Origin of the sequence: Nocardia sp. XZ_19_231 (assembly GCF_015355705.1) — a bacterium.
GTDB classification, from domain to species: Bacteria; Actinomycetota; Actinomycetes; order Mycobacteriales; family Mycobacteriaceae; genus Nocardia; species Nocardia salmonicida.
Genome location: NZ_JACUZI010000009.1, coordinates 57672 through 170562 on the forward strand (window position 1 = coordinate 57672; position 112891 = coordinate 170562).

A 112891-nucleotide genomic window follows, 5' to 3' on the forward strand; every position below is an offset into this window, starting at 1 on the left:
CGGGTACGGCCGGTACCCGGGCGAGATTGAGCACAATCAGCGACTGGCACGGCTTCCCGAGCTCGGCGACCAGGTAGACGCCGACCCGCGAATCAGCGGCCGCCGGATCTATCGCCGGGACGGCCTGTTCGACTACAACAAGCGCGATCCCGAAACCGGCGCGTGGTCCTCAACTGAACCCACCCGAAGCGTCATTGCCCGGGCGCAAGAAACACGACTCACTCTGCCCGAGTCGAGGGTGTTCACGGACAAGCTCGAGCAACTCGCCGCCGAGCTCGGACCGGACTGGGTGTCCCAGATCGAGAACGTCAAACAGGCGGCTGCGACGATCATCCATCCCGCAATTTCGATCGACCCCGCCCTGCTGGAAGCGCTGGGCGCCGTGCAGTCGGGCCACGAAGTCGCCCCCGGCCAAGCCAGCAGCGAGAAATCGGTGACGGAGCGAGAAGCACCGTTCAGCGATCCCACGGTTGGTTTGGAAGCAGGCGATGCGGGGGCGGGCATATAGGCCGTCGTGGCAACTGAATCAGTCCGCCACACAGAGACCGAACCAGAACGGGACCTCGCGTATGAGGTCCCGTTCTGCATGTGTTCGGCCCATCACTAGCCGTTCACATTGATATTGCTGGTCCTTCGCTAGTTGCTTTCGCGTGTTCGATCCAGCACGGCGCCATCGGCGAGTTCTGGTGTGCGTGGTGTGTAGTCTCCCGCCGAAGACCGAGTGGCATTCGCCGGAGGCGCCCGCCGGATGCTCAACGCCACGGCGATGTCTCGGCGGAGTTCGTCCTCGACGACGTAGGTGGGAGCCTTCGCGCGCCGCCGCCGGCCGAGATGGCGGTACTCCCACCTGGCGGCTGCCGGGACTCGCGCCGTCGATCGGGCCAGCCCCGATCCTGGGTACAGTCGAAGTCGTGACTGAGCTTGACAGCACGATCGACGCCATCAGCCGCGCAAGCGTCCACGCCACAACCGCCCTGCTGACCGAACACGGTGCCGCGCCCGCCCCTCGGATTTACCTGCTCGACTCGGCCCGGCCCCAACCACTCACCGGCTACATCACATGTCGTCCGTACCGGCGCGGGCGGGATGCTCACGCTGCGATCACTGGCCTGGGTGCGGGTGCGCGCGCGAGTGGAGCCACTCATGTCGTCGTTACCTGGGAGGACGCCGACTTGATAGCCTCGATCAGCGGGCCTGGCGATTACCCTCACGGCCTTGCGATACTGGCCGCAGACATTGCCCACCACCGCCTAACCCGCCACCCCTTCACGCCGAACTTGAACTCCCCCAACCGGAGCGGTGCACCCACCGTCACCCCGGCTTGGCACCGTCCGGACACCATCGAGGCTCACCCGCTACCACCCTGCATCAGCACTCTCCTGCAAATTTGGCGCACCTTCCCCGTCCCCGATGACGCCCTCGAACAGATGACCAGCGCCGGTTACACCATCCGACAGACCCCCGCATCGCCTGCATGCGTGTGACATGACAGGCGCCGCCGAGCCGCACGCTGGCCCGGAGGAACATGCGCGATTCAGCCGCTGGGTCAAGGACCAAGCGTTCAGTCTTCAGGAAGGCCTCGACGAGAGGCTGGCCCGTCTCGCCGCCGCGGAACGTAACCTCGACATTGCGATTTACCTGTTCCATCAACGACTTCACACCACACCCGCACTAGCGGCGTTCGGCAAGTCGTAGCCCAGCTCCTCATCCACGACCGCCACGCTCGTCGGATTCGGGGCGCTATCGGACGCCGCGACGGCCGAGGGTGATGAACGCGGTGACCATCGACAGCGAGCCCGCGCCGAAGATTGCCACACCTTCTAGGGCGGCGCCGTGGTCGGCGAAGTGCTTCGCAGTCAGTGCCAGGATCGCCACGCTCGCGAGCCCGCACAGCGGGCCCAGGGCGTCCAGTCCCACCGCACTCAACCGGATCCGCCGATCGTGGCGCGCGTCACGCTCGAACACGGTGAGGATGCGGTCAACGGCTCCGGGCCTGGCCGATTCCCATCGTTTCAGGTCCGCAGGCGCGGGTAGGTCGGTCCAGCGGGTCGGTGCCGGTGTGGTGGCCGACTGCTGGCCGCCGTTCGACACCGCGGCCGCTCGCGCGATTCCGGTCGGGGGCACGGTCAACTCCTCTGCGTGTGGTGAATGTGGCAGAACCGTAGAGGCTTTCGGCGTGGCAGCGTGTCAAACCATCCAACAGCGCAGTTCACCGCGAGCCCGTCAACGGTGCCGACGCGGGGACCAGGCGCCACAGCGGACCCGGCGCGACGTCGATGATGGCGCCGGGGCCGATCTCGGGATGCCCGCGCCGTGACGGATCGACCTCGAAGCGCCGCATGGGCGGTCGTACCGCCGATCTCGATTCGCGTTTGGCCTGCGCGAATTTGGCCTCCCACGATCGGCATCGTCGGAACCCCGATCTGGCAACGCGCAGCAGGGGCTCAGACTTCAGAGCCTGTACCCGGCCTGCTGACCGAACTGCTCGTCACCCAGGCCGGAGACCTTGCCAGGGTCGAATTCCCGCTCGTCGTCGACTACTCCCAGCGTGTCGAGGTGATGCTGCTGCCCATCTCCGACATGTGGGAGCTGCGCACCGATGCCGACCGAAAGCGCGCCCTTCAACTCGTGCGTGAGTTCGGCACCCGGGCGTGATCTGCCAGTTCGCGCACTCATATCGTTGCTTCGCTAGTGGCTGTCGGGCGTTCGATCTCGGCCGCGACGCCATCGGCGAGTCCGGGTATGTGCGAGGTGTGGCCGCCAGATGCACGCCGCGCGGCTTCGGTTGGTGATGGGCGGCGGATGCTCAGTGCCGCGGCGATGCCCTGGTGGATGTCACCGGCTACATCGTTGGTGGGGCCTGGTGCTGGCTTCTCGGCGAACTGGTCGGTGAGATCCATTTCGCCGGTGATTCGCAGTTTGGCCTGGTGACGGGCGCGGTGCCGAAGCGGCGAAGCGGCAGTTACGTTTCGGAATGCAACAGCGGATCGAACTGCTCGACCCAGGCGCGCTGGGTCTGGTCGACGCCGAGCCGGGCAACCACATCGCGGTCGTGGGCCTCGGAAGCGCGGGCCTGCACCATGATTCGGAGACCGCAGTGGGGACGGGCCTCGAACTGATGCTCAACGCTGATGACTTTGGCTGCGAGGTCGTCGTTGGGACCAGCGCCGTAGAACTTCAATGTCTCCCCGACTCGAGGCACAGGCCCGGGGGCCCGGACTTCGAGGCTGACGGGGTCGTGGTCGTCGTCGACCGCGATGTACAGCAGGTAGTCCACGGGGGCGGGGTCGCCTAGGCCGCTGACGGGCTCTCCGTCTTCGACCGGTGCACTGACCGCCTCCGGAATCTCGCCGTCGCTGCTGCCAGGTGTCCATGCTGCAGTGACGAGCTCAGCGGTTCGCCTGCCCTCGTTGGGGCGGATGCCGAGGGCGTCGCCGTCGCCCCGCTCCAACTGCTTCACTACCCGGCCGACCTCGGATTTGCTCACGGCCAGGGCGCTGGCGGTAGCGCGCACCGACAGGCTGCGGGCGCGGCACACGGCGATCGCTTGGCGTGTGACGCGGGCAAGCGCTTCGGCGATTGGCCGGTGGTAGCCGCGAGCTCGATCCAATGCGGCCGCGGCTGCGGCCACGTCGACGTCGCGATCGACGGCATAGTCGTCGGCGAAGATATGTCCCATGTAGGGACAATATCCGTCCCATTCTGGGACAGTCAAGGCGCGACGGACGCAGGCTCGATGTATGTCTACGGAAGTCGCAGGTAGGCGCGTTGCGCCTGAACTGGCAATGGCGGGGCAACTGAACTTTGCACTGTCCATATGGCTGGCAGGCTGAACTTTCGGATGGCGTTTCACCTTCCATTGTGGAAGGTCTGCCCAGTTCTAAATCCCCCATCAGGTATGTGTCCGATAATGACAGTTATCGGACATGTACCCCCCAAAACCCCTGCTAGAACACAGTTTCCGTGTAAAGTCACCCATGGCGACCGGGGGAAACGGTCGGTGGCCATCGCTACGCTGCACGAAACCGCAGCTCAGCCACCGATATTCAGGAGAACGTCGTGACAGACCCCTTCAGCAAGATCGCTCTCGGTGCCGATGCGGCCCCTGCCCCTGGCGACGCCGAACTCCTGGGACCGATAGACCCTTTCGACATCCCTGCCGTCGAGGCCGCCTACGCGGCCACGCTGCCGGTGACGCCGACCGCTCGGGTCTGGACCGATCCGACGAACCCCGACGCCGGTGAGACCGTCACGGTTACCACCGGGCCCGCCCTCGACCTCGCCACCTGGACCCCGGTCGGGCCCGTCCTGCACCAAGGTCGCCTGCCCGACCACTACGAAGACGCCGACATCATCGCCGCCGCCGACGATTCGCTCGCTGCCGCAGGATGGACCGTGACCGAATACTGGGTCGCCGACTCGTTCGGCTGGCGCGCCAGTGTCGGCCGCATCGCGATCCCCACTCTTGCGTGTTGATGGCCCGCTCGATCTATCGCACTCCGCTCAACGACACCCACCGATCAGGCACCGCTCTCAGGGGGACGACCGTGACCGATGCACTCAATCCCGACGACCCGGCCGACATCGCGCCCTGGTCGCCGGAGTCCCTGTTCTCCGAACGTCACAGTGACGCAACCGGTCCGGATCTGGGGCAGGTTCCCGGCAACGAGCTGCCGACCTTCTCGGCTGCCGGTTCAGGGCTGGCCGACCGATGACCGGTCCTACCGGCGCGATCGCGCGGCCCTGCGCCTGCTCGACATGACCGGCCCCCACTCAGGCGCAGGCACGCTCGGCGAGTCCGGGCGCGACGATGCCGTGCTTCTCGATCGGCGCCAGATCGCCCACGCGTGTGACCAGATCGTCCCCACCGTCGAATTTCTCCGAGAGCCGATAGGCCAGTGGGGTGGTCTGCGCGGCGGGGCCAGGCTGTCGGCGGCCCAGCGTGCCTACCTCGGCGGCCACGCCCTGGCGATCCTCGACACCGTGCTGATCGACCTCGCCGCGGTGCGCGCGCGGATGGCCACCGCGCTCGCGGTGCCATCGGGCCCGCTCCCGGACCCCGGCACCGACCCGTGGCCACCACGCGACCTTTCCGAACCCGCCCGGTACGTGGCCCGGGACTACGAGCGAGCCGCCGCGCAGCTGCGCTACATCTCGATCTCGCTGGACCAGTGGGCCGCTCGCACCCCCGATCACTACAACGAGGCCGCACGGACCAGCGCCGGGGTGCGCGCACTGGACTACCTCGACAGCCATATCGTCGGGTTCGGGCTGGTGCGCGCGGCCCTGGCCGCCGACCTCGCCGGGCCCGATCCCGCGAACGCGCTCGGACTCGACGCCATCCCCGTCACGCGTCACCCCATGCCCACCACCCCAGGAGAGCCCACCTCATGACCGACCCCATCACAGCCTCTACCGCCAAGCTGCGCGAATGGCTGATCACCGGCGCCGACCTCGCCGAGGGCCGACACCAGCGTGCCGCGGTCGAGCTTCTCGATTTCGCCGGGCTGCTCGACCGTCGCGGCCTGCGCGCCCACGTCACCACCCGCCTGGTCACCGACAGCGACGACAGGCACCACCTCATCGCCCGCGTGGACTGGACGGCGCTGGCCGCCGCCGACATCGGCCCGCTCGGCGGCACGCAGCGCCGGTTGCTGGACCTTGCACTCAGCCTCGGCGGCGGGATCCGGGTCGACCTGCGCTTGGTGACCAGCGCCGAACTCGGTGACGCCCACGCCCGCGCCGTCCTGGCTGCGGTCACCCGGGCCCTCGGCCTGGCCGACGATGTGCAGATCACTGACACCCCTGCCTACCTCGAGCGCGAACGCAAACGGCAGGAACGGCTTGCCGAGTTCCTCGGCGAGACCGGATCGGCGGCCAGGGCATGAGCATCCTCGCCACCGCGCGGGCGGCCCTGATCGAAGCTCAGATCCCGGCCACCGCCGTGCTGGCGGTCCATCCCCGATGAGCGCCGAGCCCGGACGGCTCCGCTCGGTCGCGACCGGCGGCGATCACCCCGACCTGATCGCCGCCGACGCCGCGCGCACCCACTACGCCGCGGCCGCGACCCCCGCCGCCACGACCCGGGCCTACTCCGAAGCATGGGAGGCGTTCCACACCTGGTGTGGCACCGTGGATCTGGTATCGCTACCGGCCGACCCGGTCACCGTCGAGCGGTACATCGCCCTCGGCGCCGTGCGCAAGGACCTCGCGGCGTCGACGCTGGCGGTGTGGATCGCCGCGATCGCCGACCGCCACCACGATGCCGGCCATCTCGACCCGACGACCGGCGAGAAGGTCCGCGAGGTCCTGGCCGGAGTCCGCACCACCCAAACCCTGGCCGGACGCGAAATCGACCAGGCACCAGCAGCTGATCACCCGGTCGTGACCGCGATGATCACCACCGCCCACATCACCGCGGTGACCTGGCCGGAACGGGTCGCCGCCCGCCGCGACATCGCGATGATCCTCACCGGCTTCTCCATGCTCGGGCGCCGCAGCGAAATCGCCGCTCTCACAGCGTCGGACCTGTCGATCACCACCGGCGGCGGCGAACGGCTGCTGAGCATCCGACGGCGTGGCAGCAAAGCCAACCGGGAAAAGATCACCCGTATCTACCGCCGCGCCGGATCCGGTCCGGCGCTGTACTGCCTATGGTGTGGGCTGCACCGCTGGCTGGTCGTGCTCGACGCCCGCGACCGTGCTGCCGACCGCGAAGTCCGGCGTCAGAAACGCCACCGGCACACCACCATCGACCAGGCCGCGGTCAACCGGGCCGTGTCGCTCGCGGTCCAACGGGCACTGATCATCGACGTCGCCGACCCGCACACCCACCGCTGCGCGCAAGCGTGGCCCGAACTGGCAGACCCGCACACGCCGCTGTTCCGGCCACTGGCCAAGGCAGGCCCACCCCTGGACCGCGCCATCTCTGACCGCCAGATCGCGCGCATCATCAAAACCCGGGGTGCTGCCGCCGGCCATCCGGACCTGCGTGGACATTCTCTGCGCGCCGGTGGAGCCACCGAAGCTTTCGCGCGCGGTGCTTTGCTCACCGACGTCATGGCCCTGGGTGGGTGGCGCAGTGCCGCCTCGGCCATGCTCTACGACCGGGATGGCGAACAGCGCTCGGCCCGAGTCGAACTAGGTATTTAATTCTCAAAGTAGGAAGGGTTGCGCCCCCAGGCAGCCAAAATCGGAATCAGCTGGGCGGCGCGGCGCCCATCCTCACTCGGCGGGCTTGTCTCCCGTGGCGGGCTTCTTCGCGGTGGTGGACTTCTTCGCTGTTGGCGCAGCCTTCTTCTTCTGCGGCGGCAGTGTCTTCGGTGCCGGGTCCGAACCTGGTTCCGCGAGGGCCGGGCGGAGAGATGCGCCGCGGTCGAACAAGGCCGTAGCGAAGGCCTGGCGGAAATATGCGCTGGGGTCGAAGTTGGCCGCTGCGAGGGCCTGGCGGACCTCTGCGCCGGGGTCGAAGTTGGCCGCCGCGGCGGCCTGGCGGAAGTACGAGATGGAGTCGAGACCGGCCGCCGCGACGCCCTGGCGTAACCCTGCACCATGGTCGAAGGTGACCGCCGCGAGGGCCCGGCGGATATCTGCGGCTTCGTCGACCGCCGCGTCGCTGACCTGAGCGGCGAGATACTTCCGGGCCAAGCCGAGGTAGGTCTGGACGTCGACCAGATGAAACTCGCAATCGGCCTGCTTCTTCATCTCTCGAACCAGCTCGACGCGAGGCATCGTGTAGTGGCCGTCGCTGAATACCCAGTCCGGCTTGGTTTCGTTGGTGACAAGAAGTACCGGCAACCCCCGGCTGGATGCTTCGTTGATCGTCTGCTTCCATACCAGGAAGTCCCCGATCGCCCGCTCACCTTTACCAACGTCGGCGTAGCCAGGCGGAATGTGCCCCGCGAGGCGGATTTTGTGCTCTTTGTGGGCTGCGGCGGCCTCCTTGTCACCGAATGCAGCACCGATCTTCCCGTCGAAGAGCTCGCCGAGCTGTGTGAGAATCGGGTCCGAGTCCGGGTGGGCATCGAGGTCGATGGTGATGCCGACGGTTCCTTCGATCTCGCGGATCATGGTGTCGACAGCAGCGCGCACGCCGTCGCGGACGTCGGCCGCGACCTTCTGGTCGAGCCCATGACGGTGGGCGTGGTGAGCCGCGATCGCCACCAGCTCCGCAATCGGCTTGGCCATTTGATCGTTGATCACGTCTCGAATGCCTTGACGGTCCGCTATCACCGAGGCCCGCCGGTCGTGGAATTCCTCACCGACTCGATTCGGGATCCAGAGCCGCTCGCCCAGGAGTTCCAGAGCGGCGAAGTACTCCTCGCGGGTGGGGTCGGTGAACCGGTACAGGTCCAGGACAGCGTTCGTGTCGAGCACGACCAGGCCCTCGGTGACGAAATGTCGAAGGTCGTCGTCGGTCGGCGGATAGTAGCCCGCGAACTCGGTTCGGAACGTGGACCTTTCGGCTGCGGCCTTCGAGTTCTTCTTTGCGCGAGGAGAGTTCGGCATTCGGCCAAGAGTACGGTCGGTGGCGCGCATCCCCGCCGCGGGGTTCGGATCTCGCACATGTCGATCCCGACCCAGGTTTGGTGGCTGGCGTCTTCGTCAATGCCCACCGCCTTGTCTGTGTCGACCTGCTGTAAGACTGGATCGCGATGACCGACACACCTGACGGGCGGGACGCCGAAACCGACATCGACCCGGCCGTCGCCGAACTGGACCGAATCCTTGCCCGGGTCCAAGGCCTACGGCCTGAACACGATCGGGAGTGGACACAGTTCGCGTGCTGGGCGGTCGCGAACGGGCACCGGGTGCTTCCGGCGACGGCGCAGGTGCTGCTCGCCTACTTCACCGCCTACCCCGGAACCCTGACCACCCAACGCGGCCGCGCCACCGCGGTCGCCGCCGCGCACCGCGCCGCACGCCGCGAATCCGGTGACCCGCAACCGGTCCCGAGCACGAAAACGCTTCTCGGCCTACCGTCACCGACTGAGGCCGAGTCCGTGCGCCGCGTCCTGAGACCACCGCGCGCCGAGCGCCTCGCCTGCCACCGCGCCCGAGTCGAGTCCGTGTTGCCGCACCTGCCGGTCACCGGCTGGCCTGACGCCCTGACCGCCCGCCGCGACGCGATCATCCTGCACCTGGCGGCGGCGGGGCTGTCCTGGGACACCATCGCCGGGTTGCGCCAGTGTGATGTGATCCTGGGCGACACCGTCGTGATTGTCGGCAGCCAACCGCTGGTGGAGTTGACCGCGACCGGCCTGCCCATCACCTGTCCGGTCGCGGTCATTCGGCGCTGGGCCACGGTGCTCGCCTACGCGCCGCGCGCCACCGGCCACATCGAGCTCGAACGCCTCCTCACCGCTCCGGACGACATGACCGAACCGATCCACCAGCTCCTCGCCGAATGGGCCGACCAGCCCTTGCTTACCCGATTCGACGGGCGCGGCTTGGCGGATGGCGTGGTCGACGAGCTCGACCCACTCACCGGCGCCGAGGTCGCCGAGATCGTCGCCACACGGATGGCTTTCGATATCCCCGCCGCCACCGTCGATCTGGACCCGGACTACTACGCACGCGGCCTCGCCGCCCGTGCCCGTGCCCGCGAGATCAGCGACGACCTCGACGAACTCTTCGCCCGGCTCGACGCCATCGCCGACCCTCTGCTCGACCTCAGCCGCGAGTCAATGCGAACCCAAGGACTCACCCCCGAGTAGCTACAGAGGCCCCAGACCGATTGCCACAGATTGATGTCGAATTGATCTGGAGGCTGATCGAGGAACAGCCCGACATGGAAAGTTCGAAGACTTCAGCGACTAGAGATTGTGCGCCAGGGCCCCCGCACGCTGCGGGGAGCAGGGCGTGCTGGAGGCCATCCACCCGCCGCGCGATGAACGGCTCAGAGTTTGCCGCCGACGGAAATACTAGACAGCGGGCGTGTTCATGGCTCGCCCGGAAATATCAACTGGTGAGGGATTCGACGGGCGAACTAATTTAAGCATTCGATCGCAGAATGATTAGTGGGATAATTCTACTCCGCACCGATCGGGATGGGCATTGAATCCTATTCTTTGCCTGGCTCGATGGGCGTGGCTGGTGTCCGATATATTCTCTGAAATCGTCTGGCGTAGTCCTATTCGGCTCGTACCGTATTCGGACTGGCGGCACCTGACCTGCGCTCTTCGGTCAGTGAAATCTCTCGGCGCGTGATGGGTGCGAGCGTGACCGCCCCGAACCGTCGAGCGCGCGTATAGCGTCCTTGACCTGCCGATTATGCGACTCCGAGCCTAGAGGCGGTAGCGAACGCATCGCCTCGCGACGAGGGAAGTCTCAGGACTGGGGGATGCTTACGTCCGACTCGGGAATCGGCCTATTTCCGGTCCGAACCTGCCCGTGAATGAACTGAAATCAATTCATTGAAATATCTGTGGATATAGGTTTGCTGAACAACTGGGCGGCGTGGTACAGCGCGTGATCACGGCTCACCCTCACGTCGGGGGTGGGTCGCCGGAGGGTCGCCTCCGTCAAAGTAGCTGGAGGTGTGCTAAACCACATGAATTTTGGCGTGGCGCATAGACTCTTGCTTTATCTGGGTTTAACGTTGTAGCCGTCGGGCCCGCAAGGACCGAAGCACCACCACATGGCGCTGCCCCCACCTGTTACCGCAGGTGAGGGCAGCTATTTCGTCCATCCGTCCGAGCATGCAACTCTGAACTATGGAGCACTAATGAGCGTAACGCCAACGAGGGAGAACTCCTACCCTCAACCGCCCGAGTCGCCCGACAACCACCCGCTGCTGGCCCTCGGTCTGGCCGTTGCCCTCGCCACGGCCGCCGGTGTGCTGGTCGGGTGGGAAGCCGCCGTCACCGTCTTGGTCGCGGTCTTGGGCCTTTTCGTCGCCTACCGCAGCTCTATCAAGGGGTAGGCAGTACTGAGACGTCGATGCGTGCCCTCACTTCCTTCGGGCGGTGAGGGCACGCCGATGACACTGCGGACAGCCAAGATTGGCGACGTCCACATCCGCATCTACTCGCGCTGGGATCAGATCCGCGAAAGTCTCGCCAAGCGGTTCGGCTGTCAACCCTAGCGGCGACCGCAATAATTCCGACTCATCGGCAAACTACCTTATCCGGAGAAGGTTTGATCTTGTTGGGGCGGAAATTTTCCGACAAGGGCAGGCGGGGGTAGTAGCGAGGAATCGGGCCGCAATGCGAATCGACCTGGCGTTCGCTGCCCGCCTTCGGGCGTGGGTGGCGGTGTTCGCGGCCTACGGTCGCGCAGCTGGTCCGCCGGCGCGCCCATACAGAGCGGCGGGCCCGACCAGCCGCAGCAACTCGAGCTCAACGCCCAGCCGGGCGTGGACGTCGCGGGCTGCCATCGCCGAGGTGATCGCGGCGAGGCCGTAGCTGTCGACTAGGTCGCGGATCGCAGTGGCGGTCTCGCCGTCGCCGCGGCGATGTGCGGCGTGCAGGAGGTCGACCTGCTCCAGGATGTGGTCGTCCTGGTCGGGAGTGTCGCTCACAGCGCCGACTCTACTGCGGCGCCGGAAAGTCGTCCGAATTGCCGGGAACTGAAAGCTATCTCGCTACGTCCAACCAAATATGACTCCCGACGATCGCGAAGCACTCACCGAGGCCGGGCACGATCCTGACGACTGGCGGGTGCAGCTACGCATGGCCGCGGTGCGCGTCGGCCTCGAACAGCTACGCGCGAGAGGCGGCGCGTCATGCGGACCTTCTTTCTCGCATTCATCACGCTCCAGTGAGGATTCGGGTGTGTGGCACCCTGGCGTGGTGGAGGGGATCGTCGTCGAACAGGTCGTTGGGGAGCCCGAACAGTTGCGTGAGCTGCTCGCTAACCTCGATGCCCGCCACCGGTTGCGCGACAGCCAGTTCGCTGCACCGCATCGGCTCGCCGACGGTACTGATCCGCGCGTCATCCGCCTCGTTGCTGTCCGCGCCGACCACCTCGAAGGCTTCCTCGCCGGAACCCCGCGCACCGGGCACATCGCGCTCGTCGGCGTACTGCACGAAGGTGGCGGGGTTGGCACCGCACTGATCGACGCCTTCGCCCGTCGGTCCCGCGCCCTAGCAGCGCGTGAAATCACCGTGGTCCTCGATACCGAGCCACACGGTCGCTGGCGGCGCCGCGCCTTCTTCCACGCACGCGGGTTCAGCGCATCCCCGGGCAGCAACCTGCACTTCCATCGTCGCCTGTGATCCGATCGCGAGCACGAACCGGCGCGGACACGGTCTTGACGGCGAGGTCCCCGGCGCCCGCTAGGTCGCGGACTAGCCTGAGAGGGTGGATCTCGCGATCCCCAAGCCAATGCTGGCCAGCTCCGGACAGTTGCCACCGCCCGGAGCGCGCTACGCCGCGGAATTCAAGGTCGATGGCGCGAGAACCCTGACACGCTGCTCGCCCGACGGAACCATCTTGCTGGCCAGCAGGACGCTACGTGACACCACGAGCAGCTACCCCGAGCTCGTCGACGCACTACGCACCGCCGCACACGGGCGCGGCCTGGTCCTCGACGGTGAGGTCATAGCCCCCGACCCCACCACCGGGAATGTGCCGTCCTTCTCGAGATTGCAGCGTCGACTCCATGTCGGGCGGCCCTCGAAGTCCCTGATCGCCGCCATCCGTGTCGAGTACGTCGTGTTTGACGTCCTCGCCGACGGGGTGCCGATCCGGACCTTGCCCTACCGCGAGCGTCGGTCACTGCTCGACGATCTCGGCCTCGACGACGGCGACCGGGTCCGTGTCCCTCCGGCGTGGCTTCTCACCGAGCACGACCCCGGCGAGCTGCTGCTCGCGGCCGCGGCCGGACATGCCGAAGGTCTGGTCAGCAAAGCGCTGGAATCCCCCTACGAAGCCGGTCGCCGGTCGCGATCATGGATCAAGGCAGTGCTCAGGGAGAGTCTGGACGCAATCGTGCTCGGCGCCATTCCAGGTACCGGACCCAACGCCGCAACCTTTGGCGCCCTGGTCCTGGGTGGCTACGACGCCGAAGGTCGGATTCGCGTAATAGGCACCGTAGGCAGTGGTTTCAGCGCAGCCGCACGCCACCACATCCGTGCCGCCTTGGATCAACTGCGTCGCGACACCAGCCCGGTCGCCGACCCGGTGCCCGCACAACTGTCGCGGGCGGCATGGTGGGTAGACCCAGTGATCATTGCCGAAATTCACCATCGTGAAGCCAGCGCCGCGGGCCTGCGGCACCCCTCATTCAAGGCCATCCGCACAGACAAACTTCCCAGCGAGATAGGTCTTCCCGGCGAGCCCGCCGGAGACACCGACCAACACTGAACACCGGCTTGTTCGGGGGCCGCGCGCCCCGGTGTACGAGTACCCGCCCACCTGGACTCTTGAGGATCCGGTCATCCGCGCCGCCAACGCAGACCTGCAGCACCAGCTTGCCGAACTGCTGTTCCCGCACACAGTGTGCGGACGCGCGTGCGGGTCAGGCTCCTCGCGTGTAGTCCTCGTGCCACTGCTCGAGGACCGACAGCGGCCAGTAGAGGCGATACAGGACGCGGTGCGGAGCGGGGAAGGGGGCCTTTTTCGGCCCGCCGCGCGCCATCCATCCCGAGACAGTGCGCGAGGGGATTTCGGTGATCGCCTCGACACCGGCGATGTCGACCCACACGTCCCCGTCCGGCAGTTCCGGCAGGCCGAGGAGGCGACCGGCGGGAGGCTTCTCACCGCTGGCGCGGGCCTGGCGGATCTGCGCGGATCGGTCGGCCAGGTCGAGGTCTTCGACCGGGCGGGTTCGGGTCGGATCGACCGGCATTCGGAAGTCGCTTTCTGTCAGTGCTTCACAGCGTCGACGACGAGTCTAGGACAAGTTTGCAGTTCCAAAACTGTAGCAGTATGCCGAGTCGCGTTGTACAGTTTTATTACTGCACAGTTTTGAAACTGCAAGGAGCTTTCATGTCCCGACGTGACTCGACCACTGCGCCCTACTGCCCCTGCCCCGCCACCGAGCCCAGCCACTACGAGGGTCCTTTCGTCTGCGACTGGCACGACAGCGACGACCGCCTGTGGTTCGCCGATGTCGCCCTGGTCGCGGCTTTCATCGGCGAGTCGGTCCGTGCCGACCTGCTCGGGCACACCCTCGATGCCGAGACCTTGTGGGACGTCGCCGATGACGGCTTCTACGGCTGCGTCAAAAACGTCGCGGTTCTGGACCTGCACAACGTCGCACGCGTCCTGACGTCGAACGGGGACTTCACGTCGGCGCCCGACGCCGAGGCCCGCGCGTATCGGCTGGCCGCCGAGCTGGTCGAGCACTTCTGCGATCCCAGCCCGCTGCTGCTCGAATGGCACATCCAGCAGGTGATCACCACGCCCTGGCACTCCCGTCGCCATGCACGTAAGGCGTTGCGACGCTTCCTGCTCACCCACGGAATGAATCCCACCAACCCCGACCACATCGAAGTCCTCGACTACAACCGCCGTCACGGCACACACACGCCTCAGCTGAGCTGTGGCACCTACCAGGTCTACCTCGGTGTCACCGGTGACGGGTCGGGTCACTACGCCCCCGCCGATGTCACTCGTTCGGTGTGGGAGGTGCTCGGTTCACCCCGCCGGTTGACCCGTGCGGAGTCAGCGATGCTGACCTACGCCAACAGCAACGGGCTGGCCGATCTCGAGACGCACTGGCGCCACACCGTGTCCGCCGTGCTGGCCGAGATGTCCGACCTCGCGATGGGCGTCTGAGATGAGCTTGCGGTCGACAGTGTTCTTCGCCGGATGGGGCGGCGACAGCCAAGGATTCGACGCTGTCCCCGGTGTCACGACCAGCCTGGCGGGCAATCACAACCCGATCTGTGTGGAGGTCCACCAGCTCAACTTCCCGGACGCCGACCATCTGCCGCCCGGCGATGTCCGCAAGATCGACCTGGCGAAACTGCCCTATACCGAGCTGTTTTGGGCGTCGCCGGCGTGCCCGGCGTGGACCGACGCCGCGGGCAAGAAGCGTCATTTCGATCAGTCGAACCAGTACACGCTCATCGAAGACACCACCCTCGGTGAGCTGGTCGAGGACCCGGCCGAGGCGCGCTCGCGGGCGTTGATCGAGCAGATCCCCCGCTATCTGCGGGCGATGGCCGGGCGCGGTACACCTGTGCTGGGCGGGGTGATGGAAAACGTGATCCAGTGCCGCCGGTGGGACAAGTGGGCCGAGTGGCGGCGCTCGATCGAGGAGATCGGCCCCGGCTACGAGGTCGCCGTCATCGCGCTCAACTCGATGCACGCGATGCCGCGCGTGTGCTCCCCGGCGCCGCAGTCACGAGACCGCCTGTACGTCATGTACTGGCTGAAAACGTTGGGCCGCAAGCCTGATCTGAACAAGTGGTTGCGTCCGCGCGCCTTCTGCGACCGCTGCGACAAGGTTGTCGACGCGATCCAGTCCTGGAAGCAACCCGGCGTCGAGATGGGCCGTTATGGCGCTCACGGCCAGTACGTCTACCGGTGCCCGTCCAAGACCTGCGCCTACCAGGTCGTCGAACCGTTCACGACCCCGGCATCGGCGGCGATCAACTGGGATCTGGACCCCGGCCAGAAGATCGGCGAGCGCACCAAGCCGTTGGCGGCCGCGACACTCGACAGGATCCGGATCGGGCTGCAGAAGTACGCGGGCGAGGCGATGCTCAGCCCGGCCGGTGGGACCTGGCGCAAGGCCGCGACCCCGTTGTCGGAGCCGATGTCGACTCGCACGACCCGCGAGACCGACGGGCTGGTGCTGCCGCCGATGCTGGTGCAGACCAGCAAGCGATCCACCCAGCACGCCCGCACCACGGCGATGCCGATGCCGACGCAGACCACGCGCCGCGAGCTCGGGGTGACGATCCCGCCGTTTCTGACCTCACTGCGCGGCGGCGGCTCCAAGAAGCTGATCTATGGCGTCGACCAGCCGTTGGCGACGTTCTCCGCCAGCGGGTTTCACCACGGCCTGGTGTCGCCTCCCGGCGCCGAGCAGGTGCGGGAGGAGCTGCTGGTGCCCTACTACCGCACCGGGGTCACGCGGCCGGTCACCGACCCGATGGGCACCTTGACCACCCGCGATCGGTTCGGGTTGCTCGGTGTCGATCCGGATCGGCTGCTCGCCGAGTGCACCTTCCGGATGCTCTATCCCGACGAGATCCGCGACGGCATGGCTTTCCGCTCGACCTTCAAGCCGATCGGCGACAAGCGCACGCAGGCCGCCGGATACGGCAACGCGGTCACCCCGCCGACAGCGGAGGTGCTGGGTTGCGCACTGGCCGAGGCCATCACCGGCGAGACCATCGAGCGTTTCGCCTCCTGAAAATGGCGGGACCGGGGTGCCATTAACACCCCGGTTCCGCCGCTCATCCTCTCACTCACTCTCGAGGAGATTCCCATGAAGGACAGGCAATGACCGGTATCGAATGGACCGAGACCACCTGGAACCCGGTCACCGGGTGCGATCGCATCAGCGCCGGGTGTGACAACTGCTATGCGCTGGCGATGTCCAAGCGGCTCAAGGCGATGGGCTCGGCGAAGTACCAGGCCGATGGTGACCCGCGCACGTCAGGGCCCGGGTTCGCCGTCACCGAACACCCCGACGCCCTCGACATCCCTCGCCGTTGGCGCGCCCCGCGGTTGGTGTTCGTCAACTCCATGTCCGACCTGTTCCACGCCAAGGTCAGCGAGTCGTTCGTACGGGCGGTGTTCGACGTCATCGCCGAGACCCCGCAGCACACCTACCAGGTGTTGACCAAGCGTCCCGGCCGCGCCCGGCGCCTGGCTGAACGCGGCCTGGTGTTCCCGCCGAACCTGTGGCTGGGGACCTCAGTCGAGAACGGGGCGACCACACACCGCATCGACGACCTACTCGCCACCCCGGCAGCGGTGCGGTTCCTGTCGTGCGAACCGCTACTCGGACCGATCGACCTGGACAAATGGTTGTTCCCGAACCGCTGCTCAGGCGGGTGCGCGTGCCGGTGGCCTGATGACGGCGACCGTTTCGAGTGCGCGTGTGGTGGCGAGTGCGCTGACTGGTCCCCGACGCCGGCGATCGACTGGGTGATCGTCGGCGGCGAATCCGGGCCGCGCGCACGCCCGATCGACCCCGAATGGGTGCGTGATCTGCGCGATCAGTGCGTCGGCGCGGGTACGGCGTTCTTCTTCAAACAGTGGGGTGGGCGCACCCCGAAAGCCTCCGGTCGCGAGCTCGACGGCCGTACCTGGAGCGAATTCCCCGGAAAGGACACCCGATGCCACGCTTGATGTCTGTGAGCTTGACCGAGGAGCAGGTTCGGGCTCGAAAAAAGTCCGTGACCCGTCGCATGGGCTGGGCGTACCTGCGTCCTGGTGAGCGGGTGACGCTGTGCCGCAAGGTGATGGGCCGTCGCCGCGGTGAACCGCTGGTGCGCATCGTCGACGTGGAAGTCCTCGATATCCGCCGCGAGCCACTCGACGCCATCACCGCCGAAGACGTACGCGCCGAAGGCTTTCCCGACATGACACCGAAGCAGTTCGTCGAGTTCTTCTGCGCGACCCATAAGGGCTGCACTCCTGCCAGTGAGGTGACGCGCATCCGCTGGCGCTACCTCGACGCCCAGCCGCACTCCCCCGAAGGAACCATCCGATGACATTCGAGATCAGCGCCGCCCACCGCGAATTGTTCGATCACCTGCTCGACGACGAGGGCGGTCGCGTGGACTGCTGCATCGTGCCCGCCGCCCTGGCCGGACACTTCCCCCACACCGACTACCGCGCCGACCTGCCCATCGAGGTACCGGGCGTCTTCCTGGCCATACCCAACCCCGCCGACCCTGCGCGGCTGCTGGTCGGGGTCATCGCCCCTCAGATCGGGGACCGGGGTCTGCTGTTCGTCGGCCTGGACTACATCGCTCACCTCGACTGCGAACACCCCATCTGCCAGGGCGTGCACTCACAGCGCCGAGACGAGCTGGCCCAGATCCCCGCTGACAGTTCGGTTTTCGCCGTCTGTGACGTGCACACTCCCGCGCTCGGAGACGGGCCCAGGTTCTACCTGACCCACATCAACGACCACCACGACGCCGACAGCGCTGGCTGGAACGGCGTCGTCGCCGAGTACACCGAACTCGCGTGCTGGTGGAACCCCGATCACACCGGATACCCAGTCGTCGGGGGTCACCGCCACGGTTCGGCGCATCCACAGACCGGCGACCGAACAGGAAAGCTGTGATGAGCACCGCGCACCTCACCGTTGACTTCCGCGCTCACCACGCGATCGTGTCGGACGTGCAGGCAGAACTCGTCACCCTTTGTGGGTCGATGCGGTTCTTCAGTCAGATGCTCACCGTTGCGGCGGAACTCACCGCCCAGGGGATCGTGGTGCTCGCGCCATTCTGCGTCGTGCCCTCCAGCGACCAGGACACCCTGGCCAAGATCGAGCTGGACGAGCTGCACCGCGCCAAAATCCGGCTCGCAACCCGCCGCATCGTCGTCGTCAGCGACGAGACGGGCTACGTCGGTGATTCGACCCGAGCCGAGATCGCCTTCGCCGAGAAGCTCGGACTCATCGTGGAGCGCCGCACGATCGTGGGTCGCCCCCACCACGGTCCTGCCCCCTCGGTTACCACCTGACCCGCCGGCGTTTGTTCGTAGACGCTCTCACCTTGTCGGTGGGGGCGTCTACAGTGTCGGCTGCGGTTCATACCGTGGGCCCGGTTCGAGGCCCGGGACGATGCGCGGCCCGTGATCGCGCATCACCATCTCCCGAAGGTGCACCGCGCCGAACCCCACCTTCCTCTGCTTTTCCCTTGTCGCAGTCGGACTCTGACCCTGCTGCGGTGAGTCACGGGATCACCGCCGTCAGGAGCCTGTGATGCCCATCGACCACGCCCGCAAGAACGCGCTGGCCGCACTCAAAACCCGCCTCGAGATCAAGCACCACGACGCGATCGCGCTGCTCGACCATCCGGACCCGGACGAGCACGAAACGCTGTGCTACTACCTCGAGACCTTCGAGTGGATCACCACCTACGCCGAAGCCCTCGCCGAGATGAACAACCCCGCCAACCACACCTTCTGCGAGGAATGCGGCTGGACCAACGGCATGGTCTGCCCCGAATGCCCCGGCTGCGGCTGCTACAACGGCCGATGCACCGGGTGGCGCCACCACGAATTCGCCGCCGAAGACGACGAACCCGACGAGGACGACGACTGGTACTGCGAAGGGTGCGGTGCCAACGAGACTGCCTACGATGTGTGCACCTGCCCTCCTGCACCGCCGAGGCCGAACGAGGCCGTCCGCCGCGGCTTGTCGGTGTTCGCGCTGGCACCGGGTACCAAACAACCCGCTCCTGGAGCCGACCCTCACACCGCGTGCGGGGATCTGGCCCAAGTCCAGGCGGTATGGCGCGAGGGCGACAACGTCGGTGTCAGCTGCGCGGCCTCGGGCATCGTCGTGCTCGACCTGGACGTCCCCGACACCGAGGACGGCGCTTACGGTGTCGAGACCTGGCACAAGCTGTGGAAAGCGCGGGGAGAGAAGCGCCCCCGAACCCTCGCCGTCTGGACCCCTTCCGGGGGGTCGCATCTGTACTTCCGGGCACCTGCCGAGCGTGTGATCAAGTCGAGTTCGGGTGGGCGCTCCGGTCTCGGGCCCGGCATCGACGTCCGCGCTCCCGGCGTCCCCGGCCGCGGTGGCGGGTACGTCGTAGGCCCGGACTCGCTCATCGGCGCGCGCCGCTACTCCATCGCCCGCGATTACGACATCGCCGACCTACCGGACTGGATCGCCGACATCCTCGAAGCATCCTGACCTCGACAGATCACCCGATAACACCCTGTCGCACAGCTGTGCAACAGGGTGTTATCGTTGAGGGGACCAAACCAAAGCGGACGGCCACCAGGCGATTGCACCCGCTGGTAGCCGTCCTCGCCGCAAAGGAAGTTTGCAGCTATGACCACGATATCGGTCCACACCCTCGACGAATCCGACCCCGCCGCCCTGCATCGCCACTACCCCGGCCAAGAAGCACCGCAGACGTGTTTCCTTGCCCTGGACGCCGAGTCCGGCGAGCTGTCGGCGGACTGGAACGGCGAGGTCGGTAACGCGGTCCCCGCATCGGTGTACCACGGCCGCACCATCCGTTGGCGCATCCCGACCCTGACCGCGGCCGCAGCCAACCGCCTGCTCGCCGAGGCGACCCCGCTGGCCCAGGCCCTCCTCGACGACTGGCCGGTGGTGTGGAACGGCACCAACATGGTCGGAGCGGCCAGCACCGAGACCGGGCAGGACCTGGTCGGAGAGATCGGCGAACTGTGCGGGGGCGATCACCCCCGCGAGCTCGCCTGGCGCAACGAAGACCTGGTCACCGAGGCCGACGCCGCCGACTTTTGCTTGTCCACCGCCGAGGCGATCACCACCCTCGGAATCACCGCCACCACCACCGACGACGAACTGGCCGTCCTCGCCGAACGTCTCGACGCCGAGGCCGTCGAGGAATCCGACTACGGCCACACGGTGCTGATGGGCGCCCTCGAATACCTCACCACCTGCCGCGACGAACTGCGCGAGCAGGACTGACCCGACCGTCCATGGGGCCAGGCCACACCGGTCTGGCCCCCTTTCGGCTTCTGAGAAAGGTTCCTCACCATGGCTTCTGAACGCATCGCCTTCCGCATGGTCCCGCCGCTGGACACCAACCTCGCTCAACGCAGCCACGACGACGGCGTCGCGTTGGGCACTGTCGCCGCGACCCAGCTCGAACGCTGGTTCGCGTTCCTGGCCACGCAGCTGTCCACGGTGCGCCTGTCGCGCGGGCAAGCGCTGTGCCTGTGCGATGTGCTCAACTCCACCCTGATCGATCAGACGTGGATGCATGCCCCGGGCGATCTGATCGCGGACGAGCTCGACGACGCGGCCGAGGACGGTTTCGGCGAGAAGTGGGACATCGACCTGCCCGAGCTGATGGCGCTCGCGCGTTCCTGGCACCCGGGCCAGGGGTACGCGGTCCTCGATGCGGTGCAACGGTTCTGGAACCTCGCCGACCGCGACGACTACGACGCGGCACTGGTCACGGTCGGGCTGGCTCGCCCGTCGCGCACACCCGCGTTGTGAGCCGCACGCCACCGCTATGAGCAGCTATCTCGACGACTATCACGACGCTCTCGCGGCCGCAGGTGACCTCGACGCACTCCGCTCACCGGCCGACCCCGCAGAACCTGTGAGCGAGCTCGAACGCCTGCGTGCGTGGCGTGCTGCCCGCGTCGCGGAACGGGTCGAAATCGACGGCCGCCTCGTTCACCCCGACGCAGTCCACGGCACCGCCAGCGGCTACAGCGTCTACAGCTGCCGGTGCGAGGAGTGCACGACGGCGAAGGTGGTGAGCAACGCGGAGGCGGTGGATCGGGCGCGCGCCCGTGAGAGCGGGCACGGCATCGCGCGGTGGCGGCGAGGCTGTCGCTGCGTGTTGTGCGCTGACGCTCACAACCTCGCTGAACGCCGTCGACGGCGGCGCCGCGCACGCCGCGCCTTCGATCCCTACCTACGTAAGCGTTTCCTCGACGCTCTCGCGCAGGGAGGCAACCCGATGTCGGTGGCTGTTCAGTTCGAGGTGACGTGGGCACAGGCACTCGCCTTGGCGAAGTACGACCGTCGCTGGGGGCCACGGCTGGACGCGGCATTGCTCGCTGGCCGGAATCCTGAGATCGCGCACGGCACGTATCACAGCTATCAGCGGCACCGGTGCCGCTGCCCCGAATGCCGTGCGGCGAAAGGCCGGTACAGGTGAAGTAGCCCTGACCACGATGTTGCCCTGCGGTCTGCGGCCGGTCTCAAGCACCCAGCCCGGACCAAGTTGTCTGAATGTGTATTTGTACGTGGTTCTGTTTCCAGACCCGTGTGACCGTGGACGTAGCCCAGAACAAACCCTGATCGCGGAGGCAAACACCATGGCTACCAACAATTTTCAAATTTCGACCCCGGCCGGACCGGTCGATATCGACCCCAAGCTGGCCCACCGCTACCTGACACTGGCCGAGAGCTCCGACCCCATCGCAGTGGCCGGCGCCGCCGCGATCCGCACCCGGCTGCACGATCCGGACGCACCACTGCCTGACACCGCGACCATCGATCAGCGTGAGCGTCTGTGCGCTGTGCTGCCTGACATGGTCCTGCGGCATCCCGACGCCGAGCGCGCGATGACAGTGGCAGCCGCGGGAATGTACGTCGTCGAGACCCTCTATGGCGGTCCGGTGACCGGGCGTGTACACCCGATCGTGGGTGACCTGGAGCGAGCGGAGTTCGGGGCGTACGCCCACTACCACCATGGTTTCGGGCTGCTGGACGCCGTGACCGTGCTGCACAGACACTTCCTCGCCTGCGGCGGCGGCATCTCGGCGTTCCTGGGCGCGATGGTTGCTGACGTGTTCAGCGACGCTGTCTACGGCAACGGCCGCCGCGCCGACAGCGAAGATGGCTACGACGAATTGCGGTCGGCGCGCCTAGTTTATGGCCACGCATTGGCGGCCGGTTACCCGCAGGAACGGGCCGAGCGGCTACGCGCGGCAGTGTTGGGCACTGCGTTCAGCGAGACGACCGGCACCCAAGCCGGGAGGGAAGATCGTGATCCGGTCGTCGCGGCGGTCGCCGGAGTTGATCTGCACATTCTCTCGACCCGGGCATCGGTGGCGGCCGCGATCGATCTCGCTGTCGAGAACGGTTGCTCTGCGCGGTTCTCGATCGAGCGGGTTCTGGGCGTCGCGGCCGCCACAGCAGACTTGCGGCTGCGTAGCACCACCGAGGCGCTAGAGTTCGTCGATACCCGTCCCAAACTACGGGAGTGGCTGGCGCGGACCTTGCGCGCCAATGCGGTCTTCACCGGCACGATCTATGAGTACCCGCCCACCTGGACTCTTGAAGATCCGGTCACCCGCACCGCCAACGCAGACCTGCAGCATCAGCTTGCCGATCAGCTCGAATCTGGGGCCCTGAGCGCCGTCGGCGCCTACGCGCGGGCCCTGGCCTACCAGTAGAAACAGTTCGGCCCCGCTTCCTCTTTCCGAGGGGCGGGGCCGAACTGCTGTTACCGCACACAGCGAGCTTCGCGGGTGGACATCTACGACGGCCGCCTGATCACCGCGAACCATCCGTCAACTCGCTGGCGTTGACACACTGACTGAAGGTCCCATCCCGACGGGCTGCCGATGGTTCGCATTCTGTGATGTCTGCGTCGCCGAATACCTTGCCGTCGAATACCAGGTCGAAACCGTACTGACGAAGTCCGTCGACAACCTGCATGTAGGTCGGGACGACGCTGATTCCCTCGGTGAACTCGGAGAGCATCTGGCGGTATGCGTCGAGGAAAGTCATCTCTTCGGCGAAGTCCACGAGGATGTCATTCATCGGCTTCTCGTCTCGGGCGTTGGCTTGGACTTCCCACTCCTTCGCTGGCTCGTCGAGCGGCAACGCGTAGGTCTCGATGGGGGTAGCGGGTGACAGGAAGTGCATCGGGGCTCCTTAAATCGTCTTAATAAATAGATTACCCGATAACTTCGACGAGTGCTACTCGGCGCGATCGGGCGCCACTCATCGAAGGCGAGATCAGCGGCAGACAGCCGATGGCACCCTCTGTACCTTCCTTGGCGGTACCATCGGCGGTATGGCTGGACATAAGACGTCGGTGAGCTTCGACCCCGACACTCTGGAAATTCTCGCCCGCCGTGCGGACGAGGAAGGCATTGGCCGGTCCGAGTACCTGGCATCGCTGGTCCGCGCCGACGACATGCGCCGGCGCCTGGCCGCCGACACCGCCACCCTCAACGCCGCGGGCTACACCCCCGACCGTGCGAGCGCGCTGACCGCGAGCTTGATCAGCCGCGCACGAGCCAGCTGATGCCCAACCCCAGATTCGGCGAGGTGTGGAACGCCCCGTCGGGATCGGTGCTGCCCGGTGGAATGCTGTGCCTGATCGTCAGCAGCGACGATTTCAACCGCATCCGCCGCCAGTACGTCATTGTCGAAGTCGTCTCCGATGCGCTCAGTGGCAACGCCATCATCTGCGACCTCGGCCCGGTCGGGGTCGCGCTCACCGGCGCCCCTTTCACTGTCGGATCGTCCTGGTTCGCTGAGGCCGAGAGCCCGATCGCGGTACTCGACGAATCGGCCGCACGCCGCGCGGCCGACCAGATCCGCGCCATCCTCGGACCCTGATCCTGGTGGACGACATGGACGGCGGAGCAGAACACCGCGACTTGCCTTGGGGCGCGGATCCGCGAGCGCACTGGACACCGGAGCAGCACCAGGACTGGGCTGACGCCGAACAGGAACTGATCGACCAGGGCTACCGGCCCGCCCAGCCGGTCTGCGAGCTGATCGCGACCGTCCCCACGCCGGGCATCGACAGGTGGGGCTGGATCTGCACCGAGTCGAACTTCGAGCTCCCGGACTGCACCACGATCGAGCGCGAGCTGCTCGGCGCGGAGATGCGCCTGGTCGCCCGCGAGGTCAACGGACTCGACGACGACGAGGACCGTGCCCACCTCGTCGAACTGCGGCGGGCGCGCGGCCGACTGAACTGACGACCTCGCTGTGAAGCGTGTGAATCATCGTCGGCCCATCCCCGGACTCCGTGCTGAGTCACTGATCGAACAGGCATTACTGTCCGACCGGCTGTCACAACAGTTCAATTGTGTTGCATGAGAGACTGTTTCGAGTGATCCGTCGAACAGGAGCCGCCAGTGTCGAATGACCCGACGATGATTCAGGCCCAGGCCCGAATCCTGCGCGGGCGCGCGCTGATCGCCTTGATCCAGCCGGTGTCGGTGTGGTCGGAAGACCCGGTCGGAAACCGGGTTGACGTCGTCGAGATGTTCATCAGGAGCCACGGCGGTGCGCCGATGGGGTTCCCCCTCGTTTCGTTGACGCCAGCGTCCGGATGGCAAGCGACACTGAATGTGGCCACTGACGAACTGTCTATCAGCTCGCCGGGCGGGTCCTTCTACGCAGGAACGATGCCGACGAATGACAGCTGGCTCAAGGCCTTCGAGTTCTCGGCCGTGGCAGGAGACGACGACAATATTCTGGGTGTCGTCGAGATCGTCACCGGTGCGTTCGCTTCGGTAGACGACATCGACGACAAGATCGCGACGGGGCGAGCCACCCACCTCTGCACCACCCTGCTCGTGAGCTACGGCTAGAACTCCCACGAGCAGGCTGGTTGTCAGCAGGGTGCTACCGCGTCACCATCGCGGCTATGACACCAGAGAGGGGCTCTCCCCGATCTCCCGCTGGTGGTCCCAGTGTCAGTAGTCGTGAGCGAGGTCCGGTTGTCTGGCCGCCGCCGAGGTGAGCAGGCCTTGCCCCGGGTTCAGCTTGTTTCACATTCAGCGGGCTACTGTCGAGCCGTGTCATGTGGTGGGTCACGTACGGACCCGGCGGATACTCATCTCGGCTCATTTTGATCGAGTACCGGAACAATGCCCCGGTCCTGTCCCGTACACGCACTATCGGCGCCGCGTACGGAGACAAATCACCGAGCTGACTGTTCCAGAGGACATCGAAGTCCGGCGAAGCACGCAGTGGTGCGAGCACCGCCTCGATCTCTTCCGGCGGAACAACGCCGGGCGCTTCCAACCGCAGCTGGCACAGCAATGACCGGATCTGGGCGAAGCGATCTCGCGCGTCGTAGGCGGATTTCGCACCGGGATGAAAGAACAGCCACTCCAGCAAACTGGCTGGCCGATCGGCATCGGCGGGCGCCGGTTCCAATCCTGGAAACAGTTCTCGGCACGCCGCGTTCACCGCGTACACGTAGTGCAGTGGCACCGCCTGGATCATCGCCGGACCCCGGAAGTCATCGAGATGGCGCTGCGCTAGTTCGCCCAGCTCCGATGGCCATGCCGGTACCTCGGGTGGATCCGGATAGCCGACGAGCCGCCTGATTTTGCGGCGGAAGTAGTACGGAACTTCCAGCTCGGTGAACCAGGCAGTCAGCCGTTCCGGTGTGGGAGGACGCTCACCGAGCTCCCACTTCTCCACCAGCGACTTGGAGATATTGAGCGCCGCGGCGAGTTCTTCTCGGCTCATCGGGCGAGGTCCGGACTTGCCCCGGATCACCTTGTGACGTGTCCGCATCATCTGGACGTACTTGCCGAACACCGGGTTCGGCCGTGGCGGTGGCATCAGAATTCAGCTCCCTCGCCGGTGATCGCTGCGATTGGTTGAGCCGAACCGCGGCGCCAGCCGATGTTCATGCCTCTGCGTCCACGAACCTGCTCTAACGCCACCAACCGCTCGCGTGACCGAACCGCTGACGCTCCCCCGCGCATCAACGTACTGTCCGCACACCGCGGTGAGCTCGTCCCGAACATCTGAACTGTGAACGGGCCTGATCTCCGACACATACTCCCGTGGACCGGCCCGACGCACCCTGTTCTGTCTCCTCGACATCTCTCCCCCGTACGTTCGATTCTTGTTGTCTCCCATCACCCTTCGGGCGCACCCGGCGAGCGACACCGCCGAGCCTAGTCACGATCAGGACTTACCAGCAAGAAATATCGGTTAAAAATGACCAAAGACCCTTGAGGGTCGGGCAAGAACAGGGAGATGTGCGCGAAACTTTGGTCAACTATCGCTACGATGTCCCCATGCCAGGAGGACATGCTGAGATTCTCGCGGGGTTCGTTAGCGACCGCCGCAAGAAGCAGCTCAACATGTCCTTTGCCGCCATCGCGGCTGCGGGCGGGTTGTCCAAGCCGACGATGGTCAAGGTCGAGGCCGGAAAGATCACCAACCCGAAGACCGTGACCTTCGATCGGCTCGACAAGTCGCTGCGGTGGGTACCAGGCTCAGCGGCGGCCGCCTACTGGAACGCGGCCGAACCCGCCCGGCTCGAAGATGAGCAGCGAGAGAGCGAGTCACTGAGATTGACCGGTGGCGCCGTCGAGATTCCGATCGAGCGGATTTCCGGTCTGATGGAGATCCAAGCAGATCTCCACGCGATTCTCGAGGGCGGCAGCGAACTCAAACCTTCAACATTACGCGGGATCGCTGCGGGCCTTGATCACGAGGTCAACCTGATTGTGGGTCAATGGGTCTCAGATATGATGGCGCGCAATCGAACTCAGGAGGGAACTCTTCACGCCGGTTTGGAGGTCGTACTCGGAGAAGCGCTGTCGGCTCCCGTTGCGAGCGACGACCCGAACGCTGAGGATCGGTTACATCGGCGATACCTCGCCGGAGGCAAGTACGCCGAGAATATCCCGGCGGACTTGCAGCTGACGTTCGAGCGTCGGGACAAGCAGCAGAGGAGGTGACACGCATGCCGAGCGAGAGTTCACCGTTGCCACCGTTGAGTGTCAGGGTCAACCAGTTGTTCAGGACGTTCCATTCGAGGTCACAACCGGAACAATCCGTCACTGACGTCGCGAAGTCTGTCAGCCACCTCATCCGCAGAAACGTCGAGGACGTGGAGATCATCCGCCTTCGGCAGGGCGGGCATGACGACGGGACTGGCGCCGACGACCTGATTTCCGGTGTCGCGGAGCACTTCTCGGTGCCCGCGATCTATCTGGGCGCCGAGCCGCATGTTGTTGCCATAATCGACCGGGACCTGCGACTGCTGGCTGTGGCGCGTGACGCTGGGGTCACACATCTTGAGCTGCGAGGCGCCAATGTCGACTCCGGGAAGCTCGCAGCAGCGCTGTCCCAACTGGCAGAAATAGACGAGAGGCGATAGTCGGCCGCGACCGGCTGGGGGGTGACGATGACGATGAACGAAAAGCAGTTCGATGACCTGATACGTGCAGCACCGATTCCTTACCCGTGGGATCCGGTCGAATACGTCAACCGTGTAGCCGAGCTCAGAGGGCGCCCGATCGTGCTGTTTCCGATCGACGCGCAAGCGCTGGCGGGAACCGGGTGTGGAACCGGCAGTGGGCTGTGGATCGCTCGCGAACATGACGATGTCATCATGTACGGCGGCGAGACCGAGTCTCATGCCTATCACATCATCTGCCACGAGATCGGGCACATGCTGCTCGGGCACGATGACGTAGGAGCGGACTCGGTCGAGGCCGACGAAGCGCTGACGTTGAGCGATCTGATGCCTTCGCTGTCGATAGAGAGCATTCGCAGCGTGCTGCGGCGCCAGGACTATGGCACCGAACGCGAGCGAGAGGCCGAGATGTTCGCGGGCCTGTTGATGGTCCACGCGATGCTGCCCGAGCGGAAGCCGAGTCGGCTTCGTTCGACGTTCTTCCGCGGCGGACATCGGTGAGATGACCACTCCCATTCCAGGCCTTCTGTCCGGGCTGCTGCTGGTGGGTGTCGCAGTGATACTTCTCGGCCGGCGGCGTTTCCTTGGTGATTCCGACGTCGACAGATTGATCAACCGCGCCCTTGCGGCCGCCCTGTGCGGGTTGTTGCTGCACAACCGATGGTTCGCGGCGTCTTTCGAGCAGTCGTTGGCCTGGCTACTGCCTTTCGCTGCACGCCAGACGGTGAATCTCGCGGAGCAGCTCGCGCTCGGTGCGATCGTATTGATCGTCGCCAACCTCACCGGGATCGCCCAGTTGTGGGCAGGTGCTGATCCGGGCCGGACGTGGACCAGGCAGCGATGGCACTACTTGGTCACCTTCATGGTGACCGTGGTCATCCTGATTGCGGGAACACCCGCGCGCAACGCTGGCGTGCACATCGACCAAGCCCTCGGCTGGCCGACGATGGCGCTGTGGGTAGCTTTCGGAGCGCCAATAGGTGCCACGTCGTTTTTGATGGGTCGGGTCTGCCTGCGCGAGTTGAGCAGCGGTGGAGACCTCACCTGGCAGGAGCGAGCGGTCTACATCGTGATTTTCGGTGTCGGGGCTGGGCTCGTGTACGACTCGATACGAAACGTCGTAGAAATTTCGGCCGCCGTCCTCACCGACACCCCTGTCCTGGACCCCGAGATGTACCGGAAGAAATGGGCCTTCACCACTTCCACGTTCTTTGCCAGCAGTTGCTCAGCAGTGCCCCTGATCTCGATTGTCATTACCCGACTCGGCTGGGACCAGCCTGGTCGATACTGTCGGCGTCTGCGCCCCCTTTGGGCGGATCTGACGGCCGCAGTTCCCGAGATCGTGCTCGCCCTTCCACTCCACCGCGAGCGGCGCATCGATTCCGCCCTGCGTCTGCACCGGATGACCGTCGAGATCCGAGACAGCCTGTCGCACCTCAAGCGCTACGCAACCGGCCCCACCGAACTAGCCGACTTTGGTTCTGACCCGGCCGCCGGTGCCCACCGGATCGCCGAGGCGATCACGGCCAAGAACGGCGGCGCCCGCCCGCGCTTGGATCTCACTCCCTCGCGCACCGAAATCCAGCCAGGAGCACGAGATCTCACTACCGAGCTTCTGCAGCTGCTGGCGCTCGCCGACGCATGGCCGCGCACCCGCGGCTTGATCACTACCCACGACCATGGACATCCCATTCAGTCCATGGCGCGATAGGAGCACCGCAATGGCCACGACGACAACGACCACCCCACCCAAACGCAACCTGCCGCACCCGTGGGGACGTCTGCCACTGATCGGTGACCTGTTGACGGTCAAGCCGCTCAAGCCGGTGCAGATGTCGTGGCACGACGCACAGGCCCTCGGCAAGATCCATGAGCGCAGGATCGTGGGCTTCCCGTTGGTCGTGGTCTCGGGCACCGACATGATCAACGAGATCAACGACGAGCGGAACTGGACCAAGCACGTCGGTGTGGTGTTCAAAAAGCTCAGGCCTGTCGCGAGGGACGGCCTGTTCACCGCGTACAACGGCGAACCGAACTGGCACAAGGCGCACAATATCCTGGCCCCGAGCTTTACCGGCCAGGCGATGCGCAGCTACCACGCCACCATGGTTGGCGTCGCGGACGAGCTGTTGACCTACTGGGAAGGTCGCGCCGACCGGTGGGTCGACGTCGCCGATGACATGAACCGCTTCACCTTGGAGGTAATCGCGCGAGCAGGGTTCGGTGGCTACGACTTCGAGTCGTTCACTCGGGAGACACCGCACCCCTTTGTCGCTGCCATGCTGCGTGGCCTGCACTACATCAACTTCAACGCCAACCTCCCCCCGTTCTTGCAGAAGACGTTCGGCCGTGGCGCGGCAGCTCAGCACAAGCGCGACATCCTCGCCGTGCACTCGATCGTCGACGAGGTGATCGCCGCGCGAAAGTCCTCCGGCACCGTCGGTGAGCACGGCGATCTGCTCGACCGCATGCTCACCGTGCCCGATCCCGAAACCGGTCAACGGCTCGACGACACCAACATCCGCAACCAGATTCTGACGTTCCTCGTCGCCGGCCACGAGACCAGCGCAGGTGTTCTCGCGTTCGCTCTGTACGAGCTCGCGCGCAACCCGGGTGCCGTTGCACAGGCTCGCGCTGAGATCGACGAGCGATTCCCGGGCCGAGACCGGCCGACCATCGCGTTCGAGGATGTGGCGAAGCTGCGTTCGGTCCGCCGGATTGTCGATGAGGCGTTGCGGCTCTGGCCGGTGGCCCCCGGGTATTTCCGGGAGGCGATCACCGATGTCACCATCGGCGACGGCTACCACTTCAAGCCCGGCGAGTGGGTATTCGTCCTTACGTTGCAAGCCCATCGCGACAAAGACGCTTGGGGCGAGGACGCGGACCAGTTCAATCCTGACCGATGGCTCAGGACCAACCTCGCCGAGACCGACAACCGCCGCGTGTACAAACCGTTCGGGACCGGGCTACGCGCCTGCATCGGGCGCCAATTCGCCTACCACGAGATCATGCTCGCGCTGACCGTCATCCTGCACCAGTTCGACTTCGAGCACGATCCCGCCTACAAACTCGACATCGCCGAGCAGATCACCCTCAAGCCACGAGGCTTCAAGCTGCGGGTTACACGCCGCTAGTCACCGGCGCTGAGGTCGGCGCGCAGACGCGAGCCGACCTCAGCGACAGCCCAGTTTTCTACTGCCACGATTTGGCTACAGCCCCTTTATCGGGTAAACTATTAATTAGATCGACCAGGCCGGACACCTCGGTTGATCTGGGAAAACACTCCTTGAACATGAGAGTGGGCGGTCGATGAATCGCGGCAGAAGCCGCGACCGGACACATCGACCGCCCAGAACCCCCAACCCGAGAAGGGAGGGATGTTGCGAATCGTAGCAGCATCCCTCCAACGCGAGAGGAATGCCTTGACCGACACCATCACCACCACCGAACTCGCCGAGCCCACCGTGAACCCGACCCCTGGCACCGTTGCCGCCGTGTCGATCTGGGTCGAAGTCGAGCGCCTGGTCCTCGGGCCGAACCGTGAAACGAACCTCGACCTGGTCCCCGGCCTCGCCGAGTCACTGGCCCGATTCGGCAACTTCCAGTCCGTGCTGGCCATGGAGCGCTCCGACGGCAACTACGACGTCATCGACGGCGCGCACCGCGTGAGCGCCGCCCGCGAACAAGGCGTGGCCTGCCTGAAAGTCGAAGTGCTCGGCGCCGAACAGGGCAAGTTGGCCCGCTTGCAGCTGCAGTTCAACACCGGCCAGCACGCGCGCAAGCTCTCCGATACCGACAAGATCTACTTCGTCGGCGAGATGCTCGATCTCGGCGTCGACTATGACGAGATCGCCGCGCGATATGCGATCGAGCTGGCCGAAGCCAAGCGCATCGGCCGCGTCGCACGATCCACACGAGCGCGCGCCACCGTCGACAACGGGCTGGACCTGATGCAGGCCTCGATCGTCGACGAATACGCCGAGGCAGGCCGCCCCGAGGTCGTTGAGGCACTCGTTGCAGCGGCGGCGGAAGGTCGCTTCGACCGACAGCTCCGCATCACCCAGCGCAAGGACGAGGACGACGCCGAGTTCGAAGAGCAGGCGAAGCCCTACCGCGCCCGAGGACTTCGAATCATCGACACCGAGCCCAACTACAACAGCACCGAGTACACGCGCCTGTGGCACCTGCGGACCAAGAAGGGCAAGCAGGTACAGGAAACGTTCATCACCGACAGCAACGCATCAGCGTTCGGCGTGTTCTTGGAGCAGGACGAAACATACTGCCGGGTCAGCGACGGGGAGCGACTCACCCAGTGGAAGATCGATTTCGAAACTCGATGGTCGCCCCAGTTCGCTGCGACCGAGGATCGCGTGCACTTCGACGACGTCGAGGTGCAGGTGGTGTACAGCCCGGTGTACTACTGCCACGATCTCGAAGCGGTCGGGCTGGTTCTCAGTTCGTCGAGCGATGCTGCTTCGGCGACGTCGAGTGACGAAGACGAAGCTGCCAAGCGGGCTGCCGCGAAGGCCGCCCGCCAGCTGGTGATCAAGACCAATCAGGCCGCGCGCGCGGAGACCGCCGAGCGGCGCCTCTGGCTTGCTACCCAGCTCCAGAACTGGATGAACCCGGCCAAGGATCTCCCGGCTGGGGTGCAACGCTTCGCGGCGACCCGTACTGCTGCCGACCCGGAATCACTGTCGAAGTACCACGGCCGCAAGCTGGCCCAGGAGTGGCTCGGCACCACCGATCTGGTGACACTGGCCGACACCCTGCCCGAGGACCGCGCCTTCGTGATCTCGCTGGTGCTGGCAGTCGGTGCGCTCGAGGCGATGATGGTGACGAACAACGATCCGAAGTACTGGCGCTACAACCCGACCGAAAAGCACAGCCAGTTCGACTATCTCCGTGACTGCGTCGATTACCTGCGGCTGCTGGGCAAGCTCGGGCACGAACTCAGCCCTCTCGAACTCGTGATGCTGGGCAAGCTCACGCACGCCGAGGCCATGGAAGAGCCGGAATAGAATCCGGTCACGCGGGGGTGGACGGTCCGATCCGTCCGCCCCCTTTTCCGGTCTCACCGACCGAACCATGATCAGGACAGAAAGGAGCTGCTGTGACTTCGCCGGGCGACGACACACAGCCGAGCCCCACCAGCGACGACACGTTGGTCACCTTGGAGGAATGGGCCACGGCCATCGGTCGACATCCGATCGCCGTGCGGTCACTGCGGACTCAGCCCGACTTCCCCCAGGACAAGGGCACACGCCCCCGGCAGGGGCGAGGCAACCGGTACATCCTCTACTCACGTGCTGAGCTGGACGAGTTCCTGAACGCGTGGGAGCAGCGCCTCAAGCCCGACACACTGGCAATGCCCGAGAGCCCCGACGAGTTCCGAACGTTGGGCGCCATCGCCAGCTTGGTGGGGCTGGAGGGTAAGTCGATCACCCAGTACCGAGAACTCCTCGATGCCGACCCCGAGATCGAGTACAGCGACGGCGGTCGCTGGCGCACCTACCGCACAGCCGGGGTGATCGCCTGGCTCAACGAACGGAAGGGCCACGGCGTCGCCCGCGACCCCGACGCGACCGAGCGCCGCGGCCGCCGACCTCGCCAACCCAAGTGATCGTCACCGCCACGGAAAGGCTGATTTCGACGGATGCACCGCGCGGTGGTAGGTGCGCGGGCTGCTGCTCCGTTTGAACATCAGCGCACCGCGTTTGCTGTTGAATCCGTGCCGGTCACTGAAGATGTCCTGCGACATCTGACCCAGCTCGGCGAATTCGTATGCCGAGAGCGGGTTGTGGGAGAAGTCCATGGTCAACCGGACGCTCTTGTCGCTGATCTGCTTGTTCCACACCGGCGTCGCGGCCGTGCGCGCCGCGAGGTCGGCGACCCACTCGTCGAAGTCCTCGCCGAGCCCGACCTGGTCGATCAGCCCGATCGCTGCGGCACTGTCCGCGTCGATCGGTGCCGGTTCGGAGAGCAGCTCGAAGGCGGTTCTGCGGCCCACGCGCCGAGGCAAGGTGTAGCTGTGCAGCTCGCTGCCGGTCAAGCCCATCGGCGAGTAGCTCGGTGTCAGCACGACATCTCGGCGGGCGACCGCGATATCGGCACCGAGCCCCAGCATCAGCCCGCCGGCGGCCGCGTTCGCGCCGATCGCGGCGATGGTGATCTGACTCGAGCACAGAAGCAGCGATCGGCACACATCGTTGATGGCACAGATGTTGTGCCACGCCTCGTCGTCAGGGCGCTCGGCGATCTCGATCTGACCGAGATGGATACCAGTCAGGAAGAAGCTGCCCCGCGACCGCAGCACCAACACCCGTGTGTCCTGACGCCCGGCGAACCGGATCAGTTCCCCCAAACGCAGGCACATATCGGTCGAGAGCGCACCGTTGTAGGCCTCGATCGTGATCGTCCCGACCGCGCCGCTGCGTTCGTAGCTCATGTCGGTCCACGCCGAGTCGAGAGTCGGCGGCGTGGCAGCGAGGCGGATACCGGCGGCGGCGAGCACCGCCGAGGCCGGTGCTTTGCAGCTCATAACGTCGCTGATGCGGGCCCGCAGGTGCCCGATCCACACGCTGCTGGATTCACCGCAGGCGACCTCCACACCATGGTGGTGGCGCCCGATGATGTCGCCGGGCTGGCCGGTCTGGTGCTCGCGGTGGCTGGGATGCGCGTCGTAGAGATAGACCGGGAGCTCGCCCAGCGTTGAGCGCACTCCTGGATAGCCGTCTCCGGATCGGATGTGGCGCAGGACAACGTCGGCGTGCTCACCCCAGTCGAACGAGCGATCGCTCTGTGCCATCAGCGGCCGTTCGCGCGCGTGGGCGACCGGTCGGTGAGCTCGATCCTGAACAGTGGGTACGAACAGCGGATCCAACGCTCGGTCCGCCGCTTCGAGCAGGCACTGCAATCCCACACTGGCGACGATGCCGTTGTAGGCGTCACTCTTGCGCTGGACCGGCAGAATGAATGTTCGGGTAGCCCACACCGGGCCACCGTCCATTTCCTCTCCCGCTTCCAAAACAGTCACACCCCAGACCGGATCTTCGTCGATTATCGCCCAGTCCAGCGATGACGGCCCTCGGTCTCCGACAGGGCCCGGATGGAATATCAAGCAGCGGCGCGTCGAATAGATTCGGGAAGGAATTCGCGCGGTCAGGTACGGGCACAATATGAGGTCGGGATCAGCGGCGGCGATCGCAGCATCCATGTCGTCACCATTGGCGACGACCGAGGTCGTCACGATGCGCCCATGCCGTCGAAGCATGGCCGAAACACGCTGCGTAAAGCCATTATCGGCCGTCACCATCAGCAATACCCGCTGATCAGGCACCGATGTACCTCCTGAACACAATATGAGAAGCTGCCGAAGTGCGGCTCGAATTCCGAGCCTGATCCAGGTCGGACCTGTAGTCAACAGCGCTGATTCACACAATTCTGTGCGAGCGATCGTGAGAGATATCACCAGGCTCGAAAGTGGTGCTGTGAACCTGTGCCGATCAGTTATGCGATCGATATTCTGTCGGGAACGGATTATATCTTTCGAGTATGGAGAACAGGATGCAGTCAGTCCAGGAAACCGCCCAATACGAGCAGGCCATGCAGATCCTCGCCGACCTCATCAGCATCGCTGCCACCCGCGCGCCTGCGAATCCGAAGTACCGCCCGCTGCTCGACGCGTGGAAGGACCGCCGCCAAGGCCTGCGCGTCGGTGACGTCCAGGCCGTACAGGACGTGCTCGCCCGCGACGGGGAGCAGCTGGCCACCCTCATCAGTTCGAGCCGATGACCTCGCCGACCCCGGTCGGCGGTGCCCACCGACTACCTGCCGAGCAAGCCCGCGAGATCTTCGAAACGCAGATCGCGCCCGCGCTGCTCGCCCATGCCGTCACCAGCGATAACCCGCAGGTGGTGTTCGTTACCGGCCAGACCGGCGCGGGCAAGACTGCGGCGGCCTCGGAGGTAGCGCAAGAGATCGACGGTCTCGCCGCTCCGGTGAGGCTCGACATCGCGATGTTCCGCGGGTTCTATCCCGACTTCCCCGAGCTGGCGCGGGATCTGGACCTGGTCGGGCTGACCGAGCGGGTCGACGCCGACACCCATCGCTGGCTCGACATGTCGATGCAGTACCTGCATGCACGTCGCGCCGACGTCATCGTCGAACACCCGATGGATACCCGCGCGACAGCCGATCACTTGATCACGATGTTCGCCAAGACCGACCAGGGCCCGAAGTACAGGATCGAGATCGCTCACGTCGTTGCATCGGCGCCCGAGAGCCGCCTGAACACGATGATCCGATACCAGGATTCGGTCGACCGGCTCGGCTTCGGTCGGCACCTAGACGACGATGCTCATGATGTCCGATTCGAGCAGGCCCTGGTCTCGGCGGATTGGCTCGACGACGATCCCCGCGTCGATGCCGTGTCGATCTATCGGCGCGGACTCAGCGGCGCCCAGGCTCGGGCATACCGGGTACCTGACGGTGACTGGTCCTCGCCGACGCCGACCGCCACGGTCATCGAGACTCTGCGGGCACGCCGGTGGTCTGTCGAGGATTCACGGGAGTGGGTGCGCGGGTTCGCCAGCCTGTGGGCACGAATGGAACCTCAGTTCCGCCAAACGTTGTCGCGGACGTGGCAACAGGCACAAGCGCACCTGGATCCAGCCTGGGACACGGGCAAGTCGACGTCGTCGGCGGTGACCTTCGGCCGGTATCAGGTCCCGACCATGCAGCAGTTGGACACGATCGTGGCGATGCTGCAAACCCACCCACGTGTGGTGATCGGGGTGATCGATATCGACAGATCCCCGATGCCACCGGGCTCGGCGTATCCGCAGTGGGCGGGGTTTCTCGCCGAGCGCGACCGCGAAGCTCACCCCGACCGCAACCCGATGCTTGTCAACACCGTGTTGAAGATGTGGCACGACGTCCTCGAAGACAACGGTCTGTCCGATCGTGTTCAGCTGGTGGGCATTCCCCGCCCCGAATCCAACCCTGCGGCATTCGAGGCGATGTTCCCACGCGATCGGTTCGATCTTGCTCTGCCGACCCAGGACGGCAATATCGCTCACCGGCAGCGCAACGAGGCATTCGCCGATCTTCTGGCGCGGCCGGTGGTCGCGGTGGAACCGATGACGCGGTATCAGCCAGACCCTGCCCAGCTCTACAACGCCGGAAACCCCCGGTGGGAACGGGCCATCCCCCGCGCGGCACTGCCCGCGTTCCACGCCGCAGACGGACCGCGGCAGCTGTTCGAGAGCCGACCGAAGTATTTCGCACCCGACACCGAACTTGGCTGGGGGATGAAGCCCTCCCGAGACCAGATGCGCGATTCGGTCAAGGTGCTCGACCGCTGGCTGGCCGTTGCTCAGTGGCACAACGACCCGCAGACACGCGCCATGATCCGGACCGAGTCCGCTCGCTTGCGTGATCAAGCCGAGCAGGGAACCCTGGCACCCGCCGAACTGACCAGGGCCAGGGTGATCCTGGATTCGGTCGCCAGCGGCGCCATCCCGACACAGGAGCTGTGGCAGGCGATCACCGATCCGCGAGTGTTCCAGCAGACGCAAGCGACGAACGCGCACCACAGCCAGTCCGTGCCGAGCGACTACGCCGGCGTGATCGATGCCCTCGGCGCGGTGGGTACCGCAGTCATGCCGGACAGCCGTCCACGTCTCCAGCGAGATTCCGGCGCCGAGGCATCATCGTCGCCGTGGCTGGAACCGGATCCGGGTCTGCAAGGACCGGCGGGGGCAGCGCCTGCGGTCGGCGAGTAGGCGCGCCGAAGTGAGCCACGGCCAGCATCACCACGATCATCGTCACCAGCATGGTGGCGATGGCGGCCGAGATCAGGTTGTGGCTCACTGCTTCCCCGGCGAAACGAGGTAGGGCCGCAACTCGTCAGGCACCGCCGCGATCGGCATCGGCGGATGGCCGATGAACCCACTGTCCTTGGCCGCCAGCGACATCGGTCCGGTGTCGCCGTCGAGGATCACCCGCAACTGCGGTTCCAGATGCTGAATCCACCACGAGGACATCGCCGATCCGGAATCGCTGGCCCGCGCCTCCTCCCAGGCATCGTGCAGCGCGAGCAGCCTGGCCACGACCTCGGGGTACATCCACCAGCGCTCATCCCACGACAGGCCTTTGCCTGCGAGCGGGTTGAGCTTGCGCCGCACGATCTTGACCAGGTAGCCCTCGACCCAGTCGATGACAGTGGCGAACTTGCGTTCCGGGGGCGCGGGCGCCTCCTCTTCCGCCGCCTCCTCCTCATCGGTGAAGGGATCGACCTCGTCGTCGCCTGTCCAGTCGATGGTGTCGGTGTTGATCATTCGGTCTCCTTTGTCATCTCCACCACCGCATCCGCGGCGACCTCGTCAGCGCCGTGGTCGTCGATGGAGGCGCGGATCTGCTCAGCGAACGGGCCTTGGGACCAATAGGATTTGCGCAACAGCAGCGGCTTGGAGCTGGGCAGCATCATCAGTGCCCGGTCCGAGGGCATCGCGGCCAGCTTGTCGGGAGTCAGGATCCGTTCGTTCTGCCACGACGAGCTGCGCGAGGCGCTCCCTCCGGAGAACCAGCCCGTCGGTGTCGAGGTGGAGTCATGGCGCACGACGTGCTCGCCGACGAGGTTCGAGATGTTGTCGAGAAACTCTCGGTCGGTGATGTTGCCGCCGTACCAGATGCCATTGCAGGCGTCGAGCATGATTTGGAACTTGACTTTGCCCCAGACCGATTCGCCCTGGGATGGGGACTGCAGGATGGTGATCGGCAAGATGCCGCGGGATCCGAAGTGGCTGTACTGATCTGGCAGGCTCTGCAGTCTGCATACGTTGGCGGCCTCATCGAGAACCGCGACCAAGGGCACCGGCAGTCGTCCGTGCTTGGTGCGCGCACCGGCGGCTTCGGCTTGGTCGAGGACCTGCCCGACGAGCGCGGTGTTGAGCGCGGTCGCGGAGTCGGGCCCTTCACGGCTCAGCGCGTAGAGGGTGTCGTGGCCCAGCGCGAAGGACACCGGATCGAACTCGGGCAGGTCGTGGATCTTCTTGCCGGGTCGCACAGAGAGTTTGCCGTCGCCGCCGACGCCGATGATCACCCGCTCGTTGGGCAGGATCGCCTTGGCGTAGCGCTGTGCATCGAGGGTTTCCAAGAACCGCCGAGCCATGTCGAAGAAGCCGTCGCGCTGGCGTTCGGTCACGCCCTGTTTGGTGGTCAGCGTGCGCCCCGCTGCGTCTTCGCCATGGATCTGCAGGATGTGGGCGGCCATCGTGTCCTGCTCGGAGGCCATCCATTCGATCGCGTGCACCAGGTCACCGCCTCCCAGCGCGGCGGCGAGCATGTACACCGCCAGCAGGTCTTTCGCGCTGCCGTCGAAATAGGAGTCGACTTTGGCGCCGTCCTCACGGGACGCACCGACGAAGTAGGCGGCCACCTTCTTTGCGCTGGGCAAGTCGTGGATGGGCTTGAGCGGGTTCCACCAGAAACTGGCCTGCCCGATCTTGCCGGTGGTGACGCCTTGCAGGTCGAACAGCCAGCAGGTGCCCATCTGCTCACGGATGCCGCGGGTGTGGGTGTAGAGGTCGGGCTTGTTGCTGGTCGCGATCAGCGCACCCGGTGCGGCGCAGGCCGCCGGAATCGCCAGCGCCGCAGTCTTACCCATGCGGGTACCGGCCAGCGCGACCACAACCCATTCCCACGGTAGGAACACGGGCAGGTCGCGGCGCACGGTGATACCCATCGGAACCCCGCGATAGGACGGATGGGCGGCATCGATCCCCGGCGCCAGCCGGGCGGCTTCCTCGGTCGACCACTTCGGGTCGAGGATCTGGACGGTCGCGGGATCGGTCATCGTCTTGGCGAGCACGTCGACTTCGCGCTGCGGCCCCCGGCGGCCCGCGAGGAGCCGCGCGACACCGACTGCGACGGCGGTGACCGCAATCAACTCCATCATCAGCACAGCGGTGGCCGTCACCGGCCACGTGCCCCGCCCCGCTGCGAGCTCCATCAGCAAAGTCGGGCTCCAACCGGGCAGGTCACCGCCGCCGAGGCGATAGGCCACGACGACCAACCCGACGATGAGAGCCAGTGCGGCGCCGCCGACGCCGAGTATGACCTCGCTGGGAATCGGCGACGGGCGCGTCGACCGAGCTGTCATCGCAGATCACCCCGCACGTTGTAGCGCGCCATCAGCCAGGTCTCACCGAGCTGCTTAAGCTCGACCTGCATCACCTGACTCGAGTACGGAGTGCTCGCCCCACCGGCGTGCAGCACGGTTTGGGTGACGCGCACCAGCACGCTGGCTGTGTCTCCGTCGACGGTCGCGGGCGCCAGCGGCGCGGCCGCCGCGCTGACCTGGTCGCGGCTATCGACCCATGACGACCACTCCTGCAACGCTTTCGGTGCCGGATCCGGACGGGCCGCAGCGGCACGTGCCAGCGGATCGGTCAGCAGCGCCGCGGCACGGTGCAATGCCTCCCAGGTCGAGGCATCAGTGCCCGGCCGCCAGGTGTAGGCGATGGTCAGCGCGTTGATCGCGACGGTGTCCGGAGTGGCGCCGGTGGGATCGAGCGGGTCGATGTGTGCGTGGCTGTCGCCGCCTGCGTGGTCATGACCGGGCGGATCGGTGACCATGTGGCGGGTGATCACCACAATCACCGCCGCGACAACGACGACGGCTATCGCGGCCGCGATCGTACGGATTCTCATTGTGCGATTCCTGCTTCCATGAGCTTGGCATTGGTCGTGATGACCTGCACGTAGTGCTGGGTTTCGGCGAAAGGCGGGACTCCGCCGTAGGACTCGACGTTGCCGGGGCCCGCGTTGTAGGCCGCGAGCATCAGTTCGGTCGGATCTCCTTGGACGGCGCCGGAGGCCAGGCTGGGGCGTAGCTGTTCGGCCAAGTCGCACATGTAGGCGCCCTGCGCCATCACCGCGTCGCCGATGTCGTTGGGGTCGCCCGCCCCTGCCGGTCCGGTGGGGTTGCCGTTCTCGTCGACCGGTCGCCCGTAGGCTGCCCAGGTGTCGGGCATGAACTGGGTGTACCCCTGCGCACCGGCGCGGCTGGTGAGCCCGGCGACGAACCCGGATTCCTGTTTGATCTGCGCGCCCAGCAGCGCCGGACTGATCTCGCTACATTGGCGCGCTGAGATCTTGAGCCAGCGGACGAACTCGGTGGGTACGGCGCCATCGGCCAGTTCGGCTTCGCTGTCGTCGTTGAGCCCCCCGCCCGGCTGTGTTGCCGAGCGTGAACACGTCGTCGACGCCGCGGTCGGTCCTGGCGATGTTGACCCGTCGAGTTCTGGTGCAGCACCGTAGGTTTGGCCGTCGACGGGGAACCCGTGACCTTCGGTGGTGACGTGGATGTGGTCGAAGTGGCCATCTGCGGCCTGGGTCTCACCGTCGACCGGGATGTACTGGCCACGCCAGATCAGGTCGGCAAGTTCGAACTGCTCGCGGTGGGTCCACAGGTAGTCCAGGATCTGTTCGCCCAACGCGCGGCCGCTGTCACTGGTGTGGTCGGGGATCATCACGTCGACCGCGATCCCATTGGGGTGATAAGGCAGCGTGTCCTCGCGCCACCCGTACATGGTCGTGATCTGCGGAAACCGGGTGTGGACTGCCCGCGCCACCCGAATCGTGTCCACCTGCAGCTCAGCTTCCGAGCCCACCGACTCGGGCAAGGCGGCCATCTCGGTTCCGCGGTCTGCAGCCAGCACGGTCGGCGGCACCGTGGTGGTCGGCGACGGCGGCGACGTCGTCCCAGGGCTCGCGCTGCCGGGCTCGGCTGCCCCGTCGATCCAGGTGTTGGGATCGATATCGCTTCCGCCGGAGAACCTTCCGCCCTTCCAGACCTCGAAATGCAGATGCGGGCCGCTCGATTCGCCCGCTGATCCTTCATTGGCGATGTGCTGGCCCGCCACGACCGACGCGCCGGCGGATACGAGCAGGCCGTTCTCCCACATGTGTCCGTAGACGGTCGAGTAGACCTCGCCGTCGACGTTGTGGTCGATCACGATCCAGAACCCGAAACCCGACGCCGCACCCGCGGCCACGACCGTGCCCTCGGCGGCGGCGAAGATCGGCGCACCTTCTGGCCCGGCCAGGTCCACGCCCAGATGGCCGGGCCGATCTGGGGACCGATACCCCGACGACTCGCTGGCGTCTTGGCTGCGCATCGGCCGCGACCGCTGCCCAGGCGGAACCCCTTGGGCCACAGTGCCAGGTGCTGTGGCGCTGGCACCGGAGTCCGTGGACGCGCAACTACTCTGCGTTTTGTCGGCAGCGGGTTCCTCGCCCAGCACCGAGACGAACACCACGATTCCTGCCGCCATGGCCAGTAGTGCGGCGATGCCTTTCGCGGCTGCCTGCATTCACGACACCCGCGCTTCACTGAGCTGCTGGTTCGCGGCTCGCAGTCGCGTCACTTCGGCCTGCAGCGCGCGGATCTTGCTGGGCACCTCTTCTGTCGACAGTGCTCGGGTGGTGCCGAATTCCGCGTTGACCCAACGGACCACGGTGTTGACGTGCGCGCCCAGGTCTTTGGCGATCTCCGCGCAGCACTCCATGCGCGATCGGTGCTGTTCGCGAGTCTCGCGATAGGTGGTGATCGCCCAGCTACGCTGCCGCGCGGTGTAGCCGCTCATATAGGTTCTGTCCGAACCTGTCGTGTGCAGGCTCCGCTACCTGCGGATTTGGCAAGTTTTCTGACAGTTGCGTCGGTCGTTTCTTCTCGTCGAGTTGTCGCATTCCTCGACAACACCGACGACGACAACTGCTGTCCGGGTTCGTGGGCCACCGAGCCTCCCGCAGGGCGCGTTTGCGGCCAGCCGGCGTACTTCGTCCACCAGGTGAGGTAGTCCCCAGCGATCGGCGCAGGCATGTCGTCAGGCAGCGCGAACGACTGGGCCAGAACCGGCAGGTGCGGTGCCACGTCGTCGACGAGGCCGCTCAGTTCAGCCTCGATCAGGGCCGCCCGGTCGTCGGGAAGGGCTCCATTCGCGGCGAACCACACGCCATGCGCTCTGACTCTGCGCAGCGCGTACACCTCGGCGAGGTCCGTGAGGATCTGTTGTGTGGCAGTGTCATTCGTAGCCTTGGCGGCTGTGATCATGGCGTCCACGGTGACCCGGTCCGTGACAGCGGTCGCGAGATCGATCGCGTTGGAGTCGGGGTGCCCCCACATCTCAATGCCGACGAGTAGAAGCCGCTCACGCTTGGCCAGCAGCTGATGCCACCATGCCCGCGCACCGTTGCCGGGGATACTGTTGGTCAGAGTGGGGACTCCGGACCGACGGATAGCGCGGCCAGCCGCGCCCAGCATGGCCCAGTTCTCGCCTTCGGCGGTCAATGTGCCCTGGCACAGGCTGATCCAGTCAGTCAGGTAGTTGGCGCGGAGCATGCCTTGCGCAGCGGTGCGCTGTCGGCACACCTCGAGCGATTCCCACGCCGTACGCGATGCGACAGGTTTGACCAGCATCGCCCACAAAGCCGACTCCTCGGCGCCAGCGTCCTCACATTGGCTGCGAACGCTGTTGACCAGGCATGTCATCGCCCATACATCAGCCATCGCCCCCACCAGATGCTGTGCGACATGGTCGCTGGACAGCATGGTTGCCCCGGTTGCGCGGATGACGCGCCGACTGGCATAGCCGATGGTCAACGCCAGCCCGGCACGAGCCGCAGACACCGCAGCACCGCCCATACACAACCGCGCTGGAGTCAACGGGCTCATCGTGCGCGCGAACCGTTGCGCCGCAGTCAGCTCGCAGTGGAACCGGCCTTGCTCATCGAACCAGGCCACATCCCCGCCGAGCAGACCCGACTCCGGCACCACGGCACCGTCGAACCGTGTCTCGGCGTTGTCCATCGCCAACCCGTACCCATTGTCGGGCAACGCCGCTACATCGACGCCGTCCACGAGGCCCTCAACTGTGCGTAACGGCAGCAGAAACGGCCAAACTCCCTCATCGGTGCCATTCACGATCAGTCGGGCGATCACGATCACGGTCTTGGGCACCCCCGTCGCGGCGACGTTGGGCATGAACTTCACGCTCGCCGGGGTGGGACTGTTCAGGCGGTAGGCGCGTTCGCGTGGTTGCCAGGTGGCAGTGGTCTCCATGTTGAACGCATCAGTGCCGTGCCCCAACTCGGTCACCATCGCCACACCCACCGTGCGGCCGCTGTCGAGTTCTTGCAGGCACGAGTGTTGATACCGGCTCCCGTCACCCAGTTCCTCGATCGCTGCGACGGTCAACTTCACATGCCCGGACAGATACGGCAGCAAGTGCGGGGCCAGCGCGGCTGCCCAGTCGAACAACGCGTACGAGTCGCGGTCCTGTGCCGCGATTGCCCGCGTCGATCCGCCCAACGCGTCGATGGCTCGTTCCAGCAGCAGATAGCCTTGGCGCGCCTCGTCGGCCTGGGTCGACCCGGTGCCGGGTGTGTCGCCGAGTGCGGCCACCACATCGCGGAACCGCATCTGGTGCTCATACGCGTCTGCGTCGCCGAAGACGACTCGTCCTAGCGCCGCAGCAGGCTCCGGTGCGCGCCGGTTCCGATCTGCCGATGGAGTGGTAGCTGAGTGCAATGATGTGTTCAAGATCGTCATCGGGGGTTGTCCCTGTCTCGTTGCGTCGTGCCTAGCGGCTGGAGGTTGTTGGGTGCGACGGCGGTGTGGCCGTCCGGCATGAAGCGGTGTCAATGCGGCGGTGCGCTTCGGAGCTCACCGCACACCCTGGAGCTCGAACAGCTCGTTGAACCGCACGTTGGTGTCGTGCAGTTGTTCGTCGACCTCGATCGAGGTCAGCTGGGTTTGCACCGGGATCCCCGGAGCGCCGTCCTTGCTGATCTTGATCATGAATTTGCCGATGCCCGCAGGCTTTTGACGGCGACCGCGACCATGGCGGCGCAGGGGCGCACCACGCGACCAGGAGGTGATCATTCCCTGCTCGGCGGTGGTGAACTGCAAGACATCTTCGAGCCTGGTCAGCTCGCCCGCAGGCAGTCCACCGCAGATCACCATCCCGGCCCGCTCGATGAACCCCTTGGCGGTCTTGACGTCCATCTCGGTCGGCAGCGTCTCCAGATCGCGACCGGTATGAGTGATCATCAACAAGCCGGTGCCGTCAGTGCGATTGAGGCGGGTCAGTTCGTCGATGCGTGAGACCATCCCCGCACCGGCGCCGAGGACCTGCCACAGCTCGTCCAACACCGCGAGAAAGTAGCGCTGGGGGGCCAACTTGACCTCGGCCAGCAGGTGAGCCGCCTCCATGGTGCCGAAGGCATCGCTCCAGCACGCCAGCATCACGGCGGCCTTGAGCTTCTTATCCCCACGGGTCAGGGCGCTCACATCGATGCAGATGCCGGGCGCGGTCAGATCCAGTGGCACCGTGGTGTGGTCGGCGAAGATCTCACCGAGGGGACCATCCAGCAGAGCTTCCAGCGACCGGCGCAGCGGCTTGATCGTGTCGATGTACTCGACGATGGAGTCCGCCGCAGCGACCTTCTGCAGTCGCTCGGACCCTTGCGAGATCTGCGCAGCCAGGTCGCGCACCAGTGGCGGGTCGGCGAAGCTGAATCGCCCCGAGGCGCGCAGCTCGCGCAGCGCCGACGACACCAGCGCGTGCTCCCAGTCGGCGACCGGCGCCGAACGGATCAGCTCGATCAACGCCGCGACCATCGTGACCTGGCGCGAATGCACCAGCTCTTGGGTTTCGGCGATCACTTCGAGCTTGCCCAGCCGGGCGAGGTGCTCACGATTGGCTTCCAGCACCGGCAGAGTCGCGCCCAACGACCCTGCGGCCAGCGGATTGAGGTGGCCTTTGCCGGGGCCCAAGGTAATGACCTGGCCACCGATCTTGGAGATCAGCGCGACGTATTCGGGCTTCATATCGCCAGCGATCAGGGCGATTTGGCCTTGGGCGACGGCGCCGATCACCATTTTGCGGATCAGCGTCGACTTGCCCAGGCCTGGCAGGCTCAGCACGAAGGCACTGGGGTTGGAGATCAGCCCCGCAGCGAACCACGCCAAGGGATCGCAGGTGGCGGGCTCCCCGGTTGTCAGATGTGATCCGACCGGGGTGCCGATGAGCGGGGCGGCGGCGCCGACAACCCACGGGTTCAGACCACACGCGTGCGCGGTGGTCGCCTGCCATTCCAGCGGGCCTTGCACCGTCTCCATCGTTCCGGCGCCTGGCCCGCGGTAGCCGCGTGGTGACGCGGTGTATGCCCGCCGCCATTGCGGCTCTTCCTCTTCGGCGTCGACCGAAGTGGCGTCGGCGCGGTTCTCGCGCCGCCACCGTGCCAGCGCACGGCCCTTGCCCGAGAACAGAGCGGGCTCGGCCGCCGCGCCGCTGGCGATATCGTCGTCGAGCTGGGCGAGTTCGTCGTCAGAGAATTTCGATTTGGCCATGTCGCGCCCTATCCGTTGGCCGCGATCGAGGTCATCGACGAGTGGTCAGCCAGCAACACGCCCACACCCAGACCCGCCGCGAACGCCGCGTCCTGGGTGCCGTAAGCGCGGTGAAGCCGGATGCGCGCCCGCGCTGCCAGCGACTCGGTGACCGCCGCTGCGGTGGCCATGTCATCGGTCATGGTGACGGTCAGCAGCATCGAGTACCGGAGAAGGCCCGCACCGCGGACCTGTTCTTCGCGCTGCTGTTCGGTTGCCTGCAAGCGCAATTCGCTCGCCGCGGACTTGACGGCTTTGCCCTGCTGCATCGCGACCAGCGAGTCCTTGTACTCACGGTCGACTTTGCGGGTCGCGTCGCCAGCGGTGAACGGTCGGTAGACGATGGCCAGGCGCTTGCGGTGCAGCGCATCGTGCGGGTCGAGCAACGGCTTGAGCACCGTGTCGGCGAAAACCGACTCGGGCGGTGAAGCCATCTCCCAGACGATCGAGCGAACACCGTTGTGGCGGTAGTGGTCCCATTCGGCTTTCGCGGCCGCTGGACCGGCATCTTCCCAGTCCAGACCGTGCTCTTCGCCGAGGACTTCCAACGCCTCGAAGTCGGATTCGGCGCTGGGGTTGTAGCTGCGGTGGGTGAAGGCCACGATCTGCGCGGCGGCCATCGGCAGTGCTTCGACTCCCGCACCGAGCAGATCCTCGTAGAGGGAGGGAAGTCGGCGGGCCAACTCGGCGGCCATCTCATCGGCGTCGACCCGCCTGGCCTTGGTGGTCGCCTTGAAGGTGATCGACAACCGCGCCATCTGCTGCAGCTTCCCGGCCGGGAATTCGATCGCCGACTCGATCATCACGTCCGAGGCGAGCGTGGAGGCAGAGTTCTGCACCATGCGCGAAACCTCACGCTTGAGCCGCAGGCCGGTCGCTGGAATCGTCTCCACGACCGCGACGGCGGCGACGACATCACCGGGCAGCCCCAACCCGGCCAGATAGGCACCCCAGTCGGCTGTCATCAGGTCGCGCTCGGGCTGAGTCAGTGCCTCATCACCGCCGGGCCAGCATTCGAGCACCACGGTGTACTCGTCGGTGCGACGGCGGTGGATGAGCCCGAAAGGATTGCCGAGCCGGTCGACACCCTCGTGCAGCCGAGTCGCGGCGAGCAGTCCGGGCAGCCGGTAGCGGCCACCGGGGATGCGGGAATGCGGGCCACCTCGATAGACGGTGCTGCCGTTCGCGCGCCGCCGCCACCATTGAATGCGCAATTCGATTCCTTCATACAGACTTCGGCGGCCGAAGGTGATCACCATCGGCGCCAGGACGAGGACACCCACACCGGCGACGCAGATGCCGGGCAGGAAACCGGCGGTCATCATGGTCATCAGCGCCGCGATCATCGCGACGCCTCCGAACATCGACGCGCGCAGTGATAGGCCGAAAAACCCTGTGCGCTGCGGGAAGGTGCCGGAGCTGTAGAGCGGACGTTCGATCAGCTGCTGTGCGCTCATCGCGGCACCTGCCCGTGCCCGACGGCGCCTTCGGCGAAGTTCGCCATGCCAGAGACTCCACGTGCCGGAGCGCGCATCGCGCTGGCCCCGCGCGAGAGTGCCACTCCCACACCGGTGGCGGCGGTGCCCGCGACACCCGCGGCTTGACGGGCTCTACCACCACCGCCACCGCCATTGGACCCGCCTCCGCCACCGGACCCGCCGCCACCGCGACCACCACCGCCGCCGCCCGAGGAACCCACGGAGCCCGATGCCGGTGCTCCGCCTCCCCCGCCGCCGCCAGACGAGCCGCCCGATCCCTGAAAGGACTTCATGAAGCTGCCCGCACCGCGCGCGGCGGACCCGCCCATCGCCGCACCTGTCGCGGCCGCGCCGGCGGCACCTCCGGCGAGGGCGGCTACCTGACCGCCGCCAGCTGAGATTGTCGACACCGCAGGCGCGATCACTCGGATCAGCGACGGCAGAGCGAGCCCGGCGAACGCGAGCAGGATCGATCCCGCGATCGCGTCGAACGCCGACTCCGATTGCGCGACTGTGAAGGCAAACGCGTATAGCAGCGCGGCCACTGGTTTGAACAGCAGTGCCGCGATTGTGTAGGAGATCATCGACGACCACGTTTGGCGGCCCGCGCCGGTGGCGCTGGCGGCGGCCGCGATCGGAGCCAGCCCTACTGCCAAGGTCAAGATCGCCTCGCGCACGAACATGGCAACGAGTTGAGCGACCGAGCCGAGCAGGCCGACCCCGGCAAGCACCAAAGACACCACTGGGCCGAGGCCGGTCTTCTCGTCAATCCAGGTCAGCGCGGTGATCCGGGCGTTGGGGTCGCCCCCCATCGACTCGGTCAGCACCCAGACCGAGAACGCGTCGGTGACCTGGTGCAAGACCAGGACCATCGTGGGCAGCGTCCAGATCGAGAACAGTGTCCGAACCAGCATCCGGGCGGTTTCGTCGGCGCCCTCGGAGACAGCGTGGCGTCGGGCGATCGCCACGCGCAGCGCGCCGGTGCCGATGCCGAAGGCGAGGGCAAATATCTGTAGATCCCAGGTGAAGCTCTGGATTCCGTCGATCTTGGCGGTGTCGACCAGCGAGACCGGCATCTGGATCCAGAACGCCATCACGGTGTGAAAGGCGTTGACGTTGCCCTCCATGACCGCCTTGGAGAACTTGCCGACAGGGTCGCCCCAGAACAGCGACACCGCCGAGGAGATCGCGGTCGACGCGGCATCGATAGGGTGCAGGGTGACCGCGACCTGGTTGCAGCCCCAGGTGTTGACCCCTTCGATCGCACCGTTGACGATGTCGGTCAGCGGGCCCGCGTCGATGTTGACTTCGACTAGCTCTTTGCACTCCTCGCGGGTCTGGGTGTATTCGTTGTCCTCGTTGGCGTAGCCGGGCAGCTCGACCGAGGGCGCCGTCGGCAGTGGTGAGGACGTCGTGGGAGCGCTCGGTGTGGTCGCGGGCGCGCTGGTCCGTGGGGTTGTCGTGGGCGCCGGGGTGCTCGTCGCCGGGGTCGGTTCGGTTGTCGGTGTCGGCTGCGCGGCGGCAAGGCCCGCGCCGGTGCCGAACAGAATCAACAGCAGAATCGCGATGGCTGGAAGCTTCTTCACCAGGTCCATGTGGTCCACCCCTCCAACGAGGCGTACCGCTTGCCGGAGCCGATGCTCTGGTGCTCGCGGATCATCTGCGCAGACCAATCGCCGTTGCGCCACAACAGGTTCAGGCGATGTCCCACCCATTTCTCGGTGGTGGGTCGACCGGCGGCGTCGGCGTCGGCGCGCAGTGCCCACTCGACGGCGACGAAGTCTTGGTCGCAGCTGAGCACCCGAAATGCCTCTGGAGCCAGCATCATCTGCAGGTATTTCGCGGCCTTGTCCGAGGTCGGCGCCGAGGTCGCCGACAGCGCATCCAGCTGTGTGCGCTCGGAAGGGGTGAGCACAGCGACCTTGTCCAGGGCCTCGTGTTGCGGGGCGCCACCGGCCATCAGCCGGGCTGCGAAGTTCCATCCCGCCAGGGCAGCGCCTTGCGGGCTGCGCCGATATCCGCGGGGAGTGAGTCCGTCGAGTCGCGCGGGCCCGTCGGTGGCCGAGGTCAGGATCGAGAAATTGAAGCTGCGTTGGATCTGCACGCCCTCGGGCGACGTGATGGGCGCTGCGGGCGCGCACTCACTGCGGACTCCGCTCGGGTCGCGCTGCGGTTGCACCACGCCGGCGGGGTTGCGCGGCATCAGGACCTTGCGACCGAGCTGATCGGTGACTGGATCGTCGAATCCTGTCTCACCACTTGCCGATGCGGTTGTCGTCGCCGCCGCGACCGACGCCGGAACATCGGTGGGTTTGCCTTGCGGGCGAAGCACGACCAGCGTCGTCGCGAGAGCGATGAGCACGGTCGCGGTGACGATTCCCAGGATGAGGGTGCGAGTGCGGGTCATCAGCTGCCCTCAAGCCGGGTGTAGCCGTCGAGGCTGGTCACCTCAGCGGCATCGATCGCTTCGGCGCTGGTGGGGAGCACGATCCGCCAGTCGTTGTCGATCCATGACAGTGCCACCGGGTAGTCGAATGTCTGTGTCGGAGTGCCGATCTCGGTGACGATGCGCACTGCGGCCGCGGTATCGCTGTAGTGGTTGACCTTGAACGCGATGTACTTGGGCGCCGATTCTGCGGGCACTGATCCCGAGATCGACAGCACGACTCGCTGCGCGGCGAACTCCTCACGACCGGGCCCCGGCGCCGACACCAGGGCGACAGTTCGGCCCCATTCGGAGTCCGACGCCATACCCAGATGGACTTGGCCACGGATCGCGGCCAGCACTGCACCTTGTGGACTGTGCCGATATCCCATTGCCACGACCTGGGCAGACTGCGAGGGCCCATCAATCGACGATCGGGGCAGGCGAACGCCACGCCAGGTGTCCCAGCTCAGCTTCGCCGGTGCCGAGGTCAGGTCGGGAGGTGACACCGACGACGGGACAACGGATTCGGGGTCGGGATCGCTGCCGCACGCCACTGTTGACAGGGCGAGGACGGCCAGAGCGAATCCGACCAGGGCACGACGGCACACCGGGGACATGAATTCTCCTGAACAGATCGGGGGTCGGATTAGCGGAGCAGCGTGAGCGCCAGGACGCCGGACGAGCTGGTGATGACGGTCGCGATGAGAATCCGCAGAAGCACTGATTCCTCGATGAGATGGGTCGAGGAAGCCGAGCGGCGCATCCAGACCAGGGTCATCACCGTGGCCACCAGCGACGCGACCGAGAACACGGCGGCGAACCAGAGGAACCAGCTGAATACCTGCTCGAGCCCACCGGTGACCTCGTCGGGAAGCGGTCGGCGCTCGGCGAGCAACATCAGAACGCGAGCAGGTTGATCGTCGAGATCGACATCGACACCAGGACAGCGCCGATCATCGCGCCGACCAACTTGCCCTGAGCGTCACCGCCGCCGCCCTGCATCCGCTGGTAGGCCAACATCGCCGCCGCGACGATGAAGCCGCCGATGCAGGCGATCACCGCCGCCCACAGCAGCCATTCCAGGATGGTCATGAACTTGTCCGCGCCCGGTGGTGCGGAGGGTTTGCGATCGTCGATCTCGGCGAGGATGTCGACCGACATCGCGTAGAAGATGGTGCTCGGGGCAGACATTGGTCCTGGTACTCCTGCTCAGTGGCTTATCGCCGCACGCGCGGCGATAAAGATGGCGCTGCCGATTTCGGCGAGCTCGGGATGGATGGTCTGGGTGGGGTCCGCCCGGCGGGCGAAGCGTTTCTGCTCCGGAGCGGGTTCGTCTCGAGGCGACCACTGCGGCATCTGGGTGATCGACAGGCACCGGAAGTCGGGAATGAAGGGCACTCGCCAGGCCTGGGGCGCGAGCTCTTCGACGAGTTCGAGCTGGCGGCGCAGCGTCGCGGGCAGCGAACCGTCGTGGTCGACAACGGTGACCAGGCCCAGCAACCGTGCCTGGCCGATCTGATGGGCGGCAGCCTGGCGCAGCAGCACATGCGCGGCTGACAAGCCAGCGCGGTGCGTGCGTGCGCAGATCACCACGTTCGGGTAGCTGTCGGCCGCAGGCCACCCGCCCAGAGCATCAGCCGCCGGTGCCCACGCTCGATCGAGCGTGGATACCGCCGCACCGCCGTGTGCACCGAGCAGCCAAAACGCCGGGTGCGGCCTGGTCTGTGACAGCGGCTTGTGCCAGACCGGCCGCTGTTCCTTCTCCGTGGGCACGTTGAGCCCGGCAGGTCCGGACCTTCCAGCGCTCGACGGTGCGTGAGCGACCAAGTCGTCACCGGCGTCTGCTCGTTGCATGGCACTCACCGCGGATCAGTTCGCCTGCCCGGCCAGGATCGTCGACGCAGCAGGGGTCTGCTGTCCCGGCGCGGCCGATACCGGCCCGGTGGCCTTGGGTGCGCTTGGCTTGGGTGCCGCAGCTTGAGCTCCGGCGATGTCCTCGGCGGCCGCTGCCACCCAATTCGCAGTCAGAGTCACCGCGGTCTGGCCACCGACCCCGACAGGTGTGGTGGTGTATCCGCTGTTGCGGCTGCCTTGCCAGTACGAGGAATCCAGCGCCATCCGCACGAGTCCGGCGTTGTTGATCACGCCGCTCGAGATCTCGTTGAATGCCAAAGTCACCAGGCTGGTGAGGTTGGCCGGACTCACCAGCTTGACCACCGCCGAGCCGAGCTTGACCGCGAGCGCTCCCAGCGCGGCTTCGGGCCCTGCCAGCATCGCCGCCCCGACCTCGGCGATGGTGGAGGCGGTGAGCACGTCCTTGCCGACCGCCACAGCGGCGTTGATGCCCATTCCGGCGATCTTCGTCAGCGCAGTGATCGCGGTAGTCAGGCCGTCGGTGGGGTTGGAATTGGGATTGGACGCCTTCACCATTCGGTCGATGACCGTGGTGCCGCCGGTGTTGATCTGCAGCTTTCCGTCGCTGGAAGTACTCAGGTGGTCGTTGACGAATCCGCCGGTGGTGGACAGCACTGAGGATCCGATCGCTGTCACCGCTGAATTCAGGATCGCGAGCGGATCGGAGGTGTCGGTGGAGGTTTGGGCGGTGATGCCCGCGATCACCTTGGCCAAGGCAGCGTCCTTGGGAATGTCACATGACAGATCTCCGTGGCTGCAGAAGTTCGCCACCCGTGAGGACAGCGACCCATAGCCGGTGGTGACCGGCGCGACACCGGACCCGTCCGGCGCGGCCGCGGAGTTGATCCGAATGCCGTTGACCTTCGGCTCTGCGCCGTCCTTGCCGGTCTTGGCTCCGGGTACGACTCCGGGAGCGGTCGCCTTGTTGGCGAAGATCGCCGCGCCTGCGGCACGCGTCGGGTCAGCGAACACCGCGACGCCGGCTATCTGGTCAGCTTTGACCGGGCCTTTTCCGGCGCCGATATCGCGTGCCAGAGCGGACATGATCTGCCCGCCCGACCCGTAGCCGACGAGGAACACCTTCTGCTGGGGGCACTTCGCGGACAGCTCGGTCAGCTGGTTCACCGCACTGGCCTGACCCGCCACGACCGCCTGCTTCTGCACGTCGCTGGCCTTGTAGGGCACATACGATCGCGACAGCAGCGGGCTCTTGCCCTCGGCATTGGCTTTCGTCATCGCCGGGACAGCGATGCCCGCGCCGAATCCTCCGTCGATGTCGGTCGGCACGTCGGGCGAGGTGTCGCCGACCCCGTTGGCCAGCAGCAGATGCAGCGGTGCGCACGCGGGCGCGGTGTCCTCGGCTGCCGCCGTTGGTGCTGCCGCACCGATCGCGGCGGCGCTGAGCGCGGTGATGGTGGCGGTGGTGAGGAGCCTACGAATGGTCATGGCCTCATTTGCCTTCCCGCGCACTGATCGAGGTGATCAATGCGCCTTTGGGTCCGGTGGGCGAGTCGACGGTGGTGATGGTTTGGCGGATCTGTTCCAGAGCCCCGCCGACTGCGGTGCGGGTGAACAGATCGACCGCGTACAGCCCCGGCTGTAGCCGTGTGGTGAGCACGCAGTGTTTGGTGCCGCTGGGCACTGACGCGATGCCCGCTCCGAGCTCTTCGATGGAACCGACATGGGCATCCGCAGCGACGTAGCTGCGTGCCAGCCCCGCGTCTTTGCGCTCGTAGTACGCGGTTTCGAATCCGGAGATTGTCGCTGCGCCGGGGTCAGATGCGCTGGTGCTGGCAGGTTCTCCCGCCGCCAGCCCGCTGCACCACGGTGGTGCCGGAGTCGGGGTGGCTGGTACCAACGTCGGCGATACCGATTCCGGGAGCGTCAAATCCTGGGTGTCCCCAGGCATGGCGGCCGCGATCAGAACCGCCGCGCCGCCCGCGAGCGCGAGCAACGCTGCCAGCGCACCGACAGCCACGACCACCCCGCGGCGGCGCGCAGGCACCGATGCCCGGGGCGGTGTGGGAATCTCGGCCGCCGTCGGCGCCGCGGGCTCGGGCTCGGTGTCAGTGAACCAATCGTCGTCGGCAGCTCCCGCGCTGTCGGTGTTGTTGACCACCGACAGCGCTCGAGCTGCCCCCGGATCCGAGTGGGTGATTTTGTCGGGTTTGCCTTCGCTGGGAGCGGCGGCGTCGAACCAGTCATCCATGAGAACTCATCCCCTCACCGGGTAGACCGAGTTCGGGCAGCAACCACCTCGCCAAATCCAGGTAGGCCCAACGGGTTTCCGCCAGCAGAGCGCTGTTGGTGATCGTGCGGCCGATGGCCAGATGTGGATCGAACGCCACCTCGATCACCCCGGATACCCACCCGCCGTAGTGCTGGGCCAATGCCGCAGCAACAGGGGGTGTGTGAGAGCTCTGATGGCTGACGACGAGCACCGTCGAAGCGATCAAAGACTCACCGAACTCTTCATCGAGCTGGCGCAATGTGATGGCGACCCGGTTGGCGGCGTCCATCCGCGCCGGGATCGTCACTGCCACCCGCACGTCGGGGTAGTCGAGGAGTGGGCGCAGGTCTCGGGCCGCCGCCGAAGCGCCGCCGTCGACGATCGGTACCAGGCCTTCGGCCAGTAGCCGATCACACACGGTCGCAATCGTTTCCCGCCTCGGCAACGCCGAAGCATCACGTCGCACGATCGCAGCCCCGCTGCTGGCCAGCGACAACGACGATCCCAGCGCGGCCCCAGCAGGGATGCTGGCCGCCGACAACCAGGACTGCAACGTCGATCCGGCAAACCGCAGATCAGCTCCGCGCAGCGCCAGATCACCACCCGATGCGGTGCCGTCGACAGCGACCGAACGCACCAGATCAGCAATCTGAGACGCCAACCCCAAGGTGGTGGTGGTCGCACCACCACCACCGCACCCACCGATTATCAGCACTGGCGGCCACGGTGGCGGATCCGCGCGCACCAGATGGACGACAGTGCCGACATTCGGCACGGCGGCGGCGTGTGCCCCCCGCACAACCCACTCCCCGACCATGACTACGCTCCGGCGGCCTGGAAGGTCTGCGGCGGCACTGGGGCGCTCAGCTGCGCCCAGAACGCGTTCGCAGCACCGGCGACCGAGGCCACCAGGTCATCGATCGGGTTGGTCGGCACCACCAGCGGTACCGGCTGCACTTCGCTGCTGACCTCGACAGCTTCGATGCCGTCGTAGTCTTCGGCTACCGGCTGTTCGGCCACCGGCACCTCTTCGACGGCCGGGCCACCCAGCTCCGCGGGCGCGGGTGCGGGGTTGTCGCTGTTCCCGCCAGCGAGCGCCGCAGCAGCTGCGGCGCCGACCGCGCCACCCGCGACCATGCCCGCGACCATGACCGGGACACCGACGACGAGGCTACCGGCGATGCACCCGACCCCGGCGCCCACCGCCGCGCCCAGTGGTGAGCCGACACCTGCGCTGGGGATGCCCGCAGCGACGCCACCGACTACACCGCCGATCACCGCGCCACCCAGGCAACCGGGGACCGAGCCGACCGAGCCACCCATTACAGCGCCGGTATAGCCGCCCACGACCATGCCGCCGGCGCCAGCCTGCGCCCGCCGATCAGATTCCTCACGCGGAAGGCCGAGCGCGTCGCCAGCGAGCGCGATCTGGTACACGCCGTAGTCGTTCCACTGATTCCACTTCTCCACCAGCGACACCGGCACCCCTTCGGGGATCGCCGTGGTGTCGGCGCCGAGGTGGAGCTGGACCTCGGCGACCGGCGCCGGTTCGGGCTGTACTTCGGGCTGCTCGCCGTCGGATTCCTCGGTCTCGACCTCGGTGTCGGGCTCGTCGTACTGGATTTGAGGCGTGGACTGTGGGGGCGCCCAGAAGTTCGGCATCGGCCTGTCTTGGCGCGGTGCCGGGGCATCGGGAATCACTGCCGCAAGCGCTGTACCCGCGTCGGGCGCTGGGGCGGGCTTGGGAGTGGGGGTTACACCGGCTTGTGTTCCACCGCCTTGCGGGGTGACCCCGGCTTGCCCCGGCGACGCCTGCGGGGTGACCCCGGCCTGTGGGTCGGCTACCGCCGTCCCCGCAGATACCGCGAGCACTGCTGGTACTGCGGCGGCGGCGATTACGCGCCGCATGGTTTGACCTGTTCGGGTCATGTTGGGTGTTCTCCTTCCGGATTTCTGTGTGGTCACAGACCTGCTCGCGGAGGCATCAGCGTCACCAGCCCGCCGGGGTCGCTCTGATCGAGCAAGCTCGTCCAGATCACCCCCGACTGCAGGACCGGGACGTGCACGCACAGCCGCACGACTGTGTGCTCGGCGCGCAGTTGGGCGACGAGATCATCGGCACAACCGATCGCGCGCCCGGCGCTTCGCGCATCAGCGACGACGACCAGCGCGACTTCGTCTGCCTGACTGTCGGCGAGGAACTCACCCACCGCCGGTGCGGAGGTGGGAACCGGCCACTCTGCAGCGGCGACCGGGCGGCCGCTGCGGATCGCCACCGTGATCACGCACGGCGCGGTCGCGGACACGGTGTGGGCCAGGCCGAAGATCGGCGCGGTGACCTCGTCGGTGGCCAGCACCAGATCACCCGGTCCGGGCCGCGGTTGGGTAGATCGCTGGTCGCCGTCGCAGCGAACTGATCGCTGAGCGCACCGTGACGGCGGCAGACGCGGGATCGGAGTAGGGCAGCGAGTGCGGCGAGTCTGCATCTACGCGCAGACGTGCGTTCCCGCCGAGCAACTCGATCAGCCGATGGGCCTGGCCGAGGGGTGTAACGCGGTCGCGGCCGCCGGTATGTACCCATACCGGCACCGTCGAGATGACTTGGGCAGCACAGCGATCGAGCTGATAGTCGAGCATGATCGTCACGAGGTCGGCCAGAACACCGGCATCGATCGAGGCACCGGCGGGAATGAACTGTTCCCGGCCAGGTTTCGCGCGGGCGATCTGGGTGCGGAATTGGTGTTCCAACAGGCGGTGACCACTGCGGTTCATCACGTCCAGCGCCCCACCTCGCCACCGACGCAGTGCCCCAGTGACCTTGAGCAACTTCTGATTGGCCGCGACGTAGGACGGGGTCTCGCTGGCGGGGTTGAACAGCACCAGCCCACCGACCCGCGCCCGGAACTGCATCGCGTGCCGGTAGGCATATTCCTGGACGACGAATGTTCCGACCGAGTGGCCCACGACCAACACCGGTGCCTGGCCGACCCAATCCACCACCGCCGCAAGGTCATCGGCCATGCGCTCGACGGTGGTCACCGAGCGTTTGGCCGGGCGCGTGGACGCGCCGTGGCCGCGGGCGTCGAAGACCACCAGATCCAGCTCGTCGGCCAGATGATGGCTCTGCAGCTCGAGCACAAGCGGATCCCAGAAGCGGCTGTCGGCCAGGAAGCCGTGGACGAACACGACCTTGATCGGCGCGCGGCCGTGCGCCGTCGCACGGACCGCGAGTTCAACACCGTCGTCGGTGTGCACGGTCGCCTTCACGACGCGAAGTCCCCGAAGCTCGACACGGACTTGTCCCGGATAGGAATCCGCAACCGCACCGCTGCGATTGCGCCGCAGGCGGCCACCGCCGCGAGCACAGCGAACAATCGATGGAACGAGGCGAGAACGTAGTGGTCATCGGTCAGCACCGCAGCCAGGACCGCTACGCCGATCGCGCCACCGATCGAACGAGCGGTGAGGTTGAGCCCGATGGCTGACGCGGCGGAATCAACTCCGCCGGCGGCGGCAGTGATCACCGACAGCGCGGTGATGGCCAGCCCCATACCGACACCGAGCAGGACCGCGACCAGCGCCCACAAGGCGAACGAGCGCTGCTCACCGAAGCATCCGGCGACCACCGCGAAGCCTGCGGCCTTGAGCATGAGACCGACGCCGGTGAACCAGGTGGCGTTGTGGACGGTGATGAAGCGACCGGCAACACCAGCAGCGATCATCGCCAGCCCACCGGCGGCGCCGACGCAACCGGCCGCCTGCATCAAGCTCAGGTGCCAAATCGTGATCAAGAACAGCGGCGCGGCCAGCAGATAGGCGAACAGGCCATGACCCAGCACCGCTGAGATCACGTTGGCCCATGCGAAGGGCCGCCAGTGCCACAGTGACACTTCCAGCGCCGGTCGCGGGTGCAGCGATCCGCGGATCACCACGGTGCACAGCGCACTGAGGCCGACAACGAACAGCATGACGGTTACCGGGTGCGACCAACCCCATCGGCCCGCTTCGCTGACTGCGGCCACGATCATCCCGACCCCGGCCGCGAGCAGGGCAACGCCGAGCATGTCCGGAAGGCGGGACTTCCTGCCCTCGATCGGCTCATTGGTATGAGCAGGGATCCACAGCACCACTGCAGCGCCCAGGAGCACACACGCGGCCGCCACGGCGACAAAGGTCGCCCGCCAGCCCCAAAACTCGACGATGACCGCACCGGCAGCCGGGCCGATGGCCGCAGCGAGCGCACCCGCCGCGGACCAGGCCCCAATCGCCGCTGGCACTTTCGACGAAGGCATCGTGGCCAGGACCGCGCCCAAGGACGCGGGCAGCAGAGCGGCACCGGCGATGCCCTGCACCGCACGAGCGGCGATCAGCCACTCGATTGTCGGCGCGATCGCGCAGCCCAACGAGGACAGCGCGACCACGAGAACACCGACCAGCAGCACCTTCTGATGGCCGAGCGTGTCGGCAAGGCGACCGAAGGCGGCCAAGAACGCCGCGAACGCGACGGTGTAGGCGCTGACCACCCAGGTCAGCGTGGAGATGCCGACGGGGAAGTCCGCAGCGATCTGGGGGAACGCCAAGTTGACCAGTGCGAGATCCAAGAAGCTCACGAAGGTCGCAGCACAGGCCACCGCCAGGACCGCGCCCGCCGGGACCGAACGCCGGACAACACCTTCTACTGCGAGGGTCATCAACGATCACCCCCGCTGATCGGCAGCGCCGAAACATGGCTGACCAGTGCAGCCACCGCGAGCGGCAGGCCGAGCGCGGCACCGCTGACGTGCTCGGGAGCAGGGCACGGAATGTTGGTCACCGACACCCCACCAGCGCGCCAGCGCGCCATGGTGGCGTCCAGAGAAGCAACTGGGATCAGCGGATCGGTGGCCGAATGCCATTCCAGGATCGGCACACTCGGCAGATCAGGGAAGAACTCGAGCGAGTTAGCCCGCAGGATCTCTCGGGTGCGATCGCTGTAGAAGAGTTCGAAAGAGGTGCCCAGCGCGTCTACTGAGCGGTTGTAGCCCAAGCGCAAGATCTCATTGGTGCAGGCATTGTTCATGTCGGCGCGGAATCGGCGGCCCTCATCGGTGAGGTACTCGCTGATCGGAAGTTGCTCGCCGTACTCACGTTCCAGGCCGAAAGCGGCGGCCGCCGCGAGCCCGAATGCCGGGTGCGGGTTGTGGCCGAGCGCTTCTGCCATCGTTTCGAGGTTGGTGGGTACGCCGCCGATCGCGGCGGCCGTCAAGGACAGCTCAGGGGCGTAGGTCGGCTGCAGCGCGGCCGCCCATGCGACCGCCATGCCGCCACCGGAGTAGCCCGCCATGGTGATGGGGCTGTGAGCGAGGTTGAACGGTGCGTGACGCTGCGCTGCGCGAATGGAATCCAGGGTGATCTGACCACCCAGCCGAGCTGCGCCGTAGGCAGATCGCGGGCCGAGATGATCAGGGATGATCACTGTCCACCCCATGGCCAACAGAGGGTCCAGTGCCGGTGCCTCGCGGATGACGAGGTCGCTGTCGGCCGACCACAGAGTCTGGGAGGGCGAGCACCTGAGCCCGAGTGCATTGGCGGTGTGCCCGTACACGAACACAGGCCCGTTCGGTGCGGCGTGATCGGGACGGATGACCGTTGCGACCGCGGGGATCGCTCGACCGAGTGTGTCGGTCGAGGCGAACTGCAGTTGTGTCACCGCGCCGGTCACCGCGAACGGTGCAGGCATCGGCCGAGTAGAGATGATGTCGCCGGGCTCCCCCTCGATCGGGGCTTCGGCGGGCAGATAGAAGGAGTCGGGGATCGGCGGCATCGCGGGATCGGCGCCAGCCGGACCCGCAGCAGTCGTAGCGAACGCGACGGCCGCCGCGATCATGGTGAGCGCCAAGGTCTTCTGCATCACTTCGACCTCCGGTACCGGCAGGTCGAAGAGCCGAGGATCTGGTCGCCCGGGGCTCCCAGCCCATGCGAGGAGGCTGGGAGCTGCAAGGGCAATGCAGAGCGTCCCGGTGTCAGATCGGCAAGAAGGGCAGCACCGCGTGCACCACCTGATTGGCCGCGAAGGCCAGGTTCGCGGCGATGTTGGCCAGGCTTCCCACCAAGCTCAGGATTCCCATGGGTGTTCCTTTCGATATTGACGCGCGCCAATCGCGCGCCAAGCTGAGGGCTCGCTGCAGATGCGGCGAGTAGTGGCCTCGGGCAAGCCGAGGACAGGTACCGGGCAAAGGGAGCCGCGCCGCTCCGGCTGGTCGATGACCGTGAGCCGGAGCGGCGCGCGCTCGGGTGTGGGGCGTCCTGGTTGACTCCCACCGGACCCCTGCGTGCTTGGTCAGAGCACATCGGGGAGAAAGTTGAATGAGCGTGGCTGTGTGCCTGCGCGTGGTCTACCGTGGTCACGGCAGAGAACCGCCTCTCTGCAAAAGGAAGACTCTGCTGGCCCAAACCGACAGAGCTGTGGTTACAAGGGCAGTTCGATCTGCCCGCATGGCTGCATGTCCCCTAGCCGCCGCAAACGGCTGGGGGATCTTCACGTCAGCATGAAAAGGCCGCGCATTAAGCTGCGCAGAATAGGTGTCGATGCCTACATCAGTGGTGCCACCAACATGTGCAATGTCCTTCCCCCGTCGACTTTCGGCGTCTGCGGTCGGCCCTGCCCTGATGGTGTTCACAGAGCCGACCGCAGTCGCTTTTCTCCCTTTGCCAGCCCCTCCGAGTACCCGCATAGAAGCGGGGTTCGATCGAATATTCGCGATGCGACTCGATCCGGTGAAGCTGTCGAAACAGAGTCAATCCGGTAGGCCCATTGGTGTCAATCAGGTCCGTTCCCACAGATCTGTGAGAACTCGAATTCAATGTCCGAGTTTTTTCCAGGTGCGCTGCTCACAGAGCTGTACTCACATATTTGTGTGCGGCGCCGAAACCACACACAATTGTGTGTGACCTGGCGCGGCCGCCGAGCCGAACCATTGCCCTTGCCACTCGCGAGCACTCGGGGACACCCAGGAGGACCGGAACGATGCGTCACAGCCCCCGCCTGCCGCCCGGACGACGTCGCCGCCCACTGGTGCACGCCGAGTTGGCACAACGACACCTCGACGACTTCCGGGGTCCGGCGATGATCCAGGCGGTGCCGCTGCACTACGTGTGCGCGGTGAACGCCGCCTGTAGGGAGCTGTTGCCTGGTCTGGAGCCTGCAACGGCCGCCGGTGCTCGGCCGGCGAGCATGCTGGAGTGGTTGTTCTTCCACCCGGGCGCGCAGGCTGCGTTCGAGGAGCATGACCGGATCTGTCAGATCCGGTCATTGCTGCGCCAGCTGCGGTTGGAGGCTCCCGGCGTTGTTCCGCCGGAAGAGATCGAGGCGGTGCTCGCACCGTTGCGAGCGTCGCCGGACTTCGAACAGCTCTGGGACTGCGAGGAGCACTGGGATGCTCGTGCGACGAAGATCGTGAAATTGCGAGATCAGGCAGGGGCATTGCGCCGGTACTCGATCAGGACGAGCCGCGACGAATACCCGCCAGGGCCGTACGTGACATATCACCTGATCCGAATCGACTCCGCGCACGGAACTGTGTGAACCGGCCGTATTGACCTTTGGTTCCGGACAAATAATTCTTGGGAGAACGGAGATGGCTGGTGATGGGTTGCAGCGTCGGAACACATCACAATCGGTAGCCGCCATTTCCGTCCGGCGGATCTAGGTAGCGCGTGACAGTTCACCGAGGACTGACGATTTACCCAGAAATCTGCAGGCCCCGATCGATGAGTTCGCAGTCCGGACCATCGAGCAACGGGGCATAGACCACCCGACACAGGTACCCGCCCACCCCCCTGCGACGGGAACCTGAGCGGTCGCTGTCCCCTCGGCGACCCAACCTGCCCTCTGGCTTTCGATACCCCACATCGAAAGCCAGGGGGCCGGTCTATTTCACACGGTGTGAGACAAAGCGAATTCCTCAATTTGGTTGGCACGGAATGGCATTTGACGTGCCAATTCGACAATGCCCTATTGATCGGGTAATCTATTTATCAGTAGGGCGGAAGTTCTACCGAACCCCCGCTGGCGACACCCGGACCGCCGCCAGCACCCGATCTCGAAGGAGTCACCCATGACCGTGATCACCCGCGCACAGCTCGAACTGATCGAAGCCACACTGATCGGAGACGCTATCGACGCCGACCTCAGCTACTCGCCCATCGACGGCTCGCTGAAGGTCTGCACGGACGAGCTGTCGGCGGTGGTCTCAACGGCCAACACGATCGCAGCGATCACCGGCGAGAAGGTCGACAACATCACCGACGAGCTGATGGCGTGGAGCGGCGACGGAAGTATCTACCGCTTCCCCAAGGTCATCGTGGCCGCCTAGCCCTGATCGCCGCTGTGGGCGGTCCGAACCCCAACGGGCCGCCCACGTTCGCCGCTCGATCACGAACCGCCGCTACGAGAGACCTTGTGGCACAACCGAAAGGTGGACCGGTGACGGTACACACAGCGCCCCTCGTTTGGCCCGCGTGCGATCACTGCGGCGCCGAACTCATCGACATCGCGCGCCCGACTGCTGAGGCAGCGATCGAGATCGCCGTCCGCGAGCACCACTGGGAGCATTGGCCGGAATCCGGGCTGTTGATCTGCGACGTCGACCTTTACGACTACGACGCAGAGGGCAACTGCTTGCTGGATTGCATCGAACCGGTAGTCATCGACAGCATCCCCGAGAGTATCGCCGAGGGAGAAGCAGAACCCGTTCAGTTCATCTTCGCCGACCCCGAGGGTTACCGCCTCGAAATCGGCGCCCTCGCCGACGGCACACGTTGCGCCCGCGTTGTGGCTCCCTGGGGCCACTACTTCTCGGTCGACATCCCGGGCGGGCTGGTCATCCAGGATCGCTCTGGCGCAAGGCTTTCTGTCTTCATGGACGCGCCCAGAGCTCAGAACTGACTCACGGTCGCGGTGGTGGACCGGACACCCACCACCGCGACCGACCGCAATGAACCCCCAACCTGAAAGGCACTGATGTTCGACGCAGCACTGCTCTACGACCGACTGCACGACACGCTGGCAGCCGACCCGACCACCGTGATCAGCGAGCTGGAAGCCAAAGCCGTAGCACTGCGGTGGATGACCGACTTTGGCGGCCAAATGGTTTGGGGCAGCGAGCCGTACCACGCCCTGTGGATGTGGGCAGATGACGGTTACGACTTCGAAGACTTCGCGATGTCGACAGTGATCAGCCTTGCCGTCCGACTGCTCGACGAAATCACCCTTCCTCGCCTTGCAGAGCGCTGGACGGACTTCGGCGGTGACGTCAGCCATGATGCTGCGGTCGCCGCAGTCGATGCGCTCGTGCGCTACCTGACCGGCGAACCGTTCACCTACAAGGGCCTGGTTCACCGTCTCGCCGCGCGAGGCTCAGCGGACATCACGCTGACCTACGACGAGGCAAAGATGATTGCCACGGCGTGGGCGACGAGCTCGGACTACCCGCATCTCGAGGCTTGGACAAACGGTCGCGTTGTCCGACTCGATGCGCTGCGCGCCGAGGCTGAACAGCTCGCCGACAACCTGGAGATGAATCGCGACAGCTGGCCGCACGAGGGCGCCCCCAGGCCCAGCATCGCCGCTGCCCACCTGCTGACGAGCTATTTCGAACAGAACGACTGACAGCCAGTGATCGAGCCGAATTACCCGATCTACCTCACGCCGCCCTGCACCGACAGCATCCGCCAGCACATCCTCACCGGCGAGCTCGGCGCTATCGCAACCCCCGCCCAGGGCAACCGTATCGATCGCACCTGGCCAGCATGGTGCGCCGACAACGGGGTGTTCACCGGCGCTTACCCAGGCGACGACGAGTACCTGCGCTGGCTGGCGAGGTTGCAGCCTCTCGCTGACCGATGCCTGTTCGTCACCGCCCCCGACGTCGTCGGCGACCACTGGCAGACCTTGGCCCGGTCCCGGGACATGCTGCCCCGCATCCGTGAACTCGGATTCCCCGCAGCGTTCGTCGCCCAGAACTACATGGAGTTCGACAGCTGGCATCCCTGGGACGACATCGACGCCCTGTTCCTCGGCGGCTCCACCGAATGGAAGCTCAGCGCCGAGGCCGCCAACATCGCCTCCGTCGCAGCGAGTTTGGGCATCTGGGTCCACATGGGCCGGGTGAACAGTCGGCGCCGCTACCAGTACGCCGCCGCGATCGGCTGCCACAGCGTCGACGGCACCTACCTCACCTACGCCCCTGATGCCAACCTGCCCAACGTCTTGTCCTGGTCCCGCGAAACCGCTGCTCAGACCACCCTCTTCTGGATCTGATCTGACCGACCGCGCCACCACCACGAAGGAGCCCCATGAGCATGACCGTCGAGCTCAAAGCCCTTACCGAGCCCTCGAACTCGATCGTCGCCGCCGCCAACGCTCGACATTCGACCGGCAGGTGGAGCAGCGAACAACTCGCCCTCATCACCACCATCGCGCAGGCACTCGCCGAAGCGGTCGCGAGCGAGCCCGGCACCGCCGAGGTCAGCGTCACTGACGACGACGGCCACACCGTGTTCGCCTACGTGGCGAACTGCAACACACGCTCGGTCGAAGTGGGCCCGCGAAGCGTCGTATGGACCCGTGACGACACCCAACCACCACCAAGAAGAGGAGCTATGGCCGATCCCATCAGGACCTTCACCGACCGCTACAGCACCGAGATCGCGTTGGTGGACCAGCACTGCCCAGCCGGTGCCCAGCTGGACTGTCTCGGCGGCACGAGTCTGGCGATCGTGGGAATCCTGCCCTGCGGTTTACGCGTGGAGGTGAGCAACGCGCTGATGGACCACGACGGCAACGACGAAAAGTTCGTCTCGGTCCTGCACGACCCCGATGGCGACCAGCTCGCCTGGATCGATGACGGCCCGCTCCGCGACCAGCTCGCCGTCGTCGCCGCGATCACCACCGAGCAAGCCGACATCCTGCGCCAGCACAACGCTGACAACCCCGGACGGTCGGTCGTACTGACCACGCGCGCCCACGACATCGAGCAGACCGAGCAGCACTGACGTAATCGTGCGCGTCGGGCCGATGCAGTCGAGACCTGGCGCCCATCACACACCAGGCCGCGGGGATCGCCAAATGATCCCCGCGGCCTTCCCGTAGGCGGTGACGCGGACCGGACACCCGCGACCCGGCTACTCGACGAACCCCCCTTCCGAGGAGCACCCGTGACCGAACTGGCCGACAAAATAGCCGCTGACACGAGCAAGGCCCGCGAGCTGTACAACGAGCGCGCCGCTCTGATCTCTGTGCTGGCCTCGCTGTTTCCCGCAGCGATCGCCTACAACGACCCCAAAGCCCCCGACGTCCCGGTGATCTACATCGACAGCCCTTGTGGCCAACTGAGCTGGCACATCAATCCGGCCCACCTGCGTACGCACTTCGCGGCCGTGCCGACAGTCGCACCGCACAGCATCCGTTGGGACGGTGCATCGAAAGATGTCGTGCTGGAGCGGGTCGCGTTGATCCGTCAGCAGTTGACCGCTACTCAGCGCTGACGAGCGGCCGCGTGAGCTGATCGTGCCGCCTTGTTGGTGAGCCCGGCCAGCTCACGCAGCTCGACGATCGTGGCCCGGCCGGCGAGTGCCAGCAACGCGGTATCCAGCTCCCGCTGCGCGACAGCGAGATCAGCGGCTACCGCGTTGCGTGCTCGTTCGAGCTTGAGGTCTCTGAGCGCGCCGAGACGTGCCAGCGCAGCTGCGTACCACTTCTCGATCCGACCCTCGTGCCTTGCCAGCCCACGCGCTACCGCCGCGTGGGCTTTTTGAGCACCATGCACGATGTCGACGAGTTCGGCGAGATCATCGCGTCGGGCAGCGCTGCGTCCACGCGCTTTCGTCGCAGCCTGGTCGAGTGCCCGGCGGGTATGTTGTCGCGTGGATCGTGCAACCGCTGACTTCGTGTTCCTCACGCCCGTCGAGTGTATGGACGGAGGGTTCACTGTGCCGTTGTCGCCCACTCCACAATGAGTTACCCGCAACAAGGGCTTTGTTGCGGGTAACTCGCCGTTGGGTGTGTCGGTGCCAGTTGGCATCCTCAAAAGACCGCAAGGACACCGGAGGCGCGCATGGACGACAACGTCACCAACGAGCAGGCACCGCCGACGCCGCTCTCTTCCGCGATGGCCAGCCCCGCACTCGAAGGCTTCGCCGAGTCCCTCGACGGTCGCCGGTTGTCCCCCAACACCCGCAGCTCCTATCTCAAGTTCGCCAGCCACTACCTCGCGTGGCTGGGCACGGTTGCCGCTGACCACCCCGAGGCTCTGCTGAGCGAACCCGGCCGCGACCGTGCTGTCGCGGCCTATCGCGCAGATCGCCTCGATCTGGCCAGCGGGACAACCAATGTCAGCGTCGCCGCCTTGACCCACTTCTACGAGTACCTCGGAATCGGACGCCCCATCGACCAGCGCGTCGACCACGACGCGGCGCCTGCCCGTAGCCTCAGCGCTCCCGAGCAGCGCGCCCTGCTGGCCGCGGCTGCAGCCGAAGCGGACAGGAACGCGGAGGTGGGTACGCGAGCGCTGGCGATGCTGGCTCTCGGACTCGACGCTGGACCGCGAGAATTGGAGTTGCTCGCGCTGGACGAGACCGACCTCAACTGCGTAGGTGCACAGATCGTTGTCACCGACACCCGAGGCCGGCGGCGCCTCGTGCCGGTGCACCGCCAGACGATTGTGCTGATCCAGCCATGGCTTGCGATCCGCCCGCGCGTCCTGGGCACCCGCGATCAGGATGCGACCGCACTTTTCGTCACGCTGCGACCGAGCTCGCTTCGGCGCACCGAACCCGAGGCCCGGCGTCTGTCGGCCCGCAGCGTCGACCAGATCGTGCGCACCGCGGGTATCGGCGCAGGTCTCGACATCTCGCCGAATGTGTTGCGCGCGACCGCGAGAGATCGCATGTGGCAAGCAGGGGTAGACCCTGCTGAAATCGCGGCGCGGCTGGGACAGCAGACACTACGACGGGTACCGACGAGCCCGGTCGCCACTGCACCTGGTCGCAGCGTTCGGCAGCCGTTGACGGTCGCCGAGCAGCTCGATCTATTCGGCGACCGCGGAAACAGTTGAGCGCCGAAAACCGCTGGTGAGCTGAGGATTTCACCAGATCTTCCAGTCATTCGAGTCGACAGAATCAAAGCTATCGGGTAATCTATTTATTGAGTGGTTGTCGGACACCAACCACCCAACCCGAGGAGAGAAATTGCGCTACTTCCCCGACCTGGACCCCGACCAGGCGGACGTATACCTGGAAGTCCACGCCCCTGAAATCGAACAGCTGCGCACGCTCGGCGTGCGTGTCGGAGTCGTCAGCGAGAGTCCCCAGTGGGTGGCGATCGAGGTCGACACCAACATGCTCTGGATGCTGATCAGCACCGGCGATGGCGACCTCGCCACGAGCCGCTCCGAGATCACCCAGTGGCGGGTCTCGATGTACTACCACGCCGACCACGCATGCGACGGCGCAGATGTCGTCGCCAGCTCTGCAGGCCCCGATCTGATGACGGCACTGCTTATCGCAACCGCCGACTACATGACCGCCACCATGGCGACGGCCCCCAAGTAGCGCCGACATCCCAAGGCTCACCGGTCCCAACCTCTGCACTCCCCCAAGGAGATCCGCAAACACATGACCTCCCCCCACCCACCAAATTGGAACGATCTGCTCGAGGCGCTGGCTTTGCTGGCGACGCATGGCACCGACACCCACGGACCCTTGGCCTGTTACCACGACGTCCTCGTGGTCGGATCCGACCCAGACGCGTACACCCCCGAGGAGCAGGCACGCCTCGCCGAACTGGGGTTCATCGCAGACATCGAAGACGGAACGTTCACCTCGTTCCGCTTCGGCAGCCCGTAGCAGCCCACCACCCAAATCACTCACGGTCTGACACCAACTCATGCGCAGACCACAACCTTTGGAGGAAACACCATGGCAGGCGACACGATCATCACGGTCATCGGAAACTTGACCGCAGACCCGGAGCTTCGACACACACCCGCCGGTGCAGCGGTGGCAAATTTCACCGTCGCGTCGACTCCCCGTGTGTTCGATCGCAATTCGAACGAATGGAAAGACGGCGAGGCTCTGTTCCTGCGCTGCAACATCTGGCGTGAAGCAGCGGAGAACGTCGCCGAAAGTCTGACCCGAGGCGCTCGCGTCATCGTGAGTGGTCGGCTCAAGCAGCGCTCCTACGAAACCCGCGAGGGTGAGAAGCGCACTGTGGTCGAGCTCGAGGTCGACGAAGTCGGTCCCTCGCTGCGTTACGCGACTGCGAAGGTCTCCAAGGCCGGTCGCGGTGGCGGAGGCGGCGGTGGCGGCTTCAGTGGTGGTGGTTCCGGCAATGCCGGTGGTGGATCTAGCGCAGGCGGCTACAACGCCAACAATGGCGGCGGACGTCCGGCCGGCGGCAGCAATGCCGGTGGCGAAGACGATCCGTGGGGTAGCGCGCCCGCGGTCGGCTCCTCCGGGAGCGGCGGCCGCATGGATGACGAACCGCCGTTCTGATCGAACGGCACTCATAGTACGGAGAGAAAAACCATGCCTAAAGCGCCCGCGCGCGAAAAGGTACTGAAGAAGAAGGCCTGTGCTTTCTGCAAGGAAGCAAAGTCCGGAATCGTCAATATCGATTACAAGGACACCACGCTGCTGCGTAAGTACGTCAGCGATCGCGGCAAGATCCGCGCTCGCCGCGTCACCGGCAACTGCGTGCAGCACCAGCGTGACATCGCTGTCGCCGTCAAGAACTCGCGTGAGGTGGCTCTGCTTCCTTACGTGTCGACCGCTCGCTGAGAAAGGGAGTCACACAGATGAAGCTCATCCTCACCGCTGATGTCGACAACCTCGGCGCCCCCGGCGACCTTGTCGAGGTCAAGGACGGCTACGGCCGTAACTTCCTGCTGCCCCGCGGTCTGGCCATCCAGGCCACCCGTGGCGCCCAGAAGCAGGTCGACGGAATCCGTCGCGCCCAGGACGCCCGCAAGGTGCGCGACCTGGATCACGCCAACGAGCTGAAGCAGGCCATCGAGGGCCTCGCCGCGGTTTCGCTGGCCGTGAAGACCGCCGACAGCGGCAAGCTGTTCGGTTCGGTCACCACCACCGACGTGGCTTCGGCCATCAAGGCGGCCGGTGGCCCGGTGGTCGACAAGCGCAGCATCGAGCTGCCGAAGTCGCACATCAAGGCGACCGGTAAGCACGGCATCGTGGTGCACCTGCACCCCGATGTGGCTGCGAAGTTCGACCTCGAGGTTGCTGCGAACTGAGTTCGCTGGAAACCACCCCTGTGCGTGCATAGGGGTGGTTTCTGCTTGCCTTTTTCAGGCCGTTTTTGCGATAACTGATCAGTAGCCGATGTTGTGGTCGGTGCGGGTCGTGTTGCGCGGCTCACGGTCGGTAACCGCGTGACCTCCGGTTATTCACCCTGTGGATGACTGTGGAAACCGACCGGCAGATTTGTGACTCTCGTCATAGCCTGCACCATCGCTGTTTACCCAACACGCCCGGCTGTTCACCTTTACCGACACGCCGGAACTTCTTTCATCCACAGGGCCCAGGTTGGACAAACCGGGGCCTAGCAGGGCGTTTTTCCGTATTGACCTGGGTTTTCCCCATGTTTTCCACAGGCGCTGCACAACAACGGGTGAACTACCCCCAAGTTATCCACAGTTGTGTGCACATGTCGGGTTGGCGAGTCCCGAAAACGTCGCCTAGGTTCGTCGCATTGCCCTGCGCGCGGCCTTCGGAATCACGCAGGCAACCGATTGCTGACATCCGTGTCGGTGTCCGGGAGTACAACGAGTACATCGATGTGTAACCCCCGGTTCTGCGGGCAGAGAGGACTCCCCTGGTGACAACCACCGGTGACCGCGCGCAAACCGAGTTCACGCCTGAGCCGCCCGGCGAGGACTTCGGCCGTCAGCCTCCGCACGACATGGCCGCTGAGCAGTCCGTCCTCGGCGGCATGCTGCTGAGCAAGGACGCCATCGCCGATGTGGTGGAGGTGCTGCGCCCCGGAGACTTCTACCGCCCCGCGCACCAGGCCGTCTACGACACCATCCTCGACCTCTACGGCCGCGGCGAACCCGCCGACCCCGTCACCGTCTCCGCGGGCCTCGACCGCCGCGGCGAACTCAAGCGCATCGGCGGCCCGCCCTACCTGGTCACCCTCACCCAGACCGTCCCCACCGCGGCCAACGCCGGCTTCTACGCCGAGATCGTCGCCGAGAAGGCCATCCTGCGCCGCCTCGTCGAAGCGGGCACCCGCATCGTCCAGTTCGGCTACGCCGGCGCCGACGGCCAGGACGTCGCCGAGGTGGTAGACCGCGCCCAGGCCGAAATCTACGAAGTCACCGAACGCCGCACCACCGAGGACTTCACCCCGCTGGAAGAACTCCTCCAGCCCACCATGGACGAGATCGACTCCATCGCCTCCCGAGGCGGCATCTCCCTCGGCGTCCCCACCGGCTTCACCGAACTCGACGAACTCACCAACGGGTTGCATCCGGGTCAGATGATCATCGTCGCGGCCCGACCCGGCGTGGGTAAGGCCCTGGCGCTCGACACTCCCCTCCCGACGCCTCGTGGTTGGACCACCATGGGCGAGGTTCGTGTCGGTGACGAGCTGCTGGGGGCCGATGGCAGGCCTACCAGGGTGCTCGCAGCCACCGAGGAGATGGCCGACCGACCTTGCTATGAGGTCGAATTCTCCGACGGCACCGTGATCACTGCTGACGAAGAACACCTCTGGACCACGCTCGCCCCCACCCTGGCACCGCATCCGGTTGTCCGGACCACCGGCGAGATCGCACACAGTCTGCGCACGCCTCGAGACAATTTCGCCCACATGGTGCCCAGATCCGCTCGTTCGGCGGCACGGCAGATCGTCGACGTCCGCAAGGTCGACCCGGTACTCGTCCGCTGCGTCGAGGTCGACAATGCCGACCACATGTACCTGGCCGGTCGCACCATGGTGCCCACGCACAACTCCACGCTCGGCATGGACTTCATGCGTAGCTGCTCCATCAAGCACGGCATGGCCAGCGTCATCTTCTCGCTCGAGATGAGCCGAACCGAGATCGTGATGCGTCTGCTCTCGGCCGAGGCGAAGATCAAGCTCGGCGATATGCGCTCCGGCCGAATGAGCGATGACGACTGGACCAAACTTGCTCGCCGTATGAGCGAGATCAGTGAGGCGCCGCTGTTCGTCGATGATTCGCCGAACTTGACCATGATGGAGATTCGAGCCAAGGCACGACGCCTCAAGCAGCGCCACGACCTGAAACTCGTTGTGGTGGACTACCTGCAGCTGATGAGCTCGGGTAAGAAGGTCGAATCGCGTCAACAGGAAGTCTCGGAATTCTCGCGACACCTCAAGCTGCTCGCCAAGGAACTCGAAGTTCCGGTGATCGCGATCTCGCAGCTGAACCGTGGTCCGGAACAGCGAACCGATAAGCGGCCGATGGTCTCCGACCTTCGCGAGTCGGGTTGTATGCCCGCGTCGACGCGAATCCTGCGTGCTGACAACGGCGCCGAGGTCACCCTGGGTGACCTGATGGCCAGCGGGGAACAGCCGCTCGTGTGGTCGCTCGACGAGCGGATGCGGATGGTTGCCCGCCCGATGGTGAAGGTGTTCCCGAGCGGACGCAAGGAAGTATTCAGGCTGAAGCTCGCCTCCGGCCGCGAGGTGGAAGCCACCGGCAACCACCCGTTCTTGACGGTTGACGGCTGGATCGCCCTCGACAAACTCGCGATCGGCGACCGCCTCGCCACACCGCGACTCGTTCCGGAACCCGTGCACACCACACGATTGCCCGAAGCCGAGATCGTGATGCTCGCGCACATGATCGGCGACGGCTCGTGCGTGAAGCGCCAGCCGATCCGCTACGCAAGCGTCGACGAGGAGAATCTCGCGGCCGTCACCGTAGCCGCCGAACACTTCGGTGTCAGTGCGGTCCGAGACGAGTACGCCGCAGCACGCGTCACCACCCTGCGCCTGCCCGCGCCGTTCCATCTCACTCACGGCAAGCGCAACCCGATCGCCGCCTGGTTGGACACCCTTGGCCTGTTCGGACTACGCAGCTACGAAAAGTTCGTCCCCGGACCGATTTTCGCATTGCCCAACGATCAGATCGCGCTGTTCCTGCGTCACCTGTGGGCAACCGACGGATCCGTGCGCTGGGATGCCAAAGCTCGACAGGCACGCGTGTACTACGCCTCGACCAGTCGCCGCCTTGTCGACGATGTGAACCAGTTGCTGTTGCGCCTCGGCGTGCACGGTCGTATCAAAACCGTCTCCAAGAGCGGCTACCGCGACTGCTACCACCTGACAATCGACGGCGGCGAGAACCAGACGACCTTCCTGCACGACGTCGGCGTTCACGGCGCCCGCGGCAAATCCGCCGAGGTCGCCCTCGCCGAGCTGGCCCCGATGGCGCGCAACACGAACGTCGACACGGTTCCCGCCGAAGTCTGGAGCCGTGTCCGAACGCTACTGGCCGACAAGCAGATGACGCACCGAGAGTTCTCCGCCGCCATGGGTTCTCGCTTCTGCGGCAGCACCATGTGGAAGCACTCCCCCAGCCGCTCCCGCCTGGCCCGGGTCGCCACCGTCCTCGACAATGCCGACATCGATATGCTCGCCACCAACGACGTGTTCTGGGACAAGATCGTCGAAATCACCAGCCTCGGCGACCAAGCCGTCTACGACGGCACCGTTCCAGGCACGCATAACTTTGTGGCACAAGGCATTTCAGCCCATAACAGTTTGGAGCAGGACGCCGATATGGTCATCCTGTTGCACCGCCCCGACGCCATCGAACGCGACGACCCCCGCGGCGGCGAGGCCGACCTCATCGTCGGCAAACACCGTAACGGCCCCACCGCCACGATCACCGTCGCCCACCAGCTGCACCTCAGCCGTTTCGTGGATATGGCCAGGGGCTGATCCACACTCAGGTGGTGATGGTGGCTACTGGTTCGAGGCCGTAGGTGCGGGCGTAGCCGTTTTCGGTGCCGACAAGGCGGTACCGGCGTCGACCACGCCAGCCTGAGTAGCACCTTCACCCTGCAAGCCGCCGACTCGGTCGCAGCCGGCACTGGCGCTCCGACAGCTGCGACTGGCCGAGCAGAACCTTCGGCGACGAGTTCGGCGCATCGCTCGGCACCATCGTTCGTGAGCGGCCACGCTACGGTTCAGCGGACGACCGCACAGCGCAACGTGTGCGGCAACGCCGCGATGAGATCGGAAATCAGGGTGGGGAAGAGTACGACGCCGGTCAATCCGGTGGTGCCGGCGTATTGGGTGGTATCGGCTGTTGGCGCGGTGCTGTATTTCCTCGGCGTTCTCCATGTGGGGATGCGGTTGGCGCAGTGGTCCGGCAGCGACGTCGCGATGACGCTGATGCTGCCGATCGGCCTGGTTTTCGGCCTGGTGACGTGGCCGTTCGTGCTCGCAGTGGGGTGGCGTGCGCGCCGGGCGTATCTCAGGAAGTCCGCGGTCCCCGTTGCGGCGACGGTGGTCGAGTCCGGTCACCGCGTGCATCGACGGGCCGGACGGATCTTCGTCACGCACAAGGTGAAGATCGACGTAGTGTTCACCCATCCCGAGACCGGAACCGAACACCGGATGAAGAAGGAGTTCGCGTTCGCGGAGTTCCGGCGGTCGGCCGCGAAACGGCTCGTGCACCGGTTTGCGCCGGACGCCGAGCTACCGATGCTGGTGCGCGGCCGCGCCACGGGGTTCGATGTGCCGCAGCGACCGCAGTGGGTCGACATCTGGTAGCGGTTCATCGCTACGCCGACCACGGCCCGATACCGATCGCGCAACCGATCGACAACATGTGGCGACCTCTCAGCAAACCGGTTGGAGGGGGCGGATGATGAGGCGATGAGCGAAGCGATACTGCAGGTGACGTGGAAGTCCGCCCCGGAAGACCACGACTATCCGGCTGCCGCCGACTATCTCGAGCTACTCGGCGACCAGGCCCTGGTCGACGCGATCGTGGCCGAGCTCAGGGCTGCGCCGGTGGTCGTCAAGAAGGTGAAGGACATTCTGCGGGCCTCCCAGCTCCATGCCCTCACCCCGGACAACCCGCATGTGCGCAGAGACCTGCTCAAGGTGACCGAGGGCAAGAAGCTCTCGCCGATCCTGCTGGTGCGCGGTAACTGCCGCTCGAACGTGCCGATGCTGATCGCGGACGGCTACCACCGGGTGTGCGCGCTGTACTGGGCCGACGAGAACATCGAGGTACCGGCCAAGATCGCCACGATGCCGTGACCTTCGCGACCCTGGCGCTGGTCGTCGCGCTCGGGTTGATCGGGCCGCTGCTGGCTTTGCCCAAGCAGCTTTACCTGCCGGTGCTGCTCGGCGAGATGGTCGCGGGAATCATCTTCGGCACCACCGGTCTCGGCATCCTCGACCCCACCGATCCGATCTTCGTCTTCCTCGCCGATATGGGTTTCGCGCTGGTGATGTTCGCCGCGGGGACCCACGTGCCCGTGCGTGATCCGCAGGTCCGCACCGCGCTCGGCACCGGTGTGGCGCGAGCGGTGCTGGTCGGCGTAGTCGCGGCGGTCGCGGGCTGGGCGGTGGCGCAGGCGTTCGACATCGGGCACGCGGCCGTCTACGCGGTGCTGATGGCGTCGTCGTCGGCGGCGATGGCGTTGCCGATCATCGACTCGATGCGGTTGAGCGGGCCGCCGGTGCTCGCGCTCACCGCGCAGGTGGCCATCGCCGACACCGCGTGCATCGTCGCGCTGCCGCTGGTGATCGATCCGGCGAACGCCCTCAGAGCCGCGATCGGCGCGGTGGCCGTCGCGCTCTGCGCGGTGGTGATGTTCTTCGTCCTGCGCTACCTACAGCAGACGGGTGCGCAGCGTCAGGTGCACGAGGTGTCCGAGGACCGCAAATTCACGCTCGAACTGCGGGTGAGTCTGGTCCTGGTGTTCGCGCTGTGCGGGGTGGCGAGCGCGATGCACGTCTCGATCATGCTGGGCGGGTTCGCGGCGGGCCTGGCGGTGGCCGGGGTCGGCGAACCACGGCGGGTGGCCAAGCAGGTGTTCGCGATCAGCGACGGACTGCTCGCTCCCCTGTTCTTCGTCTGGCTCGGCGCTCGGCTCGATCTCCGGGAGTTCGGGGAGCATCCGCGGTTCATCCTGCTCGGCCTCGCCCTCGGCTTCGGCGCGGTCGCCGTGCACTGCGCGGCGCGACTGCTCGGCCAGCCGGTGGCCTACGGCGCGCTGGCCGCCGCCCAGATCGGGGTGCCCGTCGCGGCGGTGACCGTCGGTAGTCAGTTGGGGGTGCTCGTACCGGGCGAGGGCTCGGCGATCATGTTGGCGACGCTGTGCACCATCGCGGTGGCGGCGATAGCGGCCGGGCGACTCGCGGCGAAGGCGCCCGCTCCTGCGGTCGACCTGTGAGCTCGATCAATTCCTGTTCGCGTCAGTAACGATCATGCTGGTGGTCACGACAATGTTCGTGACATGCGGCCCGTCGGGGGGCCTGCCCACCTGTAGGTCATTCGAACGGGATCACATATGAATCTGCGTGAGTTTCTTGCGAAACATCGCATCGCTTCGGCTGTTGCCGCGCCTGCGGCGTTGGGGGTTGCGGCGATTGTCGCCGCGTCTTTCGCCGTGACGTCACAGCCCGAGTCGCCCTCTTACACCTTGACGACCTCGGTGACCGAGTGCCGTGAGATGGTCACCATCTCGGTCGCGGGGCGCAACGACACCCCGGTCGAAGGCACGACCGCGATGTTGCTCGATGCCAACGGGAATCCGCTGCCCGCGGCGCTGTCGGGTGACCACAGCAGTGTGTGGGTGGATCCGGTCGTGAACGCACCGCGCGATGATCTCGCCGAGGGCGAGTACGCGGCGGTGTACATCGCCTACCCGGCCGATATGGGGACCTATGAGGACGCGGTCAACGCGGGTGTCGCCAACACCCAGCAGGTGATGCGCGAGATCTCGGCGGCCTGCCCGGACACCAAATTCTCCATCGTCGGCTACAGCGAGGGCGCCGACGTGGTGCGTCGCGTGGCAGAGGGTATCGGCAACGACAACCCCGCCGACGGGTACGCGACCGTGGATCCGGACGACGTGCTCGGTGTGGTGATGTTCGCCGACCCGGGTCGCAAGGCCGGTGACGGCACCTTCCTCGGCGCGCAGGACCCCAACCGCCCGGACAACTTCGACCAGAACTACCAGAACGGCGGCAAGCCGATCTCGGGATCGGGTATCACCACAGGCAACGATTTCGGCGCGCTCAACGGCAAGATCGCCTCGTTCTGCTCCGAGGGCGACCTCACCTGCGCGGCGCCGGAGAATATCTCGCTGCTGCAGCTGGCCGCGAATGTGGGCCGCCAGATCAATATCGACGAATTGGAGCGCGCCGACATCGGGCGTAACGGCATCGCGGGCATCAGCCCGGCGGTCGGCCAGGACATGGCCTTCACGCTGGGCCGGATCGCGATGGCCGCGTTCTCCGATATCGGCTCGAACCCGAACTGGATGGCCAGCGACGAAACCTTCCTCGACGTGCTGCTGAAGGTCTCCGACCCCGATTACAAGCCGGGTCAGACCACCACCCCGGCGAAGGCCGACGTGATCGCCGGTGAGCAGCTCTCGCCGCTGGCGTACCTGCCGCAGAAGATCTTCAACGAGATCGTCGGGCTGATCGTGACGAACCAGAACACGATCCCGGTGGCGATGAACGATCCGTACCAGCTCACCCTCGGCCCGAACGGCACCGGTCACCACTTCGACTACTGGCGTGATTCCGACTCCGCGAACGGCAAGCCGCTGACCTCGGCGGAGTACGCCGCGGCGTGGCTCACGCACCTGGCCAAGCAGGCGCAGGCGGGCGAGACGGTGAACACCAAGGCCGCACCGGACGACTCCTCGGTGACAGCCGCGCTGGCAGCTCCGACGAAGCCGGCGACGACCACCACCGCACCGACCAGCACGTCGAAGTCGACCACCTCGAAGTCGACGACGACCAGCCCCAAGTCGACCACCACGTCGAAGACGGACACCAGCACCACGGCACCGTCCACGACAGTGGCCCCGACCACCACGCCGTCGACCACCACGCCGGAACCGGCGACCAACCAGGCCGCCGCACCCGCCCCGACCACGACCGTGGATCCCACCACGACCGTGGCACCGACCACGACGGTGGCTCCGACCACGACTGTCGAGCCGACCACCACCGAGGCCCCGACAACCACTCCGTCAGCCAACTAGTCACCTACCACGAAATCCCCGGTGGGCAGCGATAACCGCTGCGCACCGGGGATTTTCGTTTTCCTAGACCGCCACAGGTTCGGCGGCCGAAGGCCGAACGGCACGCTCACCGCGAGTAGCCGCGATCAACACCACCATCCCGGTCACCGCGAACCCCATTCCGACCCACAGCGGCGAGACCCAGCCGAACCCGGCACTGATCGCCAGGCCGGACAGCCACACACCGAGGAAGTTGCCCACGTTGAAGGCCGCGATATTGGCCGACGAGGCGAGAGTCGGTGCGGCACCGGCGTGGTCGAGCACCCGCATCTGCAGGCCAGGGGTCGCGCCGAAGCCGAAGAAGCCCATGGCGGGCAGGAGCAGCAGCGCCGCGATCTTGTGATCGGCGAGCAGCGCGAACGCCGCCAGCGAGAGCCCGAGGGCCAGCGTGAGCGCCAGCAGGGTACGGGTAAGGGCGCGGTCGGCCCAGCGGCCGCCGAGCAGATTGCCGAAGAACAGCCCGACACCGAACAACACGAGCAGCCAGGGCACCACTCCCTCGGAAAACCCGGTGACTCGGGTGAGCAGCGGCTCGATGTACATGAACGCGCCGAACATGCCACCGAACACCAGCACGGTCATGACCAGCGAGTACCAGACCTGGGTATTGCGGAATACGGATAGTTCGGCCCGCAGGTCCGGCTGTTCGCGGGTGGCCGGTGCGTCGGGGACGAGCGCCGTGATACCGGCCAGCGCGACCAGCCCGACGACGGTGATCACCACGAACGTGGCTCGCCAGCCCCACTGCTGTCCGATGAACGTCCCCAGCGGCACGCCGAGAACATTGGCGACGGTGAGCCCGCCGAACATGATCGAGATGGCCCCCGCCTTCTTCTCCGGCGCGACGAGCGAGGACGCGAGCACCGCCCCGATGCCGAAGAACGCGCCGTGCGCGAGTGCCGCGATGACCCGTCCGCCGAGTAGTGCCGCGTAGCCGGGAGCCAGCGCCGAGGCCGCGTTGCCGACGGTGAACAGCACCATGAGCAGCTGCAATGCTCGCTTGGGTTGCCAGCGGTTGACGAGCGGCGTGAGCGCGAGCGCGCCGATGACGACGGCGAGCGCGTAACCGGAGATGAGATAGCCGGCGGTGGGCACCGAGACGCCCAGGTCGGCCGCCACCGGGGAGAGCAGCCCCGCGATGACGAATTCGGTGAGTCCGATGCCGAAGCCCCCGAGCGCGAGAGCGATGAGACCGAGTGGCATGTGAACGCTTCCTTCCAACAAGAGCCGATTACCCGCGTGTGCAACTAACGCTAGCCGAGCGATAATTGCACACGCGCTATATTGCAACCGCCAGCTATACTCGTCACATGGGCATTGCTGATGACGCCATCGAGGTGCGGGCGACCGGCTGGCGCACCCTGGCCGCGCTGCACGGGCACATCGAGACCGCGCTCGAACGCGAGCTGGTGCGCGAGCACGAGCTGTCGATCGTCGAGTTCACCGTGCTCGACGCACTGGCCCGCCAGGACGGCTGGCACATGCGGATCTCGCAGCTCGCCCGCGCCGCCGCTCTCTCGGCGAGTGCGACGACCCGACTGGTCAATCGACTGGAAGACCGCGGCTTCCTGATGCGCGTGCTGTGCGCCGACGATCGCCGCGGCATCTACACCGAACTCACCGAAACCGGCCGAGCCGCCTACGAGAAGGCGAAACCGACCCACGATCGAGCACTCGAAACCGCACTCGCCGACGCCGAGCAGATCCCGGAACTGGCCCCCCTCATCGGTTTTCTGCACGGGGTTCCGGCACCGAACTGACACGCGACATCGATGCCAACGCGCCGATCATGGTGACTGTTGCGGGCACCGGTGCAATGATCGCTTGGTGACTCAGTGGCTTCCACTCCTCGGCTCGCTCCCGGTCGCCGGCGCAGTTCTGGTCGGCGTCATCGCCAACAACCGAACCCACCGCGAAGGAATCGCGGCCGCCGATGAGCGCGGCAGGCAGGCGCTCGACGCCTCGCAGCGCAATGTCGAGCTGTCGAATATGGTGGGCGACCAGCGCGATCACGAGGCGTGGCGCCGCGAGGCGGTGCTCGCCGCGGTCGCCTCGATCCTGGAGACCTCGGCCTCGGTGCGCACCGATCTGACCACCTGCGGCGAGTGGGATCTGGTCACGGTCGACGAGATCGACGGCGTCGGCGCGCAGATTCACAAGGTGATCTGGGATCGCCCCGGCAGCATGCTGACTCGCCTGCGGGTGGTGGCGCATCGCCGGATTCCCAACAAGTGCGAAGACCTGCTACGCACCCTCACCGCCGCCCAGCACATCACCATGCAGCGGCTGAAACTGCACATCGACGTGGAGGCGACCGTCGAGGAGCTCGAGGAGATGGCCTCACTGTGGCAGAAGGCGATGCGCCACGCGGCCGAGCAGGAGCGGGCGCTGGTCGAGACGACGCGCATCGAACTCGGCATCGAGATCGCTTCGAAAGGCACTGGAATAGAGCCTGTTCCGGCGCCTCAACCGGTGGACACCGAAACCAGCTCGGAAGATGTCGCCTTCGAGGAAGCCACCGAGGAACGGCCCACCGAGCCTGAGCAATCGGCCGAGCCGCAGCAATCGGCCGAGCCGGAGCAGTCCGTCGAGCCGCAGCAGTCCGTCGAGCCGCAGCAGTCCGTCGAACCGCAGCGCGCGAATGAGGCGCCGCAGCAAGACGATCCGCGTGAGGCCGTCGACCCGCGCGAAGCACAGACCGTCAAGGTCTGACCTCGACGAACGTAAGCCGACCCGGCCGGATTCTCCGCGCCGTGCGGCTCGGGCAGCTCGTTTTCGAACAGCTCGAGCATCCAGTAGTGTTCCGCCGAATGAACATCCGGCGAACAGCATAGAGTTCGTGATGGTCTGAGCGTTCAGCTGACGCGACACCATACGGCCGGGTAGCGTGGATATATGGCACGCAGGGGTGCCATACCCGACAGCGTGGTCGATCGTCTGAAGACTTTTCACCGAACCACTCTCGTCAGGGGGCGATCTCTCATGGATTTCATCGCGCCGTTGGATGCGCTGTTCCTGCTCGCGGAATCTCGTGAGCACCCGATGCACGTCGGATCACTGCAGTTGTTCGAACCGCCGGAAGACGCCGGTCCCGAATATCTGCGCGAGTTCCGCGACAGCTTGTTGGCCGACAAGACCGTTCGGCCCACTTTCAGTAAGCGCCCCGCCACCTGGCTGGGCGCACCGCAGATGGCGTGGACCCAGGACGACGACGTCGACCTGGACTATCACGTACAGCGCAGCGCCCTGCCCGGACCGGGCAAGATCGACCAGCTGCTCGACCACGCGTCGACCTTGCACAGCGGACTGCTCGACCGGCACCGGCCGATGTGGGAGCTGCACTTCGTCGAGGGCCTGGCCGACGGACGCTTCGCGCTCTATTGGAAGGTGCATCACGCACTGGTGGACGGTGTTTCGGCCCAGCGCCTCATGCGCCGCACGCTGAGCACCGATCCGTTCGCGCCCGAGCTCATGCGGCCGTGGAACCTGCCGCGCAAGGTCGGCCCGGCACGCCCCGGCAAGTCGCGGCTCGGCGGGCTGATCGACACCGTCACCTCGGCGCGCTCGTCGACCACCGCTTTGATGAAGGCGACCCGCACCGGCCTGCTGCAGCAGCAGCTCACCCTGCCGTTCGAGGCGCCGCGCACGCTGTTCAACGTGCCGATCGGCGGTGCCCGCAAGTGCGCGGTGCGCAGCTGGTCGATGGATCGGGTCAAGCAGGTGAAGAAGGCCACCGGCGCCACCCTCAACGATGTGGTGCTGACGATGTCGGCGGGTGCGTTGCGGGCCTACCTGCTGGAGCGCGACGCCCTACCGGACAAGCCGATGATCGCGCTGGTGCCGATGTCGTTGCGCGAGGAAGACGATGTCGACAGCCAAGGCGTGAAAGTCGCGGCGCTGCTGTGCAATCTGGGTACCGATATCGCGGATCCGCTGGAACGTCTTCGGGTGGTGAGCGAATCGACGCGTCGCAACAAAGAGGTGTACCGCTCGCTCACGCCGATGCAGACGCTGGCGATGGCCGGGGTGATGTTGAGTCCGCTGGCCGCGATGCTGTTGCCCGGGTTCGCCTCGGTGGCGACGCCGCCGTTCAACATCGTCATCTCGAATGTGCCCGGTTCGAACGAGTCGCTGTACTGGAACGGCTCACGGCTGGACGCCACGTATCCGCTGTCGATCCCGCTCGACGGGCAGGCCGTGAACATCACCCTCACCTCCAGCGGCAACAACCTCGATTTCGGCCTCGTCGGCTGCCGCCGCACACTGCCCGACCTGCATCGACTGCTCGATCACCTCGAGGATTCGCTGGCCGCGCTGGAGGATGCCGCGCTGTAGAAATTAACCATTCTCGACTAAAATAGAACGTGTTACAGTTCGGTATGCGTACCGAATTCTGCGAACAGCTCGGCATCGAGTTCCCCATCTTCGCCTTCACCCACTGCCGCGACGTCGTAGCGGCGGTGAGCAATGCGGGCGGGTTGGGGGTACTCGGCGCGGTCGGCTTCACCGCTGAACAGCTCGAGGTGGAGCTGGCCTGGCTCGACGAACACGTCACCGGCATCTACGGCGTCGACCTGGTGATCCCGTCGAAATACGAGGGCAAGGGCGTCGACGGGCTCACCCCCGAGCAGCTGGAAAAGCAGCTGGCGCAGATGGTTCCGCAGGGCCATCGCGACTTCGCCCAGCAGATCCTCACCGACCACAACGTGCCCGCGCTGCCCGACGGTGAGCACCACAACGAGTTGCTCGGCTGGACCGCGACCACCGCGGGTCCGCAGGTCGACGTCATCCTGAACCACCCCAAGGCCAAGCTCGTGGCCAACGCGCTCGGCACCCCGCCCGACGATGTCATCAAGCGCATCCAGGACTCCGGCCGGGTGATCGGCGCGCTGTGCGGCTCGGTCAAGCACGCGATGAACCACAAGGCAGCCGGCCTCGACTTCGTCGTGTGCCAGGGCACCGAGGGCGGCGGACACTGCGGCGAGGTGTCCTCGCTGGTGCTGTGGCCGCAGGTGATCGACGCGATCGGCGATGTGCCGGTGCTGGCCGCCGGTGGCATCGGCAACGGCGCGCAGGTCGCGGCGGCGCTGGCGATGGGCGCGGCAGGCGCGTGGACCGGGTCGCTGTGGCTCACCGTCGAAGAGGCCAATGTGCCGCCCGCCCAGATGGACACCTACCTCGGGGCAACCAGCCACGACACCATCCGCTCGCGTTCCTGGACCGGCAAGCCGTGCCGCATGCTGCGCAACGACTGGACCGACGCCTGGGAATCCACCGAGACCCCCGACCCGCTGCCCATGCCGCTGCAGATGATGGTCGCCCTCGACGGCGTCAAACGCGGACACCGCTACCCCGAGGCCGCCAAGGACGTGAACTTCAATCCGGTCGGGCAGGTCGTCGGCATGATGAACAAGGTCGAACGCAGCGCCGACGTGATCAACCGCCTCGTGGAGGAGTACGTCACCGCCTACGACCGCCTCACCCGACTCAACGGCTGAGCGAGGCCGCCTCCGAAGATCGGTGCCCGGCCGATAGCTGTCGGCCGCGCCCGATCTCCGCACTCCAGAGCCTTCGACGCACCGCACCTGCCCTGCACTCGGCATATCTCACCAGCGATGCGGGGCGGTGGTGTCGATCGCGGGCACTACGAAGAAACCCGACTCAGACAGCTAGCCGTTCGGTTCAGACGGCCGAGCTCAGTGGCACCGTGTGGATCGGCGTCTCGCCGACGAGCTGGCCGAAGCGGGCGATCACCTTCTCGTGGTACAGCGCGAACAGGTCCCCGAACAGCGCGAGTTGCGCCTCGCTCGGTGGGGAGTCGGCGTCCCACACCGCGAGCAGCGCCCGCCAGACGAGCACGTGCAGATCGGGGGCGACGGCGAAGTAGGCGGCGATCGCCTCCGGCACCTCCACGACCATATCGGCGATCGAATTCAGCACCGCGCGTTGCATGCTCATCTCGAGCACGCCGAGCAGCTTGCGCACCAACGCGATCTCGGCGGCGATGATGCGCGCGTGGTCGGGCACGGTGTGGCGCGCCATCGCCTCCAGCTCGTCGACGGCGGCGGCGAGCTCGGCCGGATCGAGCACCTTCTCCCCCGCGGTGTAGGCGAGCAGCGCCTCGCCGACGATCCCGCGCTCCACCTCGACGATGTCGGTGAACATCTCGGCGGCGACCGCGGGCGCGGTGATCGAGAACCGGAACAGGTGCCGGTAGACGTCCATGCCGCCCTCCACCCGCACATCGCGGATGGTGAATCCCTTGCCGCGTCTGGCCTCGACGAATCCGTAGGACTCGAGCCTGCCGAGGATGAGCTGGGCGGTGGCGCGGTTCATCCCGAACTCGTCGGCGACCTGACGCACCGACGGCATCAGCTGGCCGGGGCGGTACTCGCCGGTGGCTACCCGGCGCGCCAACTCATCGGCAACGTCGGCGACCACCGTCCGGGATCCCATCGAAACACCTTTCGGTCATCATCCGGCTACGTCCCAGACAGTTTAGGCGCTGAATGCTTGGAGCGCTGGCGCGCTCGAGTCGCGGCCCTTCGGGCCGCGAAGGCAAGCTTCCTGGCGACTGCTCCGCTACCGATTTTCGCCTCGGCTCCCATCAGCGGCCTTTCCTCGAGGCGTGCCGCTCAGCTGGATCAGACAGCACTGTGCGACACCGTGATTGAATACGCAGGCAACAGGGCAGCTAAACATCTTGGGAGGAATTGTGAGAACAACTCGGCTCGCCGCGAGCGCGGTTGCCGCTCTCGCCGTGATCGCAGGTCTGTCCAGCTGCAGCAAGGACACCGAAGATCACTCAGCGCACGCGTCGAGCACCACCGCGACGCCGACGACGTCCGCCGCGGCCACCACCGCGACGAAACTGACCGGTAGTTCGGCCGCCCCGCTGCCACCGCCGAGTCCGACGCATCCGCCGCAACCCGCCCTCCAGGACGTGAACTGCGGCCAGGTCACCGGCGGAAACGGTGCCACCGCCGAGGTCATCGTGTTCGCCTCCGACGCGGGTCGCGCCGGCTGTACCGAGGCGATCAATGTCGTCTCCGACTACCTCGATGTACCGCGCACCGGCGACGCCGCGGCCGTCGACGGCTGGACTTGCGAACCGCAGCCCGACACCTCGGTGCCGCACATCTGCGTCAACCAGGGCCTGACCATCGGCCTGCGCGGCAACGCGGCACCGGCCAGTCCGCCGTCGCCCGCGCCGAGCCCGGTCCGCACTGTCAACCCGACCATGCCCCCGGTGACGACCACCAGTAGCGTTCCGCCCGTCCCGCCGCCCGTTGTCGACGACGTGAACTGCGGACCGGTCACCGACGCGGGCGGCGCCACCCGCACCGTGATCGCGATCGGCACCGCCGACGGCCGTCCCGGTTGCACCGAGGCGATCAACGTGGCCACCAGCTACGTCACCACGATCGCCCCGTCGGATTCGGTCGTCGTCGAAGGCTGGCAGTGCAATTCCCAGCCCGATACCCAGGTCCCGCAGGTGTGTTCGAAGGACGGCCTCGTGATCGCGTTGCGCGCGAACTAGATCATGTCCTTCTTATCGAGCCAGCGCATGACCGGCCAGCCCAGACCTACCGGAATCCAGCAGGTCAGGACGCGGTAGAGCAGCACGGCGGGGACCGCGATCTCGGCTGGGACGCCGAAGGCCGCGAGACCACCGATCAGCGCGGCCTCGACCGCGCCGACGCCACCGGGTGTCGGCGCGGCCGAGGCCAGCGTGCCGCCGATCATGGTGACGATGGTGACGGCCACGAAATCCGTGCCACCACCGAAGGCTTCGACGCTCGTCCACAGCGCCAGCGCCTGCCCGAGGGTGATCGCGCCGCAGCCGCCGACGATGACCACGAATCGCTTCGGGTCCTTCGCGAGGTCGACGAGTTCGCCGAACACTTCCTTGACCTGTGGGCGCACCGAATGATTCACCCAGCGACGCAGCGTCGGCACGAACATGAACGCGCCGATCAGCCCCACACCCACGCCTGCGGCCAGATACAGCACCGTCGCGTCGGGCACGATGTGGGCCAGGTTGCTCGATGTTCCGGCCACCACACTGAACACCACGAGCAGCACCAGGTGGGTGAGCACCTGCATCGACTGTTGCATCGCCACCGCGGCCGTCGCCCGCAGCGTCGACATGCCCGCCTTCTGCAGGAACCGCACGCTCAGCGCCAACCCGCCGACACCGGCCGGGGTGGTCGTCGCCACGAAGGTGTTGGCCAGCTGCTCGACGAGCAGATAGCGCATCTTGATCAGGCCGTCCGCGCAGGCACCGAGCGCGGCGGCGGCGCCGACGTAGGTCAACCCCGACACGGCGAGACCCGCGAGCGCCCACCACCAGTTGAGCGTGCGCAGCTGACTGAAGAACGTCGGCACCTGGCTGAAGAACGGATACGCCACATAAACCAGCGCGACCAGCAGGACGAGCTGGATGAGCTGGTTGCGTGAGAAGCGGGTGATCTGGTCGGACTTGATGCGGTCGTGACCGGTTTGCCTGCGCACCTCCTCGCGGGCGGTGGACATCACTTTGGTCCACTGCGGCAACGACTTCCGGATGCCGATCGACATGGCCGACTTCGTCAGGCGCCGGGCCGCGTAGGCGACCTTGTCCTCGCCGAGTGCCTCGATCGCCGCCGACACCGCCTCGTGCTTGCCGTAGAGCGAGGTGGTGGTCACCAACAACTGGGCGATGTCGGTCTGACGTTGCGACTCGGCCGAACCGAATTCGGCGGCGGCGAAACCGCCGAACAGGGTGTCTCCCTTGCTGACTCGCACGAAGTCGGGTTGCAGATCGCCGAGGCTGATCTGGTTGTCGTGCAGGCGAAGCAGCGAACGCCAGACCCCGGGCAGCACCTGCGCCGACAAGGTCGCGATCGGCGTCCCGCGAGGCATGGTGTGCGCGTACAGCATCCAGCCGCGACTCAGACCCGCCACCACGACCTGATGACTGTCGGCCATCCCGAGGTCACCGATCGCGATGCCGAGCAGCGCCCGATGTTCCACCGCTCGGTGCATCGATCCGTGTAGCGGTGCGGTCTCGCTGGAACGGAAGGTGATCCAGCGCCACACCTGCCGGATCGCGCCGAAGCTGCGCTGGTTCTTGCCGTACAGCTCGACGACGATCTCGTCCTCGGGCCCGTCGACCTCGGTGGCGAGCAGCAACGGTCCGCGCCCGGCCGGCCGGTCGACCCGGAAGGCTTTCACGGTATGGCCCCGCCCGGCGAGCACCCGGACCGCGGCGTCGAGGGGCACCTCGAGCGCGGGCGTGCCGACCAGCCAGACGATCACCGCGCCGACCAGCCAGCCGACCGCCAAGCCGAGCATCGCCCGCGCGGGCACCACCGAGCTCACCACCAGGTGGATCGGCGCGAACATCAACAGCAGAAACCACATCCAGCGCCGCGGCCGCACCGGCAGCCACGGGCTCGACACGGTGAGCATGGCCGCGAGCATCGCGATCCAGCGTGGATCGTCGAGGAACTGGGAAAGAAAGGTGTCGAAGCGGTCCGGGACCGGCATGTGCCATTTCGGCGTGGAGATGCCTGCACCGGTGATCGACAGGGCGAGCACCGCGAGCATGCCCGCCGCCCCGTACCCGGCCAGCAGCTTCCACTGCCTGCGCAACACGAGTTCGATGAAGATGGCGAACGGCAGTGCCAGGATGAGCATTCCGTAGATCAGGTAGACCATGGTCGCCTGGTCCTGGCTGAGGAAGTCCACGATCTTGGCGACCGAGCGTTCCAGCGCCAGCCACTCCGGCCGGGTGATCAGCGAGCCCGCGATCACCACGGCTACACCCATCACCGCCAGCACCACCCGGACGATGTCACTGGTACGCCGGATCAGCGGTTGCAGGAGTTTCCCCGTGACCGGGATCTCCCGACCGTCGACTCGCATGAGCCGCACGATACACACCGACACGCCGCGGACCCGCCGTGACATCAACCCAACCAGCACGGTCGTCCCCGCGTGCCGTGAAGCCGATCACAGGCCGTCACAAACACTGGCGATACCCCGTCCAGGAAGTAGGAAAACACCCACTCAGCCGGAAGGAACGATCATGCAGGTTCTGCTCGCAGGTGCCACCGGCGCCATCGGCCGCCCCCTGATCCGCGCGTTGACCGCGAACGGGCACACGGTCTCCGCGCTCGTCCGCAATCCGAACGCGAACCCGCTCGTGCGCGAACTCGGCGCCACCCCGGTCACCGCCGATGTGCTCGACCGCGAGGCACTCCTGCGCGCTGTCGACGGTCTGCGCGCCGACGCAGTGATCCATCAGGCCACTGCCTTGCGCGATGCGAAGGTGCAGCGCCGGATTCCGGCCGATGATCCGACCGGGCTGCTGCGGACGGTCGGCACGGCTAATCTGCTCGAGGCCGCGTCGGTGGTGGGTGCCGGGCGGTTCGTCACCCAGTCGCTGATCCTCGGCTACGGGTACCGCGATCACGGCGACCGGCTCATCACCGAGCGCGACCGGTTCGGGGTGTACGACGGTGGGGTGGCCGACGAGGTGGTCCGCGCGTGCGTTTCCGGCGAGAGCCAGGTCTTCGACGCGCCCGGTGTCGACGCAATCGCGTTGCGGTACGGGCTCTTCTACGGTCCGGGAGCGTTCAGTGATCTGTTCGCGGACATGATGCGCAAGCACGCGCCAGTCGGGCCGATGGGCTCCGGCGGAGTCAACACCTGGGTCCATGTCGATGACGCGGCCGCCGCGACCGTCGCCGCACTCGAATGCGGTGCACCCGGCCGCGCCTACAACATCGCCGACGACCACCCGATCACCTGGCAGGAGTTCTTCGCGGAGGTCGCCCGCAGCCACCGGACACCACGCCCGATCCGCTTGCCCGCGTGGATGATCCGACTGGCCGTGCCCTATATCGGCGCGCTCATGTCGGATACCTCGATGCGGATCTCGAGTCGGCTGGCCAACGACGAGTTGGGTTGGAGTCCTCGGTATTCCAGCGTTTCCGCCGGTCTCGCCGCCTAACGGGTCGATCCGCCGCCGACTTCCGGATGCGATCCGCAGGTCAGTGCGGCGCTCTTGCCATGACAGCGGCGCGGTCGTGACCGGGGATCACCTCGATGTCGGCCGGGAGGGCGTGCAGTCGGTGAATGGTTTCGAAGGCCCGGTCGCGGTGCGCGTCGAGTAGTTCGCCGAGGAGCGGAGCCTTTTCCCGGATGAGGTCGATCTGCAGCGTGCTCCAGACCGCGTCGCCCGCGAGCAGGACGCGGGAGCCGTCGTCCACGGCGAGCAAGATGCCGACACTACCGGGGGTGTGGCCTGCCAGGTCGACGATCAGGACGGAGCCGTCACCGAACAGGTCGTGACTGCGGGCGAAGGTGAGAACCGGCGGGCCGTCGAGTTCGTAGAGGTCGAAGGCGCGACCGCGCAGCGGCCCTCGGGCGACGCCGAGCGGCACCTGCGAACCGGCCATGGCCCACCGGTACTCGATATCGGGCACGCGGATCGGGACCAGGCCGGGCAGTTCGTACAGCCCGGCGACGTGGTCCCAGTGCAGATGTGTCGGCAGCACGAAGTCGATGTCGTTGCCGGTGAGGTCGTGGGCAGCCAGTACCTCGCTCAGCCCGTGCACCGGACTGTCGGGGCCGACCAGCAGCGGCACCGGGAAGGGCAGCTCGGGCAGCACTCGCTGATGCACGCCCGCGCAGATCGCCGGGTCGACCAGAAAGGTGGCTTCCGGGTGGCGGATCAGGAACGTCGACATGGTCAGCTGCGTGGATCGCAGGGTCCGCACGCCCTCGGCCACGATCGTCGTCGGCGCGGACAGTTCCGCCTGCACGAGCGCGGTCAGACTTACGGTGTTGTGCGCGGGAGGGAGGGGAACGCACTCCAGCCCGTCGAGAAATGCGGTATCGGCGCCGCGTGGCCAGAGCAGCCGTGGACCCGTGGCGACGACCGCGACACAGCAAGCGAGAACAGTCGATAACATCGTCGTGCGCTCACCCATATGTGCCACCGTAGGCGATCGCCCACACCCCGACCACCGGGCCAGGTCGAGCCACTGTGTCAGCGGCCAACGCCCGATAACATTCGGCGTCTAGTCGATGCGGCCCATCAACCGATCTGTTTCGCGCCGTTCACGTTTCGTGGGCCGACCCGCACCACGCTCGCGCTGCGGCAGGGTGGCGAGGACTTCCTTCGGAGGCGGCGGCGGGCTGCGATCGATCAGGCACTGGGCGGCGACGGGCGGACCGACGCGCTTGTGGATGATCCGCTCGACGACGACGACGCGCTCGAGGCCGGCATGACGGACCCTGATCTCGTCACCAAGGCGGACGGTCAGCGCCGGTTTCGCCGTTACCCCATTAACGCGCACATGCCCGGCGCGGCAAGCTTCTGCCGCGGCCGAGCGTGTTTTGAACAGGCGCACTGCCCAGGTCCACGCGTCGACGCGGGCCTGGGTATCGGAGTGCTGGGGGGTCACCCCTTAGACGATACGGCGAGCCGTGACGACGTCGTCGGCGCTGAGGTGGGTGTAGGACACCGGGGTGCCCGACTGCACGGCGTTGAGGAGCTGACCGTTGCCCGCGTAGATACCGACGTGGCCGCCACCGTTGGTGATGACGATGTCACCGGCCTGCAGGTTGTCGAACGAGACGGGAGCGCCGACGTGCGACTGCTCGAAGCTGGTGCGCGGCAGTTCGACACCGGCCTGGCGGTATGCCCACTGCACGAGGCCGGAGCAGTCGAAGCTCTGCGGGCCCGCGGCACCCCAGTTGTACTGGGCGCCCAGCTTGCCGCGAGCGGCGTCGAGGGCGACGTTGCCCGCGGTCTGCTGCTGCTGCTGGGCGAACGGGTTCTCGAAGTTCACGCTCGGAAGCTGCGGTGCGGCCTGGCCCTGAGGGGCGACCATGGCCTGCAGCTGCTTCTCGACCTGCTGCGCCGGCTGCTCGAGCTCTGGCGGCAGATCGAAGTTACCCAGACCGGGGATATTGATCGTGGCAGCCTGCGAAATCGCGGGCATCGCACCGGTTGTAGCGGCCACCGCGCCCATGACGAGGGCGCCCTTGACGGAATTCGGCAGTCGAGAATCCCGCTGCAAGCTGTGTTTACCCACCGAGACGAGTCTCCGATCTTGCTACTCTCCCGCCGCTTCGTCACGAATCGCTTGGCGATCATGACTATTCGGCGGTGACCCAGTGGCGCCGCTCCTCTGACGAACCGACAGACTCCACTAAGTCACGAGAAGATTACGGCCTGTGATGAGCGCTGTCCAGCGAAGCACGCAAGTTGTTTTCTTCCGACCGGAAAAGCCCAGAACAAGGGCTACGGCACCGGCGTGTCGGCGCGAGTAACGATTTCATCGTCACCGCCGCGCGGCGCGTTACCGATCGCGTAGCGCGCGCTCGAGTTCGTCGATGCGCGTTCTGGCGTCGGCCAGGTCGATCTCGAGCCTGCCCAGCATGATCAGCAACGGCCCGATCGCCAGGGCGGCGACCAGCTGCGGGTCCAGGTCGTCGAAGCCCCCGTCGAGCGTTGCCAGCAGGTCGCGCCTGATCGTGTCGGCCAGGTGCGCGCCCTGCGGCAGCGGCCAGCTGGCGACGATCTCCGCGGTGGTCTGAGGTTGCTCGAACATCGGGCTCCATTCCGGTCTCGACAGCAATTCTCGGTTTCGCTAGCAGTATCTAGGACACAGCCGAGAGTTACCGAGATTCTCCTGTGCGCACGCGCTACGGTTATCCGGCATGGACCCCGTGCGCAATCCGTATGCACCCGGCGCCGGCCAGCGTCCACCCGAATTGGCCGGGCGCGACAAACAACTCGCGGCGTTCGACATCGTGCTCGAGCGCATCGCCCGCGGCCGACCGGAACGCAGCGTGATGCTCACCGGACTGCGCGGCGTCGGGAAGACCGTGCTGCTCAATCAACTTCGCTCCGCCGCCATCTCGCGCGGCTGGGGCACCGGCAAGATCGAGGCACGGCCCGACCAGGATCTGCGCAGGCCACTGTCGTCGGCCTTGCACATGGCGGTGCGCGCGATCGCGATGTCGCACCGCAATCCCGAGCACGTCGACGATTTCCTCGGCATCCTCAAGGCCTTCGCGTTGCGCGCCACCGCGGACAAGGGCATGCGCGAACGGTGGCAGCCCGGTATCGACGTGCCCGCCGTGACCGGCCGCGCCGACTCGGGCGATATCGAGATCGATCTGATCGAACTGTTCAAGGAGGCGGCCGCCCTCGCCGCCGATATCGGGGTCGGCATCGGCATTTTCATCGACGAGATGCAAGACCTCGGCCCCGCCGACGTGTCCGCGATCTGCGGCGCCTGCCACGAGCTGAGCCAGGACGGCGCTCCGTTGATCGTCGTCGGCGCGGGCCTTCCCCATCTCCCCGCGGTGCTCTCGGCCTCGAAAAGCTATTCGGAGCGACTGTTCAGCTACCACCGCATCGACCGCCTCGACCGCCAGTCGGCCGACCTCGCCCTCATCGCGCCTGCCGAACGCGAGGAGGTGAAGTTCACCGAAACCGCGCTCGATTCGCTCTACCAAAGAGCCGATGGCTACCCGTATTTCGTCCAGGCCTACGGCAAGGCCGCCTGGGACCAGGCACCCGAGAGCCCGATCACCGCCGAAGACGTCGCGGTGGCCTCCCCCGCGGCCGAAGAGGAACTGGCGGTCGGCTTCTTCGGCTCCCGCTACGAACGCGCGACTCCGGCCGAACGCGAGTACATGCGCGCCATGGCCGACCTGGCTGGCGACGACGCCCCGGTCGCCACGTCGGCGGTGGCCGCCGAACTAGGCCGCAAGCCCGCCTCGGTGTCCCCCGCGCGTGACGGCCTGATCAAGAAGGGCCTCATCTACTCGGCAGAACGCGGGACGATCGGCTTCACCGTCCCCCACTTCGGCCGCTATCTCCGGAGCGTATGAGCATCTTCGCTTTTCTAGTAAATCATCTAGATATACGAAGAATTCCCTGCGGAGCCATCCTTCGACAGGCGTCTACAAATTTCTAGCGAAAGCGCTAGATTTGCGAAGATTGCCCTGAGTAACGATGCGAGCCCGCCCGGAGTCGTTTGCGCATCGAGTGAGTAACGCGAGGGTTGACCGGTTAACGCGCTGGAAACCTTCTCCGAAACACCAGGCAGGAACGCATTTCTACGCGCGTCCCGCCGCAGACGGAGGAGGCCGCGATGTCGAAGACCTTCCCTATTACCGGCACCGGCGGTCGCCGCTGCACTGTCGTCGCCGATGACGGCGTACCCATCGCCGTCCGCAGCTTCGGCGCCGACGACGCGGCCCTGACCGTCGTTTTCGTCCACGGCCACTGCCTGCACACCGAATCCTGGTCGTTCCTGCGCGAACATCTGCTGCGGGATGGGGCCGCCGACGCCCGCATGGTCTTCTACGACCACCGCGGCCACGGCGAATCCGGGCACGCCCACCACGCCACCTACACGATCGACCAGCTCGCCACCGATCTCGACGCGGTGCTGCGCGCGGTCGTACCGACCGGGCCCGTCGTACTCGTCGGACATTCGATGGGCGCGATGGTGGTGCTTGCCTACGCCCGCCTCTACCCGGCGGCCATCGGTCACCGGGTCGCGGGGATCGGCTTGATCGCAGGCGCCGCGGGGGGCATCGCCGAGGTCGGCATGGGCAGACTCCTCAACCGGCACGCCGTGGCGTCGCTGCAGCGCGCGGTCGTGGCCGCACCCAGGATGATGCAGGCGTCGAAGCGCTTCTCCCGCTGGATCTTCGGACCGCTGATTCGCGAGGCGAGCACGGGCACCCGGCGCGTGAATCCGCGCGTCACGGCCATCGCCACCGCGATACTCAACGAGACCGCGCTGCTGACCATGTCCGGCTTCCTGAGCTCGCTGCTCGACTTCGACGAGGCGAACACCCTCGCCCGCTTCGGCGATCTGCCCGCTCTCGTCCTGGCGGGCTCGGCCGATCTCATGATGCCGTTCACCCACTCGGTGGTGCTGGCCTCGCAGCTGGCGGGCGCCGAGCTGGTGCGGATCGAAGGCGCCGGTCACAGCGTGATCCTCGAACGCGCCGAGGACGTCGCCCACTCGATCACCACGCTGGTCGACCGGGCGAGGATCGGCGTGCACACTCGCTACGCCGTCGCTGGGTGAGCGCAACAGTTACTGGACGGCAATCCTGTGTTCTCCCACAACATCGGGCGTAAACCGAAAAGATCCGTTATTGTGGTGGAGATCACGTTGTGTGGTGAGTCACACGGCTCGGTGCAGTGTGGCCCGAGACTTTTCGGGCGTACCCGTGATCCGGCGAGTCGGTATGCCCGCCATATACACAGGAGGTAACGATGACACGCAGCGATCTCGCAGAACTGCGCTACGCGGTCGGCCAACTCCGGCAATCGATCGGCGCACTGCGCTCCAACTACGGCGACGCGGCCACCATCCGTCGCCTGGAGAACGACCTCGAGCGGCTCGTCATCGACGCCGAGGATTTCGAGCAGGCACCACCGCCGGAACTCGCCGTCCCACGCAGGTCGGAGCCGATCTACGTCCCCGACAGCAAGTCCGACGAAGCAGCATGGATGGGCGCCCAGGACGAAGGCCTCGGCTTCCACTCCCGCCCCCGAACAAAGTAAATCCTGATCACCGGCGCGACGGCCCTGCCAACAGGGTCGTCGCGCCGACCAGTATTTCTGGAGCGCTGGAGCGGAATCACCCGGCTCGGTGTCGGCCCAGTTTGCGTGTTCGGGAGCCGTGGAAGCGGGCGCCTCGTGGGGCTTCGGTCGGTTCGTCGACCTCGGCCGATTCGAACAGGGCCGCGATCCCGTGGTCGTGGCCGAGCGCGATGGCCTCCAGTCCGTAGCGACCGCCGGTGCGACCGAGTTCGTGCAGCATCGTGGTCATGATTCGCAGGCCCGTGGCCCCGACCGGGTGTCCGAGCGCGATGTCGGAGCCGTTCACATTGAGCCGGTCGAGTGGGTCGAGTTCCCATTCGGTGGCCAGTGCGAGCACCTCCACCGCGTAGCCCTCGTTGATTTCGAGCAGATCGATCTCGCCCAGCGTGCACCCGGTACGTCCGAGCAGCTTCGACACCGCGGGGGCAGCACCCAGCCCGGGCCCCATGTCGTCACAGCCTGCCGCAGCCCAGCCCGCGAGAAACGCCATCGGCGTCAGCCCCAGCTCACCGAGTCGATCCTCGGCCACGACCAGGCACGCGGATGCCCCGAGCCGATGCGAGCTCATGTTCCCGACCGTCACCACGCCATCGGCGAGCAGTGGCCGTAAACCTGCCAGCGTGTGGGTCGACAGGTCGTCGCGCACGCCTTCGTCGCGGGTGATCTGGTGATCGCCGAACCCGGCGGCCACACCGACGACCTCGGCCGCGAACGCACCCTGCCGCCAGGCACGGGCCGCCTTGCGATGACTGGCCACCGCGAACTCATCGGCGGCATTGCGGTCGATCCCGTAGTAGTGCGCCAACCGCTCGGCGTTGTGCAGTCCCGCGGTCCCACCGGGTAGCCCCGGATGGGTCGTCGCGCATTCCACCCCGCCCGCGACCACCACATCCGCGGCGCCGGTCTGGACCATCATCGCCGCGGTGATCACCGCCTGCAGACCGCTACCGCCGTGTTTGTCGGTGACGAAACCGGGTACTGCGAAAGGTAATCCGGCACCGCGAGCGGCGAGCGAACCGACCGCGGGTACATCGGAGAGGCCACCATCGATACAGGCCATAGCCACATCATCGATGCGTAGCGGGTCGATTCCCGAGCGTTCGATCACAGCGGACAACACCGTGGTCGCCAGCCACTCGGCGGGCATACCCGACAACGCACCGCCCCCCACGCCACTGGGCGTGCGGACGGGCGCCACGATCGCGGCTCTTCTCATTGCGCGTCACGCTCCTCTCCCCGGCACGGGGGAATACCTGTCACAGGGCACCACAGGTTTGTTGCACGGGCATGACGGGTCGTCACGACCGTCACGCCTGTGATCGAGATCACCGCCATGTGTGGTGACCGAGTGCGTGAGACCCACCGCGAGCGGGACGAACACAGGCGTATGGTGCTCCACATCACAATCCATCGCGGTGGGTAATGATCACTGCCGCAGACCCGAAGATCAGCGAGGCATCCACCGTGAGTGCCGCACCGACCGCTTCCCCCGCTTCACACTCCGCGGGCACCGGCGTCTTCAGCAGAACGCGTGCCCGCATTTCCGCGCGCACCCTCCGCACCGACCGCTGGTGGCTACCGCCGCTGTTCACCGCGCTCGGACTCGCCGCGTTCGTCACCTACGCGACGATCAGATCCTTTGTGCGGACAGCCTATTGGGTGCCCGAGTTCCACTATCTGACGCCGTTCTACTCGCCGTGTCTGAGCGACTCGTGCGCACCGGGATCGGCGCATTTCGGTACCCCGTTCCCCGAGCTGCCGATGTGGATCCCGCTGGGTTTCGTGGTGCTGCCGTTCCTGCTCGGCTTCCGGCTGACCTGCTACTACTACCGCAAGGCCTACTACCGCTCGGTGTGGTTCTCGCCGCCCGCCTGCGCGGTGGCCGAGCCGCACGCGCGCTACTCCGGTGAGTCGCGGCTGCCGTTGATCATCCAGAACGCGCACCGCTACTTCTTCTACGTGGCGCTGGTGGTCTCGCTGATCAATACCTACGACGCGATCACCGCGTTCCACGGCAGCAGTGGTGGTTTCGGTTTCGGCCTCGGCAATATCGTCCTGCTGGTCAACGTGATCCTGCTGTGGGCCTACACCCTGTCGTGTCATTCGTGCAGGCACATCGTGGGCGGGCGGCTCAAGAACTTCTCCGCCCATCCGGTGCGGTACTGGTACTGGACCCAGATCTCCAAGCTCAACACCCGCCACATGGCGCTGGCCTGGACCACCCTCGGCACCCTCGTGCTCGCCGACTTCTACGTGATGTTGGTTGCGAGCCAGACCATTTCGGACCTGCGGTTCGTCAACTGAGCCGCGACAACGCGAGGAGCTTGTATTTCAATGCCAGACGTGGAACGGCACGACTACGACGTCGTGGTGATCGGGGCGGGCGGCGCGGGTCTGCGAGCCGTGATCGAGGCACGCGAACAAGGTCTTTCGGTGGCGGTGGTGTGTAAGTCCTTGTTCGGCAAGGCGCATACCGTGATGGCCGAGGGTGGTTGCGCGGCGTCGATGGGCAATGCCAACGAGAAGGACAACTGGCAGACGCACTTCAAAGACACCATGCGCGGCGGCAAGTTCCTCAACAACTGGCGCATGGCCGAACTGCACGCGCAGGAGGCGCCCGACCGGGTGTGGGAGCTGGAAACCTATGGGGCGCTGTTCGATCGCACGGCCGACGGGCGGATCAGCCAGCGCAACTTCGGCGGCCACACCTACCCCCGCCTCGCCCATGTCGGCGACCGGACCGGCCTCGAACTGATCCGCACGATGCAGCAGAAGATCGTCTCGCTGCAGCAGGAGGACTACGCGGCGACCGGCGACTACGAGGCCAGGATCAAGGTCTTCGCCGAATGCACGATCACCGAATTGCTCACCGACGCCGGGGCGATCGCAGGCGCGTTCGGCTACTGGCGTGAATCGGGCGGCTTCGTGCTGTTCTCGGCGCCCGCGGTCGTGCTGGCCACCGGCGGAATCGGCAAGTCCTACACGGTGACATCGAACTCGTGGGAGTACACCGGCGACGGCCACGCGCTGGCGCTGCGCTCGGGCGCGACGCTGATCAATATGGAGTTCCTCCAGTTCCATCCCACCGGCATGGTCTGGCCGCCGAGCGTGAAGGGCATCCTCGTCACCGAGGGTGTGCGCGGCGACGGCGGCGTGCTGAAGAACTCCGAGGGCAAGCGGTTCATGTTCGACTACATCCCGCCGGTCTTCAAGGGTCAGTACGCCGAAACCGAGGAAGAAGCCGATCAGTGGTTGCGCGACAACGATTCCGCGCGCCGCACTCCCGACCTACTCCCCCGCGACGAGGTCGCCAGGGCGATCAATGAGGAGGTGAAGGCGGGCCGCGGGACCGAACACGGCGGCGTCTACCTCGACATCGCCTCCCGCATGCCCGCCGACGAGATCGTGCGCAGGCTGCCGTCGATGCATCATCAGTTCAAGGAACTGGCCGATGTCGACATCACGGCCGAGCCGATGGAAGTCGGCCCCACCTGCCACTACGTGATGGGCGGGATCGAGGTGAACCCCGATTCCGGTGCGGCGCTCGTCCCCGGATTGTTCGCCGCCGGTGAGTGTTCCGGTGGCATGCACGGCTCGAACCGGCTCGGCGGCAACTCGCTGTCGGACCTGCTGGTATTCGGTCGCAGGGCAGGGCTCGGCGCGTCGGCCTACGTGCAGCAGCTCACCGACAAGCCGACGCCCGCCGAAGCCGATATCGAAGCGGCCGCGAACACCGCGCTGGCGCCCTTCGATTCGCGCGCGGACGGCTCCGGCGAGAACCCGTACACCCTGCACTCCGAACTCCAGCAGACGATGAACGACCTGGTCGGCATCATCCGCAAGGAACACGAGGTGCGCGCGGCGATCGACAAGCTCACCGAGTTGCGCGCCCGCTACGCCAACGTGGCGGTGCAGGGCAAGCGGCCGTTCAACCCCGGCTGGCATCTGGCCCTCGACCTGGCCAACATGCTGATCGTCAGCGAATGTGTCGCGCAGGCGGCGCTGTTGCGTACCGAGAGTCGTGGCGGCCACACCCGCGACGATCACCCCGGCATGAACCCGGACTGGCGCAACACGTTGCTGGTCTGCGCGGTCGATCCGTCGTCCGAAGCCCAGATCCCCGACGTCACCGTCACCCGGGCCGATCAGACGCCGATGCGCGAAGACCTACTCGCCCTGTTCGAACTGAGCGAGCTCGAGAAGTACTACACCGAGCAAGAATTGGCTGAGCACCCGACAGCCGAGGGAAAGGCGTAACCATGGGATACGACGCCCGGTTCCGGGTCTGGCGCGGCGACATCGAGGGCGGCAGCCTCGAGGACTACACGGTGGCGGTGAACGAGGGCGAAGTCGTCCTCGACATCATCCATCGCCTCCAGGCCACCCAGACCCCCGACCTCGCGGTGCGCTGGAATTGCAAAGCGGGCAAGTGTGGTTCGTGTTCGGCGGAGGTGAACGGGCGCCCGCGCCTGCTGTGCATGACGCGAATGTCGACGTTCACCCAGGACGAGGTCATCACCGTCACGCCGATGCGGACCTTCCCGATCATCAAGGACCTGGTCACCGACGTCTCGTTCAACTACGAGAAGGCACGCGAGATCCCCTCGTTCACTCCGCCGCCCGGTCTCGCGCCGGGTGACTACCGGATGAAGCAGGTCGACGTGGAGCGCTCCCAGGAGTTCCGCAAGTGCATCGAGTGCTTCCTGTGCCAGGACACCTGCCATGTGGTGCGTGATCACGAGGAGAACAAGCCCGCCTTCGCGGGCCCGCGCTACCTGATGCGCATCGCGGAGTTGGAGATGCACCCGCTCGATAGCCGCGATCGACGCGAAATGGCCCAGGAGGAAGCGGGTTTGGGCTATTGCAATATCACCAAGTGCTGCACCGACGTGTGCCCTGAGCACATCCAAATCACCGACAACGCGTTGATTCCACTGAAAGAACGGGTCGTGGATCGACAATTCGACCCGATTGTCTGGCTCGGCAATAAATTGTTCAGACGGTAGGTACTGTTGTCGCTGCGGGGGTGCGAAACCCCGCAGCGACGGCTGCCTACAAGACAGCGACAGTCCCTACAGCGACTAATCCGACCAGTAATCCGATGAACAACGCCGACAGCACAGAGCTGGTGAGAACGTAGATTCCGATCGCCGATACCGCGAACAGCAGGATCACGATCAGGCGTTCCACCCCGTCCTCAGGCGCTAGCCTCCGGTACCGGGGTGGCATTTTCTTCAACCCTCGGTCCATATACCCGGGTTACCCGTCCGGGCATCGCGTCAAACCTCGGCCTATGCCGAATATCTATCGTTCTGTGATCTAGCGTGATCAAGGACGGTCGAACTCACCATCGTGCACGCCCGCGGTGAAGGCGGTCCATTCACTCGGTGTGAAGATCAGCACCGGACCCTCGGGATTCTTGCTGTCGCGCAGGGCCACGTGCCCCTCGGCCAGCATGGCGACCTCCACGTTCCCGTCGCCGGTGCCGGCCCGCAACCAGGTCGCACCGGTGGTGTCGATGTCGCGCTTGGTGTTCACGCGAACGCGCCGGTGTCGATGCCGTGGGTGAAGTCGTCCCAGCTCGCGCCGTCGAAAACCAGGGCGGGACCTGCGGGATTCTTGCTGTCGCGCACTCCGACGTGCCCGCCGAACAGGAAAGCTACTTCGACGCAATCCTTGCCCGCACCACTACGAGTGCTCTTGAACCAGTGTGCGTCAACAAGATCGAAACTCATGCCACATACTCCTTCGCGACCTGCCTCAGCAGGTCTCTACTCGGTGGGATGTCCAGCGCATGGCGCTGGAGGCATTCGTGAGCCCGGTCGTACCTTCGAACATCCGCGCGTCGTTCCAGGTAGAGGTCGCCGGTAAAGCCTTCGGCGTACACCACCGGCGGTTCGACCGGTTGCCCCTTGCTGTCGGTACCGAACTCGAGAACCGTGAAAGGTCCGGTAGAGACTCCGAGTGGAACTCCGGCGGCAAACGGCAGGATGCGCAATGCAACATTACTTCGAGAACTCGCGTCGGCGAGGTGTCGCAACTGCGCAGCCATCACCTTCGCATCACCGACGATGGTACGCAATACCGATTCGTGCAGAACCACATCGATCTCGGCGGGTGAATGCTTGCGGGTGATCAACGCCTGACGTTGCATCCGCAGTGCGACCCGGCGATCGAGCTCGTCGACCGAATCCTTGGGAAAGCCCAGATGATTCAGTGCCCGTGCGTATTCCGCCGTCTGTAGCAGACCGGGAACCAGCTCGGATTGATAGGCGCACAACCGGTGCGCCGATGCCTCCAGACCCACATAGATATCGAAATTCTCGGGAATCAGATCCCCGTAGGCGTGCCACCAGCTTTTGACGGCAGCCTGCTGCGCGAGGCCGGTGAGACCGCCCGCGAGATGATCGGGAATGCCGTAGATCCGGCACAGTTCGTGGACATCGATGGTGCGGATGCGGTCGGCCTGCCCCTTTTCCAGCCTCTGCAGAGTGCTGGCGCCCCACTCCATCAGCCGGGCGGCCTCGGCGATGGTGAGCCCGGCCTGGGTGCGCCAGTCACGCAGGTAGCGACCGAGTTGGCGACGCGGCAGGGTCGAGGAGACACCCGCCTGCCCGTCTGTTCCGTTCGATGCCACAGCCCCGCTCCTTCTGTGTCGCACGCCGCCACCCGCTCCGAGCCCCGCGGTGACGGTGGAATTCGTCCACTGTGGGGAATCCTGCACTCCCCCTTGGATCTTGTGCTGGGAATTCGTGCTAAATCTAGCCGATCGGGCGTGTACTCACCGATAGCCGGGTATTTGCGTGCTGTGCTTGGTCCATGCAATTGAGCGAAGTGAACATGCGCGTCGCCACAGCACTGCTGAGTTGCTCCACCGATCCGGGTCCGATGGAGCCCGAACAAGCCCATGCCGCAATGCAATTGCACCTCGACTGCACCGTCGAAGAGTGTCGTGTGCGCAGGCGGGCGCGCAATACCCTCGTCGAAGCGGGCCGCTGCGTACTGGATGCGCGCGCGACGCGCTAGTGGTGGCCCGCATCAGGGGTGGCCCGGCTCAGTGTTGGTCCAACTCAGCAGTGGCCCAACTCAGTGGTGGCGATGGTCGGTGAGCGGGTCGCGTGGGCCGAACTTCGGTTTGTGCGCCTGCCCGCTCAACCCGAGCAGTCGCACCGCGCGGTAGCGGTGAGGCTGTAGCGGTCGCAGGTATTCGATCATCGCGTCGTCGTCGATCGGGTGGCCGAGCAGGCTCCAGCCGACGACGGCGGCGAGGTGGTAGTCGCCGACCGAGAGGGCATCGGCGTCGCCGAAGGCGCGTTGCGCGGTCTCGGCCACCGTCCATATCCCGATTCCGGGCAGGCTGCGCAAACGGCGCGCGGCCTCGACCGGGTCGAGTGTGGCGGTGCGTTCGATCGAGTCGGCGACTCTGGCGGCGCGCACGATGGTCTGTGCGCGCTGCGGGCCGACATTGGCGCGGTGGTATTTCCACGACGGGATCAGCCGCCAGGTGTCGGCGTCCGGTGCCACCATCAGGCCGGTCGGTGCCGGGCCGGGGGCCTTCGTCCCGAACTCGCGGACCAGGGTGCGCCAGGCCGCGAACGAGGACTTCGTGTGCACCTTCTGTTCGAGGACAGCCGGGATCAGCGACTCCATCACCAGGCCGGTCTTCAGCATGCGCAGGCCCGGAACCGTGCGATGGGCTTCGACCAGCTTGGGATGTTCCGGGGTGAAGTCGTCGAGGTTTTCCTCGAGGCAGAGCATGCGGTCGAGGCCGGCCAGGAATTCCTCGGCGCCGGGGCCCCAGGCGCGGGCGGTGGCGCCGTCGCGGCCGTCCTGGGTCAGGCGGTAGGTGACCACGCCGGTGGGCAGTCGTGAGGCGTGCCAGTGGGAGCCGTCGGGGCCGACGTGGTGGCAGGGGTCGCCGCCGCCGCGGCGCAGCGGTGACACGGTGATGCCGACGTCGAAGGGCCTGCTCGACCGGACGGTCCTGGACAGCCCGGCCGAAGCCAGGTCCTGGTCCAGGGTCTGATCACGCATCCGCCCATTGTGCGCCTGTGATCGGGGTCAACCGATAGCCGGTCCGGTCGAGCAATCGAGCAGGTACCTGGCCAGATGTAGGCCGGGGGTGTGCGCGAGTTGGTCGGCTTGGGTTCGGCACGAGAAGCCGTCGGCCAGGAAGACGGCGTTCGGTGGCGCCTTTCTCAGCGCCGGGAGCAGGGCGTTCTCGGCGACCGCCACCGAGACGTCGTAGTGGCCCTGTTGCATGCCGAAGTTGCCCGCCAGACCGCAGCACCCGGCCAGTTCCTGGACGGTGACGCCCATCGCGGCGAGGATTCGGCGTTCGGCGTCGAAGCCGCCGACGGCGTGCTGATGGCAGTGCGGTTGGACCACGACGGTGTCCTGCGGTCGCCGGGGTGGTTGCCAGGCGGGGTGCGTGAGGAGGAATTCGGCAAGGGTTCGGACGGCGGCGGCGACCTGTTTCGCTCGGGGATCGTCGGGGAGTAGTTCGGGGAGGTCGGCGCGCAGGGTCGCGGTGCAGGAGGGTTCGAGGCCGATGATCAGGCCGCCCGCCGCCGCGTGGTCGGCCAGGGCGTCGAGGGTGGCGCGCAATCGGGTGCGGGCGCCGTCGAGTTGGCCGGTGCTGATCCAGGTGAGGCCGCAGCAGACGCGCGCTTCCGGGATGCGGACGCGGTAGCCGAGTTGTTCGATCAGTTGTCGGGCGGCTATCGCGTTCTCGGGGTCGAAACTGTCGGTGAAGGTGTCGATCCACAGCATGACTTCAGTAGCCGCCGACTCGTCGGCACCGGTGGGTTCGTTGTCGTCGGACCAGCGGCGACGCAACGACTTCGGGGCGAGTCGTGGCGCTTCTCGCCTGGGATCGATGCCGGCCAGTCGCATGCCCGCTCGGCGGAGGCGGGGGCGGGCGGCGACGGCGTTGGCGAGTCGTGGGAAGTGCTGGGCGATGGCGAGCCAGCGGGGGAGTCGGCCGAGGACATAGTGATCCTGGGGGCGTAGGCGTCCTCGGTAGCGGCGGTACAGAGCCTCGGATTTGTAGGTGGCCATGTCGACGCCCGCGGGGCAGTCGGAGGCGCAGGCCTTACAGGACAGGCACAGGTCGAGGGATTCTTCGACTGCCGTTGCGCGCCAGTCGAGTTCGCCGCGGACCACCTCCTGGAGCACTCTGGCCCGCGCCCGCGTGGTGTCCTTCTCGTCGGCGGTGGCCAGATACGAGGGGCACATGAAACCGCCGGAACCTCCAGTGTCCGCGCGGCATTTGCCGATTCCTACACATCTGTGCACAGCTGTGGATAAATCGCCGGAGTCTGTGGACAGGGCGAAACCGCGTGCTGGAACCGGCGCGAGCGCGGCTACTCGCAGGTCGGCGTCGACGGGGTTCGGGGCGACGAGGACACCGGGGTTGAGGATGTCGTCGGGGTCGAACAGGGACTTGAAGCCCGCGAAGGCAGCACGGGCGGCCGGTGAGTACATGACTTCCAGCAGTTCGGATCTGGCGCGGCCGTCGCCGTGCTCGCCCGACAGCGATCCGCCGTGTCGCACCACGAGTTCGGCGGCGTCGAAGAGGAAGGTTCGGAATCGCCTGGGGGCATCGGCGATCGGGAAGTCGAGGCGGACGTGGATGCAGCCGTCGCCGATATGTCCGTACAGCAGGCCGCTCACGTCGTATCCGTCGGTGAGCGTGGCGAATTCGCGCAGGTAGGCCCCTAGATTCTCCGGCGGAACCGCGGCATCTTCCCAACCGGGCCACGCCGGAATCCCCTCGGGAGTTCTCCCGGCCAGACCGGCCCCATCGGCCCGGATACGCCAGAGTGCCGCTGTGGCAGCGGGATCGGTGACGATCCGGTGGTCATCGGCATTGCTCACCGTGCACAGTCGCCGGGCCGTAGCCAATGCCTCCGCCGGGCTCGCTCCGGCGGTTTCGACGAACAGCCATCCGCGACCGCGCGGCAGCTCGGGCACCGTCCCTCGATGCGCGCGGACCACATCGACGAGTCCGGCATCGATACCCTCCACCGCGATCGGCGCGCATCCGGCCACCGCGGCGATATCGTCTGCTGCCGAGGCGATATCGGGATATCCGAGCACGGTGAGCACGGTCGCGGCGGGCACCGGCGTGAGCGCGACCTCCGCTTCCAGGAGTAGTCCACAGGTTCCTTCGGAGCCGACGAATGCCTTCGCCGACGACGAACCACGTTCCGGCAGCAGATGTTCCAGACCGTAGCCGGATGCCTGACGACCGAACCGTCCCAGTTCGGTGCGCAGCACAGCCAGGTTCGCGGTGGTGAACTCCGCCAAGCCGGGCACCGCCGTCAAGTCGGCGCCCAGCGTTCGTCGCGCCCCCGTGCCATCGAGAATGCGCAGTTCACGCACGGTATCGGAGGTGCGCCCCCAGGCCAGCGCGTGCGGTCCGCAGGCATTGTTGCCGATCATTCCGCCCAGCGTGCAGCGGTCTTGGGTCGACGGATCAGGCCCGAACCGCAACCCGTGCCGCCGCAGCCGCCGTTGCAGATCCGACAGCACCACCCCCGGCTGCACTCTCGCCGTTCGCGCCTCGACGTCGACCGTGCGCACCGCGTTCATGTGCCTGCTGAAATCCAGCACGATGCCGGGTCCGATGGCATTGCCCGCGACCGAGGTGCCCGCGCCGCGAGCGGTGACCGACAGACCGTTCTCGCGCGCGAAGTCCACCGTGGCGGCGACGTCGTCCTCGGCGCGCACGAACACCACCATGACCGGGCGGACGCGATAGTTGGAGGCATCGGACGAGTACTCGACGCGCCTGCGCACCGACGCGTCGACCGTGCAGTCGACCCGCGTGCGCAGGGCATCGGCCAGCATTTCCGCGCTCCGGTCGTCGTCCACCCGACCAGCCTATTCGGGTCGCCGCGCCGCGGTTCCGTGCTCGGCCGTCGTGGGCGCGACGGGCCGGTTCCAGGTGGCCGAGGCGCGATTCGGCGGCCGGTTTCGCTCTCCGCGCAATCCGGTGCCGACGGAAAGTATTTGCTGTCAACCTTTGTTGAGGTTTTAGTGTCAGAGGGCAGGAGTTCAATGGGTGCAGAGCCTCGAGGAGAGTGGCAGTGAGTATCGAATCAGTGGCCTACAGCCAGATGTACCGACGCGTGAACGCGCCGGAGGAAAAACGCCCGTTCAGCATGGTGACGGCGCGACGGATCATGCGGTTCGCCGAGCATCATCGGCGGCGGATCGGCGGGTTCCTACTGCTCAGTGTGGTGGCCGCGGTGCTCGGTGTGGCTACCCCGGTGCTGGCGGGGCACGTTGTCAACGGGATCGTCGACGGTTCGGCGCCACGAACGGTGGTGCTGCTTGCGCTCGCTATCGCGGGTCTGGCGATCCTCGACGCGGGGCTCGGCATCGCTATCCGCTGGCTGTCGGCCCGGATCGGCGAGGGTCTGATCCTGGATCTGCGTACCGCGGTGTTCGATCACGTGCAGAAGATGCCCGTCGCGTTCTTCACCCGTACCCGTACCGGCGCGCTGGTGAGCCGACTGAACAGCGATGTGATCGGCGCGCAGCGGGCCTTCAGTGACACCCTCTCCGGCGTTGTCACCAACCTGGTCACCCTGGTGCTCACCCTCGCTGTCATGCTCAGCATCTCCTGGCAGATCACCCTGCTCGCGCTCGTGCTGCTGCCCGTCTTCGTCATCCCGGCCCGGCGCGCCGGTGACAAGCTCGCCGACATGCAGCGTGAGGCCGCCCAGCTCAACGCCGCCATGAGCACCCAGATGACCGAGCGTTTCTCCGCACCCGGCGCCACCCTGGTGAAGCTGTTCGGCAGGCCGAAGCAGGAGTCGTCGGAGTTCGCGGAGCGCGCCACCCGGGTGCGCGACATCGGTGTGCGCACCGCCATGCTGCAGACCACCTTCGTCACCTCGCTCACGCTGGTCTCCGCGCTCGCGCTCGCCCTGGTCTACGGCCTCGGCGGCTGGTACGCCCTGAAGGGCAGTCTCGACGCGGGCTCGGTCGTCGCGCTCTCGCTGCTGCTCACCCGCCTCTACACCCCGCTCACCGCGCTGGCCAGCGCCCGCTTGGAGATCATGTCGGCACTGGTGAGTTTCGAGCGCGTCTTCGAGGTGCTCGACCTGAAGCCGCTGATCGAAGACGCCCCGCACGCCACCCCGGTGCCCGACGGCCCGGTCGCGGTGGAACTGGACGCGGTGAACTTCGGTTACCCGTCGGCCGACAAGGTCTCACTCGCTTCGCTGGAAGACGTCGCGACCTTGGACAGCCGTGGCGGTGTCGAAGTGCTGCACGAGGTGTCGCTGCGCGCCGAACCCGGCCAGCTCATCGCCTTGGTCGGCTCCTCCGGTGCGGGCAAATCCACTATCGCCCAGCTGGTTTCACGTCTCTACGATGTCGACTCCGGCGCGGTCCGGCTCAACGGCTCCGACGTGCGCGACCTGACCACAGAATCCATTCAGCGCACCGTCGGCCTGGTCACCCAGGACGGCCATCTCTTCCACGACACCATCCGCGCGAACCTCCTGCTCGCCCGGCCGGAAGCCACCGAGGAACAGCTGTGGGACGCCCTCGATCGTGCCCGCCTGCACGACCTGGTCGACTCACTCTCCGACGGTCTGGACACCGTGGTCGGCGAGCGTGGCTACCGCCTCTCCGGCGGCGAACGCCAGCGTCTCACCATCGCCCGCCTGCTCCTCAAGCAACCACGGGTGGTGATCCTCGACGAGGCAACCGCCTCCCTCGACTCCACCTCCGAAGCAGCCGTTCAGGAGGCTCTCACCGAGGCCCTGATCGGCCGCACCGCCCTGGTCATCGCGCACCGCCTCTCCACGATCCGCGCCGCCGACCAGATCCTGGTCCTCGAAGACGGTCGCATCGTCGAACGAGGCACCCACGCCACCCTTCTCAACGCCGATGGCCGCTACGCAGAGCTCTACCGAACCCAGTTCGCCGACGACCCGGTGGCCCCGGCCGTCGTCTGAGCGAAAGACCTGTTCAGCCCAGCTCCCCACGGCCGGTCGACGGATGCAGAGGTCCGGGCGACCCTGTCGCGGGAGCTGGGCTAACCGTCGGCGTCCGGACTGTTTCCGAGGTCGGCGTGCCGTAGGGCGGTGACGATGGCCAAGGTGGGGGTGCGGCCCGCCTCGGTGTGGCTGAGCATGGCGTATTCGGCCAGGCGTTCGTCGCCCGAGGTGATCGCGTCGATGAGGTGTTGGTGCTCATCGCGCTGTTCCTCGGTGTTGCGTTCGGTGGTGAGGAAGAACAGCCAGGCCATGCGCGCGAGGATGGTGCGCATCAGCTGGGTGAGTAAGGAGTTGCCGGACAGTTCCACGATGGCGCCGTGCAGCTTCGCGTTCGCCTCGGCGATGCGGAGCGGGTCACGAGACTCGGTGGCCACCTGTGCTTCTCGCAACGCGGCCTGCAACGGGAAGCTGTCGTGGCCCTGCCTGATACGGGCGGCGGCCAAGCGAGCGGCAAGCGGTTCCAAGCCGATGCGCACATCGAAGAGTTCTTCCACCGCGGTGGCATCCCAGGAACGTACAACCGCGCTGCGCCGCGGCAACGCGCTGACGATGCCGTCGAATTCGAGTAATGCCAGGGCCTCTCGCACCGGAAGTCGGGAGGTGCCGAGCATGGCGGCCAGGCGCGCCTCCGGCAGCTTCTCACCTTCTCGGTACTCCCCCGTGATGATCGCGCGACGCAGATCGTCGTAGATCCGACGCGTCTGGGAAGTGTCGTCGACGGCTTCTACCGCCGGACGTAGGTTTCGGGCCACCCGGTCAGTCTACGAAGGCGCACAGGTGTCGGCAGTCGGCCGCCGCGCAGTGTAGCGACGCTCACGCAGAATTCCATTCAGTAGACCAAATATATCTTTGACTCCCGCAATAACCTGCGCGCAAGCATGCCGAGACGGTCGAATACTGGGCTTGACATCCTCATTACCGCCGGTTGTCAGCGTGAATCATTCACGGACCCGAAACTTTCAGAACACAACGGGGATACACGGGAAATCAATTCTGTATACCGAATGACATTCTCGGCCCACAGAGAGGATCAGTGTTGGCCGTCTATCTGATCCGCCGCCTCACCCAGGCGGTGATCACCGTGTTCGCCGTCATCTCGCTGGCGTTCCTGCTCGGCAGACTGACCGGCAGTCCCGTGGCCTCCCTCCTGCCGGAAACGGCGAGCGAGTCCGACATCGCGGCGCTGGAAGCCGAACTCGGCTTCGACAAACCGCCGCTGACCCAGTACCTCGACTACCTGACCGGGATACTGACCGGCGATTTCGGGGACTCCTACCAGCAGTCCGGCACCTCATCGATGACGCTGGTTCTCCAGCGTCTGCCCGCCTCATTGCAGTTGGGTGTCGCCGGTTTCGCGATCGGTCTCGCACTGGCCGTGGCGGTGGTGCTTGCTATCCATCTCAGCGGCCGCTGGTCGCTGCGCGGGGTGGCGCTCGGGGTCGGCGCGGCACGACTCGCGGTGCCGGACTTCCTGTTCGGGTTGCTCCTGGTGCTGGTGTTCTCGGTGACGCTCGGCTGGTTGCCCTCGCTGGCCGGCGCCGATCCACTCGCGATCGTCATGCCCGCCGTGACCATCGCGACGGCACAGTTCGTCGTCTACTCACGCCTTTTGGACAACTCGCTGGTGGCCGAAAGCTCCCAGGACTACGTGCGCACCGCGTATTCGCGCGGCGAGCGGCGGTCGTCGGTGCTGCTGCGCGATGTGCTGCCCAACGCGCTGCTGCCGGTGCTCACCATCTCGGGAATCACGCTGGGCACCTTGCTCGGTGGTCTGGTGATCGTCGAAAACGTCTTCGCCTGGCCGGGATTGGGACAGCTGATGCTGGATGCGGTGTTCAACAGGGACTTTCCGGTGGTCCAGTCCGGATTGATCGTGATCGCGACCATCTTCGTGATCGTCAACTTCGGCATCGACGTCCTCTACGGCGTCATCGATCCGAGAGCGAGACTCCGTTGAGCCGTCCCCACAATTCCGCCACGATCTTCGGCGTCGCGATGATCCTCGCGGTCGTGCTGTTCTCTCTGCTCTATCCCCTCCTGCCCGGCTACGACCCGTACGCGCAGCAACTCGCGTCGGCGTTCGTCCGGCCCTTCACCGACGGGCACTATCCGCTCGGCACCGATTCCCTCGGTCGTGACCTGGCGAGCAGGCTGGCGCTGGCCGGACGGATCACGCTCGGACTCGTCCTGGTGATCGTCGTGGTCAACGCATTGATCGGGATGACGATCGGGACGGTGTCCGGCTACTTCCGCGGAATCATCGACAACGTCTTGATGGGCGTCGCCGATGTGCAACTCGCCGTCCCGATGACCTTGGTGATCATGGCGGTGTCGGCCATTCGCGGCCCGAGTATCGCGCTGATGGCGACGATCCTCGGCGTCACCTTCTGGGTCGGCTATGCCAGGGTGGCCCGCTCGGTCGCACTCGGTCTGTCGGGCCGCGATTTCGTGATCGCGCCGAAGCTGCTCGGCGCGCGCTCGGGCTGGGTGATGCGCAAGCACGTCGTCGGGCACGTCACCGTACCGGTGCTGATCCTGGCCACCGCCGATCTCGGCAATGTGCTGATCATGATCTCGTCGTTCGACTATCTCGGGCTCGGCGTCCAGCCACCGACCCCGAGCTGGGGCCTGATGATCACCGACGGGCAGAAGTACCTGCGCCAGGCCCCGTATCTGACGATCGTGCCCGCTGTCGCGTTGCTGCTGGTGATCGGCGGCACTTTGCTGGCCAGTAGGCGATTCACCGATGAGGGCCAAGGGCTACGCCGGGTTCGGCGAGCGCCACGTGCCCGCCGCGGCGCCCTCGCGAAAGAGGTTGTGGCATGAGTGTGCTCTTGGAAATCACGGATCTCACAGTGGGTTACGAGACCGCCGGTCAACGGGTCGTGCTCGTCGACTCGGTGAGTCTGCGCCTCGACGAGGGCGAAGTGCTCTGTCTCGTCGGCGAATCCGGTTCGGGCAAGTCGGTGACGATGCTCGCTGTCCTCGGCCTGCTCCCGCCGCCGCTGACGATCTTCTCGGGCAGCGTGCGCTTCCGAGGCGACGAACTCGTCGGCGCCGACGACGAAACCCTGCGGCGGCTGCGCGGTGCGCAGCTCGGCATGGTCTTCCAGGACCCGATGACCACGCTCAACCCCGTGCGCCGGGTCGGCGCCCAGATCGGCCGTGCGCTGGCGGTCCATCAACGGCTCGATGCCAAGGCGCGCACACAGCGGGTGATCGAACTGCTCGCCTCCGTCGGCATTCCACAACCCGCGCAACGGGCGCGCGCCTATCCCCATCAGTGGTCGGGCGGTATGCGTCAGCGCGCGGTGATCGCCATGGCCATGGCCAACGATCCGGCGGTGCTCATCGCCGACGAGCCGACCACCGCTCTCGATGTGACCATCCAGGCCCAGCTCATGGAGGTGCTCGCGCAGGCGAGGGCGCGCAGTGGCGCGGCGATGGTGCTGATCACCCACGATCTCGGACTGGTCGCCCAGCATGCCGATCGGGTGGCGATCATGTACGCGGGCCGGGTCGTCGAGACCGGGACGGTATGGCAGATCTTCGACGCCGCCGCCCATCCGTACACCCGTGGGTTGCAGCGCAGCCTGCTCGGGCAGGCGGGCGCGGGCCGCGCCTACGCCATTCCCGGCTCCCCACCCTCCCCCACGAAGCGACCTCCCGGCTGCGGGTTCGCTCCCCGCTGCGAATTCGCGGGCAAGAACAGCGAATGCGATACGGCCACGCCAGCTCTCGCCGACTTCGGCGGCGGACGCGATCTCGCCTGCCCACCGGTGATCACCGCTTCTCTCCGACAGGACCTTTCGGCATGACAGCGATCGATACCACCGAGGAAGTGATCCGCGTCGACGGCCTCGAGGTCAGTTTCACCAGCCGCCGCGGCCTCACCGGCAAGCGCAGGTTCCGTGCTCTCGATGGCGTCAGTTTCGGCGTCCGACGTGGTGAAACCTTCGGCCTAGTAGGCGAATCCGGCGGCGGCAAGTCGACCTTGGTACGCACGATCTTCGGGATCAACACTCCCACCGCCGGTTCGGTGCGCATTCTCGGCCGAGACCTGGCCACTCTGCGGCCCGCCGCGAGTCGGGCGCTGCGCAACAGGGTGCAGCTGGTGTTCCAAGACCCTTATTCCTCGCTCGACCCCCGAATGACAGCGCACGACATCGTCGCCGAACCGCTACAGATCGCGGGCGGCTATTCCCGCGCACGCGTAGTGGAACTGCTCGACCAGGTCGGCCTCGGCCATGACGCGCTCGACCGGCGTCCGGCCGAGTTCTCCGGTGGGCAACGGCAGCGGCTCGGCATCGCCAGGGCGCTCGCGCCGCGACCGGAGGTGCTGGTGCTCGACGAGCCGGTCTCCGCGCTCGACGCCTCGGTACAGGCGCAGGTGATCAATCTGCTGCAAGACCTGCAAGCACAACTCGGGCTGTCGTATCTGTTCATCGCACACGACCTTTCGGTGGTCCGGCACCTGTCGGACCGGGTCGCGGTGATGCATCTGGGCAAGCTCGTCGAGATAGGCGCGACCGAAGACGTGTTCACCGGGCCCCGGCATCCGTACACGCGGGCACTGATCGCGTCGGCCCCCGTTCCCGATCCGCACCAACGGCGTCGCGACACCTCCACGCTGGTACGCGGTGAACTCCCCGATGCGTCGAACCCTCCGAGCGGCTGCACCTTCCGCACGCGCTGCCCACTGGCGACGGACGAATGTGCCACGCACATACCGGAACTCGAATCACAAGGCCCCGCCGACCATGTCGCGGCCTGTCTGCACCCGCTCGCACGCCCTTCGAAAGGAAACTGATGAAACCGATCACCCGCAGTGTGGCAACAGGACTCGCTGTCCTCGCGTTCTCCACCTTCACCCTCAGCGCCTGTGCACCGGCGGGCACCGAAACCGCGTCGACGAAGACGCTGGTAGTCGGTGCGGTCACCGAACCGACGGACGTGCCGGACCCCATCACCGACGGGTCGCTGGCAGGCTACAACTACTACTTCGCGACGTTCGACCAGCTCGCCAGGTTCGACAGTGAAGGTGTGATCGGACCGAAACTGGCGACCGAGTGGGAGCACAACGCCGACTTCACCCAGTGGACCTTCACCATTCGCGACGACGTGAAATTCCACAACGGCGAACCGGTGAAGGCCTCCGATGTGGCTTTCACCTATAACAAGATCAAGGCGACTCCCACCGGCGATCCGGCCACCTACATGGAGATGTTCGCCTCGGCGGCCGTCGGACCGGGCAACACGGTGGTGTTCAGCCTCAATGCCCCCTTCTCCGCGTGGCCGACGATCACCACCGGTGTCTCGATCGTGCCCGAAACCGTTTACACCGCCCTGGGTTCCGCCGGATTCGCGGCCGCTCCCGTTGGCTCCGGACCGTTCGTCTTCGACCACTACACGCGCGGCGTCGAATACGTCGTCAAGCGCAATCCGGACTACTGGGGTGACAAGGCCACGCTCGAGACCGTGACTTTCAAGACGGTGGCCGACGCCGACGCCCGGCTCAACGGCGTCCAGTCCGGCAGCCTCGATGTAGCGCTCGTGGCGCCGAATCAGGTTGCGGCCGTCGATGGTTCCAAAAATGTGCACATCGAGTCGCGGGTCTCCAATGGCGTCACCTTCCTCGGGATGAACGCCACGGCGGGTCCGCTGGTCGACCAACGGGTG

General features: G+C 66.2%; 121 protein-coding genes and 1 pseudogene (2 of these 122 only partly in view). 72 read left to right on the forward strand and 50 right to left on the reverse strand.

The window, feature by feature from the left end; all coding sequences use genetic code 11:
* Positions 1-508, forward strand: partial view of a zeta toxin family protein gene (locus IBJ82_RS29335; protein ID WP_194829232.1) — the 3' end only. The gene continues 542 nt to the left of window position 1, outside the view; only the last 508 of its 1050 coding nucleotides appear in the window; its start codon lies off the left edge, out of view; the stop codon is at positions 506-508.
* 977 nt (positions 509-1485) lie between these two features.
* Complete coding sequence (locus tag IBJ82_RS29340; RefSeq protein WP_194829233.1) at positions 1486-1695, forward strand: hypothetical protein; 210 nt, start codon at positions 1486-1488, stop codon at positions 1693-1695.
* A gap of 45 nt (positions 1696-1740) precedes the next feature.
* On the opposite strand, the gene IBJ82_RS29345 is transcribed toward IBJ82_RS29340, so the two are convergent.
* From IBJ82_RS29345 to IBJ82_RS29360, 5 genes are all read right to left on the reverse strand, one after another.
* Positions 1741-2124, reverse strand: a complete 384-nt coding sequence (locus tag IBJ82_RS29345; RefSeq protein ID WP_194829234.1) for a hypothetical protein — start codon at positions 2122-2124, stop codon at positions 1741-1743.
* An 85-nt stretch (positions 2125-2209) separates the two neighbouring features.
* Entirely contained in the window at positions 2210-2341 is a 132-nt protein-coding gene (locus IBJ82_RS35140; RefSeq protein WP_255533103.1) for a hypothetical protein, read from the reverse strand.
* Between the two features lie 110 nt (positions 2342-2451).
* Entirely contained in the window at positions 2452-2676 is a 225-nt protein-coding gene (locus tag IBJ82_RS29350) for a hypothetical protein (protein WP_194829235.1), read from the reverse strand.
* Positions 2673-2900: a hypothetical protein gene (locus tag IBJ82_RS29355; RefSeq protein ID WP_194829236.1), complete on the reverse strand. Its 228-nt coding sequence runs from the start codon at positions 2898-2900 to the stop codon at positions 2673-2675. Before IBJ82_RS29355 ends, IBJ82_RS29350 begins: the two co-directional genes overlap by 4 nt.
* 62 nt (positions 2901-2962) lie before the next feature.
* Entirely contained in the window at positions 2963-3679 is a 717-nt protein-coding gene (locus IBJ82_RS29360; RefSeq protein ID WP_194829237.1) for a hypothetical protein, read from the reverse strand.
* A 380-nt stretch (positions 3680-4059) separates the two neighbouring features.
* Here IBJ82_RS29360 and IBJ82_RS29365 point away from each other — a divergent pair, with 380 nt between their 5' ends.
* From IBJ82_RS29365 to IBJ82_RS29385, 5 genes are all read left to right on the forward strand, one after another.
* Positions 4060-4476: a hypothetical protein gene (locus IBJ82_RS29365; RefSeq protein WP_194829238.1), complete on the forward strand. Its 417-nt coding sequence runs from the start codon at positions 4060-4062 to the stop codon at positions 4474-4476.
* A gap of 71 nt (positions 4477-4547) precedes the next feature.
* Positions 4548-4715, forward strand: coding sequence for a hypothetical protein (locus tag IBJ82_RS29370; protein ID WP_194829239.1), 168 nt, complete (start codon positions 4548-4550; stop codon positions 4713-4715).
* Between the two features lie 43 nt (positions 4716-4758).
* Positions 4759-5394, forward strand: a complete 636-nt coding sequence (locus IBJ82_RS29375; RefSeq protein WP_194829240.1) for a hypothetical protein — start codon at positions 4759-4761, stop codon at positions 5392-5394.
* Positions 5391-5888 (forward strand): hypothetical protein, encoded by a 498-nt coding sequence (locus IBJ82_RS29380; RefSeq protein ID WP_194829241.1) that lies wholly within the window; start codon positions 5391-5393, stop codon positions 5886-5888. Before IBJ82_RS29375 ends, IBJ82_RS29380 begins: the two co-directional genes overlap by 4 nt.
* 76 nt (positions 5889-5964) lie before the next feature.
* A complete protein-coding gene (locus tag IBJ82_RS29385) occupies positions 5965-7152 on the forward strand; it encodes a hypothetical protein (RefSeq protein ID WP_194829242.1) in 1188 nt (395 codons plus the stop codon).
* A gap of 72 nt (positions 7153-7224) precedes the next feature.
* Here the strand turns inward: IBJ82_RS29385 and IBJ82_RS29390 are convergent, their stop codons facing one another.
* Complete coding sequence (locus IBJ82_RS29390) at positions 7225-8508, reverse strand: PIN-like domain-containing protein (RefSeq protein ID WP_194829243.1); 1284 nt, start codon at positions 8506-8508, stop codon at positions 7225-7227.
* A 146-nt stretch (positions 8509-8654) separates the two neighbouring features.
* Between IBJ82_RS29390 and IBJ82_RS29395 the strand changes: the two genes are divergently transcribed.
* Both IBJ82_RS29395 and IBJ82_RS29400 read left to right on the forward strand, forming a co-directional pair.
* Positions 8655-9716, forward strand: a complete 1062-nt coding sequence (locus tag IBJ82_RS29395; RefSeq protein WP_194829244.1) for a hypothetical protein — start codon at positions 8655-8657, stop codon at positions 9714-9716.
* Positions 9717-10726: 1010 nt separating this feature from the next.
* On the forward strand, positions 10727-10924 hold the full coding sequence (locus IBJ82_RS29400; RefSeq protein ID WP_194829245.1) for a hypothetical protein: 198 nt from the start codon (positions 10727-10729) through the stop codon (positions 10922-10924).
* 342 nt (positions 10925-11266) lie between these two features.
* Here IBJ82_RS29400 and IBJ82_RS29405 read toward each other — a convergent pair whose 3' ends face one another.
* Complete coding sequence (locus IBJ82_RS29405; RefSeq protein ID WP_194829246.1) at positions 11267-11521, reverse strand: hypothetical protein; 255 nt, start codon at positions 11519-11521, stop codon at positions 11267-11269.
* Positions 11522-11600: 79 nt separating this feature from the next.
* Between IBJ82_RS29405 and IBJ82_RS29410 the strand changes: the two genes are divergently transcribed.
* Together IBJ82_RS29410 and IBJ82_RS29415 are read left to right on the forward strand one after the other, a co-directional pair.
* Positions 11601-12218, forward strand: coding sequence for a hypothetical protein (locus IBJ82_RS29410; RefSeq protein WP_194829247.1), 618 nt, complete (start codon positions 11601-11603; stop codon positions 12216-12218).
* Positions 12219-12303: 85 nt separating this feature from the next.
* Positions 12304-13308, forward strand: coding sequence for an RNA ligase family protein (locus IBJ82_RS29415; protein WP_194829248.1), 1005 nt, complete (start codon positions 12304-12306; stop codon positions 13306-13308).
* Positions 13309-13462: 154 nt separating this feature from the next.
* On the opposite strand, the gene IBJ82_RS29420 is transcribed toward IBJ82_RS29415, so the two are convergent.
* Positions 13463-13792 (reverse strand): hypothetical protein, encoded by a 330-nt coding sequence (locus IBJ82_RS29420; RefSeq protein WP_194829249.1) that lies wholly within the window; start codon positions 13790-13792, stop codon positions 13463-13465.
* 140 nt (positions 13793-13932) lie between these two features.
* Between IBJ82_RS29420 and IBJ82_RS29425 the strand changes: the two genes are divergently transcribed.
* From IBJ82_RS29425 to IBJ82_RS29475, 11 genes are all read left to right on the forward strand, one after another.
* Positions 13933-14724 carry a hypothetical protein gene (locus tag IBJ82_RS29425; RefSeq protein ID WP_194829250.1) on the forward strand — a complete coding sequence of 264 codons (792 nt, stop codon included), beginning with the start codon at positions 13933-13935 and terminating at the stop codon, positions 14722-14724.
* A 1-nt stretch (position 14725) separates the two neighbouring features.
* The gene (locus tag IBJ82_RS29430; protein ID WP_194829251.1) at positions 14726-16312 is read left to right on the forward strand and encodes a DNA cytosine methyltransferase; all 1587 of its coding nucleotides are present in this window, start codon (positions 14726-14728) and stop codon (positions 16310-16312) included.
* Between the two features lie 89 nt (positions 16313-16401).
* Positions 16402-17256, forward strand: a complete 855-nt coding sequence (locus IBJ82_RS29435; RefSeq protein WP_194829252.1) for a DUF5131 family protein — start codon at positions 16402-16404, stop codon at positions 17254-17256.
* A gap of 5 nt (positions 17257-17261) precedes the next feature.
* A complete protein-coding gene (locus IBJ82_RS29440; protein ID WP_228537873.1) occupies positions 17262-17621 on the forward strand; it encodes a hypothetical protein in 360 nt (119 codons plus the stop codon).
* Positions 17618-18202 carry a hypothetical protein gene (locus IBJ82_RS29445; protein ID WP_194829253.1) on the forward strand — a complete coding sequence of 195 codons (585 nt, stop codon included), beginning with the start codon at positions 17618-17620 and terminating at the stop codon, positions 18200-18202. Before IBJ82_RS29440 ends, IBJ82_RS29445 begins: the two co-directional genes overlap by 4 nt.
* Positions 18202-18603: a hypothetical protein gene (locus IBJ82_RS29450; RefSeq protein ID WP_194829254.1), complete on the forward strand. Its 402-nt coding sequence runs from the start codon at positions 18202-18204 to the stop codon at positions 18601-18603. The genes IBJ82_RS29445 and IBJ82_RS29450 overlap by 1 nt, the downstream gene beginning before the upstream one ends.
* A 241-nt stretch (positions 18604-18844) precedes the next feature.
* Positions 18845-19783 (forward strand): bifunctional DNA primase/polymerase, encoded by a 939-nt coding sequence (locus tag IBJ82_RS29455; RefSeq protein WP_194829255.1) that lies wholly within the window; start codon positions 18845-18847, stop codon positions 19781-19783.
* A gap of 141 nt (positions 19784-19924) precedes the next feature.
* A complete protein-coding gene (locus IBJ82_RS29460; protein WP_194829256.1) occupies positions 19925-20551 on the forward strand; it encodes a hypothetical protein in 627 nt (208 codons plus the stop codon).
* Between the two features lie 69 nt (positions 20552-20620).
* Positions 20621-21085, forward strand: a complete 465-nt coding sequence (locus IBJ82_RS29465; RefSeq protein ID WP_194829257.1) for a hypothetical protein — start codon at positions 20621-20623, stop codon at positions 21083-21085.
* A 16-nt stretch (positions 21086-21101) separates the two neighbouring features.
* The gene (locus IBJ82_RS29470; protein WP_194829258.1) at positions 21102-21758 is read left to right on the forward strand and encodes a hypothetical protein; all 657 of its coding nucleotides are present in this window, start codon (positions 21102-21104) and stop codon (positions 21756-21758) included.
* 76 nt (positions 21759-21834) lie between these two features.
* A complete protein-coding gene (locus IBJ82_RS29475; protein WP_194829259.1) occupies positions 21835-23001 on the forward strand; it encodes a hypothetical protein in 1167 nt (388 codons plus the stop codon).
* A gap of 100 nt (positions 23002-23101) precedes the next feature.
* Here IBJ82_RS29475 and IBJ82_RS29480 read toward each other — a convergent pair whose 3' ends face one another.
* Entirely contained in the window at positions 23102-23476 is a 375-nt protein-coding gene (locus tag IBJ82_RS29480) for a hypothetical protein (RefSeq protein WP_194829260.1), read from the reverse strand.
* A gap of 151 nt (positions 23477-23627) precedes the next feature.
* Between IBJ82_RS29480 and IBJ82_RS29485 the strand changes: the two genes are divergently transcribed.
* The 4 genes from IBJ82_RS29485 (at position 23628) to IBJ82_RS29500 (ending at position 25164) form a co-directional block, all read left to right on the forward strand.
* The gene (locus IBJ82_RS29485) at positions 23628-23861 is read left to right on the forward strand and encodes a hypothetical protein (protein WP_194829261.1); all 234 of its coding nucleotides are present in this window, start codon (positions 23628-23630) and stop codon (positions 23859-23861) included.
* Positions 23861-24178 (forward strand): hypothetical protein, encoded by a 318-nt coding sequence (locus tag IBJ82_RS29490; RefSeq protein ID WP_194829262.1) that lies wholly within the window; start codon positions 23861-23863, stop codon positions 24176-24178. Before IBJ82_RS29485 ends, IBJ82_RS29490 begins: the two co-directional genes overlap by 1 nt.
* Before the next feature lie 5 nt (positions 24179-24183).
* Positions 24184-24546, forward strand: a complete 363-nt coding sequence (locus tag IBJ82_RS29495) for a hypothetical protein (protein WP_194829263.1) — start codon at positions 24184-24186, stop codon at positions 24544-24546.
* A 159-nt stretch (positions 24547-24705) separates the two neighbouring features.
* Positions 24706-25164 (forward strand): hypothetical protein, encoded by a 459-nt coding sequence (locus tag IBJ82_RS29500; protein ID WP_194829264.1) that lies wholly within the window; start codon positions 24706-24708, stop codon positions 25162-25164.
* Between the two features lie 34 nt (positions 25165-25198).
* Here the strand turns inward: IBJ82_RS29500 and IBJ82_RS29505 are convergent, their stop codons facing one another.
* Entirely contained in the window at positions 25199-26149 is a 951-nt protein-coding gene (locus IBJ82_RS29505; protein ID WP_194829265.1) for a helix-turn-helix domain-containing protein, read from the reverse strand.
* Between the two features lie 425 nt (positions 26150-26574).
* Between IBJ82_RS29505 and IBJ82_RS29510 the strand changes: the two genes are divergently transcribed.
* The 7 genes from IBJ82_RS29510 to IBJ82_RS29540 all read left to right on the forward strand — a co-directional run bounded on the left by IBJ82_RS29510 (position 26575) and on the right by IBJ82_RS29540 (position 33366).
* Positions 26575-27282, forward strand: a complete 708-nt coding sequence (locus IBJ82_RS29510; protein ID WP_194829266.1) for a hypothetical protein — start codon at positions 26575-26577, stop codon at positions 27280-27282.
* Positions 27283-27287: 5 nt separating this feature from the next.
* Positions 27288-27704, forward strand: coding sequence for a hypothetical protein (locus IBJ82_RS29515; RefSeq protein ID WP_194829267.1), 417 nt, complete (start codon positions 27288-27290; stop codon positions 27702-27704).
* Positions 27705-27731: 27 nt separating this feature from the next.
* Positions 27732-28244 (forward strand): hypothetical protein, encoded by a 513-nt coding sequence (locus IBJ82_RS29520; protein ID WP_194829268.1) that lies wholly within the window; start codon positions 27732-27734, stop codon positions 28242-28244.
* A 1-nt stretch (position 28245) separates the two neighbouring features.
* Complete coding sequence (locus IBJ82_RS29525; RefSeq protein ID WP_194829269.1) at positions 28246-29454, forward strand: MAB_1171c family putative transporter; 1209 nt, start codon at positions 28246-28248, stop codon at positions 29452-29454.
* Positions 29423-30877, forward strand: a complete 1455-nt coding sequence (locus IBJ82_RS29530) for a cytochrome P450 (RefSeq protein WP_228537874.1) — start codon at positions 29423-29425, stop codon at positions 30875-30877. Before IBJ82_RS29525 ends, IBJ82_RS29530 begins: the two co-directional genes overlap by 32 nt.
* Before the next feature lie 288 nt (positions 30878-31165).
* On the forward strand, positions 31166-32764 hold the full coding sequence (locus tag IBJ82_RS29535) for a ParB/RepB/Spo0J family partition protein (RefSeq protein WP_194829270.1): 1599 nt from the start codon (positions 31166-31168) through the stop codon (positions 32762-32764).
* 92 nt (positions 32765-32856) lie between these two features.
* Positions 32857-33366 (forward strand): hypothetical protein, encoded by a 510-nt coding sequence (locus tag IBJ82_RS29540; protein WP_194829271.1) that lies wholly within the window; start codon positions 32857-32859, stop codon positions 33364-33366.
* A gap of 3 nt (positions 33367-33369) precedes the next feature.
* Here IBJ82_RS29540 and IBJ82_RS29545 read toward each other — a convergent pair whose 3' ends face one another.
* On the reverse strand, positions 33370-34779 hold the full coding sequence (locus IBJ82_RS29545) for an enoyl-CoA hydratase-related protein (protein WP_194829272.1): 1410 nt from the start codon (positions 34777-34779) through the stop codon (positions 33370-33372).
* A gap of 530 nt (positions 34780-35309) precedes the next feature.
* On the opposite strand from IBJ82_RS29545, the gene IBJ82_RS29550 reads away from it, so the two are divergent.
* Positions 35310-35537: a hypothetical protein gene (locus IBJ82_RS29550; protein ID WP_194829273.1), complete on the forward strand. Its 228-nt coding sequence runs from the start codon at positions 35310-35312 to the stop codon at positions 35535-35537.
* Positions 35534-37528: a zeta toxin family protein gene (locus IBJ82_RS29555; protein ID WP_194829274.1), complete on the forward strand. Its 1995-nt coding sequence runs from the start codon at positions 35534-35536 to the stop codon at positions 37526-37528. Before IBJ82_RS29550 ends, IBJ82_RS29555 begins: the two co-directional genes overlap by 4 nt.
* A gap of 84 nt (positions 37529-37612) precedes the next feature.
* On the opposite strand, the gene IBJ82_RS29560 is transcribed toward IBJ82_RS29555, so the two are convergent.
* The 22 genes from IBJ82_RS29560 to IBJ82_RS29665 all read right to left on the reverse strand — a co-directional run bounded on the left by IBJ82_RS29560 (position 37613) and on the right by IBJ82_RS29665 (position 60140).
* Positions 37613-38083 carry a DUF4913 domain-containing protein gene (locus tag IBJ82_RS29560; protein WP_194829275.1) on the reverse strand — a complete coding sequence of 157 codons (471 nt, stop codon included), beginning with the start codon at positions 38081-38083 and terminating at the stop codon, positions 37613-37615.
* The gene (locus IBJ82_RS29565; protein ID WP_194829276.1) at positions 38080-39906 is read right to left on the reverse strand and encodes a type IV secretory system conjugative DNA transfer family protein; all 1827 of its coding nucleotides are present in this window, start codon (positions 39904-39906) and stop codon (positions 38080-38082) included. Before IBJ82_RS29565 ends, IBJ82_RS29560 begins: the two co-directional genes overlap by 4 nt.
* Positions 39903-40457, reverse strand: coding sequence for a hypothetical protein (locus tag IBJ82_RS29570; RefSeq protein WP_194829277.1), 555 nt, complete (start codon positions 40455-40457; stop codon positions 39903-39905). The genes IBJ82_RS29565 and IBJ82_RS29570 overlap by 4 nt, the downstream gene beginning before the upstream one ends.
* Entirely contained in the window at positions 40454-42121 is a 1668-nt protein-coding gene (locus IBJ82_RS29575; protein WP_194829278.1) for a peptidoglycan DD-metalloendopeptidase family protein, read from the reverse strand. Before IBJ82_RS29575 ends, IBJ82_RS29570 begins: the two co-directional genes overlap by 4 nt.
* Positions 42122-42394 (reverse strand): transposase, encoded by a 273-nt coding sequence (locus IBJ82_RS29580; protein ID WP_194829279.1) that lies wholly within the window; start codon positions 42392-42394, stop codon positions 42122-42124.
* Entirely contained in the window at positions 42391-44214 is a 1824-nt protein-coding gene (locus IBJ82_RS35520; protein ID WP_194829280.1) for an acyl-CoA dehydrogenase family protein, read from the reverse strand. The genes IBJ82_RS29580 and IBJ82_RS35520 overlap by 4 nt, the downstream gene beginning before the upstream one ends.
* Before the next feature lie 258 nt (positions 44215-44472).
* Positions 44473-46161 carry an ATP/GTP-binding protein gene (locus tag IBJ82_RS29590; protein ID WP_194829281.1) on the reverse strand — a complete coding sequence of 563 codons (1689 nt, stop codon included), beginning with the start codon at positions 46159-46161 and terminating at the stop codon, positions 44473-44475.
* Between the two features lie 8 nt (positions 46162-46169).
* Complete coding sequence (locus IBJ82_RS29595; RefSeq protein ID WP_194829282.1) at positions 46170-47657, reverse strand: SCO6880 family protein; 1488 nt, start codon at positions 47655-47657, stop codon at positions 46170-46172.
* Positions 47654-49273, reverse strand: coding sequence for a hypothetical protein (locus IBJ82_RS29600; RefSeq protein WP_194829283.1), 1620 nt, complete (start codon positions 49271-49273; stop codon positions 47654-47656). The genes IBJ82_RS29595 and IBJ82_RS29600 overlap by 4 nt, the downstream gene beginning before the upstream one ends.
* Positions 49261-50085, reverse strand: a complete 825-nt coding sequence (locus tag IBJ82_RS29605) for a hypothetical protein (RefSeq protein WP_194829284.1) — start codon at positions 50083-50085, stop codon at positions 49261-49263. Before IBJ82_RS29605 ends, IBJ82_RS29600 begins: the two co-directional genes overlap by 13 nt.
* Complete coding sequence (locus tag IBJ82_RS29610) at positions 50085-50723, reverse strand: hypothetical protein (protein ID WP_194829285.1); 639 nt, start codon at positions 50721-50723, stop codon at positions 50085-50087. Before IBJ82_RS29610 ends, IBJ82_RS29605 begins: the two co-directional genes overlap by 1 nt.
* Positions 50724-50752: 29 nt before the next feature.
* Positions 50753-51004, reverse strand: a complete 252-nt coding sequence (locus IBJ82_RS29615; protein ID WP_194829286.1) for a hypothetical protein — start codon at positions 51002-51004, stop codon at positions 50753-50755.
* Positions 51004-51297 carry a hypothetical protein gene (locus tag IBJ82_RS29620; RefSeq protein ID WP_194829287.1) on the reverse strand — a complete coding sequence of 98 codons (294 nt, stop codon included), beginning with the start codon at positions 51295-51297 and terminating at the stop codon, positions 51004-51006. Before IBJ82_RS29620 ends, IBJ82_RS29615 begins: the two co-directional genes overlap by 1 nt.
* An 18-nt stretch (positions 51298-51315) precedes the next feature.
* Positions 51316-51960: a DUF6668 family protein gene (locus IBJ82_RS29625; protein ID WP_194829288.1), complete on the reverse strand. Its 645-nt coding sequence runs from the start codon at positions 51958-51960 to the stop codon at positions 51316-51318.
* A gap of 15 nt (positions 51961-51975) precedes the next feature.
* Complete coding sequence (locus IBJ82_RS29630) at positions 51976-53466, reverse strand: cutinase family protein (RefSeq protein WP_194829289.1); 1491 nt, start codon at positions 53464-53466, stop codon at positions 51976-51978.
* A gap of 4 nt (positions 53467-53470) precedes the next feature.
* Complete coding sequence (locus tag IBJ82_RS29635; protein ID WP_194829290.1) at positions 53471-54229, reverse strand: hypothetical protein; 759 nt, start codon at positions 54227-54229, stop codon at positions 53471-53473.
* The gene (locus IBJ82_RS29640) at positions 54222-55049 is read right to left on the reverse strand and encodes a hypothetical protein (protein ID WP_194829291.1); all 828 of its coding nucleotides are present in this window, start codon (positions 55047-55049) and stop codon (positions 54222-54224) included. Before IBJ82_RS29640 ends, IBJ82_RS29635 begins: the two co-directional genes overlap by 8 nt.
* Positions 55050-55069: 20 nt before the next feature.
* Positions 55070-56179, reverse strand: coding sequence for a hypothetical protein (locus IBJ82_RS29645; protein ID WP_194829292.1), 1110 nt, complete (start codon positions 56177-56179; stop codon positions 55070-55072).
* Positions 56180-56211: 32 nt separating this feature from the next.
* Positions 56212-56607, reverse strand: a complete 396-nt coding sequence (locus tag IBJ82_RS29650; protein ID WP_194829293.1) for a hypothetical protein — start codon at positions 56605-56607, stop codon at positions 56212-56214.
* A gap of 4 nt (positions 56608-56611) precedes the next feature.
* Entirely contained in the window at positions 56612-57517 is a 906-nt protein-coding gene (locus tag IBJ82_RS29655) for an alpha/beta fold hydrolase (protein ID WP_194829294.1), read from the reverse strand.
* Positions 57514-58941: an MFS transporter gene (locus tag IBJ82_RS29660; RefSeq protein WP_194829295.1), complete on the reverse strand. Its 1428-nt coding sequence runs from the start codon at positions 58939-58941 to the stop codon at positions 57514-57516. The genes IBJ82_RS29655 and IBJ82_RS29660 overlap by 4 nt, the downstream gene beginning before the upstream one ends.
* Entirely contained in the window at positions 58941-60140 is a 1200-nt protein-coding gene (locus IBJ82_RS29665) for a lipase family protein (RefSeq protein WP_194829296.1), read from the reverse strand. Before IBJ82_RS29665 ends, IBJ82_RS29660 begins: the two co-directional genes overlap by 1 nt.
* A 1116-nt stretch (positions 60141-61256) precedes the next feature.
* Here IBJ82_RS29665 and IBJ82_RS29670 point away from each other — a divergent pair.
* The 7 genes from IBJ82_RS29670 to IBJ82_RS29700 all read left to right on the forward strand — a co-directional run bounded on the left by IBJ82_RS29670 (position 61257) and on the right by IBJ82_RS29700 (position 65776).
* The gene (locus tag IBJ82_RS29670) at positions 61257-61814 is read left to right on the forward strand and encodes a hypothetical protein (protein WP_194829297.1); all 558 of its coding nucleotides are present in this window, start codon (positions 61257-61259) and stop codon (positions 61812-61814) included.
* Positions 61815-62346: 532 nt separating this feature from the next.
* On the forward strand, positions 62347-62604 hold the full coding sequence (locus tag IBJ82_RS29675; RefSeq protein ID WP_194829298.1) for a hypothetical protein: 258 nt from the start codon (positions 62347-62349) through the stop codon (positions 62602-62604).
* 110 nt (positions 62605-62714) lie between these two features.
* A complete protein-coding gene (locus tag IBJ82_RS29680; protein WP_194829299.1) occupies positions 62715-63176 on the forward strand; it encodes a hypothetical protein in 462 nt (153 codons plus the stop codon).
* Positions 63177-63251: 75 nt separating this feature from the next.
* Entirely contained in the window at positions 63252-63899 is a 648-nt protein-coding gene (locus IBJ82_RS29685; protein ID WP_194829300.1) for a hypothetical protein, read from the forward strand.
* A 6-nt stretch (positions 63900-63905) separates the two neighbouring features.
* The gene (locus IBJ82_RS29690) at positions 63906-64550 is read left to right on the forward strand and encodes a hypothetical protein (RefSeq protein ID WP_228537875.1); all 645 of its coding nucleotides are present in this window, start codon (positions 63906-63908) and stop codon (positions 64548-64550) included.
* 35 nt (positions 64551-64585) lie between these two features.
* Positions 64586-65284 carry a hypothetical protein gene (locus IBJ82_RS29695; protein ID WP_194829301.1) on the forward strand — a complete coding sequence of 233 codons (699 nt, stop codon included), beginning with the start codon at positions 64586-64588 and terminating at the stop codon, positions 65282-65284.
* A gap of 162 nt (positions 65285-65446) precedes the next feature.
* The gene (locus tag IBJ82_RS29700; protein WP_194829302.1) at positions 65447-65776 is read left to right on the forward strand and encodes a hypothetical protein; all 330 of its coding nucleotides are present in this window, start codon (positions 65447-65449) and stop codon (positions 65774-65776) included.
* On the opposite strand, the gene IBJ82_RS29705 is transcribed toward IBJ82_RS29700, so the two are convergent.
* Positions 65767-66189: a hypothetical protein gene (locus IBJ82_RS29705; RefSeq protein ID WP_194829303.1), complete on the reverse strand. Its 423-nt coding sequence runs from the start codon at positions 66187-66189 to the stop codon at positions 65767-65769. The genes IBJ82_RS29700 and IBJ82_RS29705 overlap by 10 nt on opposite strands.
* Positions 66190-66345: 156 nt before the next feature.
* Between IBJ82_RS29705 and IBJ82_RS29710 the strand changes: the two genes are divergently transcribed.
* From IBJ82_RS29710 to IBJ82_RS29740, 7 genes are all read left to right on the forward strand, one after another.
* Positions 66346-67344 carry a tyrosine-type recombinase/integrase gene (locus tag IBJ82_RS29710; RefSeq protein ID WP_194829304.1) on the forward strand — a complete coding sequence of 333 codons (999 nt, stop codon included), beginning with the start codon at positions 66346-66348 and terminating at the stop codon, positions 67342-67344.
* Between the two features lie 133 nt (positions 67345-67477).
* On the forward strand, positions 67478-67840 hold the full coding sequence (locus tag IBJ82_RS29715; protein ID WP_194829305.1) for a hypothetical protein: 363 nt from the start codon (positions 67478-67480) through the stop codon (positions 67838-67840).
* A 63-nt stretch (positions 67841-67903) separates the two neighbouring features.
* The gene (locus IBJ82_RS29720) at positions 67904-68134 is read left to right on the forward strand and encodes a hypothetical protein (protein ID WP_194829306.1); all 231 of its coding nucleotides are present in this window, start codon (positions 67904-67906) and stop codon (positions 68132-68134) included.
* A gap of 72 nt (positions 68135-68206) precedes the next feature.
* Complete coding sequence (locus tag IBJ82_RS29725) at positions 68207-68782, forward strand: single-stranded DNA-binding protein (RefSeq protein ID WP_194829307.1); 576 nt, start codon at positions 68207-68209, stop codon at positions 68780-68782.
* 33 nt (positions 68783-68815) lie between these two features.
* The gene (gene rpsR, locus IBJ82_RS29730; RefSeq protein WP_056823934.1) at positions 68816-69067 is read left to right on the forward strand and encodes a 30S ribosomal protein S18; all 252 of its coding nucleotides are present in this window, start codon (positions 68816-68818) and stop codon (positions 69065-69067) included.
* A 17-nt stretch (positions 69068-69084) separates the two neighbouring features.
* Complete coding sequence (gene rplI, locus IBJ82_RS29735) at positions 69085-69537, forward strand: 50S ribosomal protein L9 (RefSeq protein ID WP_101465154.1); 453 nt, start codon at positions 69085-69087, stop codon at positions 69535-69537.
* Positions 69538-70121: 584 nt separating this feature from the next.
* Positions 70122-73217: a replicative DNA helicase gene (locus IBJ82_RS29740; RefSeq protein WP_194829308.1), complete on the forward strand. Its 3096-nt coding sequence runs from the start codon at positions 70122-70124 to the stop codon at positions 73215-73217.
* 7 nt (positions 73218-73224) lie between these two features.
* Here the strand turns inward: IBJ82_RS29740 and IBJ82_RS35525 are convergent.
* Positions 73225-73287 (reverse strand): annotated as a pseudogene (locus tag IBJ82_RS35525) (hypothetical protein); the annotation flags it as partial.
* 239 nt (positions 73288-73526) lie between these two features.
* On the opposite strand from IBJ82_RS35525, the gene IBJ82_RS29745 reads away from it, so the two are divergent.
* From IBJ82_RS29745 to IBJ82_RS29760, 4 genes are all read left to right on the forward strand, one after another.
* On the forward strand, positions 73527-74054 hold the full coding sequence (locus IBJ82_RS29745) for a hypothetical protein (protein ID WP_194829309.1): 528 nt from the start codon (positions 73527-73529) through the stop codon (positions 74052-74054).
* 105 nt (positions 74055-74159) lie between these two features.
* Positions 74160-74549 carry a hypothetical protein gene (locus tag IBJ82_RS29750; protein ID WP_194829310.1) on the forward strand — a complete coding sequence of 130 codons (390 nt, stop codon included), beginning with the start codon at positions 74160-74162 and terminating at the stop codon, positions 74547-74549.
* Positions 74546-75691, forward strand: coding sequence for a cation:proton antiporter (locus tag IBJ82_RS29755; protein ID WP_194829311.1), 1146 nt, complete (start codon positions 74546-74548; stop codon positions 75689-75691). The genes IBJ82_RS29750 and IBJ82_RS29755 overlap by 4 nt, the downstream gene beginning before the upstream one ends.
* Before the next feature lie 117 nt (positions 75692-75808).
* A complete protein-coding gene (locus IBJ82_RS29760; RefSeq protein ID WP_194829312.1) occupies positions 75809-77518 on the forward strand; it encodes a cutinase family protein in 1710 nt (569 codons plus the stop codon).
* A 63-nt stretch (positions 77519-77581) separates the two neighbouring features.
* Here IBJ82_RS29760 and IBJ82_RS29765 read toward each other — a convergent pair whose 3' ends face one another.
* Complete coding sequence (locus IBJ82_RS29765) at positions 77582-78760, reverse strand: MFS transporter (protein WP_194829313.1); 1179 nt, start codon at positions 78758-78760, stop codon at positions 77582-77584.
* Positions 78761-78867: 107 nt separating this feature from the next.
* Here IBJ82_RS29765 and IBJ82_RS29770 point away from each other — a divergent pair, with 107 nt between their 5' ends.
* The 4 genes from IBJ82_RS29770 to IBJ82_RS29785 all read left to right on the forward strand — a co-directional run bounded on the left by IBJ82_RS29770 (position 78868) and on the right by IBJ82_RS29785 (position 83055).
* The gene (locus IBJ82_RS29770) at positions 78868-79317 is read left to right on the forward strand and encodes a MarR family winged helix-turn-helix transcriptional regulator (protein ID WP_194829314.1); all 450 of its coding nucleotides are present in this window, start codon (positions 78868-78870) and stop codon (positions 79315-79317) included.
* A 67-nt stretch (positions 79318-79384) separates the two neighbouring features.
* Positions 79385-80269 carry a hypothetical protein gene (locus IBJ82_RS29775; protein WP_194829315.1) on the forward strand — a complete coding sequence of 295 codons (885 nt, stop codon included), beginning with the start codon at positions 79385-79387 and terminating at the stop codon, positions 80267-80269.
* Between the two features lie 270 nt (positions 80270-80539).
* On the forward strand, positions 80540-81892 hold the full coding sequence (locus IBJ82_RS29780) for a wax ester/triacylglycerol synthase family O-acyltransferase (protein ID WP_194829316.1): 1353 nt from the start codon (positions 80540-80542) through the stop codon (positions 81890-81892).
* A gap of 44 nt (positions 81893-81936) precedes the next feature.
* Entirely contained in the window at positions 81937-83055 is a 1119-nt protein-coding gene (locus IBJ82_RS29785; RefSeq protein ID WP_194829317.1) for a nitronate monooxygenase family protein, read from the forward strand.
* A gap of 184 nt (positions 83056-83239) precedes the next feature.
* On the opposite strand, the gene IBJ82_RS29790 is transcribed toward IBJ82_RS29785, so the two are convergent.
* Positions 83240-84013 (reverse strand): GntR family transcriptional regulator, encoded by a 774-nt coding sequence (locus IBJ82_RS29790; protein WP_194829318.1) that lies wholly within the window; start codon positions 84011-84013, stop codon positions 83240-83242.
* Positions 84014-84272: 259 nt separating this feature from the next.
* On the opposite strand from IBJ82_RS29790, the gene IBJ82_RS29795 reads away from it, so the two are divergent.
* Positions 84273-85097 (forward strand): hypothetical protein, encoded by an 825-nt coding sequence (locus tag IBJ82_RS29795; RefSeq protein ID WP_194829319.1) that lies wholly within the window; start codon positions 84273-84275, stop codon positions 85095-85097.
* Here the strand turns inward: IBJ82_RS29795 and IBJ82_RS29800 are convergent.
* Positions 85094-87466, reverse strand: a complete 2373-nt coding sequence (locus IBJ82_RS29800) for a lysylphosphatidylglycerol synthase transmembrane domain-containing protein (protein ID WP_194829320.1) — start codon at positions 87464-87466, stop codon at positions 85094-85096. The two genes, IBJ82_RS29795 and IBJ82_RS29800, sit on opposite strands and share 4 nt — an antisense overlap.
* Before the next feature lie 163 nt (positions 87467-87629).
* Here IBJ82_RS29800 and IBJ82_RS29805 point away from each other — a divergent pair, with 163 nt between their 5' ends.
* Complete coding sequence (locus tag IBJ82_RS29805; protein WP_194829321.1) at positions 87630-88556, forward strand: NAD(P)-dependent oxidoreductase; 927 nt, start codon at positions 87630-87632, stop codon at positions 88554-88556.
* 40 nt (positions 88557-88596) lie between these two features.
* On the opposite strand, the gene IBJ82_RS29810 is transcribed toward IBJ82_RS29805, so the two are convergent.
* The 4 genes from IBJ82_RS29810 to IBJ82_RS29825 form a co-directional block, all read right to left on the reverse strand.
* Positions 88597-89538 carry an MBL fold metallo-hydrolase gene (locus tag IBJ82_RS29810; protein WP_194829322.1) on the reverse strand — a complete coding sequence of 314 codons (942 nt, stop codon included), beginning with the start codon at positions 89536-89538 and terminating at the stop codon, positions 88597-88599.
* 90 nt (positions 89539-89628) lie between these two features.
* Positions 89629-90015: an RNA-binding S4 domain-containing protein gene (locus tag IBJ82_RS29815; RefSeq protein ID WP_194829323.1), complete on the reverse strand. Its 387-nt coding sequence runs from the start codon at positions 90013-90015 to the stop codon at positions 89629-89631.
* A gap of 3 nt (positions 90016-90018) precedes the next feature.
* Complete coding sequence (locus IBJ82_RS29820) at positions 90019-90585, reverse strand: C40 family peptidase (protein WP_194829374.1); 567 nt, start codon at positions 90583-90585, stop codon at positions 90019-90021.
* Between the two features lie 330 nt (positions 90586-90915).
* On the reverse strand, positions 90916-91167 hold the full coding sequence (locus IBJ82_RS29825) for a hypothetical protein (protein WP_194829324.1): 252 nt from the start codon (positions 91165-91167) through the stop codon (positions 90916-90918).
* Positions 91168-91276: 109 nt separating this feature from the next.
* On the opposite strand from IBJ82_RS29825, the gene IBJ82_RS29830 reads away from it, so the two are divergent.
* The 3 genes from IBJ82_RS29830 (at position 91277) to IBJ82_RS29840 (ending at position 94154) form a co-directional block, all read left to right on the forward strand.
* Positions 91277-92458, forward strand: coding sequence for an ATP-binding protein (locus IBJ82_RS29830; RefSeq protein WP_194829325.1), 1182 nt, complete (start codon positions 91277-91279; stop codon positions 92456-92458).
* Between the two features lie 263 nt (positions 92459-92721).
* Positions 92722-93672: an alpha/beta fold hydrolase gene (locus IBJ82_RS29835; protein WP_194829326.1), complete on the forward strand. Its 951-nt coding sequence runs from the start codon at positions 92722-92724 to the stop codon at positions 93670-93672.
* 191 nt (positions 93673-93863) lie between these two features.
* Complete coding sequence (locus IBJ82_RS29840; RefSeq protein ID WP_194829327.1) at positions 93864-94154, forward strand: hypothetical protein; 291 nt, start codon at positions 93864-93866, stop codon at positions 94152-94154.
* Positions 94155-94230: 76 nt separating this feature from the next.
* On the opposite strand, the gene IBJ82_RS29845 is transcribed toward IBJ82_RS29840, so the two are convergent.
* Positions 94231-95409, reverse strand: a complete 1179-nt coding sequence (locus tag IBJ82_RS29845) for an acetyl-CoA acetyltransferase (RefSeq protein WP_194829328.1) — start codon at positions 95407-95409, stop codon at positions 94231-94233.
* A gap of 248 nt (positions 95410-95657) precedes the next feature.
* On the opposite strand from IBJ82_RS29845, the gene IBJ82_RS29850 reads away from it, so the two are divergent.
* The 3 genes from IBJ82_RS29850 to IBJ82_RS29860 are packed head-to-tail and all read left to right on the forward strand — an operon-like array spanning position 95658 to position 99199.
* Positions 95658-96497 (forward strand): hypothetical protein, encoded by an 840-nt coding sequence (locus tag IBJ82_RS29850; protein ID WP_370585543.1) that lies wholly within the window; start codon positions 95658-95660, stop codon positions 96495-96497.
* A 30-nt stretch (positions 96498-96527) separates the two neighbouring features.
* Positions 96528-98450, forward strand: coding sequence for a fumarate reductase/succinate dehydrogenase flavoprotein subunit (locus IBJ82_RS29855; RefSeq protein WP_194829330.1), 1923 nt, complete (start codon positions 96528-96530; stop codon positions 98448-98450).
* A 2-nt stretch (positions 98451-98452) separates the two neighbouring features.
* On the forward strand, positions 98453-99199 hold the full coding sequence (locus tag IBJ82_RS29860; protein WP_194829331.1) for a succinate dehydrogenase/fumarate reductase iron-sulfur subunit: 747 nt from the start codon (positions 98453-98455) through the stop codon (positions 99197-99199).
* Positions 99200-99245: 46 nt separating this feature from the next.
* Here IBJ82_RS29860 and IBJ82_RS29865 read toward each other — a convergent pair whose 3' ends face one another.
* The 4 genes from IBJ82_RS29865 to IBJ82_RS29880 all read right to left on the reverse strand — a co-directional run bounded on the left by IBJ82_RS29865 (position 99246) and on the right by IBJ82_RS29880 (position 100830).
* On the reverse strand, positions 99246-99383 hold the full coding sequence (locus IBJ82_RS29865; RefSeq protein ID WP_228537895.1) for a hypothetical protein: 138 nt from the start codon (positions 99381-99383) through the stop codon (positions 99246-99248).
* Positions 99384-99521: 138 nt separating this feature from the next.
* The gene (locus IBJ82_RS29870; RefSeq protein WP_194829333.1) at positions 99522-99731 is read right to left on the reverse strand and encodes a DUF397 domain-containing protein; all 210 of its coding nucleotides are present in this window, start codon (positions 99729-99731) and stop codon (positions 99522-99524) included.
* Positions 99728-99928, reverse strand: a complete 201-nt coding sequence (locus IBJ82_RS29875; protein ID WP_194829334.1) for a DUF397 domain-containing protein — start codon at positions 99926-99928, stop codon at positions 99728-99730. The genes IBJ82_RS29870 and IBJ82_RS29875 overlap by 4 nt, the downstream gene beginning before the upstream one ends.
* Positions 99925-100830, reverse strand: coding sequence for a helix-turn-helix transcriptional regulator (locus IBJ82_RS29880; protein WP_194829335.1), 906 nt, complete (start codon positions 100828-100830; stop codon positions 99925-99927). Before IBJ82_RS29880 ends, IBJ82_RS29875 begins: the two co-directional genes overlap by 4 nt.
* Positions 100831-101012: 182 nt before the next feature.
* On the opposite strand from IBJ82_RS29880, the gene IBJ82_RS29885 reads away from it, so the two are divergent.
* Positions 101013-101219 carry a hypothetical protein gene (locus IBJ82_RS29885; RefSeq protein WP_056824023.1) on the forward strand — a complete coding sequence of 69 codons (207 nt, stop codon included), beginning with the start codon at positions 101013-101015 and terminating at the stop codon, positions 101217-101219.
* Between the two features lie 60 nt (positions 101220-101279).
* On the opposite strand, the gene IBJ82_RS29890 is transcribed toward IBJ82_RS29885, so the two are convergent.
* Both IBJ82_RS29890 and IBJ82_RS29895 read right to left on the reverse strand, forming a co-directional pair.
* Positions 101280-102227, reverse strand: a complete 948-nt coding sequence (locus tag IBJ82_RS29890; protein ID WP_194829336.1) for a DNA-3-methyladenine glycosylase — start codon at positions 102225-102227, stop codon at positions 101280-101282.
* Positions 102228-102254: 27 nt separating this feature from the next.
* Positions 102255-105047, reverse strand: a complete 2793-nt coding sequence (locus IBJ82_RS29895; protein WP_194829375.1) for an FAD-binding and (Fe-S)-binding domain-containing protein — start codon at positions 105045-105047, stop codon at positions 102255-102257.
* A gap of 239 nt (positions 105048-105286) precedes the next feature.
* Here IBJ82_RS29895 and IBJ82_RS29900 point away from each other — a divergent pair, with 239 nt between their 5' ends.
* Positions 105287-107170, forward strand: a complete 1884-nt coding sequence (locus IBJ82_RS29900) for an ABC transporter ATP-binding protein (RefSeq protein ID WP_194829337.1) — start codon at positions 105287-105289, stop codon at positions 107168-107170.
* Positions 107171-107250: 80 nt separating this feature from the next.
* Here IBJ82_RS29900 and IBJ82_RS29905 read toward each other — a convergent pair whose 3' ends face one another.
* The gene (locus tag IBJ82_RS29905; protein WP_194829338.1) at positions 107251-107964 is read right to left on the reverse strand and encodes a GntR family transcriptional regulator; all 714 of its coding nucleotides are present in this window, start codon (positions 107962-107964) and stop codon (positions 107251-107253) included.
* 284 nt (positions 107965-108248) lie between these two features.
* Between IBJ82_RS29905 and IBJ82_RS29910 the strand changes: the two genes are divergently transcribed.
* The 5 genes in view from IBJ82_RS29910 to IBJ82_RS29930 are tightly spaced (each overlapping or abutting the next) and all read left to right on the forward strand, a layout consistent with a single transcriptional unit that may run on beyond the window.
* Positions 108249-109169: an ABC transporter permease gene (locus tag IBJ82_RS29910; protein WP_194829339.1), complete on the forward strand. Its 921-nt coding sequence runs from the start codon at positions 108249-108251 to the stop codon at positions 109167-109169.
* Positions 109166-110038, forward strand: a complete 873-nt coding sequence (locus IBJ82_RS29915; protein ID WP_194829340.1) for an ABC transporter permease — start codon at positions 109166-109168, stop codon at positions 110036-110038. The genes IBJ82_RS29910 and IBJ82_RS29915 overlap by 4 nt, the downstream gene beginning before the upstream one ends.
* Complete coding sequence (locus tag IBJ82_RS29920) at positions 110035-111030, forward strand: ABC transporter ATP-binding protein (RefSeq protein ID WP_194829341.1); 996 nt, start codon at positions 110035-110037, stop codon at positions 111028-111030. The genes IBJ82_RS29915 and IBJ82_RS29920 overlap by 4 nt, the downstream gene beginning before the upstream one ends.
* Positions 111027-112022: an ABC transporter ATP-binding protein gene (locus IBJ82_RS29925; protein ID WP_194829342.1), complete on the forward strand. Its 996-nt coding sequence runs from the start codon at positions 111027-111029 to the stop codon at positions 112020-112022. Before IBJ82_RS29920 ends, IBJ82_RS29925 begins: the two co-directional genes overlap by 4 nt.
* On the forward strand, positions 112022-112891 hold the 5' portion of the coding sequence (locus IBJ82_RS29930; RefSeq protein ID WP_194829343.1) for an ABC transporter substrate-binding protein. The gene runs 660 nt beyond the window's last position; the window shows 870 of its 1530 coding nt (coding positions 1-870); the start codon lies at positions 112022-112024; its stop codon lies beyond the right edge, outside the window. The genes IBJ82_RS29925 and IBJ82_RS29930 overlap by 1 nt, the downstream gene beginning before the upstream one ends.

Excerpts from the sequence above, each read along its gene's own strand:
- IBJ82_RS29580 (WP_194829279.1), bottom strand. The coding sequence starts at position 42,394 with ATGAGCGGCTACACCGCGCGGCAGCGTAGCTGGGCGATCACCACCTAT.
- rpsR (WP_056823934.1), top strand. The coding sequence starts at position 68,816 with ATGCCTAAAGCGCCCGCGCGCGAAAAGGTACTGAAGAAGAAGGCCTGT.
- IBJ82_RS29450 (WP_194829254.1), top strand. The coding sequence starts at position 18,202 with ATGAGCACCGCGCACCTCACCGTTGACTTCCGCGCTCACCACGCGATC.
- IBJ82_RS29455 (WP_194829255.1), top strand. The coding sequence starts at position 18,845 with ATGCCCATCGACCACGCCCGCAAGAACGCGCTGGCCGCACTCAAAACC.
- IBJ82_RS29875 (WP_194829334.1), bottom strand. The coding sequence starts at position 99,928 with ATGAGTTTCGATCTTGTTGACGCACACTGGTTCAAGAGCACTCGTAGT.
- IBJ82_RS29765 (WP_194829313.1), bottom strand. The coding sequence starts at position 78,760 with ATGCCACTCGGTCTCATCGCTCTCGCGCTCGGGGGCTTCGGCATCGGA.
- IBJ82_RS29385 (WP_194829242.1), top strand. The coding sequence starts at position 5,965 with ATGAGCGCCGAGCCCGGACGGCTCCGCTCGGTCGCGACCGGCGGCGAT.
- IBJ82_RS29675 (WP_194829298.1), top strand. The coding sequence starts at position 62,347 with ATGACCGTGATCACCCGCGCACAGCTCGAACTGATCGAAGCCACACTG.
- IBJ82_RS29590 (WP_194829281.1), bottom strand. The coding sequence starts at position 46,161 with ATGGCCAAATCGAAATTCTCTGACGACGAACTCGCCCAGCTCGACGAC.
- IBJ82_RS29825 (WP_194829324.1), bottom strand. The coding sequence starts at position 91,167 with ATGTTCGAGCAACCTCAGACCACCGCGGAGATCGTCGCCAGCTGGCCG.
- IBJ82_RS29750 (WP_194829310.1), top strand. The coding sequence starts at position 74,160 with ATGAGCGAAGCGATACTGCAGGTGACGTGGAAGTCCGCCCCGGAAGAC.
- IBJ82_RS29925 (WP_194829342.1), top strand. The coding sequence starts at position 111,027 with ATGACAGCGATCGATACCACCGAGGAAGTGATCCGCGTCGACGGCCTC.
- IBJ82_RS29780 (WP_194829316.1), top strand. The coding sequence starts at position 80,540 with ATGGATTTCATCGCGCCGTTGGATGCGCTGTTCCTGCTCGCGGAATCT.
- IBJ82_RS29810 (WP_194829322.1), bottom strand. The coding sequence starts at position 89,538 with ATGGGTGAGCGCACGACGATGTTATCGACTGTTCTCGCTTGCTGTGTC.
- IBJ82_RS29820 (WP_194829374.1), bottom strand. The coding sequence starts at position 90,585 with ATGGGCGCGGTGGCCGCTACAACCGGTGCGATGCCCGCGATTTCGCAG.
- IBJ82_RS29660 (WP_194829295.1), bottom strand. The coding sequence starts at position 58,941 with ATGACCCTCGCAGTAGAAGGTGTTGTCCGGCGTTCGGTCCCGGCGGGC.
- IBJ82_RS29800 (WP_194829320.1), bottom strand. The coding sequence starts at position 87,466 with ATGCGAGTCGACGGTCGGGAGATCCCGGTCACGGGGAAACTCCTGCAA.
- IBJ82_RS29410 (WP_194829247.1), top strand. The coding sequence starts at position 11,601 with ATGACTCCCGACGATCGCGAAGCACTCACCGAGGCCGGGCACGATCCT.
- IBJ82_RS29610 (WP_194829285.1), bottom strand. The coding sequence starts at position 50,723 with ATGTCCCCGGTGTGCCGTCGTGCCCTGGTCGGATTCGCTCTGGCCGTC.
- IBJ82_RS29670 (WP_194829297.1), top strand. The coding sequence starts at position 61,257 with ATGCGTCACAGCCCCCGCCTGCCGCCCGGACGACGTCGCCGCCCACTG.
- IBJ82_RS29520 (WP_194829268.1), top strand. The coding sequence starts at position 27,732 with ATGACGATGAACGAAAAGCAGTTCGATGACCTGATACGTGCAGCACCG.
- IBJ82_RS29835 (WP_194829326.1), top strand. The coding sequence starts at position 92,722 with ATGTCGAAGACCTTCCCTATTACCGGCACCGGCGGTCGCCGCTGCACT.
- IBJ82_RS29645 (WP_194829292.1), bottom strand. The coding sequence starts at position 56,179 with ATGACCCGAACAGGTCAAACCATGCGGCGCGTAATCGCCGCCGCCGCA.
- IBJ82_RS29855 (WP_194829330.1), top strand. The coding sequence starts at position 96,528 with ATGCCAGACGTGGAACGGCACGACTACGACGTCGTGGTGATCGGGGCG.
- IBJ82_RS29380 (WP_194829241.1), top strand. The coding sequence starts at position 5,391 with ATGACCGACCCCATCACAGCCTCTACCGCCAAGCTGCGCGAATGGCTG.
- IBJ82_RS29890 (WP_194829336.1), bottom strand. The coding sequence starts at position 102,227 with ATGCGTGATCAGACCCTGGACCAGGACCTGGCTTCGGCCGGGCTGTCC.
- IBJ82_RS29530 (WP_228537874.1), top strand. The coding sequence starts at position 29,423 with ATGGACATCCCATTCAGTCCATGGCGCGATAGGAGCACCGCAATGGCC.
- IBJ82_RS29920 (WP_194829341.1), top strand. The coding sequence starts at position 110,035 with ATGAGTGTGCTCTTGGAAATCACGGATCTCACAGTGGGTTACGAGACC.
- IBJ82_RS29340 (WP_194829233.1), top strand. The coding sequence starts at position 1,486 with ATGACAGGCGCCGCCGAGCCGCACGCTGGCCCGGAGGAACATGCGCGA.
- IBJ82_RS29350 (WP_194829235.1), bottom strand. The coding sequence starts at position 2,676 with ATGAGTGCGCGAACTGGCAGATCACGCCCGGGTGCCGAACTCACGCAC.
- IBJ82_RS29515 (WP_194829267.1), top strand. The coding sequence starts at position 27,288 with ATGCCGAGCGAGAGTTCACCGTTGCCACCGTTGAGTGTCAGGGTCAAC.
- rplI (WP_101465154.1), top strand. The coding sequence starts at position 69,085 with ATGAAGCTCATCCTCACCGCTGATGTCGACAACCTCGGCGCCCCCGGC.
- IBJ82_RS29760 (WP_194829312.1), top strand. The coding sequence starts at position 75,809 with ATGAATCTGCGTGAGTTTCTTGCGAAACATCGCATCGCTTCGGCTGTT.
- IBJ82_RS29790 (WP_194829318.1), bottom strand. The coding sequence starts at position 84,013 with ATGGGATCCCGGACGGTGGTCGCCGACGTTGCCGATGAGTTGGCGCGC.
- IBJ82_RS29595 (WP_194829282.1), bottom strand. The coding sequence starts at position 47,657 with ATGAGCGCACAGCAGCTGATCGAACGTCCGCTCTACAGCTCCGGCACC.
- IBJ82_RS29860 (WP_194829331.1), top strand. The coding sequence starts at position 98,453 with ATGGGATACGACGCCCGGTTCCGGGTCTGGCGCGGCGACATCGAGGGC.
- IBJ82_RS29480 (WP_194829260.1), bottom strand. The coding sequence starts at position 23,476 with ATGCACTTCCTGTCACCCGCTACCCCCATCGAGACCTACGCGTTGCCG.
- IBJ82_RS29830 (WP_194829325.1), top strand. The coding sequence starts at position 91,277 with ATGGACCCCGTGCGCAATCCGTATGCACCCGGCGCCGGCCAGCGTCCA.
- IBJ82_RS29725 (WP_194829307.1), top strand. The coding sequence starts at position 68,207 with ATGGCAGGCGACACGATCATCACGGTCATCGGAAACTTGACCGCAGAC.
- IBJ82_RS29635 (WP_194829290.1), bottom strand. The coding sequence starts at position 54,229 with ATGGATGACTGGTTCGACGCCGCCGCTCCCAGCGAAGGCAAACCCGAC.
- IBJ82_RS29605 (WP_194829284.1), bottom strand. The coding sequence starts at position 50,085 with ATGACCCGCACTCGCACCCTCATCCTGGGAATCGTCACCGCGACCGTG.
- IBJ82_RS29685 (WP_194829300.1), top strand. The coding sequence starts at position 63,252 with ATGTTCGACGCAGCACTGCTCTACGACCGACTGCACGACACGCTGGCA.
- IBJ82_RS29470 (WP_194829258.1), top strand. The coding sequence starts at position 21,102 with ATGAGCAGCTATCTCGACGACTATCACGACGCTCTCGCGGCCGCAGGT.
- IBJ82_RS29420 (WP_194829249.1), bottom strand. The coding sequence starts at position 13,792 with ATGCCGGTCGATCCGACCCGAACCCGCCCGGTCGAAGACCTCGACCTG.
- IBJ82_RS35140 (WP_255533103.1), bottom strand. The coding sequence starts at position 2,341 with ATGCGGCGCTTCGAGGTCGATCCGTCACGGCGCGGGCATCCCGAGATC.
- IBJ82_RS29570 (WP_194829277.1), bottom strand. The coding sequence starts at position 40,457 with ATGAGAATCCGTACGATCGCGGCCGCGATAGCCGTCGTCGTTGTCGCG.
- IBJ82_RS29395 (WP_194829244.1), top strand. The coding sequence starts at position 8,655 with ATGACCGACACACCTGACGGGCGGGACGCCGAAACCGACATCGACCCG.
- IBJ82_RS29390 (WP_194829243.1), bottom strand. The coding sequence starts at position 8,508 with ATGCCGAACTCTCCTCGCGCAAAGAAGAACTCGAAGGCCGCAGCCGAA.
- IBJ82_RS29630 (WP_194829289.1), bottom strand. The coding sequence starts at position 53,466 with ATGACCATTCGTAGGCTCCTCACCACCGCCACCATCACCGCGCTCAGC.
- IBJ82_RS29565 (WP_194829276.1), bottom strand. The coding sequence starts at position 39,906 with ATGACAGCTCGGTCGACGCGCCCGTCGCCGATTCCCAGCGAGGTCATA.
- IBJ82_RS29555 (WP_194829274.1), top strand. The coding sequence starts at position 35,534 with ATGACCTCGCCGACCCCGGTCGGCGGTGCCCACCGACTACCTGCCGAG.
- IBJ82_RS29525 (WP_194829269.1), top strand. The coding sequence starts at position 28,246 with ATGACCACTCCCATTCCAGGCCTTCTGTCCGGGCTGCTGCTGGTGGGT.
- IBJ82_RS29770 (WP_194829314.1), top strand. The coding sequence starts at position 78,868 with ATGGGCATTGCTGATGACGCCATCGAGGTGCGGGCGACCGGCTGGCGC.
- IBJ82_RS29505 (WP_194829265.1), bottom strand. The coding sequence starts at position 26,149 with ATGCCACCGCCACGGCCGAACCCGGTGTTCGGCAAGTACGTCCAGATG.
- IBJ82_RS29845 (WP_194829328.1), bottom strand. The coding sequence starts at position 95,409 with ATGAGAAGAGCCGCGATCGTGGCGCCCGTCCGCACGCCCAGTGGCGTG.
- IBJ82_RS29720 (WP_194829306.1), top strand. The coding sequence starts at position 67,904 with ATGACCTCCCCCCACCCACCAAATTGGAACGATCTGCTCGAGGCGCTG.
- IBJ82_RS29445 (WP_194829253.1), top strand. The coding sequence starts at position 17,618 with ATGACATTCGAGATCAGCGCCGCCCACCGCGAATTGTTCGATCACCTG.
- IBJ82_RS29490 (WP_194829262.1), top strand. The coding sequence starts at position 23,861 with ATGCCCAACCCCAGATTCGGCGAGGTGTGGAACGCCCCGTCGGGATCG.
- IBJ82_RS29560 (WP_194829275.1), bottom strand. The coding sequence starts at position 38,083 with ATGATCAACACCGACACCATCGACTGGACAGGCGACGACGAGGTCGAT.
- IBJ82_RS29600 (WP_194829283.1), bottom strand. The coding sequence starts at position 49,273 with ATGGACCTGGTGAAGAAGCTTCCAGCCATCGCGATTCTGCTGTTGATT.
- IBJ82_RS29375 (WP_194829240.1), top strand. The coding sequence starts at position 4,759 with ATGACCGGCCCCCACTCAGGCGCAGGCACGCTCGGCGAGTCCGGGCGC.
- IBJ82_RS29625 (WP_194829288.1), bottom strand. The coding sequence starts at position 51,960 with ATGCAACGAGCAGACGCCGGTGACGACTTGGTCGCTCACGCACCGTCG.
- IBJ82_RS29895 (WP_194829375.1), bottom strand. The coding sequence starts at position 105,047 with ATGCTGGCCGATGCCCTGCGCACGCGGGTCGACTGCACGGTCGACGCG.
- IBJ82_RS29615 (WP_194829286.1), bottom strand. The coding sequence starts at position 51,004 with ATGTTGCTCGCCGAGCGCCGACCGCTTCCCGACGAGGTCACCGGTGGG.
- IBJ82_RS29620 (WP_194829287.1), bottom strand. The coding sequence starts at position 51,297 with ATGTCTGCCCCGAGCACCATCTTCTACGCGATGTCGGTCGACATCCTC.
- IBJ82_RS29710 (WP_194829304.1), top strand. The coding sequence starts at position 66,346 with ATGGACGACAACGTCACCAACGAGCAGGCACCGCCGACGCCGCTCTCT.
- IBJ82_RS29355 (WP_194829236.1), bottom strand. The coding sequence starts at position 2,900 with ATGGATCTCACCGACCAGTTCGCCGAGAAGCCAGCACCAGGCCCCACC.
- IBJ82_RS29695 (WP_194829301.1), top strand. The coding sequence starts at position 64,586 with ATGAGCATGACCGTCGAGCTCAAAGCCCTTACCGAGCCCTCGAACTCG.
- IBJ82_RS29435 (WP_194829252.1), top strand. The coding sequence starts at position 16,402 with ATGACCGGTATCGAATGGACCGAGACCACCTGGAACCCGGTCACCGGG.
- IBJ82_RS29575 (WP_194829278.1), bottom strand. The coding sequence starts at position 42,121 with ATGCAGGCAGCCGCGAAAGGCATCGCCGCACTACTGGCCATGGCGGCA.
- IBJ82_RS29840 (WP_194829327.1), top strand. The coding sequence starts at position 93,864 with ATGACACGCAGCGATCTCGCAGAACTGCGCTACGCGGTCGGCCAACTC.
- IBJ82_RS29665 (WP_194829296.1), bottom strand. The coding sequence starts at position 60,140 with ATGCAGAAGACCTTGGCGCTCACCATGATCGCGGCGGCCGTCGCGTTC.
- IBJ82_RS29550 (WP_194829273.1), top strand. The coding sequence starts at position 35,310 with ATGCAGTCAGTCCAGGAAACCGCCCAATACGAGCAGGCCATGCAGATC.
- IBJ82_RS29885 (WP_056824023.1), top strand. The coding sequence starts at position 101,013 with ATGCAATTGAGCGAAGTGAACATGCGCGTCGCCACAGCACTGCTGAGT.
- IBJ82_RS29425 (WP_194829250.1), top strand. The coding sequence starts at position 13,933 with ATGTCCCGACGTGACTCGACCACTGCGCCCTACTGCCCCTGCCCCGCC.
- IBJ82_RS29465 (WP_194829257.1), top strand. The coding sequence starts at position 20,621 with ATGGCTTCTGAACGCATCGCCTTCCGCATGGTCCCGCCGCTGGACACC.
- IBJ82_RS29785 (WP_194829317.1), top strand. The coding sequence starts at position 81,937 with ATGCGTACCGAATTCTGCGAACAGCTCGGCATCGAGTTCCCCATCTTC.
- IBJ82_RS29485 (WP_194829261.1), top strand. The coding sequence starts at position 23,628 with ATGGCTGGACATAAGACGTCGGTGAGCTTCGACCCCGACACTCTGGAA.
- IBJ82_RS29805 (WP_194829321.1), top strand. The coding sequence starts at position 87,630 with ATGCAGGTTCTGCTCGCAGGTGCCACCGGCGCCATCGGCCGCCCCCTG.
- IBJ82_RS29400 (WP_194829245.1), top strand. The coding sequence starts at position 10,727 with ATGAGCGTAACGCCAACGAGGGAGAACTCCTACCCTCAACCGCCCGAG.
- IBJ82_RS29460 (WP_194829256.1), top strand. The coding sequence starts at position 19,925 with ATGACCACGATATCGGTCCACACCCTCGACGAATCCGACCCCGCCGCC.
- IBJ82_RS29360 (WP_194829237.1), bottom strand. The coding sequence starts at position 3,679 with ATGGGACATATCTTCGCCGACGACTATGCCGTCGATCGCGACGTCGAC.
- IBJ82_RS29430 (WP_194829251.1), top strand. The coding sequence starts at position 14,726 with ATGAGCTTGCGGTCGACAGTGTTCTTCGCCGGATGGGGCGGCGACAGC.